The following is a 115,343-nucleotide window of genomic DNA, read 5'->3' as shown; positions in this document are numbered from 1 at the left end:
GCGTCTAATAATTTTTGCCACAGTTGCGCTGCATCATCGTTGTGTACAACGATTTCGTAGCCGTCTTCACCTGTGTAGCCTGTGGTGGCAATGAACAGCTCTTCGGCTTGCACGCCAAAGAAAGGCTTCATGCCTTCTACTGCTGCATTTTGCGCATCGTTCAGAATGGTCGCTGTTTTTGCTTTGGCATTTGGACCCTGTACCGCAATCATCGCGTACTCTGGACGCTCAGTGATCGCCACATCAAAGTCAGCTGCAACGCCGTTCATGTGCGCTAAGTCTTTTTCGCGTGTTGCAGAGTTTACAACCAGGCGGTATTCAGTTTCAGTGAAGAAGTAGATGATCAAGTCATCGATCACGCCGCCTTGCTCATTCAGCATGCCAGTGTAAAGTGCTTTACCCGCTACTTTGAGCTTTGCCACATCGTTAGCAACCAGCTTACGCAGGAACGCCTGTGCATCCGCGCCTTTCACATCAACGATAGTCATGTGAGATACGTCAAACATGCCTGCGTCTTCACGCACAGCGTTATGCTCTTCGATTTGCGAGCCATAGTTGATTGGCATTTCCCAGCCGTGGAAATCGACCATTTTCGCGCCAGCTTCTAGGTGCTTGGCATGCAGTACTGTTTTAGAAGTCATACTCTTTCTTCACTTATTGTCATCACACATCCGGCAAGGTCCGGATTGTGTTCACCAGCGCAACACTGGCAATTGGGGTTAATTTGGGGCGTGTTCGTCTGAATGAGCAAAACCCTGCTCAGCCAGTCGAGCCTGCCACAGGCTCAAAGATTCCTGATTTGCAATCAGCTGATAGTGCTGCTGACCCTGCTGTACTAAAGTGGTCACAAACACATCGCCACTTTGTTTGCCATAGCAGGCCAGTTCATCTGAAATTTGCAAGCCCGGCGTCAGTGAAAAACTGTTCAGCACCGTCTCAAGCGCCGCCTGACCGCTCAGCTGAGCAATCGCCAGGTCGCTGCGACGTACCAGTTCAATATCGTAGTCACTGTCATGTTTGCTTACCAGCGCAGAAAGGGCCTGAGCAGCACTTTCACTCAGCACAAAACGGTAGGCTGTTTCGCTGAAGTAATACACGGCAAAAGAATGACCGCCAACCAACAGACCTTGTACACCCAGTCCGGGCGCCATCAGTTTATTGAGGTTCAGCCCCAGTTCCTGATTCAGAAAAGGCGTGGTTTCAAATCCGCTGAAATCCAGTACAACCAGATCCTGTGGCGAGAAAAGACGATTTTCCGCCGCCACCGTGCCCTGACGGTGTTTAGCGAAGATGATTGGCGTGCTCATCATGCGACTATCCTGATGAAATTAAGATGGAGAAAAGTATAGGGATCCGCTTGCGCAACAACAAATTGTATTTATTTATCGTTTGATAAATAATATTAATGTATTTGGGTTTTATAAATTGATTTTATTAATATGAAAAACTTATCGATTGATGGCCTGCGCACCCTGGTGACTGTGGTTGAAGTGGGCGGTTTTGCCAAAGCCGGTGAGCTGCTGGGCCTCTCTCAGCCCGCTGTAAGTCTGCAGATCAAACGCCTGGAAGAGCAATTGGGCTGTAAACTATTCAAAAAGCAGGGCCAGCGTCAGGTACTCAATCAGTATGGTGAGCTACTGCTGCCACAGGCCAAACAGATGTTGCAATTCAACGATGGGATCATCCAGCAATTTACCTCAGAGAGCGTCACCGGAAGAGTGCGTCTGGGGATCCCCAGTGAGTTTGCCGCGCGTATTCTGCCCGCCATTATCGGCGACTTTGTATCTTTATATCCGGATGTGGCGCTGGAGGTGAAATCCCGGCTCAGCAAACATCTACTGTCGGTCTCAAGGCAGGACCAGTTCGATTTGGTGCTGGCACTGAACGAAGATCTCAATTCGTCTAACTATCCGGTGTTTATGCAGGACCAGCTGGTGTGGGTGGGTGACCTGTCTCTGGCGCAACAGCAGATCGTCACATTAGTGACAGCGCCGGAAGGCTGTATTTATCGCCGCCGCGCCATTGAAGCATTACAACAGGCCGGTCTGCAATACCGCATTGTGTATAGTAACGCGGATTTAACGGGGCTGACGGCTGCGCTTAAAGAAGGCCTGGGCATTACGGTACTGGCCAAAAGCACCGTGCCAGCTACGCTCAGTTACCAGGCACAAACACCCTTTTTGCCAGAGCTGGGTCAGATTGGTATCAGCCTGGTTAAAAACACCCAGGAGTCCGCCCACGCGGTGAATAAGCTGGCAGAGTTTATTGCACTGCGATTGGGGTAAGCATTACATTGTAGATCTGCTAACAGTGTATCGAGGCGCTGCCTGTTGATAGTTCCCGCATCAAGTGCGGGATGACGGGTGTTGGGTTTGATAAGTTGTGCTTAATGCTCGCCCCAGTCGCCTGTTCGCAGTTTCCGCATCAAGTGCAGGATGACGGGTGTTGGGTCTGATGAGTTGTGCTTAATGCTCGCTCCAGCCGCCTGTTGGTAGTTTCCGCATCAAGTGCGGGATGACTGAGAGTGGGTGTGGAATGACTGAGGGTGGCTACTGGATAACTGAGAATGAACATGAGTTAACGCGTTTTGAGCTTGATAACCGGGCGATGAATCTCCCAGATTTGAAAGGGCCACTGCTTTGCACACAGTAGCCCTTAAGCACCTGCTATTCGCCGATGGCCTGCTGTACAAATAAGTCTTTAATGGGGCCGAGGTTGTCTACCACATTCAGACCCACACCACGGACTAACTTTTTCAGTGGGTGACTGCCGCTGAACAGCTCCTTTAACCCCTGCATCATCGCAATGTGCTTTTGTGCGTCCAGTTTGCGGCTGCGCTCATACTCACGCAGCGTACGGTGAGAGGCAAACTCCTCACTGTCTTCGCTGAGTGCTTTGATGAGATGCGCGGCATCTTTAAGGCCCAGATTCATGCCCAACCCGGCAAGTGGGTGGATGGTATGTGCGGCATCGCCCATTAACACCACTTTACCCGTCAACCATTGCTGTGCGTAGCGCATGGTTAGCGGAAATACCGCACGTTCACCCTGAACGCTACACAAGCCACACTGGAGGTCACTGGCCGCACTCAATGCTTTGTTAAAGCTTTGCTCGTCCATCGCCATTAATTCGCGGGCATGTTCAGGTGCAGTTGACCAGACGATTGACTGGGTATGCGGGTCAGATAAAGGCAGCAGTGCCAGTGGACCGTCCGGCAAGAACACTTGCCGCGCCGTGGCATCGTGAGGCTGCTCGGTTTTGATGGTCGCGACAATGGCGTGATGGTCGTAATCCCAGAAGCTGATCGGCAACTTAAACTGACTACGCACACTTGAGTTTGCGCCATCTGCTGCAACCAACAGTTTGGCCATTACCGGCATCCCCAGTTCCAGCGTGATCAGCACGTCGCTGTCGGTCTGGTGAATAGATTGGTAACGGCTGCCAAACATCAGACTTGCCTGACTTTGCTGCTGCAAAGCCTGGTATAGAGCATAGCGAATTGCATCGTTCTCAATGATATGACCCAGTTCAGGTAAAGCCAGTTGCTGTGCATTAAACTGAATGCGGCCAAAGCTATCGGCATCACACACTGACATTTTACGATAGGCCGTGGCACGCTGTGCTTTGATGGCATCCCATACACCCAAGGATTCAAACAGACTCTGACTGGCTAAACTGATGGCACTGACCCGCGCGGCATACGAATCATTGAGTGGCTGCGGCTCAGGACCCGCATCCAGCACCATTACCGAGACATTGTGCTTTGCCAGGCCCAGCGCCAGCGCCAGACCAACACACCCACCACCGACTATGCACACTTGTACTTGTTGCATGATTATTCCTTACAGGGTTCGTCCCATGAGTTGTCGCGCCAGTGGCGCTTTCAGTTGTGAGAACAGGCTCATCGACAACAGGCCGCAACTGCGTCCCAATGCCAGCATACGAGAATCATTAGAGAACAGCCTGACCAGTGCATCGGTCAGCGTCATGACACGTTGAATATCTGACTCGCGCGCCATTTTATAGTCTTGGGTAAAGCCATGACTGCCCCATTCCTGTCGGTCAGTCTGTTGCAGTTGTTCAGCAAGCGCCTGAATATCACGCAGCCCCAGATTAAAGCCTTGCCCGGCAATCGGGTGAATGGCATGTGCGGCGTTCCCGATCAGTACGCAGCGGTGATGCACCAGCTGCTCTACCCGTCCCAGTACCAACGGGTAACTGGTTCGTCTGCCAACCCGTTCAAACATCCCTGCACGATAGCCAAAGGCCGCTTGCAAACGAGCCAAAAACTCAGATTCTTCGCACTCGCGTAAAGACGCCAGTGCCTGCTCGGGCATACACCACACCAGAGAGTAACGATTGTTGCTCATGGGCAACAGTGCCATCGGACCATGCTCTGTGAAACGCTCAAACGCCTGACCCTGATGCTTGTCGCTGATCTGCACGTTAGCAATCAGGGCACCTTGTGTGTATGCGACACTGTCAAAACCAATATTCAGCTTGCTGCGAGTCGGCGATTGCGCACCATCGGCCACAACCAGTAACTTACCCGACAGACTCTCGCCACTGTCTAACAACACCTCAACCTGCGCCTGTTGCTGCGTCAGTTTAGCTATCTTAGCAGGGCAATACAGTGCAATATCCAGCTTGCTGAGCTGTTGATGCAGATAAGCACCATAAGGGTTGACCTCAACCACATAGCCCAGCGCGTCAACGGCAAACTCATCATGGGTAATTGTGGCTTTGCCAAAATGACCCCGATCTGACACATGTACCTGAGTGATAGGCTCGGCAAAATCCCAGTTTGGATCAAACAAGCCTAAAGCACGCAAATAAGACACCGATTGCTCGGCCAATGCCAGGCTACGGTCGTCAAAGCTGGGGTGATGTGCAGTTTTAGGTTGAAAGGCTTCAATAACCGCTATACGGCTATCGGGTTGCTGTTTTTTTATCGTGACGGCGGCCGTAGCACCTGCCATGCCGCCCCCCACGATTAACACATCAAAGTGTTGCAAGTCTTGCTCCTGCTTATCGTTATTCGCCTGAACGCATTAAAGCTTCTATCTCAGCAATGGTTTTAGGCACCGCTGCGGTGAGATTTTCAAAACCATCCGGGGTGACCAGCAAATCATCTTCAATTCGCACCCCAATTCCTTTGAACTGCTCCGGCACTTCGGCATCTTCGTCAAAGTACAGGCCTGGTTCTATGGTCAGTACCATGCCAGGTTCAAATGGTCGGTCTGCTTCATCCAGTTTGTATTCGCCAACATCGTGCACGTCCAATCCCAGCCAGTGGCCAAGACCATGCATGTAGAACGCCTTACAAGCCTGCTTCTCGAGTAACTCGTCCACTTCACCAGCCAGAATGCCTAATTCTATCAGCCCTTGAGTCATCACTCGCATGGCGGCTTCGTTGGCTTTAACCAAAGTGCCACCCGGTTTAACCTGCTCAAACGCGGCCTGTTGTGAGGCCAATACCAATTCGTACACCGCTTTTTGTGGTGCACTAAAGCAGCCATTCACCGGGAAAGTACGGGTAATGTCAGCAGCATATCCTTCAAGCTCACAGCCGGAGTCGATCAGGATCAAATCTCCGTCGGTTAATTCATCGCAGTTGTCGGTATAGTGCAAAATATTGGCATTATTACCTGAACCCACAATGGTGCCATAGGCCGGGTGCCGTGCCCCATTCATTGCATAATGATGGTGGATCTCTGCTTCCAGCTGGAACTCGGTGGCCCCGGGTTTGGCAAATTGCATGGCACGCTTGTGTGCCTGTGCACTGATCTCGCCCGCTTTGCGCATCACGGCAATTTCAGCGTCTGACTTAAACAGTCTCATTTCATGTAGCAGTGGGCGTACATCTTTGATGATCTCAGGTGCCCGATAGCCTTTTTTAGGTGCACTGCGTAATGTGCCAAGCAGGGTCCAGATTTTATCGTCAAACGCGGTGTATGTGCCCTGACCGTAATAAAGTGCCTTACGACCATTAACCAACCCCAGTAACTCGTCATCTAGCTCGCTCAATGGAAAAGTCTGGTCCAGCTCAAGCGCTGTTTTGGCTTTTTCATGGCCCATTCGGCGACCATGCCAAATCTCCGCCAGCTTGTCTTTGTTACGGCAAAACAGGGTCTGTTGTGTTGCACCGTCTTTGTCTTTGCTCAGCACCAGAACCGCGTCCGGTTCTTTGAACCCGGTCAGGTAGAAAAAGTCACTGTCCTGACGAAACGGATATTCAGTATCGCGGCTGCGGGTCAACTCAACGGCAGCGGGGATCACCGCCACGGCGTTGTTATCCATCTGCGCCAGCAACTGAGTGCGGCGCGTTAAAAATTCCAGGTTGGCTATCATCATAATTAATGCACTGTTTTAGAGGTCGATGAAGCGGCGTCTTTACCAAGCTCAGCAAAACATAGCAGTGCCGATACACGAATGTATTCAATCACTTCATGCAGCGCCTGTTTGTCTTCTTCACTTTCATCGAAATGAGTATCTAATTTAGTGATCTCGCTAAAGTCACCAATCACTTCCTTTACGTCAGCCGAAAACTTACCATAGTCTTTTTGCTTAAGGCCAAAGCCAAGCAAGAACCCGGACACCCAGGCTACCAATGCATTGGCCTGATCGCTCAGGCTTTCTTCTAGTGGTAAATACAGTTCAAAGTGGTGCTCTGGATCATTAAAATGCGCAACCACCAGCTTATACAGCTCAGCAAAAAATTCTTTCAATGGCGCGGCAAACTTCTGACCATCGTTAAAGACATCGCTCAGCAGCCCAAGGTATTCCTGCTCTTCGATATTCAGGCCACATGCAAGTAATCCGCTGATGGTACCGTGCACTTCAGCCGGGGCAATGTAGATATCGTGTTGTTCCAGCAGTAGCTGCGCTTGCTGATAATCTCTAAATTCACTCATGGATATTGTTCTCGTTTGCTTTCGTCTGCTTCGTTAATGCTACCACCCGAAGTATAGCAACAGCAACGACTTGTCTGTTTGTGTATAAATAATCTGCAGACTTTTTTGCCCTGCTCAGATGGCAAACAAAAAGTGCATAAATCGCAGCCAGTCGAACGACTTTTTGCAGATATTTACGGATAAAGGTTTCTAGATGCGGCTGGGTCTTATATACTGAAATCGTTCCCTAGCACGTCGGACAGTGGATGATGTCCCTGAGCCGATAACTTTTTCTTAGGAACGCAGTTTGCTTACTATTGCGCAGGCTCGGCAGGTACCGAGAAGCCTACGGTAGGCTGTTGCTTTCCGCCTTGAACCTTAGGGTTCAAGGACTGACATCTGCATCCGCGTTGCCGGGGACACCTTTCCCATCTTCATTGTCTAATCAGGCACAAAAACTCCGAATAATTCAGCGCTAGCTTACTCAGTGCTAACCACCCAGCATGATAGCGACTTGGTTTTCATGTCCAGCTGAGGTATTAATTTTGCTAAGTGCTTTTCAATAGACACAAAAAAACGCCCCGAAAGGCGTTTTTAACTGAATCGCTAAATCGTGATATTACTGCGACAATTTGCGTTTGGCAGGCTGCGCGTAAATTGACAGCACCAATTGGCGTAACTCTTCCGGCACCTGCTCCAGCGCATCCGTAAAATGGTTTTTATCCTGTTCACTGCTTTGACTTTCGTCGCCCGCAGCCAGGTAATTACTGGAATGCAGATAGTAATTGCTGACAATCTGCTGATCGATGATTTCAGCCAGTTGCTCCGGCGTTTCAAACTCATCATCTATGGGCGTGCCAAATGCCACATGCACATGCCCTTTGTCACTGCTGAATCCTTCAATGATACTGTTAATATCTTCGCCTTCAGCTTTCACATATTCCCCGAATTGCTGTTTATGATAAAGCTCACGGGCCTTTGATACGGCACATGGCTCGTACTGATAGGAAATCGATACCGGTACAATCTTAAGCTGGCGCACATATTCGGCAAACGGCAGTTTTAGCTTGCGCCCTTGTAGTTGCAACATCTTCAGCAACGCCGGATCGGTAAAGTCGACTCCATCTTTGGCACGACCTTCTTTTTGTGCAATCCAGATTGAATTGCCCTCAGTCAGTGAATCATAAATATAGGCCGACAGCTGGGACAAAGCGCGTAACATTTCTTTTGGCGCTTTGGCAGAGCGCTTAACAATAAAACTCTTGTTTAGGCGCATTAACTCAGTAATGTAAGGGACCTGAAGCAGGTTATCACCAATGGCGATACGCACCGTTTTCATTTTTTGCTGATGCAAACCCCAATTAACCAATGCCGGGTCCAGGACAATGTCTCTGTGATTAGAGATAAACAGATAGGCCCCCTGGCCATCAAGCTGTTCTAATCCTGAATAGGTCACCTTGCTGGTGGTGCGCTCAATCAGCATCGCCAGATACCCGGCTACCTCATCCTGAACAGCCTCGACATTGTTGACTGACTGCCACTTTTTCTTCAACCGGCTACGTACCAGTGGCCGGGATATCAGCGCCCATCCTGCCAGCCATTTAGGCAAGTTATGCTCCGCAATCACATCAATAAACTGATCATCGTCCAGCAAGCGCTGCAAAGCTGCGGGGACTTCATCGTCATTGTAAGGTCTGATATCTGCGTATTTATCCACTAAACTACTCTTTTATTATTGGTGGTTGTCATCAAAACGTCTTATTCTATCGTGTGCCCGGATCGGAAGCTAAGAATATCAAGTCTGACCAGAAGCGCCCACACGACGCGCTGCCTAATGCAAGCGCACACTTGCTATGCCGAAACCTGCGTTGGCGCAAAGCGTTGCTTAATCCCCTTCAGCATCAACCTGACCATTAACAAAGCCAATACCACACCACTGGCCAACGTCAGCCAGTCAGGTAAAACTTCATGGTCATGCCCCATCATAGGTGCAACGGTAAAGCCAAACTGGGCGACCAGCCAATCGGTCAAAAAGCCGAATACAATCGCGACCCCGATGACGGCCCCCAAATAAGCAAATACCGCACGACGCCCCAGCTCTTTAGCAACCACCCCTATGGTGGCAACATTGGTGGCCGGCCCGGCCAGCATAAATACCAGCACAGCACCCGGAGATACGCCCGCCAGTAGCAACCCGGCTGCAATCGGCGTAGACGCTGTGGCACAAATGTACATCGGAATACTGACCAGAATAACCACTATCATGGCCAGGATCCCATTACCCCACTGAGCCAAAAAGGCTTCGGGAACATAGGTTTGCACTAAAGCCGCAAAGAATAGACCAATCAGTAGCCATTGCATAGTATCTGCGAGTAATTTGTTACAGCTAAATTGCACAGCAGAAGCCAATTTTTGCCACAGCCCCGGCTTAGACTCAGTTGACGCACAGCAGGAAGCCACAGGCTCTGCCTTTTTGTGTGAAGGCTCACTATCACAACAGCCTTTGTCATGCTCTGGTTCAGTCTTAGTTTGACCAGCGCAACAACTTGCAGACTGGGTTGCAGCCGGAGTGTGCTCGCTGGCGCAGCAACTGCTTTTTTCAGGCTGGACTTTTTTTACCGAGCTGCCACAACAGCCCCCCGCTGAGTCGCTTGCCTTACTTTGCGGCGTTTTGCCCTCGTCTTTGCCAACCAGTACACCGGCCGTAATGGCACTGGCGACGGCCGCAATGGGCCGTATCACGGCCATAAATGGACCAAGCAGCGCATAAGATACAGAGATAGAATCCACCCCGGTTTCAGGTGTCGACACTAAAAAGGCCGTGGTCGCACTTTTTGACCCGCCTGCACGCCTGAGCCCAATCGCAGCCGGAATAACACCGCAAGAACACAGCGGCATGGGTGCCCCAATCAAAGCAGCTTTTATGGTGGTCCAGAGCCCTTCCTTACCTAAGTGTTTTTGTAAAAAGTCTTTGGGAATAAATACATTTAGCAACCCGGCAAGTAACAGGCCCAACATCAGCCAGGGTGCTGAAACCAAAAAGAGTTGCCAAAAATTACTAAGCAGAGCCATCTATATCCTCCAACGCAGTCAAAATAGAACAATCATCAGCGCTTTCCTCACCGCCACAACACCGCTCGGCCAGCACACTCAAAGAGCGCTCAAACTTCAGCAGTTCTTCAATCCTTTGCCGGGTTTGTGCCAGTTTTTGCACAGTGAGTGACTTAACCTCTTCACAACTGTGATTATGTTTATCAATTTTAATGGCCAGCAACTCCTGAATATCTTTGAGACTGAAGCCCACGGTTTTGGCTCTTACGATAAAGCGCATCTGTTCAACCGCGCTGTCATCATACAACCGATAGCCCGCCGAGCTGCGTGTTCGCGCTTGCAGCAGACCCTGGCGTTCATAATAACGCAGTGTGTCGGTAGACACATTCAATTGTTTTGCAATGTGGCCAATCTTATACATCGTCAGTTTTGCCGTCCTTTATGAATCTACTTAGAGTATAAACCTTGGAGTTGAGTTCAAGGTCAAGTGCAAAGATAAACTAACCATAAAAATGATACACTCACGCCATCTGTTAGTAAGGAAAATTTGTCCACATGAATATTGTTGTTTTAGATGCCGCCACATTGGCAGGTGTCAGCCTGGATCCTCTGAGAAAGCATGGCACTGTCACCGAGTATCAAACCACTTCACCCAGTCAGCTGCTATCACGCCTTCACGGCGCGGATGTGGTGGTAACGAACAAAGTCGTCCTCAATGCCGACACCCTGAGTAAGCTGTCTGATCTCAAATTGATCTGTGTGGCCGCAACCGGCACTAATAATATCGACCTGGAGGCCGCTCGCAGCCACAATATCGCCGTGACCAATGTCGCTGGTTATTCCACTCCCTCCGTGGTCCTTCATACCTTCACGCTGCTCGGCAATCTAATGAGCAATATTCACCAATATGCACAAGACTGTGCAAATGATGCCTGGCAACAGAGCGATATATTTTGTCGCCTGGACTACCCTATACACGATTTGTCAGGCAAACGTTTTGTGGTAGTCGGGTATGGTAACCTTGGCCAGGCCGTGGCAAAAGTTGCCGCCGCCTTTGGTGCCGAGGTTATTATCGCAGAGCGCCCGGGGCAAGAGGTGATACGTGACTCGCGCGTTGCCTTTAAAGAAGCACTGCAAAACGCGGATATTGTCTCAGTCCACTGCCCTTTAACAGACACCACCCGAGATTTATTTGACGCCAGTACGCTGGCCTTGCTCCCGACTCACGCCATTTTATTGAATACCGCGCGTGGCGGGATTGTCAATGAGCAGGCACTGGCAGATGCGTTGGCCAGGAAGCAGCTTGGCGGTGCAGGCGTTGATGTACTCAGTGTTGAGCCAGCAACAGAGACAAATCCGCTGGTGCAATACAAGGGCGACAACTTATTACTGACGCCACACACCGCCTGGGCCAGTCAGGAGTCTATCACCCGCCTGATTGACGGTATTGCCGCGAATATCACCAGCTTTTTACAAGGGAGTGAGCGTAATCGCCTGGTGTAAGTGGGTCACTTTTGGTACCCAGTAACATGCTTTAGTAATTGACTTTCAATGGCTGTGCAGAATGACGTTAAGTGGAATTGAACCGCTGGTGTTTTCGCTCAACAACCTTGTTTCGCCAGCCCTCGGCTCGGCGTCCAAAGCATAGCCATCCGAAGCAATATCCCGCATCGAATAGAAATGACGTCTAACGTGACATCGCAAGTTATTATTTTGACTAACTATTAGCGAATTTATACAAAACTTAGTATTGTAAAAAAACAGCGATTTCACCAAACATCATAACACTTTGATTTTTAAACATTTTAAAAACTGGCAAACTCTTTGCAAAATACACATCAAAGAAAACAAAGACGGCTAAGCCTGGGATATAAAAGATGAAAAAACTACTACTTGCCACTGCGCTATTAAGTTCAACCGTACTGACAGGCTGTGTGGTCGCGGTCACGGATGGTGAAATTAACGGCAGCCACTATGGCTGGAAAAAAGAGCAAAAACAGAATCGCGAAAAGATCAGCCAACTTAAAATGGGTACTGAATATCAAAGTGTACTGAACAAGCTTGGTACACCTGACTTCACCGATATGGTGTCTAAAGGAGAGACTGTCTATCAGGTACTATATTTCGCAACCAACAGTAAACATTCAGATGGCGTTGTCACAAAAGATGAATGCACCCCTTTACTGTTTAAAGACAGCAAGCTGGTTGGATTTGGCGATACGGCCCTGGCACAACTGCTGTAACCAGCGCTACTGACAAGGTTCAGTGCGACTTAGCACTGAACCTTCACACCACACTCAACACCGCCTTTTGTTGTCGTTCACGTGCATCGTTCAGCGCCGAGGCAGCCAAGTCCAGCGGATCCCGATGTGCTCGGGCAAAATCAGCTTTGGTATAGCAAATCCCCGCACTCACTGTCACATGGGCACAAGTCGGCGATTCAGGATGCCGAATCGCTAAGGCTGCAACCGCCATATGAATGGCCTCGGCCACTTCCTGAGCTTCAACTTCACTGATATCACGCAGCAACGCCACAAAACGTCCGCCATCATAGCGCGCCGTAAATCCATCCATATTATTGATGATACCCGCCACTACCTGGGCAATTTTATATAGGCATTCATCGCCTCGGGCATGACCGAACAACTTGTTGTAACGCTCAAAATGATCAACACCCAATACAAACACTGCCAGAGGCCGAACTCCCGAAGCGCATTGCCGCCAGAACATTGCCAAAGTTTTATCCAGTGCCCGTCGGTTGGGTAATGATGTCATGCCATCTACTAAAGCCTGCTCACAAAGCTGATCATTACGCTGCTTTATGGCCAGATGAATTTTTACCCTCGCCTTAACAATATTGGGGTTAAACGGCTTAGTAATATAGTCGACCGCGCCCTGTTGCAGACTTTGTGCTTCATCCAAAAAGCTGGCGCTTGCGGAGATCACTATCACAGGCAATTGCGCCGTGTCGGGGCTCGCCTTTAACGTTTGCAAAAACGCCTCAGCCTCATCACCAAGCTGCTGATTATCCATAATGATCAAATCAACACAGGTGCTGTGTAACTCTGCCAGCGCCTGCTCAGGTGACGAGCTCAGTGTCACCAGATAAGTTTCTTCGAGGGTATTTTGTAGCACCACCCGGTTGAGCGGATCCGGATCCAGAACCAGAATATGGGCCGATTTGTGCATTTTCTTATCCTTTTAGCCAAAACGAAATAAAACACAAAGTTTGTTCTGCTGCTGCCAGCAACTGCGCTTGATCACAAGGTAGTTGATCAGATACATCTTCATTCGCTTGCTTCGCGGCGACTTCGCATATTCGCGCCTGAGCTGCCAATCGGTGTAATCCTAATCCTGCTGCTGACCCTTTGATGGTATGGGCCAGGCTAAATAACTCTGATGCGCTCAGCGCTTTCTGTAAAGATGCAATGTACTCCTCACCAAGCTTAGCAAACTTTTCCAGCATGGTACGTACCAGCGCTTCATTACCCATCATTTGTGCCAGCGCAAACGGATAATCAAATACCGTATCGTTATCTGGCACATAGTCCTGAAGCGCCGCACACAGATCGACCGGGGCCACAGGCTTGACTAAAAAGCCGTTTAACCCAGTCGCCATAGCCTGCTGCTTTTCCTGTTCATGAGCATTGGCGGTTAATGCAATAATAGGCAAGCTTTGTTGATCAAATTGACTGCGCAATTGTCGGCTGGCTTCATAGCCATCGATGTTAGGCATGTACAAATCCATCAACACCACATCCGGGCGCAGCTTGTGACAAATTGCAACGATATTTTCAGCACTACTCAGTGCAACCACGGTGGCACCACGCTGCTCCAGTACCGTCCTGCTGATATCCAGATTGACCGGGTTGTCATCCACCACGATACACAATAAAGGCGATAAAATGCAGGCATTCGGTAACGCGGCTTTTGGCACTTCCAATGTGCAGGTACTCAGGCTCTGGTAGAACACCGGCTGAGCGAGTCTGATCGCCTCAAAGTCAGCGGGCAAAAGCTGTGAAAATGCGCCAGTGTCCGGCACCAACCACTGTGCGTCCAATCCAGACTCCGACTGACTCAGCGCTCGAACATGGTCAGGATCATTGGACGCCAGGTAATGAATCGGAGTCGACTGACTGAGCGCCCTCAAATCAGCCAGGCTGCCCTGGTGAATACCCTGATGGGCCAGATAAGGCAAAGGTGCCTGTCCATCCAAAATCAAAAATAGCGACTTACGGCTTTGTTCATCAGATAACGCCGCACGCTCTAATCGCAAGGTAAACTCAAATCGACTGCCGACGTCGGGCTTACTCGTTAACGTTACTTCCCCGCCTAGTAACTGGATCACCTGCTTCACAATGGCCAGGCCAAGCCCAATCCCTTCGTGAGGGCGGGAGCTGCTTTCATTTCCCTGAGTAAAGGCATCGAATAAACGTGCCTGATCCTGTTCACTGATCCCAGGGCCAGTATCCCAGACACAAAACTGAATAGTCTGCTCAGGTGCCTGTATGCCTGGTTGCAAAGACAGGCTCAGGCCTACTCTGCCATGCTCTGTGAACTTGACCGCATTGCCCAGCAGGTTCATTAATACCAGCTTGATACGTGCTTCATCACCAATCAATCTCGGCCAGATAAATGGGTCAACCTCTATCTCGAACTCAAGTTGCCTGGCACTGCTCAGTGGTGCGATCAGGCCATTCAGGCTGGAGATCAGATCAACCAGACAAAATGGCTGGTTGTTGGGTTTACCCTGCCCGCTTTCCAGCCGGGCAAAATTAAGAATGTCATTCAGCATGGTCAGCAACTGCTGCGCGGCACTTTCGATTTGCTCAAGCTTTTGTTGTTCTTTCTGACTATCCAATTCGGGCTTGAGAATGCTCACCATCCCCAAAATGGCATTAATAGGCGTGCGGATCTCATGACTGATATTGGCAATAAAGCGGCTTTTGGCATGATTGGCCCGCTCAGCATCCAATCGGGCGCGCACCAGTGCAGTTACATTCTGCACGTGGATAACAAAATACTTGGGATTCTTTTGTTTGTCCCAGACCAGAGAAACACTCAGGTGCAGCCAGCGTTTGGGATCTTGCTGAGCCATACTCAATTCACTGGCCCCCTGTCGTTCTTGTAAGCAATGGTCCAGCACATCATTCAGTGCCTCAACATCGGCGTCTTCAAACACGCTGTACAAACTACTGCCAATATCAACGCGCACAAATAACTTACGCGCCGTTCGGTTAAGCTCCAGCACGAGTCGGTCAATAGACAGTAAAATCACCCCATTGGGCGCATACTCGATGGCAGCTTTAAAGTTCTGCTCGGACGCCCGTAACGCTGTCAAAGCCTGTTGCTGCTCACTGATATCCCGTGCTACCCCCAAAGTCCCGATACGTTTACGCAGATCGTTGTACAAAGGCGAGACGGTGATCAGATAACTACTTCCCTCCAGCATCAGGGTATCGGTCAGGCTTTGTCCCTGAAAGTTCATGGTGTGCTCAAGATCCAGTAAAGCCAGGTGACGCTCTGTTACTTCCTGATGTTCACGCGCAACCAGATCAACCTGAGCGACTCCCATAAACCGTTCAAACGCCTCATTGCAGCCAATAAATGAACCATCTATATTCTTGTAGTAAACCAGATCAGGCACCGAGTTCAGGACCGTTTTAAGTAATGCCGCCTGGCGTTCCTTGGCTTCTAAACTGCGTGACAGGGCCTTCTTCTGTCGCTGCACTTGCTCATCCAGTTTGGTATTGTTTTCCTGCAGCTGTTGTAATGCATGCCGCTTCTGTGTCACGACCTGTTTTATTTCTCTGAACCATGGCTGCCAGTCTCTCGGAACAGCATAACTCATCGTAGCTTCCGGGGTATGCTCCTGATAAGTCAGGTATCTGACAAAATGCTTGAGGGGTCGGATAAATACTTGCGCGTTAAGCCAAACGTAAGCGGCAAAGGTAAAGACAATAAATATGATCAAAAACCCCAGCTCCAGTATCACCTCATATCGCGCCGGTGCAGAGAAACGAGCTTCATCCTGAACAAACCTCAAGGTAAAAGGCTGTCCGGTCGGACGATAGTTAAAGCGAACGCCGCCCTTCCAGGGCAGCTTAGCGTTGCGTACCTGGTCGTCGTCCAGATCCTGATAACCTTTACTGGAAGCCAATATGACACCCGGCTGCGTGCCTTTCAGTGCTAATGTTCCTCCACCAAAGGTCATCTGCTGCAGTCGGCTGGCAAGTTTATCAACATCATAAATCAGCAGGATCTGTGATTGTGAACCACTGGTCAGACGCTGCCCCAGTGCAAAATAGTGCTTACCAAATACCCGGGTAGGCATGCTGGTGGCCGTGACCCCCTGACTAAATTGTGGTGTAAAACGCGATTCAACAATGGCCGTTAGCAGGTTGCTCTGACTGGTATCACGCCGTTTAACAAAGGCAAAGCCGTTTTCCTGAATAAATACCACGGCTTCGAGCTCATCAATCAGGGCAAGCGCGGTATTGAAACTGGGGCCCAAAGCCATAATTTGCTGCCATTGAGCTCTCAGTTGTGGCGTTGGCACAAAGCGGCCCAGCCCCACAACCTCTCCCCCATTATCTGGTAGCTGGCGATAAAAATAACCCGCCTGCTGACGAATATTCTGCTGCCACTGTGCATCGAGCTGATAGCGGATAGGCTCAGCCAGACTGTTGCGAACACTGGTTATAACCGTTTGCGCAGCCAGCGTTTCTTGCTCAACTTGCCCGGCAAGTACAAAAAATTGGGCCTGATACACTTGATACTGACGCTCAAGCTTTATCTGATACAGGTGAAAGCACAGCACCACAGCCAGCAACATGGGCACCAGCAAGGCAATACTGATCGCCTTACGATAGTTCTTAAGAGGGAGAAATTCCGGCACGCAATGGCTCGACGTTAGTTCCTTGTTTTAGCAAGAGTAACGAGCACATGCCAATCTTTCAAGTGAGTTAGAAAGCTAGGGTGGGAAATAAGCGGACCGCAAGGGTCCGCCTGGTGTTACAAGTTTTGCTCGGCAAATGACGCGAGGCGACTTCTGACCACCCCATTAAGATTAATCGTCGCAGAGCCTTCAAAATCTTTGAAGCGCTCAACGATATAAGTAAGCCCTGAAGTCACAGGGGTCAGATAATTGCTGTCTATCTGCGCCAGGTTACCGGTACAGATAAGTTTAGTACCCTCACCACAGCGTGTGATAATGGTTTTTAACTGAGAGGCCGTCAGGTTCTGGCTCTCGTCCAGAATCACCACCGCATTTTGGATACTGCGTCCACGCATAAAGTTGACTGACTTAAACTGAATGTTGGCCTTTTCCATAATATAGTTACGGCTCGATATGGGACTCTCGTCGTGTTTATGTAATACCTCCAGCGTATCCGTAATTGCCGCCAGCCACGGGGCCATTTTTTCTTCTTCCGTGCCAGGTAAAAAGCCAATGCTTTCTGCAATTTCCGGGGTGTTACGAGTTACAATCACCTTATCGTAGACGCCTTTCTCTATGATCATTTCCAGCGCACTGGCCAGCGCCAGTAAGGTTTTACCGCAACCAGCCGGGCCGGTCAGGATCACCAGCTCGATATTTGGATCCAGCAACGCATCCAGCGCCATACCCTGATACACATTTTTAGGCGCAACGCCCCAGGCCTGTTGGTGCATCAGGCGCTCAACGCTAATGTCTTTTAGTGTCACGTGTTCTGTGTCATAGCCCACCACCCGGGCGGCGAAATGATCCCCTTCATCTATCAGGTATTCATTGACAAAGACTTCCGGCATCAGTTTTGCGGGCACCTGATGCAAGGTGTAACGGCCCTGCTGCTCTGTCTGGCACTCACCCACATTGGCCCAGAAATCCCCGGTAAACTTGTTATACCCCGAGGTCAGCAGGTTAATGTCATCGATGAGCTGATCAGTACGGTAGTCCTCTACAAATTTGAGTCCGGCCCCTTTGGCCTTGAGGCGCATATTTATGTCTTTGGTGACTAGCACCACTTTTTTATCTGAGTATTGTTTTTGCAATTGAATGGCGCAGTTAATAATTCTGTGGTCATTTTCGTTACCCGGTAAGCCAGAGATACTGTCGGGGTACAAGTGATCATTGATCACGATGAGCTTGCCGCTACTCGCGGGTTTATGCGTATCGCGCTGCACTTTGGGCAAGGAAACCCCCTCCAGCATTTGCTCTGGTGAGGCGTTACGCAACACGTCGTCAAGGCTGCGAATGGCCACCCTGGCATCGCTACTGACGTCGCGTTTTCTGTCTTTTATGTGGTCCAGCTCTTCCAGAACTGTCATGGGGATTACTACGTCGTGTTCCTGAAATGAAAAGAAAGCGAGGGGTTCGTGAAGGAGTACGTTGGTATCTAACACATACATTTTACGGTCGAGGTCATCATTTCCCATAGTGCGTTCCTATTTAGTGAAAACTACTACTGAACAAAGACTTGGTCGCCAAGCAAGCCAATGCTCTTACCCTAAGTTTAGTCTATTTGTCACAAAAGTCGTTTTTATGACAGTGGCGTTAACCACTAGGTCAGACAATCCACCTTCGCTACGTCAATTCTGAACACTTGAGCTATGCTTATTTTTCGTCGTGAGGACGTAAACACTGTGGCCGAAAATAACGCCAGACAGGACAACAAGTAGCCCAGGCTCCTGTGTTCGCCCAGGTCAATAGCATAATGTGAAAAAAATCACAGTTTATGTACGTTTATCGTTGTCTCACAACCTTGAACAAGGCGGTGCTTCTCGGTACCATGGCCGCCTTTTTTCCGCGAGACGAGACAAGCATGAATTTTTCCTTAGGTCAGCGCTGGATCAGTGATACTGAGTCAGATTTAGGATTGGGCACCATAGTGGCATTGGAAGGTCGCCAGGTGACGATATTGTTTCCTGCCAGTGGTGAGAACCGCGTTTATTCTGTGCAGGAAGCCCCGGTTACCCGCGTGATTTTTAATCCCGGCGATGTGATCCGCTGTGTTGACGAATGGGAAATGCGTGTTGAAAAAGTGGAAGAGCAAGGCGACTTGCTGTGTTATCACGGCGAACGTATCGATAACGAAGAACCGGTCACACTAAAAGAAACCTTTTTGGATCACTTCATTAAGTTTAATAAACCTCAGGACCGTCTATTTGCAGGTCAGGTTGACAGATTCGACCGCTACACGCTGCGCTATCAAACCTGGCAACATCAGTTCAATCGCCAGCAGTCTCATTTAAAAGGCCTCATTGGTCAGCGTGCCAGTCTGATCCCCCACCAGCTTTATATAGCCGACGAAGTAGGTAAACGTTTCGCGCCCAGGGTTTTACTGTCGGACGAAGTTGGCTTAGGTAAAACCATTGAAGCCGGTATGATCCTGCATCAACAAATCCTGACGGGTCGTGCCAGCCGTGTGCTTATCGTCGTGCCTGAAAGCCTGCAACATCAGTGGCTGGTTGAAATGCTGCGCCGCTTCAACTTGCACTTCTCTATTTTTGACGAAGACCGCTGTGACGAAGCCTTTGCGGATTCTCCAAACGTATTTGAAACTGAGCAATTGGTGTTGGTGAGCCTGGAATTTATCACCAAGAAACGCCGCTGGTTTGAGCAAGCAACATTAGCAGACTGGGATCTGTTGGTTGTTGATGAAGCGCACCACCTGACGGTAGAAAAAGACAAACCAAGCACCGAATATCAGCGCATTGCTGAGTTAAGCCAGGACATTGCTGGCCTGATCCTGCTGACCGCCACGCCAGATCAACTTGGCCACCGCAGCCACTTTGCTCGTCTGCAATTACTTGACCCGGACAGATTCTACGATTACGACGCTTTTGTGGAAGAAGAAAGCCATTATAAAGAAGTTGCCGATGCCGCCAATAAACTGTTGCAAGACGCAGCGCTGGACGACAAAGCCAAAGCAACCCTGACTGAGCTGTTAAAAGAAACCGACATCACCGAACTACTTAGCCAGGTTGAACAGGGCGAAGAAACAGCCAAGCAAACGCTGCTAAACAACTTGCTGGACCGTCATGGCACAGGCCGTATTTTATTCCGCAACAGCCGCAGTGGTATTGACGGTTACCCAAGCCGTATCCTGCACGCCTGTCCTGTTGAGATGCCAAAGCAGTACAAAACCGCTATCTCTGTCATGGGTAACCTTGGCGGCATTCAAAGTGCAGACAAAAGCGCTCTGCGTGCCCTGTTCCCAGAAAAAATCTTCCAGGAGTTTGAAGGCGAAAGCGCCAGCTGGACCCAGTTCGACCCGCGTGTCGCCTGGCTGATCGATAAGCTCAAAGAGCTTAAACAACAAAAGGTGCTGCTGATCTGTGCCGAAGCGCAAACCGCCATCAGCCTGGAGCAAACCCTGCGTGAACGCGAAGGCATTAAGTCAGCCGTATTCCATGAAGGGATGTCTATCTTAGAGCGTGACCGCGCTGCGGCGTACTTTGCCGATGAATATGACTCTGCCCAAGTACTGCTGTGTTCAGAAATAGGCTCAGAAGGTCGTAACTTCCAGTTTGCCCACCACCTGGTGCTGTTCGATTTGCCGCTGAACCCGGATCTGCTGGAACAACGTATTGGTCGTCTGGACCGCATTGGTCAGCAGCAGGATGTGAATATTCATGTGCCTTACTTCGCCAATACTGCCCAGGAAGTGCTACTGCGCTGGTATGACGAAGCACTGGATGCGTTCGAAACCACCAGCACCACCGGCCAGTTGCTTTATAAAGAATTCTCAGAGGATTTACTCGAACTGGTTGCCGCGCATAACTGTGATGAAGAAGAACTGGATCCGTTACTTGAGCAGGTTGCCAAGCAAAACACAGTGCTGCGCGCCAAAATGGAGCAAGGTCGCGACCGTCTGCTGGAACTGCATTCAAGCGGTATGGGCAAAGCCGATGGCATTGCTGAAGAAATCGAAGCGCTGGACGACGACGTTGTCTTACCCACTTACATGATTAATGTGTTCGACATCTTTGGAGTAAACCAGGAAGACAAAGGTGAAAACACCATTATCCTGAAGCCGACTGAGCACATGCTCAATCCGTCTTTCCCGAGCCTGAAAGACGATGGCATCACCGTGACTTTTGACCGTGCTACGTCGCTTTCACAAGAAGATGCCCAGTTTATCAGCTGGGATCACCCTATGGTTGAGGGTGTGATGGACATGATCTGTGACGACGACTTTGGTTGTGCCTCTGTTGCCCTGCTGAAAAACAACAAACTGCCGGTAGGTACTTTCTTTGTTGAGCTGATCTTTGTGGCCGAAACGTCGGCTCCTAAATCACTGCAAATTGGCCGCTTCCTGCCACCCACACCAATCCGGGTGCTGATGGATAAAAGCGGTAACGATCTGGCGCAAAACGTGGCCTTTGATGCCTTTAACAACCAGCTCTCTGCCGTTGGTCGTCAGACCGCCAGTAAACTGGCCAATGCCCTGCAATCAGGTATCCACCCGCTGATCAGCAAAGCCGAAGAGCAGGCCAAAGCACAGATGGCTGACCTGCAACAAGCTGCACAAGCACAGATGGAAACCCGCCTGAGTGACGAGCAGGCCCGCTTGCAGGCACTGAAAGCGGTTAACCCGAATATCCGTGACGAAGAAATTCAGGTATTCGATAAACAACGCAGCGCGCTCAGCGAGCACATCGGCAAGGCTCAGGTCAAACTGGACGCCATTCGCCTGATTGTAGTTGCGCACTAAGGCACAGCCTTTAAAAATCATTCGGGGCACTGCTTTGTGCGTGCCCCAGCCTCTCTTACCTTAGTTCAAATAATACGCCACAAGCCACGGTTCGAAACGCCAAGCAATACCTTTGATATTTATGATAAAAAAAGTAGCATTACCCGTTAAGACGCCACTAAGAATACTAAAAAAGGCAACGATGATTTTGAACATACTCACCGTGCTTGTCGTGCTCTCACTTGCAGGCCCTGTTGCTGCATCTGAGCACAATACCGCAGGCTCAAACGCCCCGGCTATTATGGCGGCAACTACGCCCAATGCCCACACAGATGATAACCTTCGGATGGTCGCTAAGATCAAGGTGCCGGGTAATGCCAGCGCAGGCCCCGGATATTACCCGTTTAATTCAGCGTGGGAGCTGGCACGAAACCCCAGCAGCCGGCAAAGATTTGACGACTGGATAAAAGACAATGAGACGGTTACGTATTATGGCACTCAAATCACCTCCATCATGGATAGTATGTTTGGTGCATTGAATCCATTCATCGATTTGGCAGGCATGGAATTGCGGTTTGAATTTGCCGATGGCTCTCACATTTTGATGAAAGCCCCAACACTTGCCAGTGCCAGACTCAGATTCAGTTATGTGCCCGGCAGTGCGTCAGACGCAGACGGCAACCCTATTGCTGATGCAGGCACGACTTTGCAGGGCATCTATGCGTTTTCTTCGCACGCCAGACAGCAACAGTTTCTGGAAAAAGCGGCTGAGTATCATTCAGATTTCAGAGTGAAACACCTGGATGGCACAGCGCAGCATCTGCGTATTGAAATAACGCTCATCAATTAAAACCATTATAAGAATGAAGACCCAACTATGTTAGACATGCTCAGAAATGGCGAATTATCGCTTGCCCCCTTTGTATTGGTAGTTCAGACTGTCTTGTTTGTTATCGTAAACTTAACCATTGCACATAAATACCACTACAGTAAGAAAGTGGCGCTATTCGCCTCAATGATCCCGTTCGTGAATTTTTATATCACCCTGGTCTATATCGCCATAGTTATTCTTAACTCTCGCAAGGAGCTAACCAAATAACAAACGTCTAATTATCTGACTGGCAATGCCTTTGCGCCTTGGCACTGACTGAGGTCGTGTTTTTAAGACTCTCTGGCCTTTCAAACTTTGTCCTGAAGGCTTTCTCTCTATGGGCGCTGCCCGCCCCACCTGAGTAGCTTTTACTCTACTTGCCTTAATTTTTGTAACCGGCTCAGTTGACAGCCATAAAATGTAACTGTGACAATATATCACGCAAAAACGAATACACCGTTAGGGACATTGATGGCTATCCTCAGGAACACATTCAGCAACGAACACATTCATATTAGAACGTTCCATAGATTCGGACGACTTAACCAGGGTGTTGATACCCTGCTAAGCGACATAGCTATCTCCCGGATCCACGGCCTCATAGAATGGCATGTGGACCATTGGATTATCAGAGATGTGAGCAAAAATGGGATCTGGCTTAATTCAGTGCGCCTCAAGTCAAACCAGGACACCCAGCTCAGTGTCGGAGATTGTATTCGCTTCTCTAACCTCGCACAGCTGGAATTTAAAGTCATATGCTGTGCTCCTCCGCAGGACCTGCTGCTTCCCAATGTGACAGAGCACGATCCCATTGATACCCATATTGTACTGGATGGTTATCATCTTTTTCCCACTGAGGGCACGCCCGAAATAGCCATGTTTTTTGACATAAGCAATTGCCAATGGTGTGTTGAAAACCTTGATACTCAGCAAATCAAGAATCTTACTGATGGGGACCTGGTCACAATAGGCGGCAAACATTGGCGCCTGTCAATCACAGCTATCAATGAATCCAAAGCGACCATACCTGCCAAGGACATCGCCAACCAACTCGAATATGAAATCTCACTGAGCCAGGACGAAGAGCAAACAAACATAATAATGAGTTCGCCTCATGGCGTAATTGATTTAAAGGAAAGAGCACATCACTACCTGACTGCATTGCTGGCAAGATATAAAGCGAACGCATATCATGCACGCGTTCCTGTTGATGAGCTGGCACAAGGCTGGGTGAGTATTAAGGCACTGGCAAGAGATTTAGGTCACAGTGAGAATCACGTCAATATCCTTGTTCACAGAGCAAGACAACAAATCTATCAAGCTTCTGGACAGATGCTCCCTGCTAGCTGTCTCTTCGAGCGTAAAAAAGGCCATATTCGTTTTGCAGGCAAGCACTTTACAATACTGAAAGCGGGCATATTAGAAGCTCAGGTAGGCGTGGATTAAAATTGGGAAAGCAATATAATAACATGCCAACATATTAATCATACTCACCAAATATATTGGTGAGACATGAGAAAACCCTGTAAATAAAAGCCTCATTCATAGAGCTAATATAATAATAAAAATCTAAACCAACTTCCCACTTTAATACCGCGCCCAAAAAAAGGCATGAAGACGCCACAATTATAAAATTGACCCAAATTGACTCTAACCCCATACTCCCTTTTCATTCCTGTTTATTTATTCGAAGTTAAAAGCACTAATACCACACCACCCTAAAAACTATTCTATATAAAAATACAATTCCACAACCATCCCCCCATTGTCATGTTCAACTTTAACCCAACCACCATCTATAACATTCCAATTTCCTCAATAAAAACTGTAAACGCCGCGTAATACTTCCCCATATTACTTTCAAATAAATTACCCAGCTTAAAATCAACCAATAAATACGGCATTTTTATAAAGGGTACAAAATGACTTTAAAAACACACAAGCAACTTATGCACGTCGCTGTGTTAACAGCGCTAATATCAGGATGTGGCGGAGGTGGTGACGGCACTTCAGCTAAAAACTCAGATAGCCAGCATACCAAGCCACCCAGCCAGACAACGCCATCACAAACTGGTTCACTGAGCATCACGGTAAATGCCCTAGAGACCCAGTCAAATACTACACAGTTTCAAAATCATTTATCTTCAGGTGTCGTCGGCCAGTCTGACATATTTCAGGATTCCAGTGACGCGGTTTCATATCCGTCTAAGCGCCAACCAACCTTGGCGGGGCGACATGCCCCAGCCGGTGAGCAAGCGACGCTCAAACCAGATTTAGATTTAACGGCCAGTCAATATGTTATTTCTGGCGCAGGCCCTGAGAATAGTGCATTTAGCCAGACACTGACCTCAGGTAATAATCTCCAGCTGGACTTTTTACGTTTTGGTCAGTGGGACATAGCAGTGGAAGCTCAAAACGCGGCTTCAGAACGTTTCGCTCAGGGAGCCACAGCAGTTAACATCAATGTCGGTGAAGTCACCAGCACAGCCATTGATCTGTCGCTGATTGAGGGGACGGGTAGTTTTACACTGAACCTTGAGTTCCCGGAAGCAAGTGTTCAGGGCGAAGTGATGTCAGCCATGCTCAAACCCGCAACGGGCGAGTCAATTTCACTGACTCTGCAACCAGGTCCTGTAAAAGTGGGATTTAAAACCTATATCGCCACCCTCTCAGATACGGTACCCAGTGGTTACTATACACTCATCGTCACAGTGCATGATCAGGGTAATAATGGCGAGCAGCAGCATCTGGCACTGGGTGTTGCTGAGACCGTGCAGATCCTGGCGGATCAAACTACCATAGGTCAGTACAGTTTGACTGGTGCTGCGGGTCTGGGGTCAGTTAACTTTGAGTTTAACTTAGATTTGGATGAAAACCTGCCTGTTTCGTTGATCGGCAGTAGCCAATACGCTACGACCTTTGCATTTGATTCAGACACCACCATAGCTGCCAGTGCAGGTATTGCGGCCAGTGATGTCGATGCTACCAATGTGACCTATGTCTGGTATCTCAATGGCCAGGTTGTGGCCGTAAATACCAGCAACTATACCCTTGATTCACGCTTTTCCCCTTTTGCGACGTCCGTAAATGGTCGATTTATTCCGGGCAGCTACCGACTTGATGTGGTTGCATTTAATGCCGATGCGTCAAGAAGTGGCTCCGCTTCCTTTGAGTTCGAAGTCACCGGCGACCCTGTTGGTACACAGGACAGTGCTTCTGTGCGTAGCCGTGTCGGATATCAGGTTGAAAGCAATGGTATAAGCCGCTTCACAGCGCTCCCGCAAGCACAGGCCAGCCTGTCTGGCAGACATGTTGATGTCGATCAACTTGGACAGCTCAGCATTGACAATGTCCCCGTTGGTGAACATGTCCTTAATGTTCAGGCTCCGGGTTTCCTGCCCTATTACAAGCGTATTGAATTACAGAGCGATGAAACACTTACCCTGGATAAAATTAATCTGGCCGAAGCGCAAACGGTAGGATTTAATGCCACACAACCCACCAATATCAATATCGGCGGCGACCTGGCCCGTATAGACTTTGCACCAAACAGCATTGCATATGAAAATGGTGAGTTGTACACCGGTCAGGTCCGGATACAATACACGGCGCTCAACCCGTTGTCCGATCAGTTTTATTCCACTTTCCCGGGCGAGTTTAAAGGGCAAATAGCCGACGGCAGCCTGGTAGACATCATCTCCTATGGCGTGATAGGTGCAGAGCTGACCGACAGCAACGGTACCCCTTTGCAGATCAGAAATGGTCACTCTGCCGATATTCGTATTAAAGTTGCCGATCCTGCTACGGCCCCTGAAACTATGCCATTGTGGCGCCTCAATGAAGAAACCGGTACCTGGACCCATGAAGGCAATGCCACCCTCGATGGAGACTATTACGTGGGCCAGGTAGGTCACTTTAGCTGGTGGAACTTTGATTATCGCCTGGATGGTGAACGGGCGGGCTACAAAAACATGAATGTTACCGTGCGAGATGCTGCAGGTCAGGCTATTCCCAATGCTGAGGTCACGCTAACCAGCAAGGCTGGCTTTAGCTATCAGCAAACTTATACCACAAACCAGCAGGGTAAAACCTCAGCCAGAGCGCTGTTTACCGAAAGTGCCACGCAAATACCAGATTCACTCTTCTACGAGATTTCGGCGACCTACCAGGATTTGACAAGTGGCACACAGACTCTGCGCTTTTTCCCGGACAGATGGAGCACAGTGGATCAAAACGGTAATGAGATTCCGCTAAATGACGTTGTGCTGACTTTACAACAGCAGGTTGCGACCTTTAAAGGCGAAGCGATTCTCGATGATACCCGCCAGCCACTGGTTGATAATGGGCCCAGCCTGATATTTACAGAAAATACCCCGACGATAAAACTCCAATTTGCCAATGAGGGCAGCGGTGCGCTCAATATTAGCGAGGTATCGCTTGTGCCTGCTGACAAATACCGGTTATCCAGCATGCCTAACTGGCCGCAGACACTGGAACAAGACGAATCCACAAAATTCAATGTGACCTATCTGGGTGATTTTAGCACCACAGACAATGCGACTTTAACTGTTGAGAATAATTCACTCAATGAACAAATTAATATCCCTTTCGCGGCCGTGGCGGTGCTTGACGGGCTATATACAGAGATTCAGGAACTTGCCGCCGAACCGCAATATAGAGGCTCCATCGTCAAATCTTCCTATACAGATCAGTACCAGGGCGGCGTGATGATTTATCACGGCAATGGCATTAGCCTTCGAGAAAGTCAGGATTATATAAGCCGGGGTTATATGGCATTAGACCTGTCTGGTCTGCCAAAAAATGCCAGGATCACTCGTGCTGAATTGGTCTTTGACAGAGTAAATGCCTCTGGGGGAGTCAAGGTCTATATCAGTGAGCAGAGCCAGCAGTTGCAGCCTGATGACTTCAACCTGCCGTGTGACCTTGCCGCCCCAGTTTGCCAGCTCACAACTATAGAGCCTCCGGGAGGCACAACGCTTAACTATGCTGCTCCATTCCCTGTATCTGAGCTCACCCGACTAGAGACAATTATTAACAGTAATGATCAACTGCTGAAGCTGATGTTTGTCGCTAACGAAGGAAGCAATGGACTTTTTAACGTGAACGATGTTCGACTGGTCATTGAATACGCCCAGTGATCCACCCACCTGAGCTGCCTGTAATGGGCAGCTTCTTTGACACAGGGTAGCCAAACCATGTTTATCAACAGCTCGAGACCATGTCAGTTTCTCATCGGTTTATTTGCTTTAATCACTATTGTGCGCTGGCAAACGGTGTACTATAGCCATGATACTCCAAAGTTTTTCTTGCTCGAAGTTGGCCTTAGTCTGTTTGTTTTATACCACCTAAAAGTCAAAGCCTGGCACATTACTATACCCTCTGCTCTGTTAATCTGCGCGATTGGTTATGCTAGTACTACTTTACTCTGGGCACCCAACTTTTATGCTGGTACCTCGTTAATTTGCAGACTGATTTTAGTTGGATTGACCCTTTGGGCCCTATTGCAACAATATAAAAAGGCGCAACTTACGCATTTATTGCTGAGCGCGAGCGCTATATCTGCTGGCGTTTTCTGTCTGGCCTTTTTCATTGAACGATTCATGAGTATTCCTCAGCACGTCGGTAACTTCACTCCCATCGGATTTATCAACAATGCAGGGCATGTTATGGTGATTTGGATCCCGTCCCTGGTGTTAAGCATCTACCATGCAAAGAACCTGACGCACAGAGTGTTGCTGGCGGTTATACTGCTTACACTGACATATATACTGATGCTCTGTGCTATACGTAGCACCATTATTGCCCTGCTCATCAGCGAGCTGATGCTATTTTGCATGATCGTTTACAAGGATAAGAAGCAGGCTCTGATATTTTTGTCAATCAGTGCCCTGCTACTCTCAGGCGCAGCGTTATTTACCTATTCTGATACACTGCAAAATGGCCGGCTGTCCGAGAAACTTAGTTCATTACACAGCTCGCTGAGTACAAGCTATCAACCCCGGTTAAATTTACTGGTTAACAGCAAAGACATGCTGATGGATAACCCACTGGGTGTCGGTGTCAATAACTTTGAATTCGTACACCCTAAATATGCTAAAATCGGCACAAAATTCGCGTCTCCCATGGTCGGGCACAGCGACATATTAAAAACCCCACATAATATAATCGCAAAACTATACACCGAACTAGGCTGGCTGGGCGGAACTTTGCTGACGCTCACGTTGCTGTATTATCTTTTTCACGCCTGGCGCGCAGCCTGGTTTGGCGGCATGACCGAGCGCTGGGTATGTATGGCGTATAATGCACTACTAATAAACGCCCAATTTAGTGCGGTATTTTTAACCCCCGTCAGCCTGGCATTCTCAGTACTTCTGATTGCCGCTATTCACAGCAATACGCATTGCACAGTATGGTACGCCATAAAACTGCGCTCAGGCATATGGCGTTTTGCCAAAGTTGCCAGCCTACTTAGCATCGTTAGCATTTCTGGCGCACTTTTTATGTCGGAAGTGCTCGGTAAAGACGGCATGATGACGCTGAATACAACCCAGCTAAAACGCGCTGTCATGCTAAACCCCGGCAATGAGCGTGCCTGGCTAATGCTCAGTATTGCTTACCGAATTAGAGATAGCGATCAGCTTAGAAGCCTCACGGCATTACAGCAGTTTCGGGCACTTAACCCAGAAAATATTCATGGTCGCTATAAGGAGGCACTAATTTATAAAGAGCTTGGTAGGTATGCTGAAGCACTCAATCAGCTCACGGAGATACTCAAACTTCATTCGAATGATGAAAAAACACGCGCACTGTGCAAACAGGTGATCCGCGCATTACCACAGGCAAACAACATAGCAGATTTAACTAACTCTCTTAAGCCATGTCGATAAGTGAAGCACATATACAGATTGTTACTGAGACACAAAGCAGGCCAGTAAACTGGCCTACGATCAACAACATTGTCTAGCAAGAAACTAAAAATATAACCGCTCAGGTCACCCCGAGTCGATCATAAATTAGCGATTAAGCGCACTGCCAGGTTTGTGGGCACTGCATGGTTTTCAGACACATCAGAGTGTCCAGGTTAGTACCACCTGCAACCTGTGGGGTTTGCTGTGGGTTGAGCTTAGCAGAAGAGGTGTTAAGGTTTTTAACGGTCTTTTTGCTTAGTTTAAGTAACATCTTAATTTCCTTTGGTTAGTTACATAAGTCGCGGTAACAGTATCAGGTTTTAATATCCCTAAAAAGCCTTAATTAATGAAATATTTATTTAAATCAACTGGAGATTAATAAATAATCTTTCATTAAAAAACATTTATAAAAATAGCTCATGTTTTGATCAGACCATTTTTCCATACGCATTATTACCAATTTGGGAATTTTTATTCCCATTTGAGCTTTAACCTTTACTTAACCCTGTACACGTTAATTTGACCTTTGAATCGGCTTCGTCCGCCCTCAAAAGCAACTGTAGCGAAAGGAAGATCAACATGATAAAGGTTAAAACGAGTGCACTTGCACTGCTGATGGGCAGTGCGTTTAGCACCTGCGCGCTGCCCATACCCGATGATTTAGACCAGGCACTCACAGAGTTAATTATTCAGCATGGCCTCACTGGCAAGCCGGCTACCGGGTTTGACTTACCCGGTGTCGATGACCCTGAGGTTAAGCTGGGCAAACTGCTGTTTTTCACCAAAGCAATCAGTGGTGACAAACAAGTGGCCTGCGCCAGCTGTCATCACCCCTATCTGGGCGGCGGCGATGGCCTCTCCCTGCCCGTCGGTACCCTGGCACAAGATCCGGATATACTCGGGCCGGGCCGTAAAACCACCACAGGACAATTCTACGTGCCACGCAACTCGCCCAGTATCTTCAATGCCTGGGTGCATAAACGCAGCCTGTTTCGTGATGCCCGGGTGGAGTTTCTGGACTGGCTAAACCCTGAGCAGGGGATCAGTACACCGGATGTCCCTTATGGTGAAGCCGATCCAAACGCGGGCGACTCGCTGTTAGCAGCGCAAGCACGCTTTCCGGTGGTCACCCCCTCAGAAATGCAAGGCTTTGAGTTTATGAAAGGCGCGCCTAATGATGCCGTCAGAGCCCATCTGGCTGCACGAATAGGCAACTATGGCAATGCCCAGGGCGAGTTATTTCGCAATCAGTGGCGGGATTATTTCGCAGCAGTATATGGTGATAAAAGCGCTGAAGAGATTGTCACTTTTGATAATATCACCCGTGCACTGGCAGCCTACCAGCAATCAATGAATATGACGGATAATCCCTGGAACAGATACGTGCAGGGAGATAAAACCGCACTGACAACGTCACAAAAGCGCGGTGCCTTTTTATATCTTTACATGCCGCCGCCCCCGTCTGATGGCGGTAGTGAGCCCGATTTTTTGCCAACCCAGTGCATTGGCTGCCACAACACCGACAGCTTCAGCCAGACCAAAGGCACTAATTATCACAGGTTAGCCTTTGCACAAATAGGTCCCGGCATTGGTGAAGTCGGTGATGAAAGCAATGATCGTGGCCGCACCCTGCGCAATCAAAACCTGGCTGACATCTATAGCTTTCGCTCTACCACTTTGCTGAACGTCGAAGTCACCGGCCCTTACGGTCATGCAGGCAATTACGATACGCTGGAAGAAGTGATTGAGCATTACGATGACTACCATGCCATATTAGATGACTACATAGACAACCAGGGCTGGTGCAAACAACCTCAGTTTAAAGACATCAAAAACTGTGTCGACTTATTCCCTGATACTCGCCAGCATACCGCTGCCGCCGCTAAAATCATCGATGATGAAATCGCCGATGGTGCACCGGTACTGCGTAAATTAGAACTCAGTACCCAGGAAAAAGCCGATTTAGTCAACTTTATGAAAGCACTGACCGATCCCTGTGTAAAACAGGCAGATTGCCTCGCCGCCTGGTTACCACAACCCCATGAAGGTGACCCTGACGGCTTGCAACTGTACGCTAAAAATTATCAGGGCGTGCCATTGTACTTACCCGCGGATTGCGCTCAGGGTGATACTGCGGTCACAGGCAGCCGTTTGATGCTGGACCAGGGAGAATGTATCTCAGGTAAAGCCCATTACTTTTATGTCGATGTGGCACAAGACAATACCACTTTGTATTTCAGCAGCCGCAGTGGCACAGGGCAACCACGTTTATTTTACAATGCCTACCAATGGGCAGATCCGCAAAATGCACAAGCTACGTCCCACGGCACCGGCACTGAGCAGGTACTCAAAGTCACGGTGAACCGGGGTCGTCATTTTGTCTCAGTGTTAGATCCAAATGGCTACCAGGGGCTGTCTGTTGCAGCAGGCGTCGACAGTGCCTTACGAGAACCCGGTGAGCTGCCACGGGACATAGTCAATGCCTGCATTGAAGGCCTGCCAAGTGGTTATACCGAGCTCTTATCAGGCAAAGCCCAGTGCGCCGTCCCCGGTGACAGTTACTTTTTTATTAAAGTGACGGACCCGGGCAGTACACTCGAAGTCCGCACCCGACACGGTGACGGTAACAGTGATCTGTTTGCTGGTACATTCTGGCCCGGCCGGGACATGTATACCTTTGCGTCACGTCGCGCCGACAACAACGAATTTCTCAGAATAGATAGCCCAGTGCCTGGCTGGTACTACTTTCTGGTCTCAGGGGATGGCCAGAATGAGGGCGTCAGCATTCAGGTCGATGTCATCGAGGCTGATGGCACATCGCGCGAAAAAAGAAACCGCAAGCCAAACCGGGCAGACAACGCAACTTTGCCCAACTGATATCCAATACCAATCGGCTCACATAAGTGAGCTGGTATTCGCTGTGATATCGCCTCCCAAGCCGCAGTCCTACCTGCGGCTTTTTTGTGAAGCCCGGTCACTACCCACATCACCCGGTGTACTTAACCCGCCTTTAACCATTGACCCACTACACTGGCCGATACGTTTCGCCCGCACAGCACATCAACGGGTTTATCATTCAGAGAGTTCACCATGACGTTACTCAATAATCGTTTACTCATCACACAGCTGGCCTTTTGTGGCCTGTGTGCTGCCATTGTCTTTGCGATCCCTTCTCTGGGGGGCGCCGACACTAAAGTCTCGCCGGCCACAGAGCCCTCTCAGGGTGCAAGCGCACTTGTTACACCACCTCAGGTCACAATCACGCCCGTAAAAACGGCCAGCTACACCCACATCATTACTGGTCACGGTACCGTAAGCGCCACGCATACACTGACGCTCAGTAGCGAAGTTGGCGGCCGGGTGACCCGGCTCCACCCAGACTTTAAACAGGGAGAACGGCTGTCGGCGGGCACCGTACTGGCACGACTGGATGACACACAACTTCAGCAAACGCTGGCGAACGCCGAAATCTCACTGGCACAGGCCAGGCTCGATGCGGAAGCAGAAAAGCTCCAGGGCGACCCAAATAAGATGCAGTGGCGACAACTGGCCAGCACTGACAGCCACGATGTGTTGCAGCCGCTACGTGCACCACAACAACAAGTGGTCGCCGCTCAGCTGAGCCTGGCCGAAGCACAGTTGAATAGCGCGCGCTATAACCTGGCAGCCAGTCAGTTCACCCTGCCCTTTGATGCCACCGTAGTAAAGCGTTCAGTTCAGCCTGGCAGCTATGTGCAACCGGGCAGCGCCATTGCCATACTCTACAGTACCGCACAGGCCGAAATCACGGTTGAACTCAGCGCCGAGCAATGGCAGCACTTACCCGCAGAGTCGATGCCAGAAGATGGCTGGCATGTCACCCTCAGTGATACAACCCATGCCGGTGGGCAAACCCAATGGCACGGGCAGGTATTGCGCCTGAGCCAGTATATTGATCCGCAATCGCGCCAGCGTCTGGCAATTGTCACCGTCGATAAGCCGCTGGATCAAACACAACCATTATATTTTGGCAGTTATGTTAAGGCTCAGATACAAGGGATTAAGCAAGATGATTTGTGGCGCATTCCCGCCTCAGCCCTGTCACAACAAAACCTCATCTGGTATGTCGACAAGGAAAATCGCCTGGCGCACTTTACCCCGCAGATCCAGTTTCGCCAGCACGGTGATCTGTATATTAATGCCCCCACAGACTTACACCAGGCCAATATCGTCGTACGTCCTTTAAGTGCCTATCTCGAAGGTATGAAAGTTACCCCTATTCAACAGGAACACAGCCATGACTGAGCGTTTTTCTCTGATAGCCTGGTTTGCGAAAAACCCGGTGGCAGCCAACCTGCTCATGCTGGCGGTGATCTTACTCGGACTGAGCAGCGCCGGTAATTTGCGCAAGGAAGGCTTCCCGCAACAGGAGCCGGATACCATACAGATCAGTGTCGCTTACCCCAGTGGCAGTGCCGCCCAGGCCGAGCAAGGCATTGCCGTTGCAATTGAGAATGCGCTGGAGTCTGTGAAAGGGATAAAACGCATCACCACCACGGCCAGTGCCAGCAGCGTGCAGGTACTGGTAGAAAAGACCGCGCAACACGATCTGGATACCTTGCAAAGAGAGGTAAAAAACCAGGTGGATGCCATCTACAATCTACCGCAGGATGCTGAGCAACCCGTGATCACCACCGCACAGCGGGAGCAAGAGGTGATCCGGGTGCAGCTATTTGGCGCACTGTCTGCTCAGACACTACAAACTCTGGGGAGCCAGCTTGCAGATGACTTACTGGCCCAGCCTAATATCGCCACACTCAGTCAGCCCGATCACCGCGACCCATTGGTGGCCATTGAAATAGACGAAGCCCGCCTGCAAGCCCATCAGCTTAGTTTCAGTGAGGTAGCCGAAGCCATCAATCAATATTCCGGCACGGCACTGACCACCAGCCTGCGTAACCCCGATAAAGTGCTTCGCCTGAAAGCCGCCGATCAGGCGCTTTATGCCGCCGACTTTGCGTCGATTGTCGTGGCAACCTCACAAACAGGTAAAAGCATTCGACTCCGCGATGTGGCCACACTGCAAGATACTTTTGCGGACGACAGTTTTCATCTGGCCCGGTTTAATGGCCATCCCACCTACGGCATCACTATCGTTATGGACGAATACGGCGACATGAGCAACAGTGTGGCGCAAGCCAAAGCCGTCGTAGCCAGGTGGCAAAGCAAATTGCCCGAGGGGGCCTCACTGACCACCTGGTATGACAATTCAACACTGATCACGGAGCGCCTGAGTTTGCTGAGCCTGAACGCACTGAGCGGCATTGCCCTGGTATTTATGGTACTGGCACTGTTTCTAAATCTGAAAGTTGCCTTTTGGGTCGCCGCGGGCCTGCCCTTTGTGTTCTTCGGCAGCCTCTATTTTATGACCGAACCCTACACCGACATGACGCTCAATGAAATGACTACTTTTGGCTTTATTATGGCGCTGGGGATCGTCGTGGATGATGCCGTAGTGGTGGGTGAAAGCATCTATTCAACCCGACAACGCTTTGGTGACACACTAAGCAACACCATCAAAGGCACCCAGCTGGTCGCCGTCCCCACCTTGTTTGGCGTATTAACCACCGTGGCAGCCTTTGCCGCGCTGGCCAATATCTCCGGCGGGCTAGGTGTGCTGTATGCCCAGTTTGGTACTGTGGTTACCTTATGCCTGTTGCTGTCGGTAGTAGAATCTAAATTGATCTTACCGGCACATCTGGCCCACATTAACACCCAGAAAAAACATCGACCAAACCGCCTCACGGCACTCTGGCATAGTGTACAGCAAAGCGCAGATACGCTGCTTACTGGCTTTAATCAGCGACTTTATCGGCCTGCTTTGGAACGCATTATGCACTTTCGTTACGCCGCATTGATGGGGTTTCTTGCGCTGTTTTTTCTGACTGCCAGCCTGATCACTCAGGGGGTTGTCAGGGTCGGCTTTTTCCCCGGACTGCCCGCTGATACCATCACTGCCACCATGACTCTGTACAACGACGCCAGCTTTGGCCAGACCGCCCGCAATCTGGATCAGCTTGAGGCACAGCTGTATCAGGCCGAGCAGCAATTGCTGGACGAGCAAAACCTCAGCCACATCGCCAGCGTGTCGGTCAGCGCTACTGGCGATCAAAGCGGCACACTCAATGTTGAGCTGGCTGGCACCCAGCCCTATGCCCTGAGCGAACTGGCGAAACGCTGGAGGACTCTGGCGGGCACCCCGGAAGCCAGTAAAACTTTGCACATTCAGGCACAACTTGCACGCGTCTCCAACTTTAAGGTGGAGCTAAAAAGTGGCAGCGACGACACGCTAGGGGGTGCCGAAGCAAGCCTGCAACAGGCGTTGCGTGAGATAAATGGAGTACACAGCATCGACAGCTCACTGGCACCCGGCGAAGCTACCATGCACTTTGAAGTCACCGAAGAAGGCGAAATGCGCGGGTTTACCACGCAATTGCTGGCACGCCAGCTACTACAAGCATTTGGTGGTGAGGTCGTACAACGTTATATGCGGGACAAAGACGAAGTGAAAGTGCGAGTGCGTTATCCACTGGCTGAACGCAGCGAGCAGGCTGATGTACTTGCAGCCAGAGTGCGCGCCCCCGACGGACGGACCGTGCCGCTTGGTAACATCGCAAACGTTACCTACACCAGCGAAGTGCAGTCCATTACCCGGATCAACGGCGTCAGAGCAGTAACGGTCTCCGCTGCGGTCAATAAAGCCCTGCTTACGCCCACCGAGCTGGTGGCCAGGCTCGAACACAGCGTGGTACCAGCATTGCGTGCTCAGTACCCGGATCTGAACATACATTTTGCCGGGGAAGCCGAGCACCAAAAAGAAGCCACCGACTCCATGAGCTCCGCCTATCTACTGGCACTGCTGGCTATCTATGCACTGCTGGCAATCCCACTGAAATCATATTGGCAGCCACTGATCATCATGTCGGTTATTCCGTTTGGCTTTGTAGGCGCGATTTTAGGTCACTGGGGCTTAGGTTTAACGCTCAGTATTCTATCCTTAAATGGCATACTGGCGCTCAGCGGCGTGGTGATCAACGACAGCCTGCTGCTGGTAAGCCAGTTTAATCGCCATCGCCGTGAGGGGAAAACCATGCACAATGCGTTACTTGAAGCCTGCACCGGCCGTCTGCGAGCAATATTGTTGACGTCACTGACCACCTTTGCCGGGCTATACCCGATTTTGGGTGAAACCTCTCAGCAGGCGCAATTTTTGATACCTGCAGCGGCATCCCTCGGTTATGGAATTTTGTTTGCCACGGCCATTACGTTATTTTTAATCCCGGTATTGCTGCTGATCAGCCACGATATCTCAGCCCTGCTGAGCCGGTTCCGCCCCACCCGTACGGAGTATGTACCTCATGATCAACGTCATTTTAGTTGAGGATGACCTGGCGCTGGCCGGGAACATCATTGATTACTTTGAGCTGGAAAACATCATCTGCGACCACGCCGCCAACGGCATTGCCGCGCTCAACCTGATCAGAGACAATCCGTATCAGGTGATTATTCTGGATTTGAACCTGCCGCGCATGGATGGCTTACAGATCTGTCAGGCGCTGCGCGACGAGGGCAATGATACCTCGGTGATTATGCTTACAGCGCGGGATCAACTCGAAGACAAACTGGCAGGTTTTGCCACTGGCTGTGATGATTACCTGGTCAAACCCTTTGCCATGGCCGAGCTGGTGGTGCGGGTCAGAACCTTAGCCAAACGTAAAAGTGGTGAAGTTAAACGGCTGGAACTGGCTGAATTACACCTGGATCTGGATAACCGGGAAGCCACTTACCAGGGCACCCCGCTCAAACTCAGCCCGACCGGCATAATCATCCTCGAAACCCTGCTGCGTGCTTATCCAAATATGGTGACGAGACAGGTACTATTACAGGCCATATGGGGTGACGAACAACCTGACAGTAATGCGCTTAAGGTACATATTCACCACCTGCGCAAAGCGCTCTCAGCGTGCGACCCTATGCTCACCCTCGATGCCATCCCGAGGCAAGGGTTTAAACTCCATTGCCATAAGGAGCGCGTTTAATGGCCCCCATACATATGAGCCTGCGCCGCTATATTGTTGCTGCCCTGCTGGTGCTGGCCACCTTGGTGATCAGTTTATTGTCCGTACTGTGGACCAATAGCTTTTTTACCGGACTCGATGACATGATGAAAGGCACTATGCTGAATGTCGCCCAGGCGCACCACCCGCAACCCGGTCAACCAGTAAAGGCACACAACTTTGTGGTGGCCAGTCAGTGGCAGGATTTACCCCAGACCATTCGCGCCAACTTTTCCCGTGAGAACCTTGAAACCAATACCTTATATAAACAGGTAACCCGGGATAATATGTTCACCCGCCCCAGTGAAGCCCGATTTGTACTGTATTTTAAAAAGCCGGATGGTCAGTCCGGCTTTGTTGCCCACCATTTTACCGCGCCCAAAATGCCACCTAAAACCTGGTTTCAGGGACCGGAAATATTAGGGGTGTTATTTGCGCTGGGCACGCTCGCGTTGTTTGCCGCCGTGCTCGTGGTATTAATGCGTACCGTCACCCGACCTGTGGCAAAGCTACATGACTGGGCTGCCGGGCTGGATCATCATACGCTGGACGAGCCACCCCCGATATTTCGCTACCACGAGCTGACCACACTGGCCGAACTGATCCAGCAAAGCCTGCAACAGGTCAAACACAGCCTTGATCGGGAGCAGGAGTTTGTCAGCTATGCCAGTCACGAGCTACGTACCCCTATTGCAGTGATCCGCAGCAGCGTGGAGCTGCTGCATCGCCTTGGCAATACGCCTGAAGACAAAGGTAAAAAAGCACTGATGCGCATCGATCACGCCAGCCAGGCGATGGTGGCACTCACTGAGACCCTGCTGTGGCTGAGCCGAAAAGGGCAACCACTGAGAGATCTGAAACCAGTCAGGCTGGCTGACCTGATAGACGCTCAGCTGGAAGATTTGGCTTATCTTAAGCAGGGAAAACACATTGATGTGGCTGTGCACTGTGATGACTACCAATGCGAATTGTCGCAATCCGGCGCGACCATCGTCATTGGTAACCTGCTCAGAAATGCCTTACAACACACCCATCATGGCACGATTTCAATCGCACAAACACAGCATATTATCGAGATTGAAAACCGAGAACATAACGATGAGCACACTAAAGTCGGGCAAGATTTGGATCAGGATGATGAACTCAACAATGGTTTGGGCTATGGGCTGGGCCTGGACTTAGCACGCAGACTGTGTGACGAGCTGCAATGGCAACTCAACATTGCCCATGACGCCAAGCGCTTTTGTGTGACTTTAGTTTTGTCGCCGCGCTACTAAGCGGCCTGAAAAAAGTTATCTACAAAAAAGTGTGCCGCACATCACAAGAGACGGCACACAATTGCACAAGATTGTCCGGACGTTGCGGCGCGCTTTACCCGCCAAGCCGCGTGCTTTAACTTTGTTTCAGCTTATCCCGGCGTAATTTTAGCAGCCAGGAGGATTTGTTCTTCTCCGCATCATAAAACACTGAGATGGTAAAAAAGAACATCAAAAACAAAATAATGTGGGCAGCCAGGCTGATGCCAAAGACAATCATACTGCCGATGTAGGTTGCAAAGGTGAAGCTCCACATACAGGCTAAAACAGTCATAATGTGAAAGCGGCTCACAGGGTCCGGGATATGCCGAAGCGGGTTTCTGGTGGAGTCAAAGATATAGGTGTAAGCGTCATATACTTTGAGTGCGAACTGTTTCATATCTACCTCACAGTCTGATATTAGTTCTCTCTTTATTACGAGAGGCACAGCACTTTAGATCTTAAGGCGGATAGCATCTCCCTTACATCTCAGTAAATCTTGGCTTGGCTGTGCGCGCAAGCTCCTTGAATTACATGACTTCCCCCACACCGCCCGCGAGCAATGCCCGCCACAACGCACTCTCTGCTTTGACCCTTTTAGGTATTCATAATATGCTAAAACCTGCAACAGCCAGACGCTGCTTCAGAGCATGATAATAAGTACAAAAATGGGCAGTCGATAGCTGGGAAACTCACGTCATAAAGGATTAATCAACATGGACAAATCTCGTTACTCGGAATTAGACTGGCTGAGAGTCTTATTAATTTTTGCGGTTTTTTTGCATCATGTGTTTATGCCATTTAACGGAGATGGCTGGCACGTCATGAACCGTGAATCAAGTAAGGTTCTCGATGATATCATGGTGTATTTTGAGCAAGTCAGACTGCACACCTTATTCTTCATCGCGGGGGCAGGATCGGTATTGCTACTTAATAAAGTATCAGCAGGCGCCTTCCTGACCACCAAACTGCATCGCTTACTTATCCCCCTCATCTTTGCAATGATGATTGTCGTACCACCCCAGGCTTACTTCGAGAACATTACTGAATATCAAAATTTAGCAGACGCATATCCTAACCTGATGTTTGCTTTTAATGCCAACCACCTGTGGTTTATCGAGTTTCTGTTTATCTTTATGTTGCTGGCTGTGCCGGTTAATTTAGCGCTCGGAGCATCATCTGGCCGCACGCTACTAAGCGCGCTGGAACGCATCGCGGAACATAAACATGGCCTGTTCTTGCTGGGATTAGGTGTCATTGGGGTGCGGCTGTGCCTTAAAACCGTTATGCCCTCACAAGACTCTAGCTTATTCAACCTGTCAGTCTCACTGTTCTTCTTACTGTTTTTTCTGGCTGGAATGTGCTTTATAAAAAGCCCTAAAATTTGGTTCGCCCTGGAGCACAACCGGGCAACCCATTTTAAGTGGTTGCTCTTTAGCTCAGTCGCTTTTTATGCCTGGTACTACAGACCTGACATTAGCGAATATGCGTCGGTAGAAATGCGCTGGCAACTCTGGTGGCTGATCAGTGCACTCGTTTCCTGGTCAGGCTTATTAACCCTCATCGGTTATGCCAGTGCATGGTTCAAAAAAACGCCCAACTGGCTGCGTTTGACTAATGAATTGATTTATCCCTTTTATATTGTGCATCAAACCGTGATTGTGGCGCTCGCATTTTACATTGTGCAGTGGGACGCCGGTATTGCCATCAAATCACTGAGCTTGTTGTTTTCGTCGCTCATCATTTGCGCTGCGATTTGTTATTTTGTCATCAGGCCATTTAACCTCACGCGTTACCTGTTTGGCCTGAAAACGACGCAATCAAAGGCCCATGAAGGCGCGAGATTGTCTGAGGAAAAGTAACTTTAACCTGTGCAGATGCGTGCCGGATACAAGCCTGGACTTGAATTGTGGCACGCATGACTAATCGACTCTGGACTATCACTTCTTTTATTCAGATAGCCCCAACTCGCCTATTTATGGTGGGCCAACTACACTACAAGAGTTCACCTTCGTCAGAACTCTGTCCGGAATAACATGATCTATCGTCTTTTAATCACGATTTTGCTTGTGCTCGTTACCCCTTCGGTGATGGGAACACCCAATTTTAAAGTGGTTTATTATGACGCTTTCCCACCTTATTCCTATAAAAACGAGGCAGGCCAGATGACAGGTATTCTGGTCGACATTGTCACTGAAGTCATTGAAAAACAAATGGGCCTGAATGTTGTGCATGAAGGCTACCCCTGGGGCAGAGCCCAAAGAATGGTGTTTAATGGACAGGCCGATGCTTTTATCTCTGTGCCCACCGATGCACGGCTTCAACACGTCAGTGTCTCAGATGCACCGGTATTTGTCGGGCCCATTAACCTGTTTACCTACCGCCATCACCCTGACCTGGACGTTCTTAAGCGTGTATCGGACACCGAAGACCTGCGCGCTTTTCAGATCCTCGACTATATAGGTAATGGCTGGGGAGAAGCAAACCTGCCGCAAAATCAATATACCCGCAGTCTGACCCCCAATATCTCGAATGCATTGCAAATGCTGGCAAAGAAAAGAGGCGATGTGGTGGTAACCGACAAAGTGGTGGCGCAGTATTTTGTCGCAAAGCACCAATTACAGGATGCAATCATAGAAATACCCACAACCCTGGACATCGTCTCTTTCTCACTGTGTATTTCTAATCAATCACCCCACCTCGGCGTACTGGAGGCGTTTTCAAAAAAGATAACCCAGTTTCGTCAGCAAGGAGGTGAGCAAGGTGTTTTAGAGCAATACCGCTAGCATTGGTCACAAGCAAACCGGGTGAGCACGGGCCCGAGTATATGCCCGAGCACTGACATCTCTCCTCATTCGCAACTACCCAGTCATGCCAACAGCTGAGTTAGCGATAACATTCCCCGCCCAAAGTCCTTCATTTAGATTGCTACACAGTAAAGACATCTCAAAAGTGCCACACTAACGCGATTACAATCCTGGCATCCCTCTCCCGCTCTCCATACGCCACCCAAAAAACAGGCTTTTTCTTTGCCCTGAGGGGCCGGAACCCGTACTTACAACGAGGAATCTCATCAAGCCAAAATTTCTTCCCAACATAACCACCTGAATTTAAATGAAAAAATGATTTTTACACAAAAAAACGAGAAAAAAACAAATATCTTTATACAAAGATACTTGACGGTATCAGAAATAACCTATATCTTTAACTCAAGATTCTTTAAACAAACTTAACTTTAAACAATTAGGAGATATACCATGAATAACATCACTAACATCATCCAAGTAGCTGGCATCATTGACCGTGAAGAAGCAGAACTGTGTCTGGCAGAAGGCATTGAATGGTTGGGTTTCCCACTACGTCTGCCATCTGGTAAAGACGACATCACTGAAGGTGACGCAATCAGCATCATCAAAGATCTCAGTGAACCTCAGGCAGGCGTTCTTATCAGCTACATGATAGACGCAGATGAAGTAAGCGGCTTCTGTTCAGAACTGGGTGTAAAAGCTGTACAGCTACATGGCGACATCAGCGTTGCTGAAATGAAAAAACTACGCGCACTTCGCCCTGACCTTTACATCCTGAAGAGCCTGGTTGTTAAGGAAGATAATGCTGATGAGCTACTGACCTTGGTTGATGAAGTGGCCGAGTACGTAGACATGTTCATCACAGATACCTTTGACCCTAAAACTGGTGCTAAAGGTGCAACTGGTCTGACGCATAACTGGGACGTAAGTGCTGAGCTGGTTCGTCGTTCGCCTAAGCCTCTGATGATGGCTGGTGGCCTGAATCCAGACAACGTGGCAGATGCAATCCGCAAAGTTAAACCTGCGGCCATTGACGCACACACAGGCCTGGAAGGTGCAAACGGTCGTAAAGACCGCGCTAAAGTCCAGAAGTTTATCAGTGAAGCGCAAAAAGCCTTCGCAGAAATCAATGCTTAATCATCATACCTGAGTCAGGTGCCTCACAAGCGCACCTGACTCTCATCACTAAGGAGAGATACCATGCTTGCAACTAACCTAAGGCCACTATCCAGACCCGACTATAACACTGCGAACGTTATTGAACTGGAGCAAACGGATCGACTGCACTATTTGCATACTAAGGTGCGCGATAAAACAGCCAACAAACGTCAGTTTACCTTTTACGCCGATCAGATCATTCGTCTGCTATTGGAAAAAAGCCTGGAAAGACTGAACTTTGAAGGACTGAATGTCACTACGCCGGTTGGCGAAACTTATGAGGGCAAACAATTTGCGAAGCCTCTGTGCGGTGTATCTGTGGTACGTGCAGGCGAAAGTATGGAAAACGAATTACGTCGCTTGGATCTCAATATTCCAATTGGGAAAATTCTCATCCAACGTGACCCAACAACCAAATTACCAAAACTCTATTATTCCAAACTGCCGGACAACGTTGAAAAGTTCCATGTGCTTCTTTTCGAACCAATGCTGGCAACAGGAGGCTCCGCCATTTGTGCCCTGGACGTGATGACCAAGGCCGGTGTTAAACCAGAAAACATCACCTTCGTAAACCTACTGTGCTCACCAGAAGGATTGCAAAAAGTCACTGCTCAATTCCCGGACGTCACCATAGTGACTTCGTCTATCGAGCAACGACTGAACGAACACGCCTTCATGATCCCCGGTATCGGAGACTTCGGCGACCGCTACTTTGGCACTACAGACCTGGGGGCTGTATGAGCAACAAACAGCTAATTTTTTGGATGGTGGTTGCGATGATCGCACCCACCATCTGGGGTAGCACTTATATTGTTACCACTGAACTTTTACCAGCAGACAAGCCACTGATTGCGTCCGTTTTACGGGCGCTACCAGCAGGCATTCTGCTGGTGTTACTGGGCCGTAAGCTACCACAAGGCGTGTGGTGGATGCGCTCCATCATTCTCGGTTTGCTCAACATCGGTGGCTTCTTTTACTGCTTATTTGTCGCCGCTTATTTACTACCAGGTGGTGTCGCAGCGTTAGTCATGTCATGCCAGCCAATCATTGTAATGTTACTTGGCGCACTGCTGTTAAAGAACAAGTTAAAAGCGCGTCAATTCGTCGCCTGTCTGATAGGCGCACTGGGTGTGTCTTTACTGGTACTTGAGCCCAATATGGAATTGCCAACCGCTGGCGTATTAGCAGGACTTGCAGGGGCAATGTCCATGGCCACAGGCATTGTATTGACCAAAAGATGGGGTAAACCCGAAGGTGTGTCTTTATACACATTCACCGGCTGGCAGCTGGTTGTCGGCGGCTTGTTTCTGCTGCCAATTGGCTTGGTACAGGAAGGATTCCCGACCGAGTTAACGCTCAACAATGTTATCGGCTACACCTATCTGAGCCTGATAGGCGCATTGGTTGCTTATGTACTGTGGTTCAAGGCGATTGAAAAGCTACCTGTGGTCACCGTGTCTTTCATCTCATTCGCCAGCCCATTATCAGCAACGTTGCTGGGTTACTTCATACTCGGCGAAGTACTGACATTCAGTCAGATACTGGGGGCCTGTGTCATCGTACTGGCAATAGCCGTGTCGCAGCAACAGCTGTTTAACCGAACACTTGCGAGTCCATCAACGGATAAGTCGCTTTCTAAGGCGTAACTCAGACTTTTAAATAATTAAGGATATTGCAATGAATACTTTATTTGACGCAACTCAATACGGCAGCATCAAAGCAAACAACCGTTTCGTTATGGCACCAATGAGCCGTAACCGTGCCACGGAACTTGGCCTGGCGACCCCTTTGATGGCGACTTACTACAGCCAGCGGGCAACCGCCGGACTCATTGTCACTGAAGGGATACAACCTAACCAGGTTGGTCAGGGCTACATGAACTCACCAGGCCTGCACACCTATGAACAGGCACAAAGCTGGTTACAAGTCACCGACGCCGTGCACGAAAAAGGAGGTAAAATCGTTGCCCAGTTTATGCACTGTGGTCGCATTGGCCACCCCAGCCTGTATCCCAGTGCACACCAGTCTGTTGCGCCCTCAGCGGTTACGGCAAATGGCCAGACATTTACGCCAGATGGCATGCAAGATTTTGCACCGCCTAGAGCGCTGAGCTATGAAGAGATCCAGGCGACCATTGCTGACTATGCTCAGGCCGCTAAATACGCCATACTCGGCGGATTTGACGGCGTTGAGATCCACGCAGGCAATGGCTTTTTACCGCATCAGTTTTTAGCCAACAACACCAATCTGCGTGACGATGAATACGGCGGCAGCATTGAGAACCGCATCCGCTTTACCCTTGAAGTAATTGCCGCCGTTGCCAATGCCATCGGCGCAGACAAAGTGGGCCTTCGTATCTCACCACATAACCAGTTCAATGACATTAATGAAACCGATACCCTGCCTTTATATCAGGCACTGATTGAGGCATTACCGACGAACCTGGCATACCTGCATATCATGGAAGCGGCGTGCCGTGAAACCAGTCAGCAGATCCGTGCATTGTGGCAAGGTCCTTTGATCCTTAACCCACATCAGTCATGGGAAGACGGCCCGGCAACACCTGCGATTGCCACTCAGGTACTGGAACAAGATCTGTGTGATGGCGTAGGCATTGGTGCCCTGTTTGTGGCTAACCCGGACCTGGTAGAAAGAGCCAAAGTGGGTGCTGAATATAACGAAGTAGATGACAGTAAGTTTTATGGTGGCGGAGCCGAAGGCTATACCGACTACCCGACACTTGAGGAGGCAGAATTGACCGCCTGAGTCTATTTTATGGTCTGACTCTCCTTTACTGACCGCAAGGGTGATTTATCACCCTTTTTTGCTTTGCCATTTAATAACACGAAACCTCTGCGAGGTACTTATCTGAACTAGCAAAGTTTGAAAACACCAAAAATTAAGTCAGTGTTTTTGGCCTTCGGGGTCTTAATTACAAGCCAATATAGGCCAATACTTCGTCTTGTTTTTCAAAATTCATAATCGACTGACTATGCTTGACTCTATCACCAACTAAAACAAAGTTAACACCAAGTGCTTTACACGCGTTCAAATCCCAGCTTCCATCACCGAAATAGGTAAATGATAAACGCACCTCCTTAACTGCTCTTTTTTCAGCAATTTTCATTATCTCGATTCTTGAGTAATGATCATTTGCAGAAGCAATGGGAATGTCTGAAATATCCATGCCAGCAGACGCCAACTTTAAGAGAGCGCTTTCATACCATCCACCTGTTGCAAGCGAAATTGAAACATTGTCGAGCTCCTTTAAACGGGCAATAAATGCAGCAGCCCCCGCTATTTCACTAACTGGTGTTTTTGCAAGTCGGGTTTGTATTTTCGATAGGAAAACACGCTTAATGTGCTCATGCGCACTTTGAGTATTTTCAATGTTCTTTTCTTGGAAAAACTGATTGAGGATCCCAGTGTCCGTTACATGTGTGTAGCGAGACCAGTTTGTATCAATCTCATATCCAGTCATTGTCTTAACGGCTTCAGCAAAACACTCAGAATCAAAATCATAGGATTCGATTAGCGTGCCATCAATATCAAACATGACGTGATTCACTGTGGAGGCTCCTTCTGTGTGTAACGCCCATATACGTGGAGCAAAATGCTTGATTTAAATGTGTAAAGTAGCGAATCAAACCTGGCATTTTAACACGATAACAAGCACACATTAGTTAGCTAAAATAAGCAAAGACCAACTGTCATTCCTTCCGCTTCAATGGCTGGTTTGGCAATTCATCTTTAAAAACAATTTTTTCTATAAGGCTTGTTTTGATTTTTTCGACTTGGCCGCTTGACTTATCTATGTACATTACCCAATCTTTGGTTTCTTGTATTAAGTAAGAGTCGTACACTTTTTCTTTGGTTTTGATGGATACAAATTCAAGCTTTGCGCCCCCTAAAGCAACGGGTATTTTAGGGTAAATGTATTTTGTATAGCTGCCTACCACCGTCCACAACACAAAGAACATTGCGATTATACCAAATACCACTTGATATATATTCTCATACTTTTCTTTCGTTTCTGGGTCTGTATAATTAGATTCAATTCCTAAACTCTTATCATCCTGACTCATAGCAATACCTACATAGCCAAAAAAGAAATACGTCGTTGCTTTCACAACCCCTGAAAACTCCGGAATATTCCAAGCAATCACTAGCGTAACGATAAGCATGGGTATTGATAACGCTCTTGAGAGAAAAGAAAGCGTCTTTTTAAGACGACTTTCATTGTCGCCTGGCATTAAAGCAATATCTAATATCGTAAAAGCGACGACAGCATGAGCTATAAGAGAGGCTAGAACCCCGATTAGAATAAGTGAATCCTTTGCATCTCTACCAATCTCAAACAGCTCTTTTCCATACAAGATTGCGTAAATAACATAAGGGAAAGAAATAACTCTCAGAGACCAGGGTAAAACCTTATCAATGGTGAGGCTTTTACTGACATTGGATAAGTTAACCCTAATTCCGGTGTATACAATACAGATAACGGAAAAACCTACTGCTCCAAACCCAGAGAGTATGTATTTAGCTTGAACTAACTGAAATTCATAACTTCCAAAGCTGGATAAATATGCATTATGAACAATAAATCCAACAACATATAAAACGGCAGGTATCTTTATCCAGTGCTTTTCTATTAAACCCAAAACCCAATCCTTTTGTAGTGCTTTCAGTCCTTAGCAGCGACGCCAAATAAAGCAGTTTAAGCTATTAAAGCCATAGTCTTTTTTCATGTATAGAAAGCTGTATCATCTACTCAATCAAACAACAGCTTTTCTTAGGTGCATAAAGTGAAAGTAAAAATAATATAACGCAAGCGCTGTGCCTAAGGGAAAAAATATCAACCAAACAAACGATAGCTTAAATAATAAGTTAAATGCCCAGCGTTTTTCCTTAAGAATAAAAAACCCACATGCAGATGAAGCAGAACATATAGCAATAACGACGAGGTTTAACGTGTATATTTCCCATGTTCCACCAGAGAAGGCCTCAAAATTATTTAAGGTCATGATAGCCATTCCCACTGCATTCATCCCCCCCAAGACCAAAAAAAACCAACCTAAAATTTTTCGATGCATATCCATGATACTCTCCTAAAGATAACGCCACTGCCTGAGGAACCCCAGATATTTTTATTTTAATTCGATGTAATGGCTACCTATGACATTGCTTATCTAGTTTACATTGTCAAAAAATAACCAAATAACAAGACTATGGGTAATTTCACCATACTACACTATACGCGATGTAAAAACTGCCTCAAATTCATGCTCGGTGCCTTAATCTCCCAACATGATAACCAGACAGCCATTTAATACGCACCCACAATGTAAAGGTAACCCAACCTTGCAGGTAACTAAGCTAATATACATTAAAGACAACTAAAGCAAGACGTTAGCAAGGAGCCGGCGCTAAATCTTGGCTAGCACCTAAAAAGGAAAAATTAGACTAAGTGGATCTGTAATTATTAAAAAGACAGGATGTAGCTTGTTGGCTCAAAAGCCAACTGAAAGAGCTGACTTCGGTGTTCAAATTTTATACCTCTGCCATGCTCGGTATATCATTAGCCAACAACGTAAAACAAGCAAAGCGAAATAAAAGCTGGCAACAAGAAAGATATAAGCCTGTGAACTAAAGTGTTTGATAACTGCTTAATGTCGCGAATTTTTACCCGACTAATCGTATTAAAAATATGTTTAGCATGACATAAGTATACCGCCTAAACACGAGGTATAGAATAGCTTACCAGACAACAGCAACCAGCTGAAACAACACAGCAGTAGACACCCCATCAACGGAATCACTGCCCCACGCATTTAGCATTCGTCTGACTGGCAAGAAATACTTCGCAAAAAAGAATTCAGCCAAATAATTCCCCCCAGGTTTAGGCGCTTTACACTGTTAGAATAAAAGCTATTAAAAACGCTAAACTAAATGAAATAAGCGTCAATTTTTTATCCATATTAGAGATTTTGTACTTCACTACGCCTGCGAAAGTCGGTTCGACTTCCTTCTGATACGCTTCACCTACTGAAAGGTCGCTTATCTGGATATCAAAAGTAGCACAAATAGATTTTATCGATTCAGGCGACGCTACTCCGGACTTTTCAATACGCTGAATCGTTCTCAAGCTAATGCCACTGGCTTCTGCAAGATGAGACTGGCTCCAAGCTTTAGACGCTCGCAGTTGCTTTAGTTTTGCTTTGTCTAATTTCATTTCCATTACCGCTTCCTCTGATATAAAAGTTCATACCATTATCCAGAGGAATCCTATGTTTAGATACGACATCAGTGTGACAACACTAGGTCATTGTTACGTCATGTGTGTACAACGCATTACATAACAGACTAATAATACTGGCTAAGTTAGCGAGTGAGGTTTTTGCGAGGACATCTACCTGAGAACTGCAGATAAGCAAAGAATGAGCACAAGCCTGCCGTTTTGTTTCCTTGAGTGGAGCGGTTGTTAGCATTGCTGCTTACTCCGTTCTGACATTCGGTAATCCTAACTTTTTAACTAGTGCTGTAAATTGCGCTTTTGTATATGGCCCAAAAACAAACTCATCGGCCTCAGCAAACTTGTGATCTTTAGCCTTATCAATGTAGTAAAAAGCGCAAGATTTATGTGGACAAGCATAAACTGAAATATATTTTTCATTAGTTTTAACAAGTTCAGGCTCATCAACGCGCCCAATATACCCGCCTTCACCAAGCCTGTATCCTAGCGTTTTAGCACCATCAATGTAGTAAATTTCATACGGTGGCTCTTCCCAAACTGGCGAGCAGCCAACTAGAAATAAAGACAACAAAACCAGAAATGCTCTCATACAATTCTCTGCATGCTAACGCCTCACTAATGCGCACATAAATGCTTGGCTAAAATTAAGACCAGGAAGCACAAACCAAGTACTTCGTGTCCTTTTGAGTAACTTTCTAGATAACGAGCTACACCGAACTATAAAGAAGAATATAGGTAAGCATTTGTGGCTGCCCATCAACAACAATGTTTACATCGTAATAAATTATGTGCTTTTGTTCATCAAGCTTGGTACCTATAGCAAATTTAATTGATTTAAAGTCAGACTCAGATTGCATGTGCTTAAATGACCATTGTTTTCCTTTCCACCGGCCTGTTGCCGAACTAGCCTTATTTTGATTAATTTCTTTGTAGGTATTAAGGGTCGTCTTAGCTATCTCAATTTGATTTGATTTTACGTTAAATTCGAGCCTATTGTGGGGAGGCGATGCTGGTAGCCCCATGATCTCGACATTGCCACTCGATGATAAAGCAAATTTCAACCTTGTCTCTGCTGTTTTAACTAATTGCATCTTTTGTGATTCGGTGAGGAAATACTCGTATTCTTTTTTTGTAATGCCAAAGTTCTTATGAAACGCTAATGGCTTACCTTTTTCAGCTGTTGATACGTATGCCCGAAACCAATCAGGATGTTCTTTAAATGAGTTTTGTAAACGAATTCCGATTTCTTCTACCTCTTTCGAAGTAGACAAAACCATTACATCAGCAATAACCACTCTACTCTGTGGAACATATGGCGCAAGTTCTCCAAAACCAGAAGCTAAGCCTAACTTTGAGAAAAGTACAATTGATATAAGCGCAATTTTTAAAATATGCATACGATCTTAATCTCCACCTGGCGCTCTTTGGTTACAGCGCTTTTTATAAGTAATTTATTAAGACAAATAGGAAAATCCCAAAAACTACGAGAGAACCAATTAGAGTTTCAATACTCATGCATATACAATCCATCACTAACCCATCTTCATGCGGGTAGTTATATGGATACCTTCCTAATGTTGCGATCTTACAAATAAACCAACCTGCGTAATAGCAGACTGTATTGATTAGAAAGCCTACAATTATTCGTAAAAAAATTTGTAGAGTGATTTCAAACACACGACTTCTTCTTACCTATAACACCTTGCTATGGGGCGACCAATTGAGCGATTTAAACGCCCAGCAGAGTGCCGCAATCCCGACGTGCACTTGAGCAACTTGCTAAAAGTTGCCTGCTAAGATGCCCGCCATGATTAATAGTGCCAAACCTAGCATGAACCAGTTTCCGAACTTACGACTGGCATTAGATTCTTCGGCGCTGATCGGCTGCATTGGAAGTAACGCTACCTCACAGAAGCGACCTGCCAGCCAAATGAAAGGTATGGCCACTAAAACATCAATATTATTGCTGAGAAAGCATACATAAATTGTCAGCGCTATTGCCAGCCAGGAAACTACAAACGGCCAGGCTGATTGAAAACCAAATCGATACTTTGAGTGAACGTAACTCAGCTTGCCGCAGCTACTACATTTTGCTGGCATATCGGAACCGCACCAAAACTTGGCCCAGATACCTATTCCTTTATTCTGACAGTGCGGGCACTTAAACATAGGGGCCTTTAACAGTGTATTCGTGAGATTGCCAGTTAAAGCCTGTTTCTAGAATCTTGGCCGCTCACCACTTATTAGCTTTATTCGTAACAAGAATAATAACATAACACACTGACCCCTTGCCTTGAAGCCTGCTGCTGCCTGTAAAAAACGAGCCTTGATCAACCCCCTAGTTCAACCCTGATGTTCTTTTATAGCCATCACAATAAAAAAGATTGCAACAATAATAAATAGAATTCCGAATGAAAAAGTTGATATGGCGATTATAGCTGTCACTTTCATATTCTGCCTTAAAACATAGTGCTTCAGTATTCCTACTTATGCAACACGCATGCTCTATGAGCTGAACTGTTGCCTGAGCAACGTATTTATGGGCAAAATTAGACCCATTTCCTCCTATTTGGCAAAGTACCGATGCAACCTGAATTGCTCAACTTTACCGATTATTATATTGACTGATTAGCGAGGGTACCCGCCTAAAAATATCCGATAAGCTAACGTGCCTGTTGCTTGCAATCAGCAGTAACAGTCCCCTCAAGCCCATAGAACTTAAACTGAAGATAAACGACGCATCACCCTGCTCACGAATTTTAAATTGGATGTCTGTGAAAAGTACTGACGGGATAGCGAATCAAACCAGGTATTCTGGTTCCGCACATGACGTGCTTACTAGCATTTAGCTGCGCTTTTAGATAGCGCTTTTAGCATGATAAAAGGTAAACAAACTAATAAAGCAGGGCCGATCATCATAAAGTTACTTTGAAAACTGATACCAAATGCGTATACAGGAAGCATGGCCAACGGTAAAAACACTATATCTTGTGTTGAACCAATTAAAACGGAATATAAAACAGCTTTTCTAACACTCACCTTATCAAGGTACTCAAACGCCAGCAAACTTCCGATAAAGAAAATCATGGTGATAGTAAACATTTGATCGTAGCCACCACTGGTTAAAAACTTCAAACTTTCAACATTAGAGCAAAAATTATCAGACGTAAAAGCACAATGCATAATTGACGCTACGAGTTTTGAAGAATACCCAGCAGTAATAGAGAGTAAGAGCGCTAACCAAATTTTCATTATTATTTTTTTCAACGGTGGTCATTCCAATTAAACGCTAACGCTAGTATCTGAGGAATCCTCAGATAGTTATATTTTATGAAGATACTCTGCATTGTTTTATCTAGCTTGTATCTCATCTAAAACGAACCAGATATCGATGGAATGCGTGATGTCATCATCCTATACGATATATTCTGAAAAACTTTCCCAATCCATACTGAATGTCTTAATTCATTCGTATTTGTGCTCTGGCTATTCCCGCTACAAGCATAACTTTCTACTCTCGGGCCCATTGAACACGATTATAAACTAGGTGACATATCATATACACAGAAATATTGGGGAAGGTACCTACGAAAAATACTCAAGCTATATTTCTCGAATTCAACCCCTTATTACAAAGCCTATACAATTTAGAATGTTTTTATGTCAACAACACCATTATTGTTCGTTAAAATGATCCCATAAACATTACATAAAAAAGCTGTATTGAAAGCAACATTTGGCAACACCAAAAACCAAGTTAACAAATAAGTTTTGGTTTTTACCAAAGTTACCGACTGCTGAGATACTTTCGTTATTCTATAGCCATCTTTAATCTGTGCTTGTGTTTCTTGAAGTAAAGGTTCAGGAACGTCTTTTAATTTTGCCCGAGAGAAAGCACTTAGCCTCCAACGGTGGACTATAGAAAAAACAGTATTAACAACAAGTAAGCAAAGAAAAAAGCTAGAAGCTTCCATTTTTATACGCAACCTTTATAACGTCGGACTCATAGCATACCAGCCTCTGACCAGTTTGTTAGCTTTACTTTATAAGCTTACCGTTAAGTTTTAAGCTAAAACTCAGTTTAATTTGGTGCAACGGAATATCTTTATAACCACCACTCTGAAAAACATGAAGATTTCCGTGTGACTCTGCATAGTAAAAGCGTTCACCATTTTTAATAATATCAAAGTCTTTTAGGCTTATTGGCGCTTGTCTCTTTAATAGCTCAAAACACTCGGGCAAATACAATTCTAATCTTTCTTTTGTTGCTGATGTGAATTCAAGAGAGCTACGTTTATACGAAACGCCAGAGCCAACCTCTCTTAACTGCCAGCTATTACCACGGGCTGCACACATTGCATCGTAATAGCGCTCGCATTTCATTGTGCGTGAAAAGCGTAGGCCATTCTTTAACTCAAGTTCAAAAAGTAGCTTTTTATCAATAACCTTAGGTTTTCTTTCAAACTGAGCATCAATGCATGGTGCGATACCACACCCTGCAAGAGTTAACATTGAAGCAACAAATATCATTCTATGCATAATTTAAAGCAAAGTTAATGCCGCCAAACACGCAATGTGCTGGCATAGCTTTTTGCGTTAGGAGCTTGTCATGTTTCACTTAGATACCACTATGTGAAACGACTAAAATTACAAAAGCCACACTAAAAATGCAGACCAAAACGACAGATTTGATTAGCGACATTATGTGATTTTTCCAACCTCTTAACTTAAAAGAGCGACGCCAAATTAAAGTTATTGAAACCAAACCAACGACAAATGCTGCGTAAACAAAATAACGACCAATAGAAAAGTAGATATTAGCGGTTTCAGGTATGAAAAGTAGCATCGTGCCCACTGAACACAATGTAAGACACAACATACCAAAAAGTTTATCTAATCTATCTTCTGCCATTGAACTCTAGTAAAGCATAAAGCTTTGTTAAGGGGCAATTACCAGTGAGCTCACGAGCGAACTTGAGCAACTTGTCATACACAGTCCCACTCCGTAAACTTTCGGTTTAAGGTTTGTGCTTTAGTTAACTTAGAATTGCTGTTAGGCACCAATACTTCGCGTGCACCAGCGCCAAACGCAGCCTCTCTAAACGCCCTGATTTCTAAGCTAATGTATCCACCTTCAACTGACTCTAACAAGTGAACGATAGCTGTATGCTCTTGCCATAAGAAACGTCGAGGAGTTAATTCCTTTGCAATACTTCTGAAGCAGTCCTCTATTTCCATAAAATTACCCATTAATGTTTTTGGGTGATTTAAGGCACTACAAAGTTTAGTTATTGATTTGTCTTCCTCAACAAAAGTTGCGGTCACTTGACCTCTTGTGACTTGATAATATAAATGACGCTTAATCCAGAACACGAAACCTCCCTTAGGTGTATAACCCTTGCTAACGGGCGATAACGCGATACCACCCAACTTTAAATTTGTGCCCTAAACACTGAGGCTGATTTGAATGAAAGTGACCAAGCGTTAGGAATCCCTGTTAAGCGATTTGTAATTTTTATCTTGTCTCCATACCTTGATTGACTCTGTTACTAAGCCAAGCAAGCCTTGTTCTTTAATGTTTCTAGGGTGATTGTACTCAGCTGTGCCGGCAATTGCTTCAGCTAAGCTTTCTATAAATATAACGCCGTGAGCACAGTAATTAGCTTTTTCGCTAGCGTTTAATTGAACAACCGCTGAGAAACTAAAAAAGCCGCTATGACAATAAACATCTATGTAGTATTCGCCCTCGTGCTTTAACAGAAACCACTCAGAAGGTTTAATTTCAATAACTTCCATTTTATGCCTCCAAGAAAACGCCCAATTAAGGTGTGAAGCACGCGACCACTTCACTCAACTTGACCACCGTAAACACAAAACTCAACCCAAACCAAAAATGCCAAGCGTGCTGAATCACTCTTAAATTGTTTGTTAAGCATTATTTTGAGAAGCCATCGTTGAATTGTTTGTTAAGCATTATTTTGAGAAGCCATCGTTGAATTGTTGGTGGATCTTTGACAGTTCAATCTCTTCTAGAGGCACATCTGCGCCGGGCATTTCATTGCCCTTATAATTTATATTTCCATACGGAAAAACATATGGATTTTCTTCGGTAATTTCAGAAAGATTGATGTCAATTAACAGCTTTGATTTTGGACATCTCGTACTTCGAAAACCATTGCCATTTACATAGGGCATCTTTTTGATTGCTTGAGCCAGTATATTGTTAGAATAACGTAAAAACTCACTATTAACAAATATGTACGACTGGTTTTCTAAAGTTTCTCTGCCAACAAAAGCTATAAAACTGATGTTTTTGTACAGTTCATTGAACTCAAAGACAACAGGACGATTAAGCCCAAGTTGCTCAATATCATTAAACTGACATTTTCCACTGGATAATAAATCGAGCAGCTCTAATGTAGTTATCGATAACTGGAAAGCTCCAAGGTTATGCATTGTATTCTTGTGATGTTCAGGAACGCGTCCCTCTTCCATGCAGTAAACGATTCCATTGTTTGGTGAAATAGAACCCTTATAGTCCCTATTACAAGCATACTTCTTGTTGATTTTTATTAATTTGCTTTTGACACCCTGAATCAACGGCTTCACTTGCTTACTTAACTCTACAGAGCGAGTTTGCCCGACTGACATTTTAGACTGTATGCGAGCTATTTCTTTATCGAGTTCAATTTCTGTCTTAGTCAACAAACCACCTTTCGGACCGCTAACGTCGACAAACAATATGTCTTCAAGAGAGTCATTTACATCGTCTGAGATTACATAATCAGGAGTATGATAGCTCTCAAGTTGTGACATTTTTCGAAGAGAAAGGTAACGGCTGTTTCCTCCATTTTTTATCTCCTCCTCATAACGTTCTATATCTGAGTCTTTTAATCTAAATTTCTTTAGCAAGTATTCACCTGCAAACTCTTCACTATTCATTGAAGCCTCATTTTGAGCAAACACCATAATGCCTAACGCCTCAATCTCTTCTAGAGGCACATCTGCGCCGGGCATTTCATTGCCCTTATAATTTATATTTCCATACGGAAAAACATATGGATTTTCTTCGGTAATTTCAGAAAGATTGATGTCAATTAACAGCTTTGATTTTGGACATCTCGTACTTCGAAAACCATTGCCATTTACATAGGGCATCTTTTTGATTGCTTGAGCCAGTATATTGTTAGAATAACGTAAAAACTCACTATTAACAAATATGTACGACTGGTTTTCTAAAGTTTCTCTGCCAACAAAAGCTATAAAACTGATGTTTTTGTACAGTTCATTGAACTCAAAGACAACAGGACGATTAAGCCCAAGTTGCTCAATATCATTAAACTGACATTTTCCACTGGATAATAAATCGAGCAGCTCTAATGTAGTTATCGATAACTGGAAAGCTCCAAGGTTATGCATTGTATTCTTGTGATGTTCAGGAACGCGTCCCTCTTCCATGCAGTAAACGATTCCATTGTTTGGTGAAATAGAACCCTTATAGTCCCTATTACAAGCATACTTCTTGTTGATTTTTATTAATTTGCTTTTGACACCCTGAATCAACGGCTTCACTTGCTTACTTAACTCTACAGAGCGAGTTTGCCCGACTGACATTTTAGACTGTATGCGAGCTATTTCTTTATCGAGTTCAATTTCTGTCTTAGTCAACAAACCACCTTTCGGACCGCTAACGTCGACAAACAATATGTCTTCAAGAGAGTCATTTACATCGTCTGAGATTACATAATCAGGAGTATGATAGCTCTCAAGTTGTGACATTTTTCGAAGAGAAAGGTAACGGCTGTTTCCTCCATTTTTTATCTCCTCCTCATAACGTTCTATATCTGAGTCTTTTAATCTAAATTTCTTTAGCAAGTATTCACCTGCAAACTCTTCACTATTCATTGAAGCCTCATTTTGAGCAAACACCATAATGCCTAACGCCTCAATCTGAGGAATCCCCAGATAATCATTCTTAAAATCAATGTGATGGACACGCACGGCATTGTTTGATCTAATTTATTTCGCCAAAAACTAACCAGATAACAACACCATGCGTGATACCAACATCCTACACGATATGCTCAGAAAAAACTGCCCCCATATTCATGCTCGGCGCCTTGACTCATTAATGCTGGCAACTGAGGCTTTGCTTGATAGCAATCAACTTTCTCTTACTGAGCGGGGTCGAAATATGAAAGGCCCTGTCGCTGCAAAACACAACATTAAACGTATGGACCGACTGCTTGGCAACACAGCCATGCATAACGATCGGCATGCTATTTACCGCTTCCACGCGCGCCTGATATGAGGCGCTAATCCCTTGCAAATCGAAGAAAGCTTTCGAGACCTGAAAAGCCCCCAATACGGTATGGGCCTGAGACATAGTAAAAGTCGATGCCCCAACCGGCTCGATATACTGCTATTACTCGCCCAGTGTTTTTCAAGTGAGAGCGACCATTATTCTCTGGTGGATCGGCCTGTATGCTCAGCACTCAAATTGGCAACGAAAGTTTCAGGCAAATACCATCAGAGATCGTGCTGTGCTGTCGACTGTCAGGCTTGGCAAAGAGGTCAGGCGACGAAGCGATTATGTTATGACGGGGAAGCAACTACTCTGGGCTATACGCGAATACGTGCGCTTGATACATCGGCTTGGGAGGCCTCAATTATGAGGGGATCCCCCAGCGCCTCAATAACCGGCGCAGCTTTGCTGCGTCCGGCGCCGAAGGCGCGTAGTTTATTGACTTGTTACATGCTTTATGAATCTCGCTTTTCAATTGCTTCCACGGCTCCTTTGGGAAGCTTTTCGTAAAGTTCGGCTATTCGTTTAGGCTTTGATATTCGATCTTCAATAATTTCATTGATCAAATGAAAGATTGCAATTGCAACGGAATCGACGTCGCCCTTATTTAATTCTCCAGGGTGAACGGCGTTATTTCCGACTACTCTAACGACATCTAATGCTTGCTGTATTTGAACAGGAAGCCCATCCGAAACCATAGAGCCTATATCTTTGTTAATATTGCCCGACGTATAGCCCAGATCTTTACAAAGCTTCTGAACTACCAAGCGTAATAAAGCACAAGCTCCTCTACTAGATGTACCAACAATTGCACGAGCTTCTAAATAGTCTTCTTTTACATCATCCGGCATTTCAGGATGGGGCATAGGTGCAGAAGAGGCCTCTGGCAAAATCATATACCCATCGCATGGGCTTCCCTCATTATCATAATCAAGCACCCACCAGTATGAGTCATTTTCACAACATGAACACCTACAAGCCCAAATTCTTGTTCTTTCAGTTCGGTGATAAATGTAACTATCGGTATAGCTCCATTTCATATTTGAAAAGGCTTCGCAATGAGGGCAATTAAAAGCACTGCTTAGAATTGTAGGTGGAACATATTTACTCATAAATTCTCCATGTGCTGATTTGCATGTAACGCCAAGCTAAGCGGCGCGTCAGCGTCCGCTTGAGCTTTTTGTTATCTCTTTTTTGTCTTTTGACTCTAGGATGGTTGTGTCATATTTTGGTTTACTTAGTTCCAAATTGTCCACCACGTGAGACATACCCTTTTGTTCAATACGGTCAGCAACAATGGACCAAAGTCTCTGACGTGTTTCTAGATCAATAATTCCATCCATTCCGGCATGCTCATTACCAAACAACATGGCATAACCAATTAACACATAGGCCATTTTTGATTTCTTGAGACCTGAAAAATCAATTTTATTCCAAATGTCGCCGGGAGAATTAAACTGTGCTTTAGTAGTTAGAGTCAAAAGATCTCTGACTACATATTGAGCAAATAACTCCTCGAAGTTATCTGGGCTTAGATTTCCTTCAAGTTCCTTAGCGATAACTTCAATTTCGTTTAGAAACGATAGTATCTGAACGACACTATAGTTATTAATCTCTTTTTCTTGACGTATTTTCAGAGAAAGGTATAAGTCATCCTCCTTGCTAAATGCAGGATAAAGAGAATGGTAAATAGCCTCCCAGTGCTTATCTACATTAAAAACTGTTTGATTCGCCCGAAGGCTAGACAAAAGACCAAAAGGCATCGCCGATCTTGAAATTACTGGACCCCAACTTACATTTCTACGTAAGTTAGAATCCATTTCAACTTTTCTATCTTTTTCAGGGTCGTAATAAATTACAACTTTTTCGTTTTTAATGTAGGCATCTCCATTGACGATACCTACTCTTAAAGAGTTATAGCCGACGGTAATAACCCAGTCGCCATCCTTAATATCGTAAATAAAGTTCTTTATCTGATTGAAGCTTACGGACTCTTGGCGTTTACTTGATTTTTTTATCTGTGACTTTTTAGCCACAATATCTTTCAGCCAACCTTCTTCAGGTAAGAATTTCTCACGATCCTCGATTGTTATTCCGAGGCTATTCAAATGCCCCAAAGCCATCAGACCATTTCTTGTAAAATGATCGTAATACAACCCTCCATCTGCTCTCACAACCCAGTATCTTCTTTCACTTGGGACTTCATATATTCTCATTTGTATTCCTTAGCTCAGGGCCGATAGAGAGATAACAGTGTATTAGCGTGAATGCCGGTTAAACCCCGTCCACAAAGTTCAACCAACTCATCGTCAAACTAATTTATTCACTTTAGTAACAAAAACCTACCACCAACCCCCCTTGTCTTCAAGTCTATTGCCGTCTGTAGAAAACGAGACTTGGTATTAGCGAGACTTACGGTCTCGTTATGTAAAACTACTAGTTCTATGAATTTCATGTACTTAAAAATAGTTGCGGCATAAACGAGACTTGAGAATTCGGAGAAAGCGAGAATTACGACTGATAAAATGCGCTCCAGTACTTATACCTGTATAAATAAACAGAACATATGAATTCTCAAAAGGGCTTTATCTACGCGCACCAAAACCAGTGGCTGGCCTCTAGGTTGTTCTGATAGGTAGCCAATAAGCTAATCAAACTTTTCCTTGCCGTCGGCATAATCAGCCATGCTCAAACCCATTGAGTGTAGGCTGAAGATAAACGACGTTTCATGTGCACACGAATTTTGGGTGGTTGTACTCGAACAAATGTCTCTTCTCATCAGTCTACTTCCGTGTAGTGTTTAAGCAGATCCCGGCTCGCACGCGTCCGGGATGACGAAGTGGATTATCGGTTTTGCCTGAAACGAGCCGAGCAGCGTGGTATGCAGCAGGCTTTGCCTGGGCACTCAACGTAACACAACAAAACTAATGGCTTGCTTATGGTTGTTATAAAGGCACCCAGCTAAAAAATAAGAAACGCTATAATTTGCAAGGGCATATACCTTCAATTAATGCTTCAACGACCTAAAAATCAAACCGCCTTCCAGGTTGATTAACCACCTTAATAATGCCCTCCACACCGACAGTCTCATCTTTGAGCCTAGTCTCAAATTAAATCCCAAATATGGGACTGAGAAATCCACAAAAAACAAAAGATCGATAAATATCAACAGTTTATAAATTGGCACAATGCCTGCTCTGTTACTCTCAAATTGTTCTTATTCGACCAGGAGTGAAAATGGACATTGCAGTAACAACAAAAAAGACAAGGTCTCCGCGTACCTTAGTCATAGCACTTATCGCGCTAGTGGCAGTGGCTTTTGGTGCTTACCAAGTGTGGCAGTACTCGCGCGCGGAGCTTACACTCAAAGCCAACTCATTAATCATTAACCAGGTTAAAAGAGGCAGTTTCACGGTAACCGTGCGTGGTAATGGCGTGCTGGTTCCTGAAAATGTGCAATGGTTGTCGGCCAGTGGCGATGCCAAAGTAGAAGCGCTGCTTTACAAGCCAGGACAAGAGGTACGCCAGGGCGACGAAATTGTGCGCTTAACGAATCCGCGCTTAGAGCAACAGCTTGCTGAGGCCGAGTGGGAGTTCTCTGCGCTGGAAGCCGAGCATCAGGCCAGTGATTTGGCTGAGCAAGCCGCGATTGCACAACAACGTGCTGATATGTTCAATGCCCGGATGGCAGTTGACGGTGCTGAACACGAATACCAGGCGCATCTTGAGTTAATTGAAACCGGTGCAGTCTCAAAACTGGACTTTCAGCGCGCCAAAATTGCACTTGAGCAGGCACGTCAGACGCTGGCATCCAGAAAAGAGCAAATGGCTGAATCGGCTAAAAGCTTAAAAGCGCAGCAACATGCCCGCTTTGCCAGGCTCAATCAGCTAAAAAACCGGGTGTCGCGCATTCAAACGCAAGTGAATGAGCTGAGTGTCCGCGCATCCATTGATAGCATCATTTTAGCGCTACCCGTTGAAGTTGGTCAGCATGTCAGCATGGGCAGCAACATTGCCAAGCTGGCCGACCAGGGGACGCTCATCGCTGAGCTGCAAGTCCCTGAGCTGCAAATTCAGCAAATCAAGGTAGGCCAGAAGGTCACCATTGACACCCAAAATAACCAGGTTTTGGGCCAGATCACGCGTATCGACCCTGAAGTTGTGCAAGGCAATGTGCAGGTCGATGTTGCCTTTAGTGAGCGATTGCCGAGCGATGCGCGGCCTGCGCTTAGCGTAGATGGTGAAATCACCATCGCAGAGCTTGATAACACGCTGTACGTATCACGCCCCTTATTTACCCAAAGTCAGACCCAATCCAGTATTTACAAACTCAGCTCAGATGGTTTAATGGCCACGCGTACAGCCGTGCAACTCGGGTTGGGCTCTGTCAACTATGTACAAATTATTCAAGGACTTGAAGAGGGTGATCAGATAGTCACTTCTGATCCAAGCCGCTTCGAAAGTTATAACCAATTTAGAATCAACTAGGAAACCGCCATGACTCAACCTGTATTAGCATTAAAAAATCTCAGTAAAGTGTTTTTCTCTGACGACCTGGAAACCCATGCACTGAACGATGTATCACTGCAAGTGCACCAGCAAGAATATATTGCCATTTCCGGGCCATCCGGTTCTGGCAAGTCGACCCTGTTATCCCTGTTAGGTCTGTTGGATACGCCAACCTCAGGGAGTTACCAGCTTGCAGGGCATGAAGTGGGGAATATCAGCAAAACAGAGCGCGCGCAGATACGCAACAATCAAATTGGATTTATCTTTCAGTCTTTTAATTTGATTAGTGATTTAGATGTGATGGAAAACGTCGAGCTCCCCCTCACCTACCGTAAAGATTTAAGTAAGTCGCAGGTTAAGCAAATGGCGGCAGATGCGCTAGCCAAGGTCAATATGAGCCACCGTACTAATCATTACCCGTCGCAGCTATCAGGTGGTCAGCAGCAACGTGTTGCCATAGCCCGCGCCATCGCCGGTTCGCCCAGCTTAATTCTGGCGGATGAGCCTACCGGCAACCTGGACTCTAAAAATGCCCACGATGTACTGGCGCTGCTTGATACCCTTCATCAGGAAGGGGCCACCATTTGTATGGTAACGCACGACCCGCGCTCCGCCGAACGGGCACAACGCAAAATTGAAGTACTTGATGGCCGGATCATTGCCGATCACAAGACGCACGCTGCACAGCCTGAGCTTGCAGGCGTCGTGCACAGTTAAGGGGAAAGATGATGAGTATTCGCAGCGATATCAAATATGCCCTGCGCCTGCTGGCAAAAAAGCCCAGCTTTAGCGCACTCACCGTGTTTGTCATGGCAACAGGCCTTGGCTTAAGTGTTTACCTGTTCTCATTTATGAATACGATGCTATTTAAGCCTTTGCCCTTTGAAGACGGTGAGCACTTAATTGAGCTCACCACCTCAACCAACGGCCAGCGTAATTTTGGTGACTTTAATATTCATGATTTTGCCGAGGTCGAAGCGCAGTTGACCGGAGCCAGTGAGTTTAGCGCCTATCGTAGCGCAATCGTTAATATTGCCGGGCGTGATGGCGCACGCAGATACCAAAGCGCAGATGCGCGTGCCAATTTGTTTGAACTCACCCGCACCGCCCCGTTGTTGGGCAGAACATTTACAGCCGAAGAAGATAAAGTTGGCGCGCAGAATGTAGTGGTACTGGGTTACGATATCTGGCAAAACCATTTTGGTGCAGATCAGGAGATCCTGTCACGCAGTGTGGATATTAACGGCCAGCCCTATCGTATCATTGGCGTGATGCCAGAGGGCTATTACTACCCTCGCCGGGCTCAGCTTTGGCGACCTCTGCGCGATAATCCCCAGCAAGTCTCGCGGGATCAAAACGCTCAGGTAACGGGATTAGCACTGAGAAAACCTGGCATATCAATTGAACAACTAGACAACGAGCTGACGCTGATCATGCAGCGCCTGGAGCAGCGTTATCCAAAAACTAATTCGGGCCTGAGCGCGTATGCACTTACCATGCACCAGTCTACCGCGGATGGCGGCATGTCGGTGGTTTATGTTATGCATACTGCTGCAATCCTTATCTTAGTGCTGGCGTCCGTCAATGTGGGTAACTTGTTATTGTCACGTGCCGTTGAACGCTCTCAGGAAACAGCCATTCGCGTTGCACTGGGCGCACCAACTGGACGGTTACTGAGTCAGCTGTTATGGGAAAGCTTGTTGATCTGTGGTTTGGGTGGTTTGATTGGACTATTGCTCGTTGGCTGGGGATTAGAAATAACGCAAACGGTCACCAATCAATTCTTTACCGACAGACCACCATTTTGGTGGGACTTTGGCATAGACGCATACACCCTGAAAGTCTTTTTTGGTTTCCTGGTGGGTACCATTTTTATCACCGGCTTTTTGCCCGCATGGCGCAACATTAACGGCGACTTTAATGCGGTTCTGCGCGATGGCACGCGCGGTGCGCTGGGCAAAGGCGCTGGTAAACTCAATAAAGCGCTGGTAATTGGCGAGGTATTTTTATCCATCACCATTTTGATTGTTGCTGCTGTGATGATCTCAGCAAGCTATAAGGCCACTTATGCAGATTACGGTGTTAATACCCAGGATAAACTGGTCGGGCAAATTACACTGCCAGCTGAGCAATATCAGACGGATGAACAAAGACGCCAGTTTGTACAAACGCTTAAGACGCAGTTAGACGCCCAAAGTGGGTTTAGCAGCAACATGCTCACATCAGCATTACCGGGTTTTGGGGATAAACGCCCCGCAGTTGCCGTAGCCGGTCAGGAATATGGTCAGCAAGGTTTATCCAGCTACCCAAGAGCCAACCAGATAGCCGTAGTCCCGGGTGCATTGCAACACTTAGAGGCAAAGTTACTCGAAGGCCGCTTTTTTAGTGACTCAGACAACACCGAGGATAAACGCACCGTGATTGTCACAGATAGTTTTGTACAGCAGTACATGAATTCGGAGCAACCGGTTGGGCAACGCGTGCAGTTTATTAATGAAGATGGCAGCAAAGGGCCGTGGTTTACGATTGTTGGTGTTGTTAAACATGTCGTACAAACCATGCCTAACAGAGATAAAGCAGTGAGGACTCCGTCCGTCTATCTGCCTTTTGCACAATCGCCGCGCGCCTCTGTTTTCATCAGTGTGCAACTGCAAAGCGACACACAGAGTGCTAAAACCGCACTAACCCGGGTGGTAAATCAGATTGATCCGCAACTGCCTGTATTCAATATCGCCACTTTGGATGATCGCCTCACGCAACGTGTTGCACCACTGAGATTTGTCGGGGGCGTATTTGTGCTATTCGGTTTAGCTTCGCTGTTACTGGCTGCCAGCGGCATTTACGGGGTAATGGCCAACACCATTTCGCAGCGCACTCAGGAGATTGGGGTAAAACGCGCGCTGGGAGCCAGCGAAAATCGTATCACCGTTGAGTTTTTGCTCTCAGGTACCACACAGCTGCTGCTCGGTGCAGTGCCCGGACTGGCAATCGGCTTAGCACTGGGATACGCCATGTCGGTGCCCATTGGCGTTGAGTTCTTCGATGTCGCAGTAACTGCGGTCGTGCTCACTGGCGTACTTAGCCTGGTGGTATTGCTGGCAACCTACCTGCCTACGCAACGCGCACTCAGCAATGAACCAGCGCACGCGCTTCATAACCACTAACACACCCACAACTAAGCGCAGCTTTTTATATATTCGCTGCGCTTTTGTTGTACACTGAGTTCACTTAAGCGGTTGATAACAAACATTTATGAACGACCCAATTTTAATTCTTGATGACGATGAAGGCATCAGACATGCATTGAGCCTGCTGTTGCTGGAAGAAGGCTACGCCAGTTTACAGGCCAGTTCGCCAGATCAGGCTACACAACTGCTCAAACAGCATACCGTTAGCGTACTGATCACGGATTTAAACTTTACTCAGGATACCACCTCCGCCCAGGAAGGGCTGGCATTGATTGAGCAAATTAGAGCGGACGATGAACATTTGCCAATCATTGCCATTACCGGTTGGGGGAGTATTGAGATTGCAGTTAAGGCGATGCAACTGGGTGCCAACGACTTTGTTCAAAAGCCATGGGAAAACGAGCGGTTATTGACGATCATTCGCACCCAGCTACAGCTTGCAAAAGCCCATAAGCGCACCCAAAAGCTAGCCGTTCACAATCAACTGCTACAAAATGAGTTGGGTGTGGTGTCGGGGCTGATAGCCCATTCCGAGCCCATCAAGCACGTCCTGTCGACTTTATCTCAGGTGGCCAAAAGCGATGTCAGTGTGCTGCTGACGGGAGAGAATGGCACAGGAAAAAGCCTGTTTGCGCGGTATTTACATGATTTATCGCCCCGAAAAGACGAGCAGCTGATCAGCGTAAATATGGGTGCAGTCAGCGAAAACTTATTCGAAAGCGAGATGTTTGGCCATGTTAAAGGCGCTTTTACCGATGCCAAGTCGCACCGCATTGGCCGCTTTGAGCTGGCCGATGAAGGCTCGCTGTTTTTAGATGAAATTGCCAACACCCCCTACTCTCAACAAGCCAAGCTTCTTCGCGTACTCGAAGAAAGGCAGTTTGAAAAAGTCGGTGCCAGTAAAACACAGTCAGTCAATATTCGTTTAATTACCGCCACCAATGCCAACCTGGATGACGCCGTGCACCAAGGTAGTTTTCGAAAAGATCTGCTATATCGCATCAATACCGTGCAGGTTCATATTCCACCCTTGCGAGAACGCCAGGCCGATATTTTGCCGCTGGCGCAGCACTTTTTACGGCGCTCAATTGATAAGTACGCGGCACAGGGGCGCGTTTTAACGCCGCAAGCACAAAGTGCCCTGCAAGCATACCATTGGCCCGGTAATGTCAGAGAGCTGGCTCATCTGATGGAACGGGCACACATTCTGGCGCCCACCGAACAAATTGATGTTACGCACCTCAATTTACCTTCACAGCAGCCGCGCCAAAGTGCCGTATTCACTGAGGGCACGGAGCAGGAACCACTGATGACCCTGGCTGAGCTGGAGCAAAAAGCCCTGGAACGCCGTATGTCACACTTTCAGGGGGATGCCGTTGCCGCTGCTCACTCATTAGGGCTGAGCCGCAGTACCTTTTACCGGCGTTTAAATAAAACAGGTAAATAATACTTATGCCTAAGTCAGCGTCATACGAATCTCAGCTTTGCTATTTGTACCTTGCCAGTGCTGTGCCTTTGCTCTTTTTGCTCATTATCACCATGCTGCTCACCGACATATCGGTGTGGCTGGTGGCGCTGTGCGCACTGCTGGGCGTGATAGTGCTGACCTGGAGTACCTTATATATCAAACAAAAAGTGGTGTACCAGCTGCGAACCCAAACCAATTTGGTGGAAGCCCTAGCACAAGGTGACTACACACTCAGGGCACACACTGGCCCCCATGAAAATGAATTAACGCCGCTGTTTAATGCCATCAACCGACTTGCCGAACGTTTGAGTGCACAGCGCTGGCAGTCAGCAGAATCTCAACAGCTGGTGCAAACCGTACTTGAGCATATCGATGTGGCGATTTTGGCCATAGACGACCAGCAGAGCATTGCGTTGTCTAACCCTGCTGCACAAACCCTGTTCGCACTGAATGACACTCATACAAAACAGGCCCTGCCCAGGGCACTAGCCGCAGTCAGCCAACTGGAGTCCGGGCAAAGCCAGGTGATTGAACTGCCCGTGGCACTGCAAACCAAGCGCTACAATGTGCATGCAGAGCAATACCTAAGTGAAGGCAAAGCTTATAAACTGCTGTTTATTACCGATGTGCATTCTTTATTGCGCAGCGAAGAGCGCCACGCCTGGCAAAGGCTGATCAGAGTAATGAGCCATGAGATAAACAACTCACTTTCTCCGATCACCTCTATTTCGCAAACCTTAGTGAAAATCGTCAACAAACGCTGCGAGCCGGCCATCCAGGCGCCGCTCACCGAGAACTTAAAATTTATTCAGCATCGCGCCGGCGAACTCAGTAAGTTCATCGAAAGCTATAATCAACTGGCCAGACTGCCAGAGCCAGAGCGCCAGACTTGCTCACTACACACGCTTGTCGCCAATTGCCAGAAGCTCTTTCCAAAGTGTGAATTCAATCTGCTCAATGCGCACGACCTGTCGCTCTGCGTCGACCCGGCTCAATTTGAGCAGCTGTTTATCAACCTGTTTAAGAACGCCTGCGATGCCGCAGAGCAAGCCAATGTAGACTGCCAGATAGAGATTGACTGGCAGCTTATCAATCAGCAAGTGCGCATTACCATTTGCGACAATGGCATTGGCATAACAAACACCGACAACTTATTCGTGCCCTTTTACAGCACCAAGCAACAAGGCTCAGGTATTGGCCTGGTACTCTGCCAGCAGATCATTGAGGCACATCAGGGGCGCTTATCTTTATACAATCGCCAGACGCAACCCGGGTGCTGTGCCGTACTGGCGCTGGAATATTCATAGTGGGTTGATGATAGTAAAGTCGAGGATACTCATCATTTATGGCGTTGAGCAAACAAATAAACCTCTAAGTATCTTTTATTCCAACACTATTACGCCTCGCTCAACCGGCGCAGAATTGCAAGCTAAATAACGGCGAAAGGACGCAAACCTGCTTTGCATCCTTTGTGGTTTCAGCTTTTGTTATACATCCTTACCAAAGTAGCGCTCAAACAAGCGTGGACACATGAATTTTTCACTATTTTCCTTGAAGAACCAGCATGAAGAATATTGAACATGACAAAAAACAGCGTCTATAAAGTAAGCCAAATCAATCAAGTGTTTACTCGACTCCTTATGATTTAGCCCTGTAGAGAACCTAACTTTAATTAAGTCTGATTTTACATGTTTGTTTGCTTTGAAATAAGCACGCAATCCGCGTTCAAAATAGTACTCTGTTCCAAAGGCATTTCCTTCAATTTCCCACCCACTCTGATGCATTTGCTTTTTAGTTGCAACGCCACGTAAGTAGCTTCTGGCTATTGCTAAATTTTTGGGAAGGCACTCCCCGGAACGAAATCGAATTAGCTTTTCGCAACAATCAAGTAGGTAACGTTTCACCAAAACCTCTTGCTTGTTGTTCTGGCTAATTAATTTTAGTTTGTTAGTTAAACTCATATTTAAGGCATCGCTTGATGCAATTTAACCCAAGCTGTTTCTTTAGCCTCACTTTCTTGTGAAGCTTAAGAAACAAATGGGAGCAATAAAAGTAGGGCTCAAAAGTCTGGTGCAAAATGCAAGACCTGACCCCGGTATTCACTTTCTTCGTTCATAAAAACGTTTTTCTCGTTCTTTGTTTTTTCTTGCAGTACCAATGCGCCAACCCATGTAATGATTGACATCATCAACTGCATCTTGAGCACAACTCTTAACCCAATCACTAGGATCTTTTAAAGCTCGCAACAAAACTGGTTTAACTATGTTCTTTTCCAATGTGCCATGATTCATAGCTGTATAAGCGAACCCTCGCACTGAATTACCACGAATAGTTTCGTCAGGGTGCTCAGACAACCGAACACTCACTTCTTGAGTGAACTTCCAATTGTCATGGCAAAAACCTAATTTCATAGGAATTAAAATCAATACTTCACGATCGTCATTTTTTATTGCTTCCCAAACCTCTGAGTCAGAAAACTCATTTTTATGAACGTCTCGATATATCAATCCACTCATAAGACAATTGACACCTGAAGCACCGCCAACATTACCAGGCCCGCGTACTATGATTTAGTATTTCTTGGTTTAGCATTCAATTACAACATCTCCTTCACCGAGACGTACATAATTGAACTATTTAGTATCAATATTCACTTCTTGCCAGTATTGAGGATCGTCTGTTTCACCATCTTCAATAATTCGATACTCACTGCTTGGTGAATCGCATTGCTTTTGAGGTAATTTGGTGAAAATTGATCCTGATGAAATTCCATGCTGATCACACTTTTTGAGAAGCTTAATAGAGTGCTCAATCAGGTTTTTATTACCAATAAGCTCCGCTTTCTCCTCTAGAGTATCACAGCTGGATATTTTATCGACGAGCATTAAAAGCTCCTTCTCTAAAATTTGATATACGAATTCCATGACTCTCTCAAAAAACGTAACGCCGAAAATAATCGGCTAAAAATAGTTGGTTATAATTTGTGAGATGCGAACAAAGCCAAGTACTTTTATCCGCGCTCTTAATTTGCGTTGTTATATGTGCAGTAACTTTAAGTCTGCATCACCAGGTTCAAAAAGTTCAAGCCAAACAGTCATGCCATTTTCGTCGCTACACTCAATATCAATAGCCTCACCGTAAATATCAACGATTGTTCCAACGTCGCCAACTTTTGGAGCACGTGAGCCGATGCTCTTTTCAGAATGAATAAAAACCTTGTTTAGAGATATAATTTTTACAACGGAGTATTGTTTCATTTAATTCTCAAGTGCATATAGCGCCTTGATTAGCCGACGCTGTTATAGATACGCTTTAAGCTAGTATAAGCATATAGCACAAAGCGAAAGAGTTGTTGACTGTCCGCTATAGTAACTTGTTAGGTTGATTGCTTTACAATTTTGGCTTGAACTCTCAAACTCTCTTTAGCTTCACCGCCAGAAAGGATTTTCAACGTACTTTCTGAAACACCAAATACAAACTCCGTCCCTTGCTCAGGCCCCACAGAATGCTTAGGGTGTATTCTGATTTCCACTACGGGTTCTTCTAGTAAGTCTCTGTTCGTCAACCGTACCCAAAATTCACCATCTCCTTCCAAGATTGGGAACTTTCCACTACTTGAGTCATAAACAACTACAGAGTCTCGTAGGTTAGGATTTATTAAAAGTCTGACTTGGGTAGTGCCTGATACGTCCTCGAACCCAGTAACCGAGCCTATTTTAGCTTCAAGTTCTTTGATGCGTTTTCCCAGAGTTTCGTACTGCGACTTTGCTTGCTTAGATACTTCTGAAACACTACCAACAATTATATCTTTATGGGAGTTCAATGCGGTTGAAGCAGTTGTAGACTTTTCATTTACCAATGAGTTTATTTTATTTTGATTAGCTTCAACTGTTTTTGAAAGTTCGAATAGGTGACTCACGACCAAACTTTGTAATAACATGATCATAAATATCGCAATAGCCCAAAAATGCTTTTGTTTCTTGGCTATTGCACTATCATCTGACACTGGGAAGAAAAACTCTGTCGCCACAAATGAAGCTATTGAAAAAAGCAATCCCCAGACGTAAGCATTATTCAAGTATTCCATTACTACCCTTTTGATTTTCCTTAACTACCTCAAGATTAGCTGAGTAATTTCCTGCTGTCGACTTTGAAACCAAACAGTGTATTAGTAAGAGCACAGAAGCAGACACCCATTCTAAAACTTGTCTGCCAACTTCGGCAGGTTCAACTTGGAAGAGCACCAACTTTAGCTCTGTCTCACCTTCTCATCAGTTTGCTTCAGCGTGATGCTTAAGTAGATCCCGGCTCGCATGCATCCGGGATGACTGAGTTGTTTGTCAGCTTTGGTTCCACCCTGAACAAATTTCTGTGTTATCCGCTAACGCAAAACAGCGCCAGGCGATGCTGGCGCTTTGCTGCGACTTAGGGCCTTAGAAGCTCGAATTCTACGGAAGAGAAGAAGCAGACATCCATTCCAAAACTTGTCTGCAACAACGCTGGGGGTATGTGTTTTTTATTTTGAGTAACTTGTCAGAAGCCGCGTTCCAATATTGCTTCCCGTATTCCTAATAGTGTTTGCGCTATATGCAGAGTATGTTCTTTATCTGGATTTAGTCCCATCCTCTCTGACTCAATATTTTCTAGGTACTCAGCAATTACTTCTGGTTCAACATCTTCAATCAACATAGAAAAAACCTTTGGTAAATATGAGTGATATTCACCCCTTGATTGAGCAATACCTCTAATACCAATGGGGTCCCACATATAATGTAATACCTCATCAGTTTGACTGATATAGTTTTTTCTCTTGTTCACCAAGGACTTTATTCATAAATCAATCAGACCTTCTAACGCTATGCTAAGCAACTGGCGGAACGTAAGCTCTAATTAAGCGCCTGTTAAGTGCGGGCCCTATTCAACCACCACAAGTTAATAAACGAAGTAATTTGATACAACCAAATGCCAGGAATAAATATGCCTAATAAGGTGATTAGTGACATTGACCAAGTAGACATGCTCGCGAATGCAATTGTAAATATTGTCACCTGGATGCTTATAGAAAAAATGACCCATTTCACACTAACCAACAATCTTTGCCATTTAATGAACCAAATAATCGAGTAAACAAGAAGTATCAAAGCTAATATCAATGAAAACCAATCTAAAAATTTAAAGAATAACATTCTTTGATAGCCTTTCTTTTCCTTTAACTTCCATTCGATTTCTAGCTTTTCAATAGATTGGTCTGCGATGCGACTTAATACTCCTCTGGGGTATTCATTCTGCTTAGTTCGTTCAGAATAGAGGCGATACTCTTCTATATTTGAGAACATGTACGAATTTGAAAACAGCACACTACGTAATGCTATTTCGTAAACCCCTCTTTCATCTCTATACTCGCTATTGCGAATTTCGAATTCAAAAATCTCTTTAACCAAAGCTGAAGGCTGCTCAATGGTCGGTCGCCTTGAACATTGAGAGTGTGCATTGACTTCAATTACATATAAAAAATTTTTGCAATCTCCTTTGTCGCACTCAGCAAAAATCCTATCTTGTGTGGAGGCACAAGAAAGAGCCACAACGTCATTAGAAAATAAAATGACGAAGATTGATAACAACCAAAGTCTATGATTCATGTGTAGCCTTATCGTCTCGCTTAACCGGCGCAAAATTGCAGGCTAAACTACGCGAAAAAATAAGCGCAAGCCTGCTGTTTTGCGTCCATATTTTAATTAACTTGTTGTACGTTTTTCAAAGAGTACGTTATTGTATCAAAGCCTGCATAAGACCTTTTATATATATCTTTAATATCTCGAATACTTGTATCTATTTCAGCAAAACTGTCTTGATTTATAAATATTTTAAAGCTATAACCTTGTGCATTTTCGATATGAAAAACATCAAGCTGAAAAAGCGCTTCTGTACCTACCTCTGTTATGCGAGCTACTTTCTTCCTTTCATTACCAAATTCATAATAAGTTAACTGAACAATTATTAAACCTTTATCACTCTCAAAAAACTCTAAGTCTAAAGAAGTTTTATTAAGTTCACTCACGGGGTTTTCGATGAAGTCTGACTTATTAAAACCAAAATATTGCTCTAAAAACACAACTGAGAGTAACAGATTGTGAACTGGGGTGCTTTCAGAGCTTTTTGTTAACTTAATTGACCAGCTATTATGCTCGTAACCCAAAGCAATAAGATTAAGCTGTGTGTCTGTCAGAGGAAGTATTTTTTTAGTTCCAGAATCACAACCTAAAGTGATCGCAACTAAGAAAATGAAAATAAACTTTAAGAACTTCACTGTATTTAAAGCTCCTGACGCACAAGCCCAGTGAGCGCCGCTACACTTGTGGCGGCCTAGTGCCGACCCAGGGGCACTTACAGGGCCGGGCTTCATTGATTTATTAGGTATTAGTTTAATTTTTCACCGGGAAGTTCGAAATTGTCTTCATTCAATAGCTCAGCTTGAGCGATCCTCTTCTCAGACTCCTCTTTCGATAAAACGCCTTGCTCTGCGAGCCATCTAAACTTGTCCTTTTCTTGATCTAATCCGTTCTCTAAATTGATATCTCCATACCAGCTCAATAACTGCGTCTTTCTTCGAGAGTTAAGCTCGGTGATGATTTCATCATGCTTCTTGTCTTGAATAATGAAAATATTTCCGTTATTAGTTTTAAATACGGTGTACTTTACTGTGGAAAAATATGCCCAAATGACGCAAATCAAGCCTACTACAAGCCAAAATCCCTTGCCTGAGAGTGAGGCTCCGGAGTAAATTGCATAACCCATTTGGAATACACCAAGAGCGCACCATATATAACCTACATTACTAAGCCATTCATTTTTCTCAATTTGTATAGATGATTTCTGAGGGAAATCTGCATAGTTGAAATCAGTATCACCAGAGCCAGATTTATCTTCATATGCAAAATTAAAATAGTCATCATGAAATGTGAATGTATGCTTGTTGGATTTCTTTTTCTGTACGATTTCCATCATTGTTCCAGTGGTGGTGTGATTGCCTAATGCTACGCTAAAAGGCGTAAATGTGCGACGAAAATGGCGAAGCTGTCGCGTGTTTGCGTCCCAGTGACAACAGGGAGCGACTTAAACGCTTTGTCATGTGTCATGCTGAAACTTCCCAAAATAGTTTGAAAGATCAATGTACAGTTCGTTTACCCATTCAGGCTTACCTGACGCTAATTTTAGAATATCATTTTTTCTGGGATCTGAAGGTGCAATAGCAACAGAGACAGAGTTTTTACCTACTAAAGTAGTTAAGATAAACAACTCTTCTATAACTTCATCCCCCATAGCTAAACAGCCTATTGAAACCGCTTTTCCATGAATGAATATATTCGTACCGGGTTCAGTCCTTCCCTCTATTTGAGCATTTTTTAAGTCAAATTGATTGGGGTAGTTTAATTTCATCGATAAATGGAAAGCGCTGTTTGGATTTAAATACTCTAAGCCGTAGATGCCTTCTGGAACTTGCTTGTCACCTTCTTTTAGTTTGGGCCCAAGAACTCCACTTGCAGCCAGAATTGGATATGATCGAACATAAACTTGTTTGTTTCCGTGTGTTACCCACAATTCCAATTGCTTAGTGTCTTTAATCGCAAGCAAAGTGACTTGTGAAGGAGGGTATTGGATACCTGCTTTTTGAAAAAAGGGCTCAAGCCTATTATGCGTTTCACTTTCGTATCTACTTACTACATCTGAAACAGTCTGTTTTCCAACTACTTTTTGATACATAGGAACCCAAATCGGCCGCATAAACAGATATACACAGACAATGCCAATAAGTAATGCTGCTATGGTTAAGTATTTAAAAATGTTCAATATTCAAATCCCTTTGGCACATCACAGTGTGTTAGTGAGAATGCTGATTCATGCCTGTTTCCAAGGTCTTTACAGCCCACCAAAAAATTATTCTCAATAATAACAGAACCTTACAAACAACACCTTTTACCTTCAAGTCTATACCTATCTGTAGAAAACGAAACTCGGTATTAACGAGGCTTACGGTCTCGTTATAGACTTTGCATGGACACTAAGTTTAACCTTTTATTCGCTTCTTTTTATACCAGAATACTGTTTCGTAAATACACAAAACTGCAAGCCCACCTGCCCAAATTTGAAATGCTAATACTATTTCCGGTATACCGCAAGCTCCAGAATAAGCCTGTCCCCAATGCCAAAGGTAAGCAGGTAAATACGTAAAAGAGGTAATAAATAATAAAGGAACCCACACTCTTTTTCGTTCTGACAATAGCCGCAATATTATTGCAGCAATCAGTAACGCTAAAGCTAATGTAAAATATAATTTAGCTTGAAGCTCGTGAGACTCAATAAGCCCCTCAGGTGGTTGGAAGCAAGCAAAAGAGTTGACCGAAGCCAAAGCGAAAAAATTAAGACAATAATTCTGAACATTGCTTTCCTAATACTTTACCAGTACGTGCATAAATGATTGGCTAAAATTAGTCACGAAAGGAGCACACACTTAAAACTCTGAGTAGCGTAGTCTAGGTTTAGGGTCGAAGTACACAAGGAAGTCATTCCTCTCAACTTCGTTAGATAAATAAACCCTCAGTACCTTCTCACTTCCCCAAGTTTGAAAATTAATATTACTAACATTCTCCTTACAGATATTAAAAACAACCACATCGTCTTGAATAAGTTTTACGCTTACAGAGCAGTTATTAAATGGAGAATGTGTAAATATCAACTTACCCCCGTTTTCATAACGGTAAGATAAATGAAAACATCCCCTCGTCATGATCATATTCATCAGAATAGCCAAAGCCTCTATCAAAAAACTCTAATTCATCTGGATACTGATAATTCAAGTGTAAACCTCTTATACCGCGCGGGCAGATAACTCCACATTAATAGGCTTTTTATTGTTGGCTAAAATGTTGAACGGAGTGAAAAAAGCCACCTGTTGAAAGTCCGTTTCAATGCCTTGTTATCAGCATTTTACTCTTGCTTTGTTTTTGTAACGACTATATCTAAAGCTTTTTCTATTTCAATCGAACTTTCTACGTTTTTAATATGAATTTTTTCCTGAATAGAAACACTAATTTGAATTTCACGGCCTTCTTTTTTAGCTTTAGCCTTTGCTGAAAATATTTTGTCAAATAACTTAGATATATAATAAACACTTAAACCAGCGACAACATTGCTGCCAATTGAAATAAGAACTTGAGTTACTTCAGGAGCAGAGAAACCTTCCGTAATGCTAAGATACAACCCTTTTTCTGAAAAGTTATCAGCTTCTTCAGAGCTTATTGGTTGGAAATATTCTCGACCGGGGCCGATTATTTTTATATTGAAAGACTGCAAATCTAATTCATTCATCCATAACCTCAGATACTGCCAAAAATATATTAGTGAGAATGCCGGTTTAAGCCTGTTTCCAAGGTCCTTACAGCCCACTACTAAAACAGCTTATTCATATTAATAACAATAACCTACCACCTAAAACCCTTGTCTACAAGTCTATAGCTGTCTGCAGAAAACGAGACCTGGTATTTGCGAGACTAACGGCCTCGCTATGCAAAACTGCTAATGCGATAAATTTCATAAACTTAAAAATAGTTATGGCATAAACGAGACTTAAAAGTTCGGAGAAAGCGAGAATTGTGGCTCTTGAAAGTTGCGGGGGCTTCGTATAGACACCTACTTTAGCTCTGTCTCACCTTCTCATCAGTTTGCTTCAACGTGATGCTTAAGTAGATCCCGGCTCGCACGCGTCCGCAATGACTGAGTTGTTTGTCAGCTTTGGTTGCACCCTGAACAAACTTCTGCGTTGTCCGCTAACGCAAAAAAGCGCCAGGCGATGCTGGCGCTTTGCTGCGACTTAGGGCCTTAGAAGCCCGAATTCTGCGGCATGTTACTGGGTGTACTGATTAGCTCATGGCAAGTGCGGGGGTTGCTTTCGCAGTTGCCCGAGCTTTGGCCTTACGTGCCTCGCGACGTGTCGCAAGTTTTACGTAGAAGGCCGGTAATACAAACAAGGTAAATAAAGTGCCTACCATCATGCCTGCAACCAGAATAATACCTATGCTGTTACGTGCCTCAGCACCTGCTCCGGTTACCAGCATCAATGGGAAGTGACCCAACACCGTTGCTGCAGTAGTCATCAGGATAGGACGTAACCGAGTTGCTGCTGATTCAACCACAGCATCCAGTTTACTGCGCCCTTCCTCTTGTAAATGATTCGCGAATTCCACAATCAAGATACCGTTTTTCGCAATCAAGCCTATCAAAGTAATTAAACCAATCTGAGAGTAAATATTCATCGTTGTCAGCTCAAAGTAAGACAGTGCCAGTGCGCCCATCATTGCCAGCGGTACACTGCCCAGCAAGACCACCAGCGGATCTCTGAAGCTGTTGAACTGAATGCTCAGTAGCAGATAAACAATCACCAAAGACACCGCCATGACACCCAGCAGGCTGTTGCCTTGCTGTCTGATCTGTCTTGATTCACCTGCGTAATCAATCATGTAAGAAGGAGGCAGAACTTCTTTAGCCGCTTCTTCCAGCGCCGTTAGTGCCGCTTCTTTGGTTGAGCTTGGCAGCACACCACCGAAGATACGAAACGCATTTTGTTGACCAAAGCTGCTAAGCTGACGCGGTACCGTGGTCCAGTTGATTTCAGCAATGGCAGACAAAGGAACCATAGTGCCGTTGTGCGCCTTAATTTGCAGGCTCAGTAATTTCGACGGATCCGTTTTAATCTGGCTGTCTACCACAGGGATGACCTGGTAGGCCTTACCTCGGGCGTCAAAGCGGTTCACATAGTTGTTCGAAAGCAAGATACCCAGCTGACGACTGACATGGGCCAGGTCCATACCCAAATCTGCAATTTGTTCACGCTTCAGGGTTACTTCAATTTGTGGCAAGTCAATTTTCAGGTCTGTGTCTGCATACAGGAAGTGACCACTACCAAACGCTCTGCCTATCAGCTGATCGGCAAACTGTTTCATTTCTTCATAACTGGCTGACGATTTAACCACCATTTCCACATCAAACTGACCCGCAGTCGGTAATGGTGATGGCAAAATTGGCAGCGGATTAATACCCGGTAACTGTGCCAGACGACCATACACCTGAGGGATGAGTGACATCGTTGTGAAGTCACGCTCCGATGCGCTGATGAACTCTACCCCACCAAATGCACTGTTAGTGAAGATGTTTTGCCACATCTGCGTTGTGCCCGGCATTTCCAGTAAGGTATCAACCACACCATGCATGTTGTCTTCGTTGTAAGTCAGTGATGACTCAGGCGGAGACTGTACCAGTACATAAATCTGGCTTTGATCTTCAACCGGGGCCAACTCTTTTTTCGAGCCGGTGAAAAATGGCACGACCATCAGGCTTAATACCATGGCGCCTAACAGAATTTGATTGCGCCAGCTCAAAGAAGCACTCAGTACGGTTTTATACTTTTTACGTAACCAGTCAAATCCACCATTTACTTTGCGTGTCAGTTTTGTTTCTTTGCCACCCGGAGGCGTTACATAAGCACTCATGATAGGCGACAAGGTCACAGCAACAAATCCGGAAATCACGACGGCAATGGCCAGTGTAAAGGCAAACTCTTTGAATAAGATCCCGGTCAGCCCTGAAAGGAAGCCGATTGGCAGGTATACCATCGCCAGTGTCAGCGTCATCGAAACAATGGGCACAAACAGTTGTCTGGAGCTTTCCAGTGCAGCCTGTAACTTAGGCTTACCTTCACGAATGTAACGCGAAACGTTTTCGACTACGACGATGGCATCATCCACCACCAGGCCAACTGAGAGCACGATGGCCAGTACCGTTAGTAAGTTCATTGAGAAACCGACCACATACATGGCTGCAACCGCGCCCAGAATTGAAATAGGAATGGTCACCAGCGGCACAGCGGCACTTCTGAATGAGCCCATCATGAACAAGACCACAGCACCCACCAACACAACCGTTTCAACCAGCGTCTTAAAGATTTCGTTCAGTGCGTCACGCATATATAAGGTGCCGTCGTAGGCATAGTTAATACGGATGCCATCAGGCAGGGTTTCGTTGATTTCATCGGTCATCGCATATAAGGCATCACCAATGGCAATTTCGTTTGCACCTGGCAGCGGCCAGACCGAGATATACACGGTATCTTGCTGGCTTAAACGTGCACTGATAGTTGGCTGCTCAGAACCCAGTCTGACAGTGGCGACATCGCGCAGATAAATGGTTTCGTTGTTCGACTGTCTGATAACCATGCGCTTGAATTCATTTAAATCTTTCAGCTGGGTGTTGGCCACCAGGTCAATGCGTTGCTTGCTGGTCTCGGTAAAGCCCAGAGTGGCAATCGTGTTGTTTGCAGCCAGTGCGCTGTACACTTCGTCAGCGCTCAGGCCAAATGCATCCAGTTTCGCTGAGTCCAGGTCAACTCGCAGCGCCGGGGTACGGCTACCTTCTATCGCGACCCGTTGTACACCCTCAATGCCATTAAGCACTGGTGTAACCTGACGTGATAAGTAATCCGTTAGCTGAATAAGCGACACGCCTTCATTTTCAATATTCAGATAGAACAAGGCATGAGGTCTGTCAGCGCGCTGTACAGTCACAACCGGATCTTCGGATTCTGACGGCAACATGTAGCTGACCTGACCCAGCCGGGCAGTCAGCTCAGCCAGCGCCTTGGAGCTGTCTTCATTCAGGTTAAGGTACGCAGTCACAGTGCTGACCCCAGCCGTTGTGGTCGATTCCACATAGTCAATGCCAGGGACCGTGGCTGTTACACGCTCTATGGGTTCAGTCACAAACCCTTTTACCGTATCAGCCGATGCGCCGATATAAGTGGTCGAGACCACCAAAGACGAGCTTTCTATTTTAGGAAATTGCAGGACGGTGATCTTCAACACAGACCATAGCCCACCGATGCAAATCATGGCAGATAACACCACGGCCAGCACCGGCATAGTTACAAATCTATCCATAAAGTGGGCTTTATTTTTCATAGCGAAACTCCTTCTTTCTGAGTGTCTTCCATTGCAACAGACTGTTCGGGTTGCTGAGGCTCTGAGACAAACGTTTTCAGGCCGCTGCGCAGTTTGAATGCCCCCGCGCTGGCGATCAGGCGGTCTTCCTCAAGACCATCCGTGATCATGACCATGTCACCCAGACGCTCACCCAGCTCGACCTGCTGACGTGTTGCTCTGAGTGTGCCCTGTTCGTCTTTCTCCAGCAGATAAACATAGTCACCCAGTTGGTCCTTAACGATGGCCAGGTAAGGCACCGCAATAACTTCCTGATTGGTGCCTATCGGCAAGCTGATCTTAACCAGCTGATTCGTGTTCAACTGCTCGGTACGCTCGATGCGCGCACGGTATTTCAGTTGTCTGGATGCTGCTGTCATACCAGGCTCTACCGACTCAACGTAAGCCACTTGCGGGGCCGCGTTGTCACCAACCAGAGACACGCGAATCGGGGTATTGATGGCCAGTGCCTGATAGGTTTGTGGTACCGAGAAATCCACCCACATGTGCTCCTGCAATCCAACCATGTTGGTCAGTATAGTGTTAGGTGCCAGGTATTGGCCGACTTGCAGGTCGTGTATCCCAACATATGCGGTAAACGGTGCCTTAATGACTTTCTTATCAATACGCGCTGTAAGTAAGTCAACCTGTGCGCGGAACTCAGCCAGCTGCGTGATGGCTTCTTCCAGTTGCTGGTCGCTGAACTTTTTGCGCTCGTGCAGGTTGCGATAACGGACCAGTGTGCTTTCCTGCTGCGTGACGCGCGCCCTGGCCGCGGCCAGTTGTGCCAGCTCTTCTGCATGATCAATCTCTAACAGGGGCTCACCCGCTTTGACTAAGTCGCCCGACTTAAAGTGCAACTGAGTGATTTTACCCGATACCTCATTCACCAGATTGATGGTTTGTGGTGCTTTAATCACACCACTGATATCTATGTATGACTGATACGGTACTGTCTCTACACGCATTGCTTCTACCGTCGCGGCTTGCTCTGAAAACTCGGTATTACGTGCTTCGATCATGCGCCCTTTAAGGGCAATACTTCCTACTACCAAAGTGGCAACAACACTTGCTGTTGAAATCCAGGGTTTAATATTCATGACTTTCTCCTTTTCCTTTACCTTGGGGAACAGCCCGAAGGCTGCTCCTGAATCAAACTTTGCAAAAAGATACATCAAGCAAAGAATCTTTATATAAAGATATATGACCAAAAAAATTTGTCAATGTCTTTTGTGCGTATTTCCTTATGCTGCGCTATCGTGCTCGCGCTGCTTTTGATTTGCATGTGCTACAGCCAGATAGCCAGCCACACGTGCGGTGTTAATCAAAACCGCGGAATTAGCTTGTGCTGAACGACCATTGGTTACTTTATCAATGGCTTTCATGATGTATTTAGTGACTGCATTACCGCTCACACCTTCGGCCTCAGCGGCACGAACAGCATCATTAATTGCTTCATTGACTTCTTCACTGTCAATCGCATCTTCCTCACGGGTAGGCGTCGTGATCACCACGCTGCGTCCTTCATCTAAGCGCCATTGCGTTTCAATGATTTCAGCCAGCAAATCAGCATCGTCGATACGTTGTGGTGCTTTAAAGCCACTTGAACGGCAGTAAAAAGCAGGGAAATCATCAAACTGATATGAGATCACGGGGACGTTATGGGTTTCCAGGAACTCCAGCGTCAGGCCCAAATCCAGGATATTCTTCGCACCGGCACACACCACTGCAACGCGCGATTGGGTGAACTGGATCAAATCCGATGAAATATCCATGGTTTCCTGTGCACCACGGTGTACCCCGCCAATCCCTGCCGAAGAGAAGAAGTCTATGCCCGCAATCTCTGCAGCGATTAGCGATGAGGCTACGGTGGTTGCACCCAGCTGTTTCTTGGCCAGTACCACAGGCAAATCACGAGTACTTACTTTAGGAATATTGGCCGTTGTTGCGAACAGCTCAATTTCTTCCTCGTTCATGCCTATCAGGAATTTACCGTCTGCAATACCAATGGTGGCAGGCACAGCACCTGATTCGCGCACCGCGGCTTCAACTTTTAATGCGGTCAGGCGGTTATCCGGATAATCCAGTCCATGTGTGATAACATTAGACTCAAGTGCGACAACAGGTTTGCCTTGTCTCAGGGCCGCTTGAACTTCTGGTTTAATAACTAATGGGATTGATAAGTTGTTCATAATTTTGTCCTTGTCATAATTCGTAAATTTAGTAATTTGGAAATTTAATCAGTTTATCTTTTTGCGCCGTAATTAACGGCTGGTATACGTTTTGCTGCCAGTCCTCAGGTACTTGAGGGCACAAGGCAACTGAAATCACTTCTTCACCGCAATTGAGCTCTTTACTCAGAATTGCCGTAATGGTTTGTGCAATGGCTTCTTTTGCTATGTCAGAAACCGGGCACGCAAAATAATGAATATCTACATGTGGCATGGTTTTTCTCCTTAAATGCGTTAGGCGGTCAGCAAGCGATTAAAGGCTTCTGCTTCGCTCTGGTAATCAACAATACAGTCAAACAACTCTTCAACACCTGGGTGTTTAAGCAAGGCATAGTGGTCTGCCTCCAAGTGGATTGTGCGAGTTTCGTCTTCTGCATATCCCGGAATGTTTTCCAGGAATGAATAATCATCTCCTTGCGCTTTGAATATCACCTTAGGTGCCTTCACATTACGCTCCAGCAATTCGTTAAAGGTGTATTTGAATTCGTAGGTTTGCACCACGATATCAACAATGCGTTTCACCATGTCCTGATTGAGTGCTCTGTGGTTGGTGCAAACAAAGTCGATAAAGCTGGCTTTGTCGGTCACGACTTCCAGGCACTTTTCAAGCACCGGACCACTGATCTTCTGGAAGAACACTGAGTACAAGATGGTGACAAATGCCCCTGAACTGAAACACGGTACGCGTGCTCGGCTGGCAAACTGCGGCAACTCCGGCGATCCGGGTGCAATCAGGTATAGATCCTTCACTTCGTCCCCTGCCTGCTCCAGCTGGTGTGCTACTTCAAACGCCACTCTGGCACCAAATGAATATCCCCATAATGTGTAAGGACCTTCAGGCTGTGCTTCTTTTAGTAATTTAATGTCTGCACGCGCCATCTCACTGATAGTCTGGTACGGTACTTCCTGCTCGTTGATACCATGTGCCTGAACACCGATGAATTCAGCCTGATCAGCCACTTTCTCTGCCAGAGGCTTCAGGCTCATCGGGTAGCCACCCAGACCCGGCCAGCAGAATACTTTGCTGTCTTTTGATGAATTATTTAATGAGATCAGTCGGTTGTCTGTATCATGATCACTTTCCTGAATATGCTGGGCCAAATCCTCAATACTGGGGGCCTGGAACAACGTCTGCATAGGCAGGTTAAGGCTAAGCTCCTTATTAATGCGGTTAAGTAAGGTCACCGCTGTCAGTGAGTTACCGCCGCTTTCGAAGAAGTTATCTTTAACTGACGCTTTATCCCATTTCAGTGTTTGCTTCCAGATTTCTGCAATGTGCTCTTCAAGCGGGTTACGTGGCTCAATATATGGCACATCATTACCCAGTTGCGACAGCTTCTCGTTGTCACGTAAGGCGATATAATCCACTTTGCCGTTAGCAGTTTGCGGGAATGCATCGAACGCCACGATTTGATTCGGTACCATGTAAGTCGGTAAGCGACTTTGCAGGTCATCCTTCAGGATTTCTACCGGACCACGCATGTGGATGGCGTCTTCTTTCATCCCTTCGCTGCGCATTTGTTCGTCAGACACCTTACCGCCGATACAGAAGTAGAACGGCTTCATCTCTTTGCCTTGCTCAGCCAGGATAGCGCCGAAGCGATCCGCTGATGGCAAGTTATTCCCACTTTTCGAGCTGTAACCGGATGACATCAGACCAATATTCAGCTTGTTCATTTGTAGCTGTTGCAAGCGTCTGCCCAGGTCGACATAGTGTCGCCATGCTTCAGTCGTGTGGCTGAGCATAGATACACCAAAGCTGGAACGCTCATAAACCTGCTGATTAATCGCAATAACACTTTTCTTCTCTATGAGTTTTTCAGACAGGGGCACAAATTCACCGTCTTGCAGCGAATACTGGCCATTCTCCAGACCCTCAACACCTTGGATCTGCACTATTGACTCGACTTCTTGCAGTGGCACGCCTTGCGCCGCCGGGGTAATTTCATAACTGCCCAGGTATTGGTCATCGTGCTCAACCGCGAGACATTCTTGCAGTGACTCAGTGAATTCCCCTTTACCAACAGCCAGCCCGAATAAAGGCAGTACCTGATCAAACAGCCCCAGCATGTGTCCAGTTTCCATTTCCAACACTTCCAGAATGTTGTTTTTGTAAACCGGTTCGATTGCCTGTTGTTTACCCAGGAAATGAACTTTCAGCTGAGCTTCACTGTGCTCGGCAACCGGGCGTACTAAATGTAGTGTATGTTGCTCTGGCTGGTAGTAGTAAATACCGGCATCCAGGTCAAAAAGCTGATGTATTTCAACAAATAACTGAGTTGCATATAGGGCACCTGGTGAAGCATAGCCATATTTAGGTAACAAACGCTCCTCACTTTTGAATTGACCAAAATAGCGCATGATCTGACCAAACTGACCGTAACTTAACTGGGCCACATCGACACTCTTACCCGCACGCTCAGGTGCTGCGAGTAACTCAACGATGTCCTGCTGCGTCAGCTCTCCGCCTTCAAAGAAACGATAGGTTTTGCGTGCAAACACCGTTTCTGACTGACCTTGTGTTGGTTGTTTATTTGGTAATTCAAAAGATGGCTCATCTTTGAGTACCGCCTCTGAACGGAAACCCGCATTAGAGAGCTGCGCTTTTACCTGAAGTTTGTTTTTCTTCGACTGGTGGTGCTCACCGTGATTACCCTGGTCCATCACTGCGGCTTCACGTTTGTTCAGCTCAATACAGGCAATCAGATTCTGAAACCCGGTTCGCTCATCATTTTTAATGACCATAGCCGCGTTTTTAACCCAGTCGTGCTTTTCTATCGCCAGGCGGATCTCATCCAGCTCAACCCGATAACCACGCAGCTTGACCTGATTGTCAACGCGACCTAAAAAGTGTGCGTTGCCCTGATCATCCAGCTTAACCACATCCCCACTTCGATAAAGCACACTGTGCTGTGGCTCATCAGAGTGCGGGTTAGAGATAAAGCGCTCCTTGGTGATATCAGCTCTGTCAAAGTAACCACGGGCGATCTGCGCACCACTGATGTACAGCTCACCTGATTCGCCGGCTGCAACCGGTTGAAGTTCATCATCCAGCACATAATAGTGCGTATTTGCAACGGCCTGGCCAATTGAAATGGCCTCAAAATCCTGCTCCAGCGTGTTTTGAGTTACCGTATAACTGGATGAGTTAATGGTGCACTCAGTGGGGCCATACAGGTTGGTTAACTTAAGGCCCGGGAGCTCTTCAAAAAACTGCGCTGCCAGTTGTTTTGTCAGGGTTTCACCACCACTAAAAACGTGCTGCAGCGAGCTACAAAGCTGGATCCCTGGGGTGTCCAGCAGAGCCTGCAACAAAGTGGGCACACACTGCAAAACGGTGACTTCGTTTTCAATCATGGCATCAATCAATGCCATAGGATCACGATACATGCCTGGCTCACTCGCCACCACGCAGGCGCCCATGGCACACGCCAGGATCTCCCATTGTGCCGCATCAAAGCTAAATGGCGTTTTCTGAATGATGCGTGTGCTGTTATCAAACCCAAACTGCTCACGCAGCCAGCGCATCTGATTAACGATGTTACCGTGCTCAATCATGACGCCTTTCGGTGTCCCGGTGCTGCCCGAGGTATAAATCATGTATGCCAGATTTTCCGGGGCAACCTCTGCACAGTATGTTTGCTCATTGCTCAGCTCTTCCAGGCAAATGACCGTAACAGAAGGCCCAACAAGCGAGATGATTTTTTCTTTCAGGTGTGATTGCGTCAGTATCAACTGAGTCTTTGAATCAGTGATCATGTGTAATACCCGCTTATCTGGGTATTCAGGTGACAGTGGTAAATAACCACACCCGGCATATAAGCTGCCCCATACGCCGACTACCAAATCGTCGGAAGGCTCAACAAATAGGCCTATATAGTCGTCTGGTTTGGCATCAAGTTGCTGTAATGTCGCGGCAATCTGCTGTGCTCGCAGATCCAGCTGCGCAAAAGTCATGCTCTCATGATGACCAACAACGGCGGTCGCTTCAGGTTGTGTTGCAACCTGATGGCGCATTAATTCAATTAGATTTATTGCTTTTATTTCCGCTTCAGCAAGCGTTACACCACTGGCTGACTGATGCGTGTTCGGTGAGTTTAGTAAGTTCATTTTTAAATCCCTTAATTAAATTTCGTTCATCTAAGTTTCTAAGTCTTCACAAATCCACTTGATGCCACTTCCCATCTTTAGCTTTTAAAGCCTAGTAGCTAAATCCTATGCAACAAGTTCCATACTAAGATAAATAAATATATCTTAATGCCAACATACTTTTTGTGAAGATATTTGATGTGATAACTCTTGCCACCAAGTTTGTTTTGCAGTATCTTTAACGCATCAAAGAAAACAGAGAAGTAGTTTTTATGCAGAAACATGATTTAGTAGACACCGTAATTGCTCAATGGGAGAAAGAAAGGCCCGATATCGATCCCTCACCTATGGCCATAATGGGCCGCCTGGTCAGAACGGATGCTATATTCAGCAAAGAGCTGCATGGTGTATTCAGCCGGTTTGGCCTAAATGGGGGAGAATTCGATGTACTGGCGACATTACGTCGCTCAGGTGAGCCATACACATTGACGCCTAACCAGTTATTACAGACATTAATGCTAACCTCAGGTTCCATGACCAACCGCATTGATAAGCTTGAAGCAAAGGATTTAGTTAAACGTAACCCGGATCCCAATGATCGCCGCGGAGTCATGGTCAGTCTGACAGAACAAGGGCTGACGCTGATCAATGAAGTGGTCACCGAGCACGTGGCCAAAGGACATTACTTGTTGTCACCACTTGAAGAGGACGAAAAACAGCAGCTGGCAAATCTGTTGAAGAAACTACTTGTCAATTTGCATCACTAATCAGGTTGCCCATGAGGGCGCGACCAGGAATCAAATAAAAAAGAGGTAACGTTTAACGTTACCTCTTTTTTTGGCTGTGGTAATGGCTTAGTGGACGCATTACCCGTGCCCAATCTCTCAAAAAAGTCTGCCATCACAGCAGCGTAGTTAAAACCTAAACACTGTGCTGCGATGGCCATTCAATAGGTTATGCGCTTTGCATTCTCATGCTTTTCTGTGCGCGGGCAAAAAGACGTTCGGCTTCAGAAGTACACACATTCAGTAAAAACTTTTGCCGCATCAGAGACAGCAACTGTTGCGCTGACGTGACTTCGATGACTGTACTGAATTGACTGACTTCATGCAGTTCCCTGTAAAGCAAGTTGCGCAATGTAAAACGCTGTCCGCCCGTAACTCGGGAAAGTACAAGGTTATTGACAAAATTAGACTCAGGATGCTGGTGGCTGTAAAAATGTACCACATCAAAGTCCTTCTCCGTAACGGGAACCAGCGACACACTGTACAGGCTAACCTGCTCAGGCTGTAACAGCTCAATACGCACGTCTGACGCTGTGCGGGTTATTTTGTAATGATAGTTTCCGACCTCGATGGTGCCAGACTGAGAAATACACAATGGCTCTTTCGGTGATTTTGAGCCAAAACCCACATCAAATAAGTAACTTTCATCCCCAATTTTCACCAAAGTAACTCGGTGTGTTCTGGCATTGTCTTCTTTGCCGTTTAACAGTACTTTGGCCAGCAATGGCTGAACCTCATAGCCCAAGTGTTCCAGTGCCAGGTAAGCCAGCTTATTCTGCTCAAAGCAGTAGCCTCCCTTTTTCCTGAGCACCAGACGATCCAGCAAATCTTCCTCCTGAAGCGATATGATCTCTGCGCCCAGTGCACTAATGCTTGAAAAGCTATACATTTCAAGATGTTTTTCCTGGATTTCCCTGAGCTGTGCCAAACTGGCATGCTGCTGAGTCAACTGAAGCGATTTAATATAATCTTGAATCATCATGATCATTTTCCTTTTCTTTGAGATTAACTTAAGGCTAGAACCTCAACTTAAGTTAAGGTCAAGAAAACAAACTAAATTTTTTGCCAGCAGTCGCGAAAAAGTGACTCTGCCTGGATTTTACCTGAGTTATCTCACCCTACACACGGTTACCCTGGACAACGTCAACTCCCCAGGTGGCCGATCACTTCCTGCTAACACAGAATTTTGAACGCTTTCACGGTAACTGTCTGCTCATTGCGACGCTTTTTTAATGAACCAGCCAATCACTTGATATAAATCACACTCCACTCACACCTCAGTCACGATAAAAGTACTGATTATTGCACCTAATGCCGATTGTGCCGAAACGGATCATTATAACCAAAATAAGGATAGTGGTTGTTCATGACTAAATTAAAGACACGGCCTCTTATCACCCTACTTTTGCTCCCACACCCACTTCAAAATGTGAGCATAGTAATAGCACGCATTTAGGTTTTGCTTTGCCACCAGCAACTCACGGTAGACATATCCCCTCTAACTCAATGACAGTGGCGCCACTCTGCCCCAGATAAAAGATAAAAAGTACATATCGAATAAAACCCTGCATCACCAAACCTGCCTCGATATAGTGGCACTAACATGGGCAACGTCAACTTGCCGGGATTTCTTTAGATTCGATAATCTGAGCTTGTAAAAAGGCGCTCAATGAGCGCCTTGGATTTTTATGGGTAAACCTGGCCTAACAGGCAATTATTTATAAGAATAATTCAATGTCACACCATTGTAACTGTTGTAGCCATAGAGGCTAATGTGCCATACACCCGAGCTTGGGTTAGTAAATAAACACTGTTCTTCATTGCCATTCTTCCAGGGACGGCAGGTGTAATTATTTGCATCAGGCTGAGCGTTGTATCTTACATACAGATCAGCGTCTCCGGTACCACCGGTGATGGTCAGCGCCATCTCTTTAACTCCCTGCGGAATATCCCAAGTGTAGTGCGTCCAGCCATTCTGGCTGCCCTGAAGATTTGGCAGTGAACCATTCACAGGCGTCACACCACCCGGATCGCCGCCTCCCTGACAGCCATTGGCAGCAATGTAATCTGATGCAGCTTTAGCTTGGACGATACCATGGCCATAGTAATTGTCTCGACCCGCTGCCCCTTTGTCTTTGGCAGTTGCGTTCAGAGCGGCCCGGATCTGCTGGTTATTACACTGACTGTTGTGGCTCCACACCAACGCCGCGACACCAGCAACATGGGGTGAGGCCATAGATGTACCACTCAGACTCCGATAAGTATTAGTCGGGTAGGTCGAGTTAACACTGGAACCAGGACCCGCAAGCTCAACCTGGTCATTGTACTGAGAAAACGACGAACGGCTTTCACTCGACGTAACAGACGCCACAGAAATAACCGAGTTGTAAGAGGCCGGATAAGATTTAGAGCTATTACCATCATTACCGGCAGCAGCGACTAATATCATGCCTCCATCAACGAAATTTTGCATCGCCGTATTTTCACTGTTGGAGTAATTACCACCACCCAGGCTCATATTCACAACTTGTGCACCACCATCTTTACACTGCTGAATTGCATTCACCAGGTTTGAGGCATAAGTCCACTGTCCGTTGTCATCGAAAATTTTGACAATGTGCAGGTCCACACCGGGATACACACCGACCACGCCCTGATTGTTATCCTCTGCCGCGATGGTACCCGCAACGTGTGTACCATGGCCGTTGCCATCATTGTTCCAACGGCCTACCGCATTGTTGTTCGCAACCCCGGTTACATTGCCATAGGGTAAATCAGGGTGGCCAAGGTTGTAACCTGTATCAATGACGCAGACTTTTCTTGCAGAGGTATTGGACTGAGGCAACAAGTGACCCTGTACCATAGTGATCCCATACGGTGTACTCTGTGCAAAAGGTACGATTTGATTTGCAGACTTAGCTAAGGGTAATACATAACGCTTGGGGTCTATTTCGATTGAGTCAACGGACGAAAAGCTTCGTAGTGTCTCCAGGCTGTATTCATCCAGTTCTGCCACCATCGCTTGCTGACCATTGAGTGCAAACAATGGCTCTGCACCTGCAGTAAACAGATAGTTGAGTGCAATATAATTATTGAAACTGTTTTTACCCCCTGACAATGTCTCTTTAAAGCGCACTATATAGCGATTGCTGGCGCTCTTTTTAGATTTGCTTTGTAGTTTTGCTTCTTCTGTATGCCCCTGAAAAACAGGCTCTTGTGCGAACGCAGGCAAGCTCAATGCAGTAAACATTAGGGTGGATAGGGTTGATAGTTTAAAACGTGTGATACTCATGTCTTCTCCTTGTTGTACCTTGTTGTATTGTTACTCTTTTTGTAACTGACAATGCACTTAAACAACCGCCCATAGCCGCCGGGCAACCAAGTGGTTTAACTACTTGTACCTATACAACAAGGTCACTTACTGCGATAAACATGTCAGTACTGTGTTGTGAAACTGTTAACAAAGGTAGCAACTGGAACGGTCCAATTGCAACATACATTCAAAAAAACTGTTATAATATTTCATCCAGCAGACTGTTAAAAATGACATAAAGATTGATATTTAATGTAAAATTATTGAAATTTATGTATCTCCACTTGAGAGAAACTGAAGAGATATAACAATACTGGTCGCGCGAAAATCAAAAATGCTACGCGAACAATGAATATTATTCAGCGAGAAAAATAACAGTGATAAAGCAACTACCCACAGAAACTGACACCATTCTTACCACACCTGGCGCTATGCTGCATTTGGAGTGGATACGACTATCACTGGCATAAAGTTCAGCCTCTCATGGCCACTTTAACCACGCACTCACAAGCTCCAAAACCCACACCGCGTTTACCGATACCTTACCCATAGCTTTTATTTATCACAGTACACTCAAATTGTACCTGGTGATAAACTAGGAGCTTTATACACATTGCATAGCAGGGCCTGCAATTTTCCCTGACTTTGCAATCAATCATTTTGGTTTACAGGCAGTCATCACATGAAAGTACTAAAGATTTTGGGTATTGGGATTAGTAGCATTTTTGTCTTCTTTATTGGGATAGCGATTATTGCAGGGCTAAACAAAGCAGATCCGGACGAGACCTTTATCCCCTTTCTGGAACAACAAATGCCACGCGTTACAAACTGGGATCTTGATTTGATTCAAAGCCTTATGGTTGAGCAAGCCGTATCATCCGCAACACCAGAACAATGGCAGATGTACATAGATAAAGTCTCAACACTGGGTAAACTTGAGCAAATTGACGCAATACAGCTTGAAAACATGAGTGCCAGAACGTCTTTTACGGGCAACACGACAACGACTGCGGTTTATCTGCTCTCATTACAGTTCAGTACGGGTCCTGCACATGCCAGAGTTATTCTGGTGCACACTGAAGAGGACGGCGTCCAGGTTCAACATATTAAATTTTTGGCAGACAGGTTGATGCAATGATGAGTGTTAGCCCGTTCTGCTACTGACATGTGAAAAGGCTCGCTTTATATCTTGCCAGTCTGAGACTATCTGGATGCCATTTTCATCAGCGCAGTCAGGTTCAAAGCATGTGTAGCCAGCCCGCTATTACCTGATACAATGAACAGCAGATTGTCTTTACAGGCGTTGATTCAATGAAATATCCGTTTTTCTTCTTAATCCTTGCGCTGATATCGAACAAAGCCTGGGCCTGGCGAGCCGGCCAGTGCAGTGGCGAGTGTGGCGACTTTCTTCGCGCAATCTCAGGCGGCAACACGGGCATACTGGCACTGGAAATTGCGCTGTTTGTATTTGTTGTCCTTTACCTTTTTATTAAAGTCATGGAGAAATGGGATAAATAAACAGACACAGGCTTATACCCTGTTTCACTTTATACTCACCCGGAAAAATCGATTGTGACACAGATCTGACTCCCCTCTATGCGTTGCGTGTATTGCCAGTTTTGTTGGCGACAAACACGTTCAACAATGATTTTCCCGAGTCCATACCCTTGCTCTGTGCCAGAAAAAAACTCGCTGACATGCGCCGATTGCCCGGGTTGTAATATATTGCTCACGCTAAAAGTACTGTCTGTCACACGCAACTCTATGTCCGCCTCTGTCGAGTGCTGAATGGCATTCCTGACCAGGTTACTAATCACAATCAGTCCGTTCACGCGTGTGATGCTCGGGCTATTTTTCGACGATGCGATCAGGGACAGCGTTTTGCCATTTTTGTCCGCCTGACACTGAAACGCTAACAAGACTTCTTCAACCACTGAGGCCAACTCAGCCTGCGCCGTTTGCCCTGTTTTATCCTCTCTTGCCAATTCAAGCAATACGGTGATCATGTCTTCCATACTATTGACTGCGCGTTCCAGCCGCGCCAGCGGTTTTGCCAGCGCCGGCTCCCTTTCACTGTGCAGCTTTAACAGCTCATTGGCACCTTTGATCACCGTCACTGGGGTGCGTAATTCATGACTGGCAAAACTGGTAAACTCGCGCTCTCGCTGAACGAACGCTTCAATACGTTGTGCATAATCAGCCAGTGTTTTGTTTAGCAGGCCGATTTCATCATCTTCATATTTGTATTCAGTGATAAATCGCGGATCCGACGACCCATCACTTTTCTTAACCTGCTCTATCAAAGTAAACATCGGCGCAAGCGAGCGTTTCAACACAAGATGAAAAATCACAAAAAACAGCAAAATAAATAACGTAAAACTGGAAAAAATAATCTGCATCATCATGCGCTCCAGGTTTTCGGAAATTTCCACCTCATTGACATCATAAATGAAGTAATACAAAGAATTATCCGGCATTCTGGCAACGGCATAATGAAAGTCTTGTTCGTCGGGATGTTCCAGCTCAAACACGCCAGGTGTGGTGCTGTCGATGTACTCAGCAAGCAATGGCGGAATATCAGCAAACCGGGCATAGGCCACTATCCCTTCAGGGAATAAAAACGTGTGCCTCTGTGCATAGTTTTGACTAAACTGAGTCACAACCCGGCTCAGCTGCTTTTCAAAAATATAATCTTCGGTGCCTTTGGTTGCGGCAAATACCACCAGCAAACTCAGCATGCAAAACACACTAAAGCTGGCGATAAACGTGGCCTTAACACGCTGACTCAGGCTCAGAGTACGGGCAAAGCGAGCTAACTTTGACTGACAATCAGATAAAAACAAGCTGGTACCCCTGACCATGTTTTGATTGGATCTTTAAGTGTTCCGCACACCCCGCCAACGACTTTCTCAGATTATAAACATGACTTCTCAATACATCATTCTCTGGCAGCAGGTCGCCCCAGAGTTGAAACTCCAGCTCTGCTTTATCCACCAGATTTGGGTGACTTTTACATAGCAAAGTCAAAATTTTAAAGGTGGTTGGGTTTAACTTCAGGGCCTGGCCATTGAAACATGCCGTTTTGTTTTTCTGATCTAACGCCAGACCATTCACGGCCAAAACAGAATGGTAGTCATTTTGTGCCTTACGGGTATGGGCAAGCAGCCTGGCATACAATTCAGCAATGGCGAAGGGCTTAAGAATATAATCATCCACCCCGGAATCAAATCCGTTCAGCTTATCATCCAGCCGATCTTTTGCTGTCAGCATTAAAATGGGCACCTGAGGCTGCTGCCCCTGGCGTATCTGAGCCGTGGCTTTTAACCCGTCCAGTTTGGGCATCATGATGTCCATCACAATCGCGTCAAACGTTTGCGTTTGTGCCAGACTCACAGCCATTGCCCCATCATAGGCAAAGTCCACCTGGTGGCCTTTGGCTGTTAAGTAATCCCCGATATTTTCTGCAATATCCAGGTGATCTTCTGCTATTAATATTCGCAACACCGCATTACACCTCAGTTCTCAATTAAAAGCGATAGATCAGACCAAGGCTGGCCTCGACTTCACTGTCACTGCCCGCTCTCACTAATGGACTGTCTGCCACTTTTGAGGCATACACCTCATAATCCACAGCAAACGATAATAACCAGCTTTTATTAAATGCGTATACCCCGTTTGCACTTATCCCATAAGACTTTACCCCTCCACCGAGCTGATAAGACGAATAAACACTCTCCCTGGCCTGCGCAGCTGTAATACCAAACTCAGTTTGCATGTGGTCACTGTTTGCAAAACTGATATCAGCCCCCAGCTCGAGTTTTAAATCTGACTCATTCACTATTCGATAGTGGACTGTCACAAACCCCACACTGCCCTTTTTGGGATCTCCCCCTGTATAAGTTTGCGCAAACACGCCCAAAGTCAGTGGCCCATTAATTTGCCATGCAGCCCCAACGCCCCACTCCATCATTTCATCAATGTCACCCAGTCCATCTAAGCTCTTGTCACTGGCCTCGTTTTGCTCCCTTCCCTCTTCAAAGTTGAGCCAGCCACGCAACACAAGATCAGGCTGAATTTGATAGAATACCGCGTTGCTCATCAGGTTGGATTGAAACGCCCAACGTTGGGCTCGATAAGCAACTTCAATATAGGGGTCAGCCTCTGTCGCAGTCTCACCCGAGCCGTGATATTCAGGTTCGGATTCAATGCCGAGTCCTACGGCATATCGCCAGCCCGCTGGTGGCTCAAATATAGCGACAGGTCCGGCGATGTCGATTGGCATAGACATCATTTCGGGCTCTGAGTTTGCCAACACAGGTAAAGCGTACAAAACAGATAATATTAAAATAGCGTGGTGTTTCATTGTTCAGTCATCCTCTGATACGGTTACTGGCCACTGTGACAGAGAGAATGTCAATGAAATGTCGAACCAGGCATTGACACTTCGTCGACAATTAAATGGGTACGCTGAGACTTCCTTTAACTGTTCGGGCTAAAACCTATGATGCCTATTTTATTTCTGCTGTTCCTGAGTGTCTGTGCCATGATTTACGTCTACCGTTTCCGGGGCTGTGCGCGATTTGCCACTGTGCATGAATATCTGCGTAAAGGCTGGCCTATTTTTGCGCCGTTAAATGTTTTTCTCTATATGACATCTCACCGACGGGCGCGGGCGCCTTTTACCAGTGTGGATGATTACCCGGAACTGAAGCTGCTACAGGATAACTGGCAAGTCATTGCTGCCGAGGCGTCACAGTTAATGGCCAGCGGCCAGTTTATTCAGACGACTGCGCAGGAGAACGCCAGCTATTATGATGTCGGGTTTCGTACTTTTTATAAATATGGCTGGAGTAAGTTCTATTGCACCTGGTACGGCGAAACACTCCACTCAGCTAAAGCGCTGTGCCCCAATACCGTTGCACTCTTAAAATCGATCCCCAGTGTAAACGGTGCCATGTTTACCCTGTTGCCCCCGAATGCCCAGCTTACCCGTCACCTTGACCCGGTTGCCTGCTCTTTACGCTATCACCTGGGGCTGGACACGCCGAACGATCCCAATTGTTTTATTTCTGTCGACGGAAAAAGGACGTTCTGGCGCAATGGTCACGCATTTATGTTCGATGAAACCTACCTGCACTACGTGAAAAACGACACCAGACAGTATCGCCTGATACTGATGTGTGATATCGATCGGCCCGTGAATATACTGGGCCGCCCGGTCAACTGGCTCTATAAAAAGTTTGTACGCTTGTTGCTCGTACCAAATTTACCGGGCGATCAATCCGGGCCATTTAACCGACTATTTGCTCGCCTCATGCCCACGTTAAACCGGGCAAAAAAACTAAAAAAAACCAATCCCAGGCTCTATTACCCGCTGAAGTGGCTAGTCAACTTCAGCCTGCTCGGTATCCTGTTACTGGTACTTGCCTTGATATTTAGGTTGATAATTGCGGTGGTTAATTAGATGCCTTCACCAGATGTGTATACCTGATTTATACAGGTGTTCGCAAGTCCCTCTGGAATATAGCTTGCTTTAGGGGTCCGAATAATGACATTCATGTCATGGGTCACTACTGAGTGCAATGCGCGTGATAAACAGTCCGGAACCTTAATGTGAGAAGACAACTCCCAAAGGGTGCGTGACTTTGGTCATTAAGTTAATCACTTCTATACTTATTTCATGTTAGAAAAGTTGTTTATCAATAATGCGCACTGAAACACCCGCTGAGCAACCTGCGCTGGTTGCTCTAACCAGGACATTTATCCATTGGGTATTTGGTTTCATCATTTGTTTACTACCTGGCCCCGCATTGGCAATGAACAAATCAGCCGAAATTGTTATTCCACTGAACAACTGGGCAAGCCAACGCGTACTGTCACATGCCGTCGGTGACATGGTCAAACGTTATGGCTTTGCTGTCAGCTACCGCGATATGCCTGCGCGCGATCAATGGGGCGCATTACAAAAAGGGTTAATTCACTTTCAGATTGAGATCTGGCAGCAATCCATGGCTGGGTCATTCAACAGAATGCTGGATAACCAGTATATTGTTGATTTAGGCATGCACGACGCGATGGTCCGCGAGGAATGGTGGTACCCCGACTATGTCGCAGCGCTTTGCCCCGGGCTGCCCGACTGGAAAGCACTCAATGCCTGTGCTTCCTTGTTTTCAGCCAAACCTGAAGAGGCCAAAGGCACCTTCTATACAATTGACTGGGATTATCAGGACGCGGACTTAATACGCGCATTAGGACTTAACTTCACAATAGAACGTCTCAGTAATGAGGCAGAGCTTTGGCAGAAACTGGAGCTAGCCAGTGAGCGCAATCAGCCAATTGTGCTCATAAACTGGACTCCTAACTGGACGGACTTTTACCGGCCCGGACAGTTTGTCGAGTTTCCTGCGTATGAAAAAGCCTGTGAGACTGAAGCCAGCTGGGGTATCAATCGCAATCTGCTCAATGACTGCGGTAATCCGCAACAAGGCTGGTTAAGAAAAGCAGGCTGGCCAGGTCTGGAGCAGACTTATCCTTGTATTTATAACCTGCTAAAGAAAGTCAATTTTTCGCAAGACATGATTGCTGACGCGTCGGCTCTGTCTATTATCGAGGGGCATACGGAATTACAGGCTGCCCAACTATGGCAAACCAAATACGCCCCTGAAATAGCACACTGGCTGGACCCTGCTTGTTTAAACTAGCAATCTGCGCGGCAATGACCGCGCAATAATTTGCTTAATGATGAAGTTATTTGCTGAAGGAGGTGACAGCTAAAGTCCGACCGTGGATTGTTCCAGTTCAGCTAAAGTATCTTGCAACATGTCTTTGTCTTGCATATCAGACGCCAACTTTAATCCTCGCTCGATAACACTTTTTGCCTGCTGCATATCATTCAGCTCAGCGAGTGCTCTGGCCCAGTAGGCAAAAAAGTACATATTTTGATTATTCAGTTGCACCGCTATATCAAATAGAAACACCGAGTACTTTGGTTCTTTATCCCAATATTCGTAAGCTAATTCGGCGATCACCCGGTCTGGTTCAGGTAATTGCTTTACCAGTTCTGATGCCTTAGCCGCATAAGTAGACCTGATGTCTGACAGGGGTTTATCGCTCAGTCTTACTTTTTGCAGTAAAGCAAACAACCTGTCTATCTCAACTTCTCGCCTGGCCTTTTCAGTTAACCAGTTTGTCTCAACTACTTTATTTGCCATTTCTACCGCTTTATCCAGAGCCTCATCAACACCAATCGCCACATCAGGTTTCACGCCTACCGTTTCCCAATTTGTTTGGGTGACCGGGTTGATGGCAGTGCCTGTTGCAATGAACATACGCAGCTCATCATTTATTGTGAACATCCCCCCTGGGTTGGCGGCGCCTCCTGTTGTTTCACCGATGAGCGTCGCCCGCTTTCTGGTCTGCATGTTATAACTAAACTCTTCTGCACCGGAGTAGGTCTTGCTACTGGTCAACACATACAAAGGAACATCAGGCATTTTCTTGCCACCCACTTCATCCAACACGTAGAAATCGGTAGTTTCATCGTCCTCTCGAAAGTAAAGGCTGTTCAGCAGCAGCTTTTCATCAAAAAAGTAACTGCATATATACTGGACAGTTCGCGGTGAGCCCCCACCATTTCTTCGCAAATCAATGATCACAGCGTCGGTTTTTGCCATCAGCTTCATTGCCGCATCAATATAAGGTTTACTGTCGGCCAATCGATAAAAAGAACGTAAATCTATATAGCCAATATTGTTCTCTAAAACTCTCGCGGAGAGGACGCCGTAATTTAAAAACTTATGTCGTGTTGGTTTGAGTAAGTTGTCACGTATTGAAGACTCAATTCCGCTCACCTCTTCACCCACAGGGTTAGCTCGCACTCTTAAATGACGGTCTTTTGCCGTTGCTCTTAACCACTCGGTCAGGGCTTTGGAGAATGATGTATGGTCTTGTGCAGACGCAAAGTGACCCGACTGAAATGCCTTATATAGTTTATCATTGGTTTGTGTTGCGACCTCTGGAAAAACATAATGCTCGGTCATCAACTGGGTGATTTTTTCTATCGCGGCTTGTTTTTCGTTTTGTGTTATCGCACTTGCCTGTGATGGTGCAGCGACCAGCCCCAAAAATAATGCGAGTGCAGTTGTTGATAGGTGTTTTAGACTCATAGGTTAAACTCACTGTGCTGTTTGTTTTCCCTATTTTTAACTTTATTGACGAAAAAGAATTGTAAAAAAGTAAAGAGCTTAAAAAGGGTCATAGTCGCCAATAAAGCGACTGTAAACCACCTGAGATGACTGATGTTTGTCGTAGCCGCTTTGGGCCGTTAAATAAGCTTTCGGAGTCTGACCAATTACCGCCTTAAACTCTCTGTTTAAATGAGCTTGATCAAAGTATCCGGATATCAGCGCGGAGCTCGTGAGGTCCCCCGGATAGTGCGATGCGTTGAGTAAAAAGCTATTCATCCGCCATACTTTACATAACTCTTTCGGTGACATACCAATTTTTGACACAAAGTGATTACGTAAGGTGACTTTGCTGATCTCAAACTGTTGGCAAATATCTGCAATTTGTATATTGCCACGCGCATCGAGAATGGTATTTGTTTTCGCTCTCAGCAGCTCCGGAAGAACAAAATCATGGTTATAGAACAGCCTTTTGAGCCAGGGCATTAGCTTGGTCAAGGTGCTCTGAAACTGCCCTTCCAGTAACTGCGCTGGCCAGGTATTTAAGCTCAGAAGTAATGATTCGAGCTCCCGACTGGCAGCAAATATATATTGCATACTTTCAAGGGTGTTTTTGACCTCTGAGGCTGCTAACTGATGTGGCTGAAAGTACGCAAAAGGTTTTAGTCTCACGCCTAGCACCCATTGTGGCTGCACGCTCGAAATCTCATAAGCTGATAGCTGTTGCCCGACAAGACTCACCCCTGCGGGGACTGTTTTTGGTTCATGAATAGCGGATGAGTAGGTCAATGGCATACTATGAAACAACAGTTCAAACACACCTTGTGGAAAAAATGAGACAGAACCAGACACACGACGAACCCAAAAAGGCTCCAAAAAAGGAGATAACCAGCCCGGTGGCAAGCATTCTTTATAATCTGACTGGTCCATCACTTTACTGCATCAATACATTCTTGTTGTCTGCTATCTTAATAGACTAATGTGCCTTCATACCAGCTTGTATTTTTACAGGTGACAATATAGGCCCCAGACACTCACCCATATAGTTATCAATAGCATGTCAATTTGGAGTGGATGCTCACAAATAAAGTACTAAAAATTTTGCAGGGTTGTCTGGTAACTACTTAAACCACACTTTGCCACCAATCATTTTAAATGCCGGGGTGCCACGGACCAGTGTGTCCCGGGCAAACTCAGTGCCACAACCAGGGCACTGCCCACCTTGCTCGGTGTAATCCGTCACAATCCGCTCTTTAAAACACTTAACCAGTGCGCCTTTTCCACCTTTTCGGTATTTATACAGCGGTGCTTTACATTTAGCACAGAAAATATCGACCGTTTTAGTCGGGCCTTTCTTGTTTGGCTTAGCCATAGCTCAGAGTTCACAGAGGCAATACGTCATGCATTAAAGTATATCTGCTTTAATCTCAGCAAGACAGCTGGCAAGGTTTACTTTAGTAGCCTATTGGCTGTCGTAGGATCGTTTAGGTTTGGGAAGGTTAAAGAAATGAGCAGGCCGCGCTGCGCGACCTGCCGAAAGTGCTACGATTTTTTCTGATAGATGATGCCGGGGTTGCAACGCAGCATGTCAAAGTCGTTATTAAGACCGGCCATAGATTCAGAGGCGCCCAGGAACAAATACCCATTTGGGTTAAGTGCCTGAGCGAACTGGCTAATGATCTTCGCTTTAACATCTGGCGAAAAATAGATTAGTACGTTACGACAAAAAATCACGTCAAACTTACCCAGTAAGGCATAGGAATCAAGCAAATTTAAATGCCTGAAGTTTACCATGCGGCGAATAGGCTCATTAACTTTGGCCATACCATTGCCACTGTCTGAAAAAAACTTTTTCTTGCGTTCCGGTGACAGGCCACGCGCCAGTGCAAGTGCGTCATATTCTGCATTCTTACACATATCCAGCATGGTATTTGAGATGTCAGTACCTACAATCTGCACACCCATTTTGAGCGCACCGGGATTGGAGGTCTGATATTCATTGGCAGACATGGCTATTGAGTATGGCTCTTGCCCGGAAGAACTCGCCGCAGACCAAATTTTAACCGGACGGCGCAGGTCCTTAAATTCAGGAAATATCTTAGTCTTGAGCAGTTCAAAAGGGTATTGATCACGGAACCACAAGGTTTCGTTGGTGGTCATCGCATCCACAACGGCGGCACGTAATTGCCGCTCATGGGGACTGAGCGTTTTACTCACCAGAGCTGACAGAGAGTCAACGCTAAAACGAGACATCAGAGGCGCTAGTCTGCTTTTAACCAGATATAGTTTATTGTCGCCCAGTACAATCCCACACTGCTGTTCTAAAAAAGTGCGAAATTGATCATACTCGCTTTGTTCTAAGTGTTTATTTTCCAAAGTATTACCGCCACTAATTAATCGCAATGAACCCATTTTTTCACGGCTGTTGCCAATTCATCGGGGTTAAATTTAGCAATAAAGTCGTCAGCACCGACCTTTTCGATCATTGCGTGGTTAAATACGCCACTCAATGAAGTATGTAAAATAACATGCAAAGGCGCCAGCTTAGGATCCGCTTTTATCTCTGCGGTGAGGGTATAACCATCCATTTCAGGCATTTCAACGTCCGAGATCAGCAAGCCAACACGCTCAGTGACGTCATTCTGACAGTCCATCTCCGCAATTTCTTTTAACCGGATCAGGGCTTCTTTACCATTTTTGGCCAGCTCAGTCTGAACGCCCAAAGGCTCTAATGCACGTTTAACCTGATTACGTGCTACCGCAGAGTCATCGGCAATAAAGACAATACGCTCACCAAGGTCACGTTGCATCTCCCCATCAGCGACAATTTCCTGACTGACTTCGGTATTGATCGGGCAGATCTCGTTGAGGATCTTTTCTACATCCAGGATCTCTACCAGTTCATTTTCGATTTCAGTCACAGCTGTCAGATAGGAATAACGACCCGCGCCGGAAGGCGGTGGCATTATTTTTTCCCAGTTCATGTTCACTATTCGTTCAACTGCACCGACCAAAAAGCCCTGCACCGAACGGTTGTATTCAGCGATAATAATGAAGCAGTCTTTGATATTCTCGATAGGTGGTCCGCCGACAGCCAACGACATGTCTATCACGGAAATGGTTTGTCCCCGAATGTGTGCAACGCCTCTAATGAAAGCATTGGATTTAGGCATTGCCGTCAGGGGTGGGCACTGTAGTACTTCTCTTACTTTGAATACATTGATCCCAAAGCGTTGACGCCCTCTGAGGCGAAATAGTAAAAGTTCAAGTCGGTTTTGACCCACCAACTGCGTTCGTTGGTTTACTGAGTCCAAAATACCTGCCATGTCATTCTCCTGCTATAAAACTGCTTATCGGAACAATGTTTGCTTGTACTCTACCATTCAAAGTCGCCCTTGAAGCGGTGAGGCAAATCACGCAAAATCTTTATACCTTGTTTCACCCCATAAGCATAGTCGAAACATCATGAGTTTGTTAAAAATTACATTATCCGCTTATTTCTTTCCCATAGTGGCATATTTTTTAGCCACGTCATTTGCTTATGGTCAAACCTATGAGTCAAAAGACATTGAGAAATTAGCAATAGAATTTATCTCGGATCAGCTCCCAACGCCAACTCAGGCAGAAGAGCAACAACAGGTGTCGGCACTGCCACTGGATACACGCATCCCTGAGCGTCAATGCCTGCGTCCATTGCAAATTAGCAGTAAATCCAGCCCGCCATTTAACCGTCAGGTCACGGTCATGGTGCGCTGTGACGACCTCGAGTCCTGGGTTCAGTTTGTTCATGTAAAAATCGAAACACTGCTACCTGTTATTGTCAGTACCCGCATGTTGGACAAAGGGGTGCTGTTAACTGCAGAGGATGTAACAATCGAGATGCGACCCAAGCACTTTGTCCGGGCAGCCAATATCGACGATGTGGCTTTGCTTGTTGGCAGTAAAACCAAACGCCGTATCCAACAGGGTAAGCCGATCAGCATGTTTCAGATTTGCATGATTTGCAAGGGAGATAACGTGACAATCCTGGCCAGTGATGGCACACTTATGATTAAAACCAGTGGTATTGCCTTGCAGGATGGGAACTTAGGAGAACAAATCCGGGTCAAAAATGCAAGGTCAGGAAAAACGGTGCTTGCACGGGTGAAAGATGTTGATTCAGTAGCAGTCAAAATCTGATTTTTTTGCTAAAGTAAGCGTATGGCTTGCCGATATAAAGGCTGAAGCAATTTAACTAACGGGTCATCATCATGGTAAACAACATTAACGGTCAAAATCAGCCGAACAATGTTGCAACAAATGCAAAGCAACAACGTGCTGAATTACAAAGAAATGAAGCAAGTAATACCGCTGCTAAACCGCAAGCACAGATAAAAGCGGCTGCTGACTCAGTGAGTCTGACGCCACAAGCACAACAACTCAAGGGGCTGCAAGAAAAAGCGCAGCAAGCACCTTCTTTCGACAGCAAAAAAGTCGATGAGCTGAAAAAAGCCATTGCCGAAGGCAAATATCAGGTGGATAGCGAGAAGCTGGCTAAAAATATTGCCGCCTTTGAGTTCGATTTATTTGGATAGAGTATAAGTGGACGACCAAACGGCACTGTGTGCCCACCAGCTAACAGCGCAAATTAATCTTCTGGAAGCTCTGACCCAGCTTCTGGATGATGAACTTGAGGCGCTTGCTTCTCGCAACGGAGACAACCTGAAAGAAATCGCGCGCACTAAGCTCACGACCTTAAATCAGCTTCAAAAATTGGACAAAGACCTCTCCAAATACCCGCAAAGCACATTCAGCGATGAAGAGATAGTCCCCTTAACCGAGCAGGTTAAAGCGTTACTGTATCACTGTAAGAAACAGAATGACGTGAACGCACAGGCAGCGCATCAGGCGCAACTTACCGTGCGCGAGCTGAAAGACATTTTGATTGGCGCGCCCACCTCAATGACCTATGGTCAGGATGGCAGTGTGGTATCTAACATGGGTGAGCTGGTTAAAAACCTCAAAGCCTGATCAAGCTGATTAGGCTAAGCCTTGGTGGGAAACAGGTTTTTGGTGATCACCAGGATCACACCAAATACTTCGGCCAGAGTCCCGGCCATATATAAATTAAGTGTCCACTCCTCAAAGTGCAATTTATCCATCCCCACCAGTACGAGCACTAAGTTCATAATGAATAACTGAACGACTAAAATGCCGATAAACCACCAGGCATATTTCTGCTTCAGGCCTCGATCTGACTCAGCATCTTTGACCTTCTGAACTTGCATGGGATCTACATTGGTGAACTTGTTTTCTTTGAAGTTATGCTTAATTTGCGCAGCAAACGATGACTGCTCTGCCTTTTGCGCTTCCCTGCTTTGTGTCATTACAACAGCTCCAGCGCATTGAGCTTATATTTAAGGGCTTCAACAGAAACACCAAAATGAATGGCCATCTCAAAATGGGCAACTTTCTTACGATGCAACCTTTTTACTTCTTCATTGGGCATCAGCAAGTTTGCAGCGAACTGATTGGCAAACACTTCTTCTTCATCTTCGCCGGTTGACGCGCTCGGTCCTCTAAGGTCGATATATTCGTATTCTTTATCAGTGTTGTCAGACTCGATGCGAGAAATATAATGACCAAGCTCATGGGCACAGCTAAACCGCTTGCGATTTAAATGATCGTCCTGATGCAGCACGATAACAGGATCGACGCCGGCTTCTTTGATCAATGCCCCGGACACTTTATCCGGCAACGCCATCTCAACAACTTCCAGCCCCAGTGACTTACAGATAGTGACAGGATCAACCGGAAACTGGCTGTCACACCATAAACGACTAAGCACTTTTTGAGCTTCATTTCTCGGGTCCAGCACCGACAAACCTCCTATTGACCTGACCATCCACCCCAGTCACGCTGAGGTAGTGTGTATATTTAAACAGTATAAATTGAAGGCACACTGAAAGCAAAGGACATAATTTGCCGGTTTTATTGACTAAGCTGTGCTCAGTAATACGTTACCCGCTCCACCTTGCGTGGCTTAACCTCACCAATATACAAATCGTAAACACGCTTCATATCCAGCTCCAGCTCAGTGGTGTAAATATCCCCAACCGCATAGCTCTTCATAACCTTAGCGCCACGGATAAGACCCTGCACCTGGCTGCGTAATCCATCATTTTGCGCCACAGCCCCCTGTACCGTCGTACTGGCACTTAATCTGTGGCCATATACCTGTTCAGCCAACTCACGGTAAGCTTCCAGTTTGGATACTTTAATGGCCATCAGCATTTTTTCACTGTCACTGCTGCCTGGCTGTGAACTCAAAGGAGCATAGCCAACGGCCTTGAGGACTGGGTAAGAATCGGGTTTTACATAACTGTATTCAACATGTTTGTCTATGATAGAGCTACATCCTGCCAGCCCCAGTACCGTTGCAACAGCACAGGACTTGATCAGGCTGACTACCCGTTGATGCCAAAGCACTCTAAACTGATTCATAGGGGAGACTCCTCTGTGTGGCCCATTGGCCATATCATCAAGTATGCAATCTATATGCACAAACCTTGCCAACACCATTGGCACGGGACTTGCTGAGTTAGAACAGAGATTTGCAATCAGTTCGGTAATAAAGTCATGAAATTGTCGCGTATTATGAGTGTGTTACTGGCTACCGCCAGTTTTGGGGCCAGTGCAGAGTGGTTTGAAGTCACAGGCTATGCCAATGCCCACACCGAAGACATGGCCGAAGCACGACAAGAAGCCGTGCAGGATGCCATTACGCAGGCGCTGATCTTCTCCGGTGCGACCGTATCCAGTGTCCAGACACTGGCTGACGGGGTGTTAACACAAGATCAGATCAAGATTAAAAGTCATGGCGAGATCCAGCAGATCAATCTGGTATCCGAACAAAAACAAGATGGTATCGTCAGTGTGACTTTGCACCTGGATATTTTCCCCAAGCTGGAACAATGCACACAAGCCGCCGTTGCGAAACAAGTGACCATCACGCAAAGCCAGCTCATTCAGCCCCACCAGGCACGCCTGGGTCAAATTTTTGACATTGCCAAGGCCACCAGCGAACGACTGTATCATACCCTGGCACAACGCAAACTGACCGTGAAACCCATTCCTTATCTGGATCATGCGATCAACGCCCGACCCTTTTTCACTCAGCGGTTTGAATATGATGAGCAACTGATCGACTCTTTGACCACGCTAAGTAATAGTCAGTATGTGCTGATGAGCCAGATCACAGACGTCGCTGCCGGGGAGCAAATGAATGATGATTATGCATTCTGGCAGGATGAGGAATACGTGCGCAGCTTTAAAATCGATTTTGTCGCATTCGATGCCCTTACCCGGGATAAAGTGTGGCAAAAGCATTATGCTGTCAGTGGCGTCTGGCCTTACGAAAAGACCAAGATTGTTGACGTCTATAGCGACACCTTCTGGCGTACCAATTATGCCAAACAGATCCAGAGCGTTTTTAACAGCGTGGCACAGGATCTAGACTCAGCCCTGTCCTGTTTGCCCAGCAGAGGCAAAATTTTACATCGCGAGCAGGGCAAGCTGGTGATCAATCTGGGCAGCAACCATGGGATTGAGATCGGCCAGTTGCTGACGATTTCTCATCGCCGGGATATGCAAAGCGCGACCAACCAGTTTTTTGCACAGAGTATCAAAACACTGAATCAGGTGCGTGTCACTCAGGTGAATGCACAAAATGCGATCGCCGAAAACATCTCAAAACGTCCGCTGAATAATATTCAGATCAATGATTTGGTGGAAGTCATGGTACAAAAGCAGGAAGACTTTGCGCTGTAGACGGTAACCATAAACAAAACATCAGCCATGGGTCACATCTCCACTAAGGGAATTGTTGATACCATTCTTTAATCCATTTTTCTAAAAATGATAGATTTTTATACTATTTTGGAGACGTTTAACAGCGGGAGGGCTTTATTAAATCGTTGATTAATAGAGAATAAGCTGGCGGCCCCTGCAGGAATCGAACCTGCAACTATCCCTTAGGAGGGGACTGTTATATCCATTTAACTAAGAGGCCTGAGCGTTGCGAAAAATACTAAGCGTTTTCGGTTAATTGGTCAACCATTTGATTCTTAATAAAATTACATGATTTTTTATAGAGGGTAAGTAACGACAAAGGCGAAATCAGCGCTTTGCCGTTAAATGGCTATCTGGACGCGGTTGCGCCTGAATCCAGTACAAAATAAGGTATCGTCACCATGCAGCTAGCAACAACGAGACGGCTTTCAAAGTCCAGCAAGCGTGCATTGACCTCAACACCCCGATCACGATAGATCATCGTGCCAGAGAGCACATGACTGGGGTCGGGTTTACCCGGTAAGGCTCTGCTATCCCGTGAAAAAACGAAATCACCGCTGCGCGTGACCTGGATCTGTTGCAGTGACTTAAAATCCAGCGCCGCGTAGCCGAGCTTCTGAAAAGCATGGATCAGGTTCTCAGACAGCTGATTACCCAACTGGTTGCTGCTTCGCAGCGTATCATCAAAACTCACAAAGCTCGTCACCGCCACCGAATGAGGGTGTACACCCAGCAAAGAGTCAGACAACTCCAGCGCTATCTGAGATGCGTAGTTGGCGACCTGTTTACGATGTCGCTCGCTCACAAACCCCGGGTCAACCGGATTTTCAGCTTCTGGCGCCTGCTCTTCCAAAGCCTCGTACAGCACTTCTATTTCACGAAATTTAGCCACTTTAGGCGTCATGGCAGTGGTCGTCACTGTTGGCGAGGCGGGTTGACTGCCCATCATCTGGCAGCCACTCAACATCACGACCGACAGCGTTAAGCCACTCAGAATGCGTGTTTTCATGATCACTCACCCGCTCTTTGTAACCGGATCCCGTCGTGGATCGCACCGTCTCTCAACGCATTCACTACTGCCTGAGGTAAAAACCCTTGTGCTGTACCAACCACCATTTTGCTTTGCATGCCCACTATCCGGGCGTTGACTAAGATCCCGCCCTGGTGATGCGACAGTGTGCCTGCCATCACGTATTTAAACGGCAACTCATCAGACAGCTCTAAAAAATCACGGCTGAAAATGAAATCACCATGTTTGGTGACTCGCATAAAGTCCGTTGTTTTAAAATCGATGACCGGCACGCCAAAGTTGTGCAGCTCGTGTATGAAGCTTTCGGCAATCTGATTTCCCAACAAGGTAGCATGATTAAAATCTTCATCTAAAAAGACAAAGCTCGATACCGCTACCGGTGTCTGGTCATTAATGTATTTCACATTACTGACCATGTCTTGCATCAGCTTTTGTACGTAATGCGTCACGTTTTTGGCCGCCATACGTTGTGATACTGTCATTTGTTGCACCCCTCTGGGGTGCGCCTGAAACTGCTCCGCAGCACTAAACTTGCCAGGTGCCGCTGTGGTTTCCTGGTGCTTTGTCATGCCCAGCTGTGCACACCCAAACAAAGTAAGGGTAGGTAACACAAGCGCTATCACAGATTTTTTCATCTTTGTCTCCACTAATACTGGCCGCGATGTAACTTGCCGTCTCGCATTTGGGCTTTTTCATCCCCCCACAGTACCGCTTTGGGCACAGAGATGGTCGCAGCGGATGCAGTGCGGCTATCAAGCATAGTGATCAATCGCGCATTGATCGTGTAATGGTCATGGCTTTCACTGATGGTGCCCGTTAGCGCGAGGTCAAATTTATGACGTTCTCGCAACAACGCTATATCACGGTTTAATAGGTTATCGGCACTATCCGACAAAGTTAAAGTGCGTTGTAACCGAAACTCTACCACTTCCAGCCCCATTTGCGTTACATAGCTGATCAGGCTTTCCTGAACCTGAGTGCTTAGTCCACTCCCCTGGTTGCTCGCAAGCGCGTTACCCAGCTGGTCAGCAAGATAAAAACTCGTCACCGCGACTGTTGCGCCGGGCTTAAGCGGGCGACTATGTTCCCCCAAAGCGGCAGCAAGTTGCCCCATATACTGATGTAATGTCGGCAAGGGGGGCGCTTGCTCCACCTTGTCTTGTTCCTGCGCTTTCATTATTCCAGCGCAGCCACTGAGCAGCACCGACAGGGCCAGTGCGACTATCACGGCAGGAAGTTGCATAATGATCACCTCTCTCTATTTGACGAGACAAATGCAAGAAGCGATCCATAATGCAGTTTAGGGACATCCTATAGCGTGATCGGATTGTCTGTGTAGTGACTTAACAAACACTGTGGGTGAAATGGTCTGAGTTCAGCGCACAACGCCTGCCCTTGCGCCTTATTTGCAAACGCACCAAGTTTCAGCCGAAAATACCGTTGCCCACGGACCTCCACTTGCTCAACATTAACCGGATGCTGCCGCAACGGCGGATAGTCTTTTAGCAGACGTTGGTGAACGGTTTTTAGCTGGCTTTGCTTTCTGGTAGCAGCCAGTTGTACTGCAAATTCAGCCTTTTTGTCTGCTACGACCAACCGCTGTTCAGCGGTAGTTTTCTCTACAGGCACTTGCTCTGGCGCGTTGACTTCTGACCCGTCTATAGACGGCGTCGAGACAGTCAGGCGCTGCTCGACAATGCCCGGCGGTTTGCTCACCTGGGCGACCATTACCTCAGACTGTCGCTGACCTGGGGTCAGTGCCAGCTGCAACTGTGTGCTTAACAAGTCAAGGTCCTGCTCAATGGTCAGCAACTCATTAACCTGTGGCGCCACCTGCTGCCACTGCGCAATACTTTGCTTCATCTGTTGTACTTCTGCATTCAACTGCGTGAGTTGCTGCGCTAATTCGGCCAGTCGCTGATCATCCTGACTATTACTGGCGCATCCACTGATCAAGCCCAGCAAAGGCCATACCAGGTAAGGTAATAACTTCATAGCTCGCTCCCTTTATTGTTTTAATTCTGTGTGTTCAAGCTGACACGGCACGCCCGCTGTTTGCAATGCATTACAACGTTGTTTCAGTTGTGCTGTATCAGCGCCATTTTGCGTAAATGCAATACCCAACATGTAAGTCTCGGCCTTGTCGTCAAAGAGATAAAATGGGGGGTCAGTGATCAATTGATGATGTCGCTGGCGCAGTAACATAGCGTAGGTTTTTAATACCGGCAGCGAGGTAAAGCGTCCGGCAGAGAGTACCGTAATATTCTGGGTTGACTGAGGTGCCAGCTGCAAGTCAACTTCCACCAGCACATCCCCCTGTTGTGACAGCGCCACTTCCACATGCTCGCTGTGTGTCAGTCCGCGCCTGGCGGCATTGGCAACCTGCGCCCGATAACGACCAGGCTTAATATCTGTGAACACATAATATCCGTCATACGCAGCCTGAGTGTGTGCAACCTGTGCGCCGTGTTCATCCAGCAAAGTCACATCGGCGTAGGGCACAGGGGCATTTTCAGTCTCGGTTTGCTGGTAAACGACCCCCTCTATTTCACTGGTATTGACCAAAGGCAGCTCCAAATATTCAACAAAACCTCGCCGTGGGGTTATCGCCATTCCTTCAATCGCAGGGATGACAAAAGGCATCTCTAGACTGTCAGTATCAATCACCATATCGGTTTTTTGATTCACCGGCATCCCACTGAGTAACACCAGCCCCTGTTCGTCGGTGGTGCCCTGCATATAGTTTTGCAATGCCCTTACTCTGACTTCGGGTACCACTTCATCTGACTCGTCAAACACACCATTGGCATTATGATCCACATAGACCTTGACCAGCACCGCGCCATTACTGGCTAATCGTCGCTGGCTGAACAACAGCTGTTCACTTTGTGGGTGATAACCAAAACTGAACTGCCCATTTATCCCCACTTCCCATTCATCGTAACTGTCGTAACTGAGCTGACTGTTCAAACGAATTTTGTCGCCTCGCCAGTTCAAGCCCAGTTCACCTTTCTGATAATCAGTTTCAAGCGTCTCTTTGAAACTCAACTCAACGTTAAATTGCTCATTTAAGCTGCGATAAAAACGCGTTTCATAGGCAATCAATTCGCTATATGGGTGCAAGTCATAATCAAAAATCAGACGACCAAATATACGCCCCAAGCGGGTCTGAAATCTCAACTGGCCCGACGTTGAATGGTCAGCATCAGCATTATTTGATTGCCATTGCACCTGATTACTGACATTCACACGACCCAGAGAGAGACTCAATCGATTGGTCAGCAAAGTATATTCCGTATTCTGATCGGTGCGATTCCATTGCACCTGATTTTGATATGATAGCTGCTTATTCAGGACATCAAACATGCCCGACATACGCATATACAGCCCCCGGGTATCACGGTGTTCATCGTTCGCTTGTGAGGTGTCGAGCAATCGGCGCTGTGTCTGCCAGCCCGCACTGATGGCCTGCCCTGCCCATTCAGTTCTGGCACTGAATCTGGCCCGGTGCTGAGACTCACTGTCGTGGGATAAATCCAGGTTGAGCAGCATTTTTTTCCACAAGCTTAACGTGCCACCAGTCGTGACTGTGCGCTCAATAAGCGCTTCATTCGACAGCGCCTGAGCGATACCCGCATAGACTGACATAGTGTCAGACAGGCCCAGGTCATAACGACCATGAAAATGCCAGCCTGATTGCGTTGTCGGGGCAAAGTCATTGTTTAATATTGTGCTGCCGCTGTCGGTGACCGACACATCAAAGTAACCCTGACCATTTTTCAGTCCGGTACCCTCAACAAAATAGCTGCGCTGCTCACGCTCAACCTGCCCTTGTGGCCCATACTTGAACAGCTCAAACTGATTACTACCAAAATACAACGGGATACGGTCAAAATCATATCGGCCCGTTTGGACCTGAAGTTGCTGCGCAACCAGCAAACCATTGTGATACAGTTCGACATCCCAGCCAGCCTGCACCGAGCCACTGATCTGGACACTCTGCTCCTGTATTTCAGATTGCAGCGGCTTGTCCGACACTCGCATCCCCACACCTTGTCCAGTGGACTGCCCGGCACCAATATGGGTAGCCTGAATATCACCGACTTCTAACTGTGTGGCCTGTACCTGGCCCAGCAACCGCCCCTGGCTATCCTCTCTTTTCCCCTTAAAACGACCCTGATCCAGCGCATCTCCCTCTGTGCCCGCAACAAAGTACTCTACATTCCAGAATGCAAGATCATGTGCGCCCAGCGCCGAATAGTAAAAAGCATCTTCATCATTATCACGGCGATAACCAAACTGCATGTCCAGTAAGGGAGAAGATAACAGTTGATAAGGGTTAGGCTTCCAGGCGAGTTTAGAAGCTGAACTGACGCTATGCTGAGCAATCTTGCGATTAGCACGTGCCTGACGTTCTAATGCAGGCAGCGGCTGAGGGGACTGTACCAGTAAGCTTTGGTCGGTATAGTTAAACTGGAGATTCAACCCAAACCAGTCGGCGATCAGCACAGACTCAACGAAGACTTCGCCCTGTACATGAGAGATATCCTGCTCTGAAAGCCGATATTCCTGCTTATTAACCAAGGCTCGTTTTTGCCCACTATCAAGTAAAAAAGTACGCTCAGGACTCAAATACCATCCGGTGAAATAGTCAGGCTTATCATCATCGCTGATGGCAAAGTCCAGCACAGCAAACAAGCTGCGCAATTCGACTTGCGCATCGCGCTTACTTTTAACCGCAAACACCTCTCCCAGATACACCCCGTCAGCATAAACAGACAAGAACAAGTCTTCACCTTCTGGGATCCCGGCTTGCTCAGGCTGATTATTCACCGTCAGACTGGCTTGTGACTGCGACAGTTTTGCCTGTATGCGTTGCAGCGTATTGAGAACCTCAGAGAACTCCTGTTGTGAGGTCCCATGTGCTGGCATTGTACTTGCGCAAATCACAGCGAATACCACGCATGGTGCGATTCTAACCATTAACGAGCCTTTATTCAGGGCACAGTAATAGAGAAAATACGCTCGGCAAATGACTGTCCTTTATATTCACCACTGCCTGTATAAACCACTTTTAGCTGCCCGGAGTGCGCTCCCTGAAACATCTCTGGTGACAGCAGTTTCAGCTGCAACTGCGCCTGACTGAGTTCCGGATAAATGCTGAAGCTGTTAACCAGTGCTGCCTCCTCCCAGTTTGCCCCGTTTTGAGCGCGCCAAAAAACGCGCACACCGCCAAAAGGACTGGCATCACCTTTGCGCGACAAAATCAGGTTAACCGTCTCTAACTGCCCCGTCTGCCCACGGCTCAGAGTGGCTTCATCAATGGACACCTGAGGTGAAGATGCAGACTGACGGTAGATCAGCGGGATGCTGTAGCTCATGATCATGTTGAGCCTGATCCCCACCCCTTCCTGATCCAGATCTTTTTTCTCAGGTAATGCCTGAAAGAACAGGTGCGAGCGATACTCTCCCGCAGCCATGTTTCTTTGACGGCGCAACGCTAGCTTAACGACCTGACGTTCACCAGGCGCAAGACGAACCTGCTTTGGTGTCATTCTAAGCAACCCACTCAGACGCATGGGGTTTTGCTGCTCAGGCACATCTGTGTAGCCACCTTGTGGCAATGCCCGTTTTTCTTTAAAACTCAGACGATAGGTTTTATATTCCTGACTACTGTTGATCAGAAATACCTTGGCACTGCGCTGACGCTCATCAAAGACAACCCGAGTGGGGGAAATCAGTAAGTTCGCGTACACGTTTGCTGTACATGACAGCAGTACGAGCAACACGATGTGGGTAATATACTTCATTGAATTTTGCCTATTTTACTGCTCATGGAGGCGAGTACCGGTATTAGCCGGCTAATAACTAAGTTAATAGCTTACTTCGACGCTGACTGTCGTTGCATATTGGCCATCTACATAAAGCGCTGCTGAGGCCTGACTTTGTAACTTACCGCCAATGAGCAGGCGAGCACGGCCATCCCGGTCGGTGAAGATCCTGGCAGGATGGAGTAACTTAGTCACACTCAGTTTTCCCTCAGTGATAAGGTTACTATGCGCTAATTGGTCATTGAGCAAATCAGTCGAGATATTCAGATAAACACCCGCAGGAAATGATTCCAGCAGGAGTTCAGCCGGGTGCCCTTTTTTGATCACATGAATGCTGCCCGATGAGCTTGTGCCACCGCCTGGTGACACGACCACACTGCTCGCAACACTGGGGTCCGCCACGATAATCGTGCCGAAACTCAGATCCGCATTACGTACAATATTGGCCTGACAGCACCAGCTGCAGAACAAGCTCAAAAGCACAAACAACGCTTTCATGAGTGACCAGCGGGCACCTTGCCCGCCTCTGTACACTAGTAGCTTAGCTCTACGTTAAACGTACCTTCATATTCACCATCAAGGTAGTTGCCCTTGTCCGCGCTCTCTGTGGTGAGTGTCGCGCCCACATTAAAGGCAATTTTACCTTCAGCATCAGCCTGAAGTGTCGTTGTTGCAGCGGCAGGGGTAGTGCCGGAGGTCACATAATATGTAAAAGCGCTCAGCTTGAAGCTCGGTGTGCCGGGTGGCAGGCTTTGTGGTAGCACATCCGTTTCTGTTGGGTCAGTAATGGTCAGCGATGCATAAGGTGCAACGCCATCGACCGTAAATTTAGCGGGACTGCCTGGCTCAAGAATCGCGATTTCGGCTTTAGCCACATCCGTAGAAGCAGCTCGTGGTGCCGTATTTGGGTTTGCAGAAATAATCAGGGTGGCTGTTTCTACACCACCAGTGTCACCACTGGCACGGATTGTACCAAAGCTCAGCGGCTCAGTATTTTCAAAAGTGAAGACATTTTTTACTGTAACTGACGCTTTAAACTCTGCAGGTTGTGCAGTAGTCAGTACCGGCATTACAGCCAGAATTGAGAGTAGAGAGTACTTTTTCATTAACTTTTCCATCAGTAGGTCCTTTTTTATCAAATAGCCGTATCCGTAGTCGGCCAACAAACTCCATGTGCATCGCATCATCAATGCACACGTAAATCTACAACTTTATAGTTATTTTTCTTCATTGTTCGAGTGCCCTTGGGTAGAAAGGTACTCAACTTTGAATAAAAACACTACACAGATGTTTAATATATCGTACCTGAATATAAAACCTTTAATTTTATTTCAAGTACTTTTAGTCAGTTAACTAATTTGCAGGGTTGACCGCTGGCCTTAATTAAACGACAAAATAGGGTACTTTCCTGCTCAGAACCAAACCCGGAAGCCTGTGTAAGGAAGAATTGGGAACCATTTTGTGCCGGCGTTTGTGAATAAATTGAAACAGTATCAAACATCTCAGGGTAATAACTTTGTATGAGTGACAGAGATGCTTTGATCCGTCGATTCTGTGCCTGTGCCCGCCTGTCTAACAGATGACGACCAAATTGCACCACAAACTGATTTTGTCCTGGCGCGGCAAAAGTATTAGTGACAGCAGTCGGCTCCGCGCGGTGGGTAGTAACGGGTTTTTCTGACTGAGACAGCTTTTCTTCAATTGGCTTAATCCCACTGGAATCAGATAACAAAGTCAGCAACTGAGTCAGGTCCTGCTCCATCTTAGCGACTCGCTCAATATTGGCTTTGTGCTGATTGTAGGTTTTGATTAATTCAGCCCGGGCAAGCGCCTCGGCCTCTTCATCCGGTGATGGATTTGAACTGCAAGCAGATAAGAGCACTGTACCCGCAAGTAATATCACATGGGTTATCGCATGCTTTCTGGCGCGTTGATGGCACATGCGGGAATGGTTCAACATTGTTGTCGTGCTCCTTTTATAACAAGCGGCCTTCACTGGCCGCCTACAACATATTACGTCTTTAGTACCTTAAATTGCAACAGGTGCTTTAATGTTAGGGTCGGCATCATACCCCTCTATTGCAAAATCCTCGAAACGGTAATCATAGATAGACTCTGGCTTACGCAGGATATTTAGTGTCGGCAGGCCTTTCGGCTCGCGCTGTAACTGTTGCTCAATCTGCGTCATATGGTTTGAATAAGCATGCAAATCACCAAAGCTCACAATCACTTCTCCAGGTTCAAGGTCGCACTGCTGCGCCAGCATATGCACCAGCAGAGACAAACTGGCGATATTGTACGGCAGTCCCAGGAAAATATCTGAGCTGCGGATGTACAGTTGACCGGATAATTTACCATCTGCCACGTAGAACTGATAAAGCAGGTGGCAAGGCGGTAACGCCATACGACCAGCCGCTACGTTCTCCTGCGGACTCATGGACTCATCAGGCAAATACTCAACATTCCAGCCATGAAATAAAATACGACGGCTATTAGGGTTGTTCTTTAAAGTATCAACAACATAGTCA

102 protein-coding genes, 1 tRNA gene, 1 other RNA gene and 2 pseudogenes (2 of these 106 cut by a window edge) are annotated in these 115,343 nt (G+C 46.7%); 37 read left to right on the top strand and 69 right to left on the bottom strand.

Annotated features, from left to right (window positions below):
- Both gcvT and PRUB_RS20345 read right to left on the bottom strand, forming a co-directional pair.
- A protein-coding gene (gcvT, locus tag PRUB_RS20350) for a glycine cleavage system aminomethyltransferase GcvT (protein ID WP_010385247.1) crosses the window boundary here: on the bottom strand, positions 1–641 show its 5' portion. It extends 442 nt beyond the left edge of the window; only the first 641 of its 1,083 coding nucleotides appear in the window; its start codon is at positions 639–641; its stop codon lies beyond the left edge, outside the window.
- A gap of 78 nt (positions 642–719) precedes the next feature.
- Positions 720–1,310 carry a hypothetical protein gene (locus PRUB_RS20345; RefSeq protein WP_010385249.1) on the bottom strand — a complete coding sequence of 197 codons (591 nt, stop codon included), beginning with the start codon at positions 1,308–1,310 and terminating at the stop codon, positions 720–722.
- Between the two features lie 129 nt (positions 1,311–1,439).
- On the opposite strand from PRUB_RS20345, the gene PRUB_RS20340 reads away from it, so the two are divergent.
- Positions 1,440–2,285: a LysR family transcriptional regulator gene (locus tag PRUB_RS20340; protein WP_010385250.1), complete on the top strand. Its 846-nt coding sequence runs from the start codon at positions 1,440–1,442 to the stop codon at positions 2,283–2,285.
- Between the two features lie 381 nt (positions 2,286–2,666).
- On the opposite strand, the gene PRUB_RS20335 is transcribed toward PRUB_RS20340, so the two are convergent.
- The 4 genes from PRUB_RS20335 to PRUB_RS20320 are packed head-to-tail and all read right to left on the bottom strand — an operon-like array spanning position 2,667 to position 6,914.
- Positions 2,667–3,833 (bottom strand): FAD-dependent oxidoreductase, encoded by a 1,167-nt coding sequence (locus tag PRUB_RS20335; RefSeq protein WP_010385251.1) that lies wholly within the window; start codon positions 3,831–3,833, stop codon positions 2,667–2,669.
- Between the two features lie 9 nt (positions 3,834–3,842).
- Complete coding sequence (gene ubiH, locus PRUB_RS20330) at positions 3,843–5,015, bottom strand: 2-octaprenyl-6-methoxyphenyl hydroxylase (protein WP_010385252.1); 1,173 nt, start codon at positions 5,013–5,015, stop codon at positions 3,843–3,845.
- Positions 5,016–5,034: 19 nt separating this feature from the next.
- A complete protein-coding gene (pepP, locus tag PRUB_RS20325) occupies positions 5,035–6,351 on the bottom strand; it encodes a Xaa-Pro aminopeptidase (protein ID WP_040644724.1) in 1,317 nt (438 codons plus the stop codon).
- A 5-nt stretch (positions 6,352–6,356) separates the two neighbouring features.
- Complete coding sequence (locus PRUB_RS20320; protein WP_010385254.1) at positions 6,357–6,914, bottom strand: UPF0149 family protein; 558 nt, start codon at positions 6,912–6,914, stop codon at positions 6,357–6,359.
- Between the two features lie 220 nt (positions 6,915–7,134).
- Here PRUB_RS20320 and ssrS point away from each other — a divergent pair.
- Positions 7,135–7,317, top strand: a non-coding RNA gene (gene ssrS / locus PRUB_RS20315) — 6S RNA.
- Positions 7,318–7,512: 195 nt separating this feature from the next.
- Here ssrS and PRUB_RS20310 read toward each other — a convergent pair.
- From PRUB_RS20310 to zntR, 3 genes are all read right to left on the bottom strand, one after another.
- Positions 7,513–8,610 (bottom strand): lysophospholipid acyltransferase family protein, encoded by a 1,098-nt coding sequence (locus PRUB_RS20310; protein ID WP_010385255.1) that lies wholly within the window; start codon positions 8,608–8,610, stop codon positions 7,513–7,515.
- Positions 8,611–8,744: 134 nt separating this feature from the next.
- Complete coding sequence (locus PRUB_RS20305) at positions 8,745–9,965, bottom strand: SO_0444 family Cu/Zn efflux transporter (RefSeq protein ID WP_010385256.1); 1,221 nt, start codon at positions 9,963–9,965, stop codon at positions 8,745–8,747.
- Entirely contained in the window at positions 9,952–10,365 is a 414-nt protein-coding gene (gene zntR / locus PRUB_RS20300) for a Zn(2+)-responsive transcriptional regulator (protein WP_010385257.1), read from the bottom strand. The genes PRUB_RS20305 and zntR overlap by 14 nt, the downstream gene beginning before the upstream one ends.
- Before the next feature lie 134 nt (positions 10,366–10,499).
- Between zntR and PRUB_RS20295 the strand changes: the two genes are divergently transcribed.
- Together PRUB_RS20295 and PRUB_RS20290 are read left to right on the top strand one after the other, a co-directional pair.
- Positions 10,500–11,447, top strand: a complete 948-nt coding sequence (locus PRUB_RS20295; protein ID WP_010385258.1) for a D-2-hydroxyacid dehydrogenase — start codon at positions 10,500–10,502, stop codon at positions 11,445–11,447.
- Between the two features lie 374 nt (positions 11,448–11,821).
- Positions 11,822–12,187: a DUF3192 domain-containing protein gene (locus PRUB_RS20290; RefSeq protein WP_010385259.1), complete on the top strand. Its 366-nt coding sequence runs from the start codon at positions 11,822–11,824 to the stop codon at positions 12,185–12,187.
- Positions 12,188–12,230: 43 nt separating this feature from the next.
- Here the strand turns inward: PRUB_RS20290 and PRUB_RS20285 are convergent, their stop codons facing one another.
- The 3 genes from PRUB_RS20285 to PRUB_RS20275 all read right to left on the bottom strand — a co-directional run bounded on the left by PRUB_RS20285 (position 12,231) and on the right by PRUB_RS20275 (position 18,359).
- Complete coding sequence (locus PRUB_RS20285; RefSeq protein WP_010385262.1) at positions 12,231–13,133, bottom strand: GGDEF domain-containing response regulator; 903 nt, start codon at positions 13,131–13,133, stop codon at positions 12,231–12,233.
- A 4-nt stretch (positions 13,134–13,137) separates the two neighbouring features.
- Positions 13,138–16,842: a PAS domain-containing hybrid sensor histidine kinase/response regulator gene (locus PRUB_RS20280; RefSeq protein WP_010385263.1), complete on the bottom strand. Its 3,705-nt coding sequence runs from the start codon at positions 16,840–16,842 to the stop codon at positions 13,138–13,140.
- Positions 16,843–16,958: 116 nt separating this feature from the next.
- Positions 16,959–18,359 carry a PhoH family protein gene (locus PRUB_RS20275; RefSeq protein ID WP_010385264.1) on the bottom strand — a complete coding sequence of 467 codons (1,401 nt, stop codon included), beginning with the start codon at positions 18,357–18,359 and terminating at the stop codon, positions 16,959–16,961.
- Positions 18,360–18,745: 386 nt separating this feature from the next.
- Here PRUB_RS20275 and rapA point away from each other — a divergent pair, with 386 nt between their 5' ends.
- The 6 genes from rapA to PRUB_RS20245 all read left to right on the top strand — a co-directional run bounded on the left by rapA (position 18,746) and on the right by PRUB_RS20245 (position 29,398).
- Positions 18,746–21,640 (top strand): RNA polymerase-associated protein RapA, encoded by a 2,895-nt coding sequence (rapA, locus tag PRUB_RS20270; RefSeq protein WP_010385265.1) that lies wholly within the window; start codon positions 18,746–18,748, stop codon positions 21,638–21,640.
- Positions 21,641–21,821: 181 nt separating this feature from the next.
- Positions 21,822–22,469, top strand: a complete 648-nt coding sequence (locus PRUB_RS20265; protein ID WP_010385266.1) for a hypothetical protein — start codon at positions 21,822–21,824, stop codon at positions 22,467–22,469.
- A gap of 27 nt (positions 22,470–22,496) precedes the next feature.
- A complete protein-coding gene (locus PRUB_RS20260; RefSeq protein ID WP_010385267.1) occupies positions 22,497–22,718 on the top strand; it encodes a hypothetical protein in 222 nt (73 codons plus the stop codon).
- A 243-nt stretch (positions 22,719–22,961) separates the two neighbouring features.
- Positions 22,962–23,936 carry an FHA domain-containing protein gene (locus PRUB_RS20255; RefSeq protein WP_040644705.1) on the top strand — a complete coding sequence of 325 codons (975 nt, stop codon included), beginning with the start codon at positions 22,962–22,964 and terminating at the stop codon, positions 23,934–23,936.
- 476 nt (positions 23,937–24,412) lie between these two features.
- Positions 24,413–27,649: a PEGA domain-containing protein gene (locus PRUB_RS20250; protein ID WP_010385269.1), complete on the top strand. Its 3,237-nt coding sequence runs from the start codon at positions 24,413–24,415 to the stop codon at positions 27,647–27,649.
- 462 nt (positions 27,650–28,111) lie between these two features.
- Positions 28,112–29,398: an O-antigen ligase family protein gene (locus tag PRUB_RS20245; RefSeq protein ID WP_162144643.1), complete on the top strand. Its 1,287-nt coding sequence runs from the start codon at positions 28,112–28,114 to the stop codon at positions 29,396–29,398.
- A gap of 133 nt (positions 29,399–29,531) precedes the next feature.
- Here PRUB_RS20245 and PRUB_RS20240 read toward each other — a convergent pair whose 3' ends face one another.
- Positions 29,532–29,690: a hypothetical protein gene (locus tag PRUB_RS20240; RefSeq protein WP_155946265.1), complete on the bottom strand. Its 159-nt coding sequence runs from the start codon at positions 29,688–29,690 to the stop codon at positions 29,532–29,534.
- A 308-nt stretch (positions 29,691–29,998) separates the two neighbouring features.
- Between PRUB_RS20240 and PRUB_RS20235 the strand changes: the two genes are divergently transcribed.
- The 5 genes from PRUB_RS20235 to PRUB_RS20215 all read left to right on the top strand — a co-directional run bounded on the left by PRUB_RS20235 (position 29,999) and on the right by PRUB_RS20215 (position 38,792).
- Entirely contained in the window at positions 29,999–32,296 is a 2,298-nt protein-coding gene (locus tag PRUB_RS20235; protein ID WP_010385273.1) for a cytochrome c peroxidase, read from the top strand.
- Between the two features lie 213 nt (positions 32,297–32,509).
- Complete coding sequence (locus PRUB_RS20230) at positions 32,510–33,703, top strand: efflux RND transporter periplasmic adaptor subunit (RefSeq protein ID WP_010385274.1); 1,194 nt, start codon at positions 32,510–32,512, stop codon at positions 33,701–33,703.
- A complete protein-coding gene (locus PRUB_RS20225; RefSeq protein ID WP_010385276.1) occupies positions 33,696–36,839 on the top strand; it encodes an efflux RND transporter permease subunit in 3,144 nt (1,047 codons plus the stop codon). Before PRUB_RS20230 ends, PRUB_RS20225 begins: the two co-directional genes overlap by 8 nt.
- Positions 36,817–37,497 (top strand): response regulator transcription factor, encoded by a 681-nt coding sequence (locus tag PRUB_RS20220; protein WP_010385278.1) that lies wholly within the window; start codon positions 36,817–36,819, stop codon positions 37,495–37,497. Before PRUB_RS20225 ends, PRUB_RS20220 begins: the two co-directional genes overlap by 23 nt.
- Entirely contained in the window at positions 37,497–38,792 is a 1,296-nt protein-coding gene (locus PRUB_RS20215; RefSeq protein ID WP_010385280.1) for a sensor histidine kinase, read from the top strand. The genes PRUB_RS20220 and PRUB_RS20215 overlap by 1 nt, the downstream gene beginning before the upstream one ends.
- A 115-nt stretch (positions 38,793–38,907) precedes the next feature.
- On the opposite strand, the gene PRUB_RS20210 is transcribed toward PRUB_RS20215, so the two are convergent.
- Entirely contained in the window at positions 38,908–39,210 is a 303-nt protein-coding gene (locus PRUB_RS20210) for a hypothetical protein (RefSeq protein ID WP_010385282.1), read from the bottom strand.
- Between the two features lie 316 nt (positions 39,211–39,526).
- Between PRUB_RS20210 and PRUB_RS20205 the strand changes: the two genes are divergently transcribed.
- The 6 genes from PRUB_RS20205 (at position 39,527) to PRUB_RS20180 (ending at position 45,541) form a co-directional block, all read left to right on the top strand.
- The gene (locus PRUB_RS20205; protein WP_010385284.1) at positions 39,527–40,672 is read left to right on the top strand and encodes an acyltransferase family protein; all 1,146 of its coding nucleotides are present in this window, start codon (positions 39,527–39,529) and stop codon (positions 40,670–40,672) included.
- A 174-nt stretch (positions 40,673–40,846) separates the two neighbouring features.
- Entirely contained in the window at positions 40,847–41,596 is a 750-nt protein-coding gene (locus PRUB_RS20200; protein ID WP_010385286.1) for a substrate-binding periplasmic protein, read from the top strand.
- A gap of 471 nt (positions 41,597–42,067) precedes the next feature.
- On the top strand, positions 42,068–42,754 hold the full coding sequence (locus PRUB_RS20195; protein ID WP_010385288.1) for a phosphoribosylanthranilate isomerase: 687 nt from the start codon (positions 42,068–42,070) through the stop codon (positions 42,752–42,754).
- A gap of 63 nt (positions 42,755–42,817) precedes the next feature.
- Complete coding sequence (gene upp, locus PRUB_RS20190) at positions 42,818–43,516, top strand: uracil phosphoribosyltransferase (protein ID WP_010385290.1); 699 nt, start codon at positions 42,818–42,820, stop codon at positions 43,514–43,516.
- On the top strand, positions 43,513–44,421 hold the full coding sequence (locus PRUB_RS20185; RefSeq protein WP_010385292.1) for an EamA family transporter: 909 nt from the start codon (positions 43,513–43,515) through the stop codon (positions 44,419–44,421). Before upp ends, PRUB_RS20185 begins: the two co-directional genes overlap by 4 nt.
- A 31-nt stretch (positions 44,422–44,452) precedes the next feature.
- A complete protein-coding gene (locus PRUB_RS20180; protein WP_010385294.1) occupies positions 44,453–45,541 on the top strand; it encodes an alkene reductase in 1,089 nt (362 codons plus the stop codon).
- 166 nt (positions 45,542–45,707) lie between these two features.
- Here the strand turns inward: PRUB_RS20180 and PRUB_RS20175 are convergent, their stop codons facing one another.
- From PRUB_RS20175 to PRUB_RS20115, 13 genes are all read right to left on the bottom strand, one after another.
- Complete coding sequence (locus PRUB_RS20175) at positions 45,708–46,343, bottom strand: HAD family hydrolase (RefSeq protein ID WP_155946266.1); 636 nt, start codon at positions 46,341–46,343, stop codon at positions 45,708–45,710.
- A 142-nt stretch (positions 46,344–46,485) separates the two neighbouring features.
- The gene (locus PRUB_RS20170; RefSeq protein ID WP_010385296.1) at positions 46,486–47,436 is read right to left on the bottom strand and encodes a RuvC family protein; all 951 of its coding nucleotides are present in this window, start codon (positions 47,434–47,436) and stop codon (positions 46,486–46,488) included.
- Between the two features lie 114 nt (positions 47,437–47,550).
- Complete coding sequence (locus PRUB_RS20165) at positions 47,551–47,874, bottom strand: hypothetical protein (RefSeq protein WP_010385297.1); 324 nt, start codon at positions 47,872–47,874, stop codon at positions 47,551–47,553.
- Between the two features lie 809 nt (positions 47,875–48,683).
- On the bottom strand, positions 48,684–49,013 hold the full coding sequence (locus tag PRUB_RS20160; RefSeq protein ID WP_010385299.1) for a helix-turn-helix transcriptional regulator: 330 nt from the start codon (positions 49,011–49,013) through the stop codon (positions 48,684–48,686).
- 256 nt (positions 49,014–49,269) lie between these two features.
- Positions 49,270–49,617 carry a hypothetical protein gene (locus PRUB_RS20155; protein WP_010385300.1) on the bottom strand — a complete coding sequence of 116 codons (348 nt, stop codon included), beginning with the start codon at positions 49,615–49,617 and terminating at the stop codon, positions 49,270–49,272.
- A 118-nt stretch (positions 49,618–49,735) separates the two neighbouring features.
- The gene (locus tag PRUB_RS20150) at positions 49,736–50,425 is read right to left on the bottom strand and encodes a hypothetical protein (protein ID WP_010385301.1); all 690 of its coding nucleotides are present in this window, start codon (positions 50,423–50,425) and stop codon (positions 49,736–49,738) included.
- Between the two features lie 382 nt (positions 50,426–50,807).
- A complete protein-coding gene (locus tag PRUB_RS20145; RefSeq protein ID WP_010385302.1) occupies positions 50,808–51,128 on the bottom strand; it encodes a hypothetical protein in 321 nt (106 codons plus the stop codon).
- Between the two features lie 738 nt (positions 51,129–51,866).
- Positions 51,867–52,280, bottom strand: a complete 414-nt coding sequence (locus PRUB_RS20140) for a hypothetical protein (protein WP_010385304.1) — start codon at positions 52,278–52,280, stop codon at positions 51,867–51,869.
- 395 nt (positions 52,281–52,675) lie between these two features.
- Entirely contained in the window at positions 52,676–53,002 is a 327-nt protein-coding gene (locus tag PRUB_RS20135; RefSeq protein ID WP_010385305.1) for a hypothetical protein, read from the bottom strand.
- A gap of 64 nt (positions 53,003–53,066) precedes the next feature.
- Positions 53,067–53,567, bottom strand: a complete 501-nt coding sequence (locus tag PRUB_RS20130) for a hypothetical protein (protein ID WP_155946267.1) — start codon at positions 53,565–53,567, stop codon at positions 53,067–53,069.
- Positions 53,568–54,014: 447 nt separating this feature from the next.
- The gene (locus tag PRUB_RS20125; RefSeq protein ID WP_010385307.1) at positions 54,015–54,401 is read right to left on the bottom strand and encodes a rod shape-determining-related protein; all 387 of its coding nucleotides are present in this window, start codon (positions 54,399–54,401) and stop codon (positions 54,015–54,017) included.
- A 111-nt stretch (positions 54,402–54,512) separates the two neighbouring features.
- Positions 54,513–54,824, bottom strand: coding sequence for a hypothetical protein (locus PRUB_RS20120; RefSeq protein ID WP_010385308.1), 312 nt, complete (start codon positions 54,822–54,824; stop codon positions 54,513–54,515).
- 177 nt (positions 54,825–55,001) lie between these two features.
- Positions 55,002–56,933: a hypothetical protein gene (locus PRUB_RS20115; protein WP_198452398.1), complete on the bottom strand. Its 1,932-nt coding sequence runs from the start codon at positions 56,931–56,933 to the stop codon at positions 55,002–55,004.
- 148 nt (positions 56,934–57,081) lie between these two features.
- On the opposite strand from PRUB_RS20115, the pseudogene PRUB_RS26850 reads away from it, so the two are divergent.
- Positions 57,082–57,336 (top strand): annotated as a pseudogene (locus PRUB_RS26850) (IS4 family transposase); the annotation flags it as partial.
- 6 nt (positions 57,337–57,342) lie between these two features.
- Positions 57,343–57,703 (top strand): annotated as a pseudogene (locus tag PRUB_RS26845) (IS4 family transposase); the annotation flags it as partial.
- An 85-nt stretch (positions 57,704–57,788) separates the two neighbouring features.
- Here PRUB_RS26845 and PRUB_RS20105 read toward each other — a convergent pair.
- Both PRUB_RS20105 and PRUB_RS20100 read right to left on the bottom strand, forming a co-directional pair.
- A complete protein-coding gene (locus PRUB_RS20105; RefSeq protein ID WP_040645309.1) occupies positions 57,789–58,445 on the bottom strand; it encodes a DUF4145 domain-containing protein in 657 nt (218 codons plus the stop codon).
- A gap of 48 nt (positions 58,446–58,493) precedes the next feature.
- Complete coding sequence (locus PRUB_RS20100; protein WP_010386819.1) at positions 58,494–59,549, bottom strand: hypothetical protein; 1,056 nt, start codon at positions 59,547–59,549, stop codon at positions 58,494–58,496.
- Between the two features lie 1,021 nt (positions 59,550–60,570).
- Between PRUB_RS20100 and PRUB_RS20095 the strand changes: the two genes are divergently transcribed.
- The 5 genes from PRUB_RS20095 to PRUB_RS20075 all read left to right on the top strand — a co-directional run bounded on the left by PRUB_RS20095 (position 60,571) and on the right by PRUB_RS20075 (position 67,805).
- Positions 60,571–61,821 carry an efflux RND transporter periplasmic adaptor subunit gene (locus PRUB_RS20095; protein WP_010386818.1) on the top strand — a complete coding sequence of 417 codons (1,251 nt, stop codon included), beginning with the start codon at positions 60,571–60,573 and terminating at the stop codon, positions 61,819–61,821.
- Positions 61,822–61,830: 9 nt separating this feature from the next.
- Complete coding sequence (locus tag PRUB_RS20090; protein WP_010386817.1) at positions 61,831–62,559, top strand: ABC transporter ATP-binding protein; 729 nt, start codon at positions 61,831–61,833, stop codon at positions 62,557–62,559.
- A gap of 8 nt (positions 62,560–62,567) precedes the next feature.
- Entirely contained in the window at positions 62,568–65,006 is a 2,439-nt protein-coding gene (locus PRUB_RS20085; RefSeq protein WP_242065268.1) for an ADOP family duplicated permease, read from the top strand.
- An 88-nt stretch (positions 65,007–65,094) separates the two neighbouring features.
- Positions 65,095–66,477 (top strand): sigma-54-dependent transcriptional regulator, encoded by a 1,383-nt coding sequence (locus tag PRUB_RS20080; protein WP_010386815.1) that lies wholly within the window; start codon positions 65,095–65,097, stop codon positions 66,475–66,477.
- A 5-nt stretch (positions 66,478–66,482) separates the two neighbouring features.
- Positions 66,483–67,805, top strand: coding sequence for a sensor histidine kinase (locus PRUB_RS20075; protein WP_010386814.1), 1,323 nt, complete (start codon positions 66,483–66,485; stop codon positions 67,803–67,805).
- A 180-nt stretch (positions 67,806–67,985) separates the two neighbouring features.
- On the opposite strand, the gene PRUB_RS20070 is transcribed toward PRUB_RS20075, so the two are convergent.
- From PRUB_RS20070 to PRUB_RS19995, 16 genes are all read right to left on the bottom strand, one after another.
- Positions 67,986–68,459 (bottom strand): hypothetical protein, encoded by a 474-nt coding sequence (locus tag PRUB_RS20070; protein ID WP_010386812.1) that lies wholly within the window; start codon positions 68,457–68,459, stop codon positions 67,986–67,988.
- 138 nt (positions 68,460–68,597) lie between these two features.
- Positions 68,598–69,014 carry a hypothetical protein gene (locus PRUB_RS20065; protein WP_010386811.1) on the bottom strand — a complete coding sequence of 139 codons (417 nt, stop codon included), beginning with the start codon at positions 69,012–69,014 and terminating at the stop codon, positions 68,598–68,600.
- A 117-nt stretch (positions 69,015–69,131) separates the two neighbouring features.
- Entirely contained in the window at positions 69,132–69,383 is a 252-nt protein-coding gene (locus PRUB_RS20060) for a hypothetical protein (RefSeq protein ID WP_010386810.1), read from the bottom strand.
- Between the two features lie 150 nt (positions 69,384–69,533).
- Positions 69,534–69,755: a hypothetical protein gene (locus tag PRUB_RS20055; RefSeq protein ID WP_010386809.1), complete on the bottom strand. Its 222-nt coding sequence runs from the start codon at positions 69,753–69,755 to the stop codon at positions 69,534–69,536.
- Between the two features lie 119 nt (positions 69,756–69,874).
- Positions 69,875–70,585 (bottom strand): hypothetical protein, encoded by a 711-nt coding sequence (locus PRUB_RS20050; RefSeq protein ID WP_010386808.1) that lies wholly within the window; start codon positions 70,583–70,585, stop codon positions 69,875–69,877.
- Positions 70,586–71,031: 446 nt separating this feature from the next.
- The gene (locus PRUB_RS20045) at positions 71,032–71,187 is read right to left on the bottom strand and encodes a hypothetical protein (protein ID WP_155946362.1); all 156 of its coding nucleotides are present in this window, start codon (positions 71,185–71,187) and stop codon (positions 71,032–71,034) included.
- 212 nt (positions 71,188–71,399) lie between these two features.
- The gene (locus tag PRUB_RS20040; protein WP_010386806.1) at positions 71,400–72,137 is read right to left on the bottom strand and encodes a hypothetical protein; all 738 of its coding nucleotides are present in this window, start codon (positions 72,135–72,137) and stop codon (positions 71,400–71,402) included.
- Between the two features lie 92 nt (positions 72,138–72,229).
- Positions 72,230–72,805: a hypothetical protein gene (locus PRUB_RS20035; RefSeq protein ID WP_010386805.1), complete on the bottom strand. Its 576-nt coding sequence runs from the start codon at positions 72,803–72,805 to the stop codon at positions 72,230–72,232.
- Positions 72,806–72,915: 110 nt separating this feature from the next.
- Positions 72,916–73,503, bottom strand: a complete 588-nt coding sequence (locus tag PRUB_RS20030) for a hypothetical protein (protein ID WP_242065267.1) — start codon at positions 73,501–73,503, stop codon at positions 72,916–72,918.
- Between the two features lie 120 nt (positions 73,504–73,623).
- Positions 73,624–74,346: a L,D-transpeptidase family protein gene (locus tag PRUB_RS20025; protein WP_010386802.1), complete on the bottom strand. Its 723-nt coding sequence runs from the start codon at positions 74,344–74,346 to the stop codon at positions 73,624–73,626.
- Between the two features lie 1,137 nt (positions 74,347–75,483).
- The gene (locus tag PRUB_RS20020; protein WP_021032886.1) at positions 75,484–75,864 is read right to left on the bottom strand and encodes a hypothetical protein; all 381 of its coding nucleotides are present in this window, start codon (positions 75,862–75,864) and stop codon (positions 75,484–75,486) included.
- A 551-nt stretch (positions 75,865–76,415) separates the two neighbouring features.
- Entirely contained in the window at positions 76,416–79,505 is a 3,090-nt protein-coding gene (locus PRUB_RS20015; RefSeq protein ID WP_010386800.1) for an efflux RND transporter permease subunit, read from the bottom strand.
- On the bottom strand, positions 79,502–80,623 hold the full coding sequence (locus PRUB_RS20010; RefSeq protein WP_010386799.1) for an efflux RND transporter periplasmic adaptor subunit: 1,122 nt from the start codon (positions 80,621–80,623) through the stop codon (positions 79,502–79,504). The genes PRUB_RS20015 and PRUB_RS20010 overlap by 4 nt, the downstream gene beginning before the upstream one ends.
- A gap of 144 nt (positions 80,624–80,767) precedes the next feature.
- Complete coding sequence (locus PRUB_RS20005; RefSeq protein WP_010386798.1) at positions 80,768–81,715, bottom strand: pseudouridine-5'-phosphate glycosidase; 948 nt, start codon at positions 81,713–81,715, stop codon at positions 80,768–80,770.
- Positions 81,716–81,743: 28 nt separating this feature from the next.
- Entirely contained in the window at positions 81,744–81,968 is a 225-nt protein-coding gene (locus tag PRUB_RS20000; protein ID WP_010386797.1) for a tautomerase family protein, read from the bottom strand.
- A gap of 20 nt (positions 81,969–81,988) precedes the next feature.
- The gene (locus PRUB_RS19995; RefSeq protein ID WP_010386796.1) at positions 81,989–85,864 is read right to left on the bottom strand and encodes an amino acid adenylation domain-containing protein; all 3,876 of its coding nucleotides are present in this window, start codon (positions 85,862–85,864) and stop codon (positions 81,989–81,991) included.
- A 251-nt stretch (positions 85,865–86,115) separates the two neighbouring features.
- Between PRUB_RS19995 and PRUB_RS19990 the strand changes: the two genes are divergently transcribed.
- Positions 86,116–86,610, top strand: a complete 495-nt coding sequence (locus PRUB_RS19990; RefSeq protein WP_010386795.1) for a MarR family winged helix-turn-helix transcriptional regulator — start codon at positions 86,116–86,118, stop codon at positions 86,608–86,610.
- Positions 86,611–86,797: 187 nt separating this feature from the next.
- Here the strand turns inward: PRUB_RS19990 and PRUB_RS19985 are convergent, their stop codons facing one another.
- Positions 86,798–87,610: an arylamine N-acetyltransferase family protein gene (locus tag PRUB_RS19985; RefSeq protein ID WP_010386791.1), complete on the bottom strand. Its 813-nt coding sequence runs from the start codon at positions 87,608–87,610 to the stop codon at positions 86,798–86,800.
- A 732-nt stretch (positions 87,611–88,342) separates the two neighbouring features.
- Positions 88,343–89,920, bottom strand: coding sequence for a S8 family serine peptidase (locus PRUB_RS19980; RefSeq protein ID WP_010386790.1), 1,578 nt, complete (start codon positions 89,918–89,920; stop codon positions 88,343–88,345).
- Between the two features lie 703 nt (positions 89,921–90,623).
- Here PRUB_RS19980 and PRUB_RS19975 point away from each other — a divergent pair.
- Positions 90,624–91,079, top strand: a complete 456-nt coding sequence (locus PRUB_RS19975; RefSeq protein ID WP_010386789.1) for a hypothetical protein — start codon at positions 90,624–90,626, stop codon at positions 91,077–91,079.
- Between the two features lie 173 nt (positions 91,080–91,252).
- Positions 91,253–91,459 carry a hypothetical protein gene (locus PRUB_RS19970; RefSeq protein WP_010386788.1) on the top strand — a complete coding sequence of 69 codons (207 nt, stop codon included), beginning with the start codon at positions 91,253–91,255 and terminating at the stop codon, positions 91,457–91,459.
- Between the two features lie 35 nt (positions 91,460–91,494).
- On the opposite strand, the gene PRUB_RS19965 is transcribed toward PRUB_RS19970, so the two are convergent.
- Genes PRUB_RS19965 through PRUB_RS19955 form a run of 3 tightly spaced genes read right to left on the bottom strand, consistent with a single transcriptional unit; the run spans position 91,495 to position 94,304 of the window.
- Positions 91,495–92,784 (bottom strand): sensor histidine kinase, encoded by a 1,290-nt coding sequence (locus tag PRUB_RS19965; protein ID WP_021032887.1) that lies wholly within the window; start codon positions 92,782–92,784, stop codon positions 91,495–91,497.
- Positions 92,771–93,445 carry a response regulator transcription factor gene (locus PRUB_RS19960; RefSeq protein ID WP_010386786.1) on the bottom strand — a complete coding sequence of 225 codons (675 nt, stop codon included), beginning with the start codon at positions 93,443–93,445 and terminating at the stop codon, positions 92,771–92,773. Before PRUB_RS19960 ends, PRUB_RS19965 begins: the two co-directional genes overlap by 14 nt.
- Positions 93,446–93,467: 22 nt before the next feature.
- Positions 93,468–94,304: a MipA/OmpV family protein gene (locus PRUB_RS19955; protein WP_010386785.1), complete on the bottom strand. Its 837-nt coding sequence runs from the start codon at positions 94,302–94,304 to the stop codon at positions 93,468–93,470.
- A 138-nt stretch (positions 94,305–94,442) separates the two neighbouring features.
- Between PRUB_RS19955 and PRUB_RS19950 the strand changes: the two genes are divergently transcribed.
- Together PRUB_RS19950 and PRUB_RS19945 are read left to right on the top strand one after the other, a co-directional pair.
- A complete protein-coding gene (locus tag PRUB_RS19950; protein ID WP_010386784.1) occupies positions 94,443–95,405 on the top strand; it encodes an aspartyl/asparaginyl beta-hydroxylase domain-containing protein in 963 nt (320 codons plus the stop codon).
- A gap of 241 nt (positions 95,406–95,646) precedes the next feature.
- The gene (locus tag PRUB_RS19945; protein WP_010386782.1) at positions 95,647–96,642 is read left to right on the top strand and encodes an ABC transporter substrate-binding protein; all 996 of its coding nucleotides are present in this window, start codon (positions 95,647–95,649) and stop codon (positions 96,640–96,642) included.
- Positions 96,643–96,711: 69 nt separating this feature from the next.
- Here the strand turns inward: PRUB_RS19945 and PRUB_RS19940 are convergent, their stop codons facing one another.
- The 5 genes from PRUB_RS19940 to PRUB_RS19920 form a co-directional block, all read right to left on the bottom strand.
- Positions 96,712–98,106 carry a S41 family peptidase gene (locus tag PRUB_RS19940; protein WP_010386781.1) on the bottom strand — a complete coding sequence of 465 codons (1,395 nt, stop codon included), beginning with the start codon at positions 98,104–98,106 and terminating at the stop codon, positions 96,712–96,714.
- 78 nt (positions 98,107–98,184) lie between these two features.
- Positions 98,185–99,054 (bottom strand): helix-turn-helix domain-containing protein, encoded by an 870-nt coding sequence (locus tag PRUB_RS19935; RefSeq protein ID WP_010386780.1) that lies wholly within the window; start codon positions 99,052–99,054, stop codon positions 98,185–98,187.
- 190 nt (positions 99,055–99,244) lie between these two features.
- Complete coding sequence (locus tag PRUB_RS19930; RefSeq protein ID WP_010386779.1) at positions 99,245–99,496, bottom strand: hypothetical protein; 252 nt, start codon at positions 99,494–99,496, stop codon at positions 99,245–99,247.
- 170 nt (positions 99,497–99,666) lie between these two features.
- Positions 99,667–100,500 (bottom strand): CheR family methyltransferase, encoded by an 834-nt coding sequence (locus PRUB_RS19925; RefSeq protein ID WP_010386778.1) that lies wholly within the window; start codon positions 100,498–100,500, stop codon positions 99,667–99,669.
- Between the two features lie 17 nt (positions 100,501–100,517).
- Entirely contained in the window at positions 100,518–101,450 is a 933-nt protein-coding gene (locus PRUB_RS19920; protein ID WP_010386777.1) for a chemotaxis protein CheV, read from the bottom strand.
- A gap of 139 nt (positions 101,451–101,589) precedes the next feature.
- On the opposite strand from PRUB_RS19920, the gene flgA reads away from it, so the two are divergent.
- The 3 genes from flgA (at position 101,590) to flgN (ending at position 103,134) form a co-directional block, all read left to right on the top strand.
- Entirely contained in the window at positions 101,590–102,303 is a 714-nt protein-coding gene (flgA, locus tag PRUB_RS19915; RefSeq protein WP_010386775.1) for a flagellar basal body P-ring formation chaperone FlgA, read from the top strand.
- A gap of 71 nt (positions 102,304–102,374) precedes the next feature.
- Positions 102,375–102,698, top strand: coding sequence for a flagellar biosynthesis anti-sigma factor FlgM (gene flgM, locus PRUB_RS19910; RefSeq protein ID WP_010386774.1), 324 nt, complete (start codon positions 102,375–102,377; stop codon positions 102,696–102,698).
- 7 nt (positions 102,699–102,705) lie between these two features.
- The gene (gene flgN / locus PRUB_RS19905) at positions 102,706–103,134 is read left to right on the top strand and encodes a flagellar protein FlgN (RefSeq protein WP_010386773.1); all 429 of its coding nucleotides are present in this window, start codon (positions 102,706–102,708) and stop codon (positions 103,132–103,134) included.
- A 14-nt stretch (positions 103,135–103,148) separates the two neighbouring features.
- On the opposite strand, the gene PRUB_RS19900 is transcribed toward flgN, so the two are convergent.
- From PRUB_RS19900 to PRUB_RS19890, 3 genes are all read right to left on the bottom strand, one after another.
- Complete coding sequence (locus tag PRUB_RS19900; protein WP_010386772.1) at positions 103,149–103,490, bottom strand: hypothetical protein; 342 nt, start codon at positions 103,488–103,490, stop codon at positions 103,149–103,151.
- Entirely contained in the window at positions 103,490–103,981 is a 492-nt protein-coding gene (locus PRUB_RS19895; RefSeq protein WP_010386771.1) for an ImmA/IrrE family metallo-endopeptidase, read from the bottom strand. The genes PRUB_RS19900 and PRUB_RS19895 overlap by 1 nt, the downstream gene beginning before the upstream one ends.
- Positions 103,982–104,112: 131 nt before the next feature.
- The gene (locus PRUB_RS19890) at positions 104,113–104,607 is read right to left on the bottom strand and encodes an LPP20 family lipoprotein (protein ID WP_010386770.1); all 495 of its coding nucleotides are present in this window, start codon (positions 104,605–104,607) and stop codon (positions 104,113–104,115) included.
- 135 nt (positions 104,608–104,742) lie between these two features.
- On the opposite strand from PRUB_RS19890, the gene PRUB_RS19885 reads away from it, so the two are divergent.
- Positions 104,743–105,933, top strand: coding sequence for a flagellar assembly protein T N-terminal domain-containing protein (locus PRUB_RS19885; RefSeq protein ID WP_010386768.1), 1,191 nt, complete (start codon positions 104,743–104,745; stop codon positions 105,931–105,933).
- Positions 105,934–106,099: 166 nt separating this feature from the next.
- Here the strand turns inward: PRUB_RS19885 and PRUB_RS19880 are convergent.
- The 11 genes from PRUB_RS19880 to PRUB_RS19830 all read right to left on the bottom strand — a co-directional run.
- Positions 106,100–106,174: transfer RNA gene (locus PRUB_RS19880), tRNA-Arg, on the bottom strand.
- 129 nt (positions 106,175–106,303) lie between these two features.
- On the bottom strand, positions 106,304–106,963 hold the full coding sequence (locus PRUB_RS19875) for a FlgO family outer membrane protein (protein WP_040645315.1): 660 nt from the start codon (positions 106,961–106,963) through the stop codon (positions 106,304–106,306).
- Between the two features lie 2 nt (positions 106,964–106,965).
- On the bottom strand, positions 106,966–107,619 hold the full coding sequence (locus PRUB_RS19870) for a FlgO family outer membrane protein (RefSeq protein WP_010386764.1): 654 nt from the start codon (positions 107,617–107,619) through the stop codon (positions 106,966–106,968).
- Positions 107,620–107,630: 11 nt separating this feature from the next.
- The gene (locus PRUB_RS19865; RefSeq protein ID WP_010386762.1) at positions 107,631–108,227 is read right to left on the bottom strand and encodes a FlgO family outer membrane protein; all 597 of its coding nucleotides are present in this window, start codon (positions 108,225–108,227) and stop codon (positions 107,631–107,633) included.
- A 68-nt stretch (positions 108,228–108,295) separates the two neighbouring features.
- On the bottom strand, positions 108,296–108,979 hold the full coding sequence (locus PRUB_RS19860; RefSeq protein WP_010386761.1) for an SPOR domain-containing protein: 684 nt from the start codon (positions 108,977–108,979) through the stop codon (positions 108,296–108,298).
- A gap of 12 nt (positions 108,980–108,991) precedes the next feature.
- Positions 108,992–111,967 carry a fimbria/pilus outer membrane usher protein gene (locus PRUB_RS19855; protein WP_155946363.1) on the bottom strand — a complete coding sequence of 992 codons (2,976 nt, stop codon included), beginning with the start codon at positions 111,965–111,967 and terminating at the stop codon, positions 108,992–108,994.
- A 14-nt stretch (positions 111,968–111,981) separates the two neighbouring features.
- Complete coding sequence (locus PRUB_RS19850; protein WP_010386760.1) at positions 111,982–112,794, bottom strand: fimbrial biogenesis chaperone; 813 nt, start codon at positions 112,792–112,794, stop codon at positions 111,982–111,984.
- A 63-nt stretch (positions 112,795–112,857) separates the two neighbouring features.
- On the bottom strand, positions 112,858–113,313 hold the full coding sequence (locus PRUB_RS19845) for a DUF4402 domain-containing protein (protein WP_010386759.1): 456 nt from the start codon (positions 113,311–113,313) through the stop codon (positions 112,858–112,860).
- Between the two features lie 35 nt (positions 113,314–113,348).
- Positions 113,349–113,921 (bottom strand): DUF4402 domain-containing protein, encoded by a 573-nt coding sequence (locus tag PRUB_RS19840; RefSeq protein WP_242065266.1) that lies wholly within the window; start codon positions 113,919–113,921, stop codon positions 113,349–113,351.
- Positions 113,922–114,160: 239 nt separating this feature from the next.
- Entirely contained in the window at positions 114,161–114,775 is a 615-nt protein-coding gene (locus PRUB_RS19835; RefSeq protein ID WP_010386757.1) for a hypothetical protein, read from the bottom strand.
- Positions 114,776–114,844: 69 nt separating this feature from the next.
- Positions 114,845–115,343, bottom strand: the 3' portion of a protein-coding gene (locus PRUB_RS19830) for a thymidylate synthase (protein WP_010386756.1). 335 nt of this gene lie beyond the right edge of the window; only the last 499 of its 834 coding nucleotides appear in the window; its start codon lies beyond the right edge, outside the window; its stop codon occupies positions 114,845–114,847.

The sequence above is a fragment of the Pseudoalteromonas rubra genome (assembly GCF_000238295.3).
Lineage (GTDB): Bacteria > Pseudomonadota > Gammaproteobacteria > Enterobacterales > Alteromonadaceae > Pseudoalteromonas > Pseudoalteromonas rubra.
This window is presented reverse-complemented; position numbering and strand designations above follow the sequence as displayed.

Coding starts and splice junctions, on each gene's coding strand:
- PRUB_RS20345 (WP_010385249.1), bottom strand. CDS start 1,310: ATGATGAGCACGCCAATCATCTTCGCTAAACACCGTCAGGGCACGGTG.
- PRUB_RS20340 (WP_010385250.1), top strand. CDS start 1,440: ATGAAAAACTTATCGATTGATGGCCTGCGCACCCTGGTGACTGTGGTT.
- PRUB_RS20335 (WP_010385251.1), bottom strand. CDS start 3,833: ATGCAACAAGTACAAGTGTGCATAGTCGGTGGTGGGTGTGTTGGTCTG.
- pepP (WP_040644724.1), bottom strand. CDS start 6,351: ATGATAGCCAACCTGGAATTTTTAACGCGCCGCACTCAGTTGCTGGCG.
- PRUB_RS20320 (WP_010385254.1), bottom strand. CDS start 6,914: ATGAGTGAATTTAGAGATTATCAGCAAGCGCAGCTACTGCTGGAACAA.
- PRUB_RS20305 (WP_010385256.1), bottom strand. CDS start 9,965: ATGGCTCTGCTTAGTAATTTTTGGCAACTCTTTTTGGTTTCAGCACCC.
- zntR (WP_010385257.1), bottom strand. CDS start 10,365: ATGTATAAGATTGGCCACATTGCAAAACAATTGAATGTGTCTACCGAC.
- PRUB_RS20295 (WP_010385258.1), top strand. CDS start 10,500: ATGAATATTGTTGTTTTAGATGCCGCCACATTGGCAGGTGTCAGCCTG.
- PRUB_RS20290 (WP_010385259.1), top strand. CDS start 11,822: ATGAAAAAACTACTACTTGCCACTGCGCTATTAAGTTCAACCGTACTG.
- PRUB_RS20285 (WP_010385262.1), bottom strand. CDS start 13,133: ATGCACAAATCGGCCCATATTCTGGTTCTGGATCCGGATCCGCTCAAC.
- PRUB_RS20275 (WP_010385264.1), bottom strand. CDS start 18,359: ATGGGAAATGATGACCTCGACCGTAAAATGTATGTGTTAGATACCAAC.
- rapA (WP_010385265.1), top strand. CDS start 18,746: ATGAATTTTTCCTTAGGTCAGCGCTGGATCAGTGATACTGAGTCAGAT.
- PRUB_RS20265 (WP_010385266.1), top strand. CDS start 21,822: ATGATTTTGAACATACTCACCGTGCTTGTCGTGCTCTCACTTGCAGGC.
- PRUB_RS20260 (WP_010385267.1), top strand. CDS start 22,497: ATGTTAGACATGCTCAGAAATGGCGAATTATCGCTTGCCCCCTTTGTA.
- PRUB_RS20255 (WP_040644705.1), top strand. CDS start 22,962: ATGGCTATCCTCAGGAACACATTCAGCAACGAACACATTCATATTAGA.
- PRUB_RS20250 (WP_010385269.1), top strand. CDS start 24,413: ATGACTTTAAAAACACACAAGCAACTTATGCACGTCGCTGTGTTAACA.
- PRUB_RS20245 (WP_162144643.1), top strand. CDS start 28,112: ATGAGTATTCCTCAGCACGTCGGTAACTTCACTCCCATCGGATTTATC.
- PRUB_RS20240 (WP_155946265.1), bottom strand. CDS start 29,690: ATGTTACTTAAACTAAGCAAAAAGACCGTTAAAAACCTTAACACCTCT.
- PRUB_RS20235 (WP_010385273.1), top strand. CDS start 29,999: ATGATAAAGGTTAAAACGAGTGCACTTGCACTGCTGATGGGCAGTGCG.
- PRUB_RS20230 (WP_010385274.1), top strand. CDS start 32,510: ATGACGTTACTCAATAATCGTTTACTCATCACACAGCTGGCCTTTTGT.
- PRUB_RS20225 (WP_010385276.1), top strand. CDS start 33,696: ATGACTGAGCGTTTTTCTCTGATAGCCTGGTTTGCGAAAAACCCGGTG.
- PRUB_RS20220 (WP_010385278.1), top strand. CDS start 36,817: ATGATCAACGTCATTTTAGTTGAGGATGACCTGGCGCTGGCCGGGAAC.
- PRUB_RS20215 (WP_010385280.1), top strand. CDS start 37,497: ATGGCCCCCATACATATGAGCCTGCGCCGCTATATTGTTGCTGCCCTG.
- PRUB_RS20210 (WP_010385282.1), bottom strand. CDS start 39,210: ATGAAACAGTTCGCACTCAAAGTATATGACGCTTACACCTATATCTTT.
- PRUB_RS20205 (WP_010385284.1), top strand. CDS start 39,527: ATGGACAAATCTCGTTACTCGGAATTAGACTGGCTGAGAGTCTTATTA.
- PRUB_RS20200 (WP_010385286.1), top strand. CDS start 40,847: ATGATCTATCGTCTTTTAATCACGATTTTGCTTGTGCTCGTTACCCCT.
- PRUB_RS20195 (WP_010385288.1), top strand. CDS start 42,068: ATGAATAACATCACTAACATCATCCAAGTAGCTGGCATCATTGACCGT.
- upp (WP_010385290.1), top strand. CDS start 42,818: ATGCTTGCAACTAACCTAAGGCCACTATCCAGACCCGACTATAACACT.
- PRUB_RS20185 (WP_010385292.1), top strand. CDS start 43,513: ATGAGCAACAAACAGCTAATTTTTTGGATGGTGGTTGCGATGATCGCA.
- PRUB_RS20180 (WP_010385294.1), top strand. CDS start 44,453: ATGAATACTTTATTTGACGCAACTCAATACGGCAGCATCAAAGCAAAC.
- PRUB_RS20165 (WP_010385297.1), bottom strand. CDS start 47,874: ATGGATATGCATCGAAAAATTTTAGGTTGGTTTTTTTTGGTCTTGGGG.
- PRUB_RS20160 (WP_010385299.1), bottom strand. CDS start 49,013: ATGGAAATGAAATTAGACAAAGCAAAACTAAAGCAACTGCGAGCGTCT.
- PRUB_RS20155 (WP_010385300.1), bottom strand. CDS start 49,617: ATGAGAGCATTTCTGGTTTTGTTGTCTTTATTTCTAGTTGGCTGCTCG.
- PRUB_RS20150 (WP_010385301.1), bottom strand. CDS start 50,425: ATGCATATTTTAAAAATTGCGCTTATATCAATTGTACTTTTCTCAAAG.
- PRUB_RS20145 (WP_010385302.1), bottom strand. CDS start 51,128: ATGCCAGCAAAATGTAGTAGCTGCGGCAAGCTGAGTTACGTTCACTCA.
- PRUB_RS20140 (WP_010385304.1), bottom strand. CDS start 52,280: ATGAAAATTTGGTTAGCGCTCTTACTCTCTATTACTGCTGGGTATTCT.
- PRUB_RS20135 (WP_010385305.1), bottom strand. CDS start 53,002: ATGGAAGCTTCTAGCTTTTTTCTTTGCTTACTTGTTGTTAATACTGTT.
- PRUB_RS20130 (WP_155946267.1), bottom strand. CDS start 53,567: ATGCATAGAATGATATTTGTTGCTTCAATGTTAACTCTTGCAGGGTGT.
- PRUB_RS20120 (WP_010385308.1), bottom strand. CDS start 54,824: ATGGAAGTTATTGAAATTAAACCTTCTGAGTGGTTTCTGTTAAAGCAC.
- PRUB_RS20115 (WP_198452398.1), bottom strand. CDS start 56,933: ATGAATAGTGAAGAGTTTGCAGGTGAATACTTGCTAAAGAAATTTAGA.
- PRUB_RS20105 (WP_040645309.1), bottom strand. CDS start 58,445: ATGAGTAAATATGTTCCACCTACAATTCTAAGCAGTGCTTTTAATTGC.
- PRUB_RS20100 (WP_010386819.1), bottom strand. CDS start 59,549: ATGAGAATATATGAAGTCCCAAGTGAAAGAAGATACTGGGTTGTGAGA.
- PRUB_RS20095 (WP_010386818.1), top strand. CDS start 60,571: ATGGACATTGCAGTAACAACAAAAAAGACAAGGTCTCCGCGTACCTTA.
- PRUB_RS20090 (WP_010386817.1), top strand. CDS start 61,831: ATGACTCAACCTGTATTAGCATTAAAAAATCTCAGTAAAGTGTTTTTC.
- PRUB_RS20085 (WP_242065268.1), top strand. CDS start 62,568: ATGATGAGTATTCGCAGCGATATCAAATATGCCCTGCGCCTGCTGGCA.
- PRUB_RS20080 (WP_010386815.1), top strand. CDS start 65,095: ATGAACGACCCAATTTTAATTCTTGATGACGATGAAGGCATCAGACAT.
- PRUB_RS20075 (WP_010386814.1), top strand. CDS start 66,483: ATGCCTAAGTCAGCGTCATACGAATCTCAGCTTTGCTATTTGTACCTT.
- PRUB_RS20070 (WP_010386812.1), bottom strand. CDS start 68,459: ATGAGTTTAACTAACAAACTAAAATTAATTAGCCAGAACAACAAGCAA.
- PRUB_RS20065 (WP_010386811.1), bottom strand. CDS start 69,014: ATGAGTGGATTGATATATCGAGACGTTCATAAAAATGAGTTTTCTGAC.
- PRUB_RS20060 (WP_010386810.1), bottom strand. CDS start 69,383: ATGCTCGTCGATAAAATATCCAGCTGTGATACTCTAGAGGAGAAAGCG.
- PRUB_RS20055 (WP_010386809.1), bottom strand. CDS start 69,755: ATGAAACAATACTCCGTTGTAAAAATTATATCTCTAAACAAGGTTTTT.
- PRUB_RS20050 (WP_010386808.1), bottom strand. CDS start 70,585: ATGGAATACTTGAATAATGCTTACGTCTGGGGATTGCTTTTTTCAATA.
- PRUB_RS20045 (WP_155946362.1), bottom strand. CDS start 71,187: ATGTTGATTGAAGATGTTGAACCAGAAGTAATTGCTGAGTACCTAGAA.
- PRUB_RS20040 (WP_010386806.1), bottom strand. CDS start 72,137: ATGAATCATAGACTTTGGTTGTTATCAATCTTCGTCATTTTATTTTCT.
- PRUB_RS20030 (WP_242065267.1), bottom strand. CDS start 73,503: ATGATGGAAATCGTACAGAAAAAGAAATCCAACAAGCATACATTCACA.
- PRUB_RS20020 (WP_021032886.1), bottom strand. CDS start 75,864: ATGAATGAATTAGATTTGCAGTCTTTCAATATAAAAATAATCGGCCCC.
- PRUB_RS20015 (WP_010386800.1), bottom strand. CDS start 79,505: ATGAAAAATAAAGCCCACTTTATGGATAGATTTGTAACTATGCCGGTG.
- PRUB_RS20010 (WP_010386799.1), bottom strand. CDS start 80,623: ATGAATATTAAACCCTGGATTTCAACAGCAAGTGTTGTTGCCACTTTG.
- PRUB_RS20005 (WP_010386798.1), bottom strand. CDS start 81,715: ATGAACAACTTATCAATCCCATTAGTTATTAAACCAGAAGTTCAAGCG.
- PRUB_RS20000 (WP_010386797.1), bottom strand. CDS start 81,968: ATGCCACATGTAGATATTCATTATTTTGCGTGCCCGGTTTCTGACATA.
- PRUB_RS19995 (WP_010386796.1), bottom strand. CDS start 85,864: ATGAACTTACTAAACTCACCGAACACGCATCAGTCAGCCAGTGGTGTA.
- PRUB_RS19990 (WP_010386795.1), top strand. CDS start 86,116: ATGCAGAAACATGATTTAGTAGACACCGTAATTGCTCAATGGGAGAAA.
- PRUB_RS19985 (WP_010386791.1), bottom strand. CDS start 87,610: ATGATGATTCAAGATTATATTAAATCGCTTCAGTTGACTCAGCAGCAT.
- PRUB_RS19980 (WP_010386790.1), bottom strand. CDS start 89,920: ATGAGTATCACACGTTTTAAACTATCAACCCTATCCACCCTAATGTTT.
- PRUB_RS19975 (WP_010386789.1), top strand. CDS start 90,624: ATGAAAGTACTAAAGATTTTGGGTATTGGGATTAGTAGCATTTTTGTC.
- PRUB_RS19970 (WP_010386788.1), top strand. CDS start 91,253: ATGAAATATCCGTTTTTCTTCTTAATCCTTGCGCTGATATCGAACAAA.
- PRUB_RS19955 (WP_010386785.1), bottom strand. CDS start 94,304: ATGAAACACCACGCTATTTTAATATTATCTGTTTTGTACGCTTTACCT.
- PRUB_RS19950 (WP_010386784.1), top strand. CDS start 94,443: ATGATGCCTATTTTATTTCTGCTGTTCCTGAGTGTCTGTGCCATGATT.
- PRUB_RS19945 (WP_010386782.1), top strand. CDS start 95,647: ATGCGCACTGAAACACCCGCTGAGCAACCTGCGCTGGTTGCTCTAACC.
- PRUB_RS19940 (WP_010386781.1), bottom strand. CDS start 98,106: ATGAGTCTAAAACACCTATCAACAACTGCACTCGCATTATTTTTGGGG.
- PRUB_RS19935 (WP_010386780.1), bottom strand. CDS start 99,054: ATGGACCAGTCAGATTATAAAGAATGCTTGCCACCGGGCTGGTTATCT.
- PRUB_RS19930 (WP_010386779.1), bottom strand. CDS start 99,496: ATGGCTAAGCCAAACAAGAAAGGCCCGACTAAAACGGTCGATATTTTC.
- PRUB_RS19920 (WP_010386777.1), bottom strand. CDS start 101,450: ATGGCAGGTATTTTGGACTCAGTAAACCAACGAACGCAGTTGGTGGGT.
- flgA (WP_010386775.1), top strand. CDS start 101,590: ATGAGTTTGTTAAAAATTACATTATCCGCTTATTTCTTTCCCATAGTG.
- flgM (WP_010386774.1), top strand. CDS start 102,375: ATGGTAAACAACATTAACGGTCAAAATCAGCCGAACAATGTTGCAACA.
- PRUB_RS19900 (WP_010386772.1), bottom strand. CDS start 103,490: ATGACACAAAGCAGGGAAGCGCAAAAGGCAGAGCAGTCATCGTTTGCT.
- PRUB_RS19890 (WP_010386770.1), bottom strand. CDS start 104,607: ATGAATCAGTTTAGAGTGCTTTGGCATCAACGGGTAGTCAGCCTGATC.
- PRUB_RS19885 (WP_010386768.1), top strand. CDS start 104,743: ATGAAATTGTCGCGTATTATGAGTGTGTTACTGGCTACCGCCAGTTTT.
- PRUB_RS19875 (WP_040645315.1), bottom strand. CDS start 106,963: ATGAAAACACGCATTCTGAGTGGCTTAACGCTGTCGGTCGTGATGTTG.
- PRUB_RS19870 (WP_010386764.1), bottom strand. CDS start 107,619: ATGAAAAAATCTGTGATAGCGCTTGTGTTACCTACCCTTACTTTGTTT.
- PRUB_RS19865 (WP_010386762.1), bottom strand. CDS start 108,227: ATGCAACTTCCTGCCGTGATAGTCGCACTGGCCCTGTCGGTGCTGCTC.
- PRUB_RS19860 (WP_010386761.1), bottom strand. CDS start 108,979: ATGAAGTTATTACCTTACCTGGTATGGCCTTTGCTGGGCTTGATCAGT.
- PRUB_RS19855 (WP_155946363.1), bottom strand. CDS start 111,967: ATGGTTAGAATCGCACCATGCGTGGTATTCGCTGTGATTTGCGCAAGT.
- PRUB_RS19850 (WP_010386760.1), bottom strand. CDS start 112,794: ATGAAGTATATTACCCACATCGTGTTGCTCGTACTGCTGTCATGTACA.
- PRUB_RS19845 (WP_010386759.1), bottom strand. CDS start 113,313: ATGAAAGCGTTGTTTGTGCTTTTGAGCTTGTTCTGCAGCTGGTGCTGT.
- PRUB_RS19840 (WP_242065266.1), bottom strand. CDS start 113,921: ATGAAAAAGTACTCTCTACTCTCAATTCTGGCTGTAATGCCGGTACTG.
- PRUB_RS19835 (WP_010386757.1), bottom strand. CDS start 114,775: ATGTTGAACCATTCCCGCATGTGCCATCAACGCGCCAGAAAGCATGCG.